Source organism: Halobacillus litoralis (assembly GCF_020524085.2).
Lineage (GTDB): Bacteria > Bacillota > Bacilli > Bacillales > Halobacillaceae > Halobacillus > Halobacillus litoralis_E.
On sequence record NZ_CP129016.1, the window covers coordinates 3,083,667 to 3,199,009 of the forward strand.

Here is a 115,343-nt window from a genome sequence, read left to right on the forward strand (position 1 = left end):
ACTTGCAGACAAATGGATTTTCATCCGGTCTGGGTTATATTCTGCTTGAAAAGGGGATTCTACACCAGAACTTCGAATCAAAGTGTTTACTTTCGATTGATCTGACTCCTGAGCAGCCCCCATCATGTCATTAGCAAAATCATGAGAATTACTGATTTTTTCTACCACTCTACTGGCATCTTCCATTAACTTTTCCATCTCGGAGGCAGACTGGACAAACATGTCCTCATTAACTTCTGGATACAAACGGCAACAGTGAGGGTAATGACGGTAAACATTCGGATATACGATAGGGACATAGCACGGAACCCACACGACATACATTCAAAAACCCCCCGGGTCCTTTAAAACATTTCCTCCCTTTTTAAACCATTATTAAATATATGTACCCCACATAATTTCAGAAGCCTCAAATCTCCCCCCCATTCTATGAAGGTGAGAAACGAACCCCTTTACCCAATTGGGTTGTCTTCCACTATCCCACTTATAAAAGCATAAAGCGCTCTGTATCAAGCTCTCAGAATCCAAATACCTAGGCATGAGAGTTCTAACCTTATAATCCTATTAAACTGAATCACTTCATATTCTAGAAGTAGTTTAAAGACACTCATATGGCCAAGGGGCGGAGGGAAACGGTGAGACTCCTATGGGACGTGTGGGACAGGTGAAACTCCACAGGACGAAGTCCGAGGAGGCTCACCGCCCGCCCCATGGAAAGCGAACGGTTTCCCGGAGCCCCTAAACACATACAAACATCTTGAAACAGATTCTTACACAATCCTGCCATTTAGCTTAATAACACAATAATGGATAGAAAATCACCTAAAAAGCGCCCAGGAATTCTGGACGCTTTTTTCTATGTGCGAGATTATTGATCATCTACATCTATGACCTTGATTGTAGAGTTGTGCTTTGGAAATACAATCGTAAGAACGCCACCTTTAAAGGAAGCACTGCTTGCTGTCTCCGCAACAGCAAAGGGAAGGGTTACCACGCGTTCTCTTTGACTTAATGAATGAGAACGGTTGTAATAATGTGCCTCTTCATTCTTTACTTCTCGTAGTTGCCGTTCATCTACGCGGATTCGAAGCTGATTCCCAGATCGATCTATGCGTACTTGCTCCCGCGACACGTTAGGAAGGTAAGCTTCGACAGTGACATCTCGATCTGTTTCGAACACTTCTACAGGGATTGTGGTCTGTTGAAAAAAGTCATGGACGTGCTTAATCGATTCGTCAAAGAACGAATCGAACGCCTTGACGATGTCACGAAAACTCTTGTCAAACAAATCCGGCAGTTGTTTATGTTTATCATCCATACCTTTGCACCTCTTTTTACATAAAGTCTGCCCTACACTTTATGCACGGAGCTGGGTTTGGTGAACATTTCATTTATGAATGAAAATCTAGACCTGAAGCCACCGGTTGGATGTACCCTTTGCGTATGACAAAATCTCCAAACCTTTCATCATCTTCCCGCTGCTTCGCATAATGAACAAGTAATGGTTTTAACTCTTCTAAGATTTCTCTTTCTCCAATATTTTCACGGTACAGTTTATTTAGTCTATCCCCTGCAAACCCGGCTCCTAAATAGAGGTTGTATTTACCAGGAGCTTTACCGATAAAACCAATTTCCGCAAGGGCTGGGCGTGAACATCCGTTCGGACAACCTGACATTCTTATAGTAATTTCTTCATTTCTCAAGCCCACTTCATCCAAGACTCCTTCTATTTGATCAATCAGTGAAGGGAGATACCTTTCCGATTCTGCCATGGCCAGCCCACAAGTAGGCATTGCTACACAGGCCATGGAATTCCTTCTTAATGCAGAATTTTGCTTTCCTTCCGATAACCCATATTCTTCTATCACGGCTTCTATTTCTGGTTTACTCTCTTCCTTTATCTTAGAAAGCGTAACATTCTGATTGGGGGTCAGCCTGAACTCCCCAAGTCCCAGTTCAGCAATTTCCCTTAATCCTTCCTTTAATAAATAGGTGTCCTCATCCTTAATGCGTCCATTTTGGATGAAAAATGTATGGTGCCAATCCCCATCCTCCCCTTTCATCCATCCATACCGATCACCATTATGAGTAAAATGATAGGGTTTCGCCTCTTCCAGCTCCCACCCTGTTCTACGGTTCAATTCCTCGCAGATCCAATCCACCCCAAGACGATCTACGGTGTATTTGAAACGAGCGTTCTTCCGATTCGAACGGTTTCCGTAATCACGTTGTATCGTCAGGATTTTTTCAGCGACATCTTTTCCTTTTTCTTTCGGACAGAAACCGATGACGCGCCCTAGTTGAGGGTATGTCGTCTCATCCCCATGGGTCATGCCCATTCCTCCACCGACAACAACATTGAAACCGATCAGCCTCCCATTTTTTTCAACGGATATGAAACCGAGATCCTGTGAGAAGACGTCCACATCATTGGAAGGGGGAACAGCGACACCGATTTTGAATTTCCGAGGCAGGTAGTGGGAGCCATAGATCGGCTCTTCTTCCTTTTGGCCATCAATCACTTTTTCTTCATCAAGCCAGATTTCATGGTACGCTCTGGTCTTAGGGAGTAAATGTTCACTTATTTGTTTCGCAAACTGATAGACTTCCGCGTGAAAAGGGGATTGATCCGGATTCACGTTTGCCATGACATTACGATTGACATCCCCACACGCAGCAATGGAATCTAACAACGCCTCATTCATTGCCTGTATGCTGTTTTTCATGTTCCACTTCAGTATTCCGTGGAGCTGGAAGGTCTGCCTTGTGGTAAGTTTCATGGTTCCATTTCCATATTCATCCGCTAACGAATCCATCGTTAACCATTGACCCGGCGTCGCTACACCCCCTGGAAGACGTACCCGGACCATGAATTGATAAGCGGGCTCTAACTTCTGCTTTCTCCGCTCATTCCTCAAATCACGATCATCCTGCATGTAACTCCCGTGGAATTTCAGTAGTTTCGTATCATCCTCGGGGATACTCGCACTGATCTGGTCTTGAAAACTATCCACGAGCGTACCTCTTAAAAGACGACTTTCTTCTTTAATCCTCTCCATGTCATCCGGTGGACCTTCTGGCCTAAAGATTTTGTTTTCAGCCACTAGCCTTCCTCTCCTTTCATTTTTCCTCTTAATAAACGTCTCTTTGGTAACGCTTCGCTTTTCTCAATTCTTTCAGATACTCCTCTGCTTCTTCGTCGCTGTATTTCCCTTCTTCTTTGACAATTTGCAAAATGGTGTTGTGGACATCTTTGGCCATATATTTTTCATCCCCACATACGTAGACATAAGCCCCGGCTGCTAACCATTGATAAAATTCTTTCCTATTCTCAAGCAAGCGGTGTTGGACGTACACTTTTTCTTTCGAATCTCTGGAGAAAGCGACATCCATTTTTGTTAAGACCCCATTTTTTAACCACTGCTGCCATTCCACTTGGTAAAGAAAATCCGTGACAAAGTGCTGCTCGCCGAAGAAAAGCCAGGACCTTCCCTGCGCCTCACTCTCTTCTCGCTCTTCAAGGAAGGCTCGATATGGCGCCACACCCGTTCCTGATCCAATCATGATGATAGGGAGAGATGGATCGTCCGGGAGCTTGAAATTGTTGTTTTTCTGAACGAAAACAGACAGGTGATCTCCCGCTTCTGTCCTTTCTGCACATTGGCCTGAACAGACTCCCGTGCGTATCCGGCCATTGGAATCGTACCTTACTGTCCCGATTGTCAGATGTACTTCATCAGGGTTTGCTTTGAAACTGCTCGCAATGGAATAAAGCCTTGCCGGAATCTTCCTCAATATACTGACAAACTCCTCAGCCCCCGCATTCCATGGTCCATAATCCCTAACAACATCCAACAGGTCTCTTCCATAGATATAAGCATTCATTTTTCCCCTGGAAGCCACCAGTTGTTTGAATTCTTCATGATCTGTGAATACTGCTATTTTTTGTAGTAAGGGTATGGTCAAAGCCGTAATCTCGTAATGAGAGGTCAGAGCTTCCCGTAAAGCACGAACTTCTCCATCTTTGTTTACAATGACAGATAAATCAGGGTCCCACTCCATTTCCTCAATCAGCTCATCTACTAGCGCTTCTTCATTGTTCGGATAAATCCCCAGGCTATCCCCCGGCTCATAATTAAGATTCGATCCCTCTAGGTCGATCTCCAAATGGCGCGTCTCTTTATTGGAGCCGCGCCCGCTGAGATTGATGTTCTCCAGCACCTCGGCTTGGAATGGATTTTTTTTAGAGTACGTCGGTCGATCTGTAACAGCAGAGATTTGTTCAACCGGTGGTGAGACATGTTCCTTCGTATCGCCTAATGTGTCAAGCACTGCATTCCACCATGCTTCAGCATTTTCTTCATAATCCAGGTCACAATCGATACGTGAATGAATCCGCTCAGCACCAAGTTCCTTCAACCGTTCATCGATTTCTTTCCCTGTCTGACAAAAGAACTCATAAGAGCTATCACCAAGAGCAAGGACAGCATACCTCACTCCATCTAACTTCTGCGCTCTTTTACTGAATAAGAAATCATAAAAAGTCAACGCATTATCCGGTGGGTCTCCATCTCCATGAGTACTTGTTAAAATCAATAAATCCTGTTCATTTTTTAAGTTTTTCGGTTTGTATTCATCCATATCCAAAACTTTGGTTTCAAAGCCTTTTGCTTTTAACCGGGCTCCATAATCTTCAGCAAGTGCCTGACAGTTCCCGGTGTGTGACCCATACAACAAAGTTACCTGCCGGGCAGCCGACTCTTTTTCTTCTCCTTGTTGACCCTGTACAGCAAGGGAAGCAGAGTTCAGGTCGGCAGCTAAATAACCGCTCAACCATATTTTCTGTCGATCATCCATCGTCAAAAGCAAACGGTTCAATTGTTCCGTTTGTTCTTGATCAAAAGGACTGTTCCTGACTTCAAGATTCAACATTGACACCTCCACCGTGATCGCTATTGGTTCAACACTTCCGATTGAAAATACTTGTCAAGCTCGACAATCATCGCACCCATTTTCGAGCGGTCAGGTTGAACGACCGAAGTGACCCCATGGTCATGCAGGGCTTGGGCGGTTACTTTCCCAACAGCTACAGCCTGGACGTGATGATTGAAAGCTTTCAAGACATGTTGAAACCTGTCTGTTTGAATAAATAAATTTTTAACCTGGGTTTTGCTTGTGAAAACCACCGCATCCAGTTGAGCGTTTGTTATATGATGTGTTAAGTCTTCCACGATCGCAGGATCAGGCGGTAGAAACTTGTAAGGGTTAGCTTTGTAAACGCTGTAACCTTTCTTCTCTAATTTACTTATCAAGTACTCTTCATCTTCATTGTAGGTTTGGAGAAAAATTGATTTTTGCTCTGTTTGATTTACGTCCGGGATCTGACTCAATAGATTTTCCATCGTTCCGTCTGCAGATAGGACATCAGGGAATAAATCATGGGCTTTTAACCAGTCTTTCGTTTTCGAGCCACGAATAGCAAGAAAGTCTTTTTCCAACTTTTGAAGAAACCTATCGTCCTCTCCGACTTTTATCGCGGCGTCCCCTAGTGTCCGAGCCCCAATTCCTGTCGTTAAGATAACCCTGTTGAACGATTGACGAATGTAGTCTCCCACATGACGGCGTGATGCTTTTTCATCCAGCAGCTGCTTCCCTTGCAGTGGAAAAACATACGGTTTCCCACCCATGTTTGTAATTAGTCTTTCAATCGCATCCGAGCGGCGGTCTGCCGCTATGCCAATCTTTTTTCCTTTTAATCCCGACAAATGATTCCTCCTCCTTTTTTATGTATTTCTCCCTTGAGGATCCACTGTTGTTCCCGTTCTAAGTAAGAGGGATCTAGCATTTTTTCCAGATACATGTCTTTTTCCGCTTTAGACATAGGAGAGGCCTTCACTATTTGCCTGCACTCGTATAAGAAATCCATATACTCCTTATAGGCAGGCGGAAACCGTTCTTCCCATTCTTCCCGCAAACGGCGGGCCAACTTAGGGCTTGCCCCTTGTGTGGTAACAGAGATGTTAAGTTTTCCCCTGGAAAATTGGGCAGGAATATGAAGGTTCCCACCATTTCCACCATCCGCCCTGTTCACAAGAGGCACATCCTCCGCAAGCTTGGTGATTCTGTCATTTGTCTCGTAGTCATTTGTCGCAATTACTATAAGAAAAGCGCCGATTACATCACCACTTTCAAAATGACGGTTCACCCATTGTATTTTGTTATTCATTATCATCCTTTTCAGACCAGTTGTGATAGCAGGACTGACAATTGTGGTCCTTGCCCCTTCACGCTGTAAAACCTCCGCCCTTTTCTCAGCTGTTTTTCCTCCTCCAATGATGATGACATCCTTTTGTTTCAAGTCCACGGAAAGCGAAATCACCTCACCCCCTCCTCCTCTTCCATCCCTTTTTTTAATGCCTGGTTGACTCGATCAACCAGGGAGTGGATCATATTCGGATGGTCATTTAAATATGAAGCGAGATAAACATGGTCTCCGTTGTCTCTAGCATCCCGCACACTTTCTTCCAAAGAGTCAAAGAGGAGGCCGGTAAACCACAAATAAGGGACGACAATCGTTTTAGAATAATTCCTTAGCGATTCTTCAAACGCCTCCGTAAATGGCGGGGAAAGAGCAGCCAGGTAGCATGTTTGGATATGTGGGATCGAACTCTTTTCTTTCAACGTGCCAGCAATGGATTCAATGGATGTTTTTGTAGCGGGATTCCTGCTCCCTCTTCCTACGAGTAATACGTTGGTTGTTTCATCGAGTTCGGCAGGAAGTTCTTTCAGACGATCTACCAGTACATCCGTGATTCGTTCCTGCACCCCAAGCGTTTGACCATAGGTGATTGATATGTCTGGATAAATTACTTTCGCCTTCTCCATTTCACTGGGAATATCCTTGAAATAATGCCCGGCACTTAAGAGCAGAACAGGGATGATGACGATCTTATCAGCCCCTTTTTCCACAAGTCGGCGGATGCCTTCCAACACATCCGGATCGGCCAACTCAAGAAAACAAATATGAAACAGTTCGCAATCAATCCTTCGCTGAACTTGGGTTAACAGGTGAATGGCTTCCTCTTTCGCTTGATTTTTCCTACTGCCATGACTGACATATAAAACGGCTTTCATGGTACCCCCACTTTCACACAATGCCTGTGGCCATGTCTTTAAGGTTTTCTTCCAGGGAAGACTCAAACCATTTCAGACGTTCTCGTAACCGGACTACATCACCTACGATGATCATCGCAGGATTCTCGATCATGCTTGATTTTTCGACGATGTCTTCGATTGTACCAGTCACTGTTTTTTGCTCTTCTGTTGTGCCCCATTGAACCAAAGCTACAGGTGTATGAAGAGGTCTTCCATATTTCAAGAGTCGTTCACATATGTGAGGCAGCTTCTTTACTCCCATATAAATGCACAAGGTATCCATACTTTTTACGACTCGCTCCCAATACGCTTCTTCATCACTGTCTTTTTTATGGACACCTGAAATGAACGCGACCGAAGAACTGTAATCCCTATGAGTCACAGGAATCCCTGCATAAGCAGGGGCTGCAATGCCTGAAGTGATTCCGGGCACGATTTCATAAGAAATGCTTCTTTTAGCGAGTGCTTCCGCTTCTTCTCCTCCACGTCCGAATACGAATGGGTCTCCCCCTTTCAAGCGGGTAACCACTTTCCCTTTTAGGGCATGTTTACACAAGAGATGATTGATTGTCGTTTGACTAAGGGCATGATGGTCCGGACGTTTGCCACAAAAAATAAGTTCCGCGCCTTCCTTCGCTTCATCCAGAAGCTCTTGATTGATCAGGCGATCATATAGAATGACGTCTGCCTTTTGTATGGCTTTCAAGCCTTTCACTGTGATAAGGTCATAATCTCCCGGCCCCGCTCCCACAATATACACGTTTGTCATCTTCCGGCCCCTTTCATTCCACCCAATTTTTATCTTGTAAGAACTTGAGTACTTGTTCTGCACAGTTTTCAGCATCATACGTTTTCGAATCGAGCAAAAGTTCCGGTTGAAGCGGTTTTTCATAAGGAGCATCAATGCCTGTAAATTCTTTGATCTCTCCATTTCTAGCTTTCTTATAGAGGCCCTTGGGATCTCGGTTTTCACACTCTTCCAAAGGACAGTCGACATAAATTTCAATAAAATCCCCAGCCGGAACAGACTCCCTTACCAGGTCACGGTCTTTTTGATAAGGAGAAATGAACGCGGTCAAAACGATGGTGCCACTATCGGCAAAGAGTTTCGCTACCTCCCCAATTCGTCTGATGTTCTCCTCCCTGTCTGCTTCTGAAAACCCGAGGTCTGAGTTCAATCCGTGTCTCACATTATCCCCATCAAGCAAATAGGTTTGGATACCTTTTTCATACAAAGCTTTATTCAAATGATTGGCAATGCTTGATTTTCCTGAACCGGAAAGGCCTGTAAACCAGAGCACTCCGCTTTGATGCCCATTTTTCCTGCGATAATCTTCGCTGCCAATGGATGCCTCATGCCAGGTAAGATTTCCACTCATTGTTTTCACCCTTTCTATTCCACTGTTTCTTTCTGCATTCCTTCGATTAATACGTCCACCACTTCAGGGCGGCTGAACGTTTTTGGCGGCTTTTCCCCTTTACGGAGCAGCTCTCTCACTTTCGTTCCAGACAAGATCATGTGATGTTGTTTGTCATGCGGGCAAGTTTTATGTGAAGCCATCGATTCGCAAGCGTTGCAATAAAAACTGTGTTCAAAGAAAAGTGGTGTGATGCCAAGTTCTTCATCTTCATAGTGGCTGAAGATTTTTTGTGCATCGTAAGTACCATAGTAATCCCCTACACCTGCGTGATCTCGGCCGACAATGAAGTGAGAGCACCCGAAATTTTTCCTGACGATTGCATGAAAGATTGCCTCCCGCGGGCCTGCATACCGCATCGCCGCGTTGAAAACAGCCAAGGTGACTCTTTCTTTCGGATAATATTGATCAAGAAGAACTTGATAGCTCTTCATCCGGACATCACTGGGAATGTCATCGCTTTTGGTCTCACCCACCAATGGATTTAAGAACAATCCATCCACCGTCTCCAGCGCAGCTTTTTGGATGTATTCGTGAGCTCTATGGACAGGGTTCCGTGTTTGGAAGCCAACAACCTTTTTCCACCCGAGTTTTTGAAAAAGCTCTCTTGTTTCTTCTGGATCCAGATAAAATGTTTTTCCATGTTCGTAAGGAGGTCTTTGAAATACCTCGATTTCTCCTGCTGCATACCAATCTGCTCGTTTGTATAATTTGTTCACCCCAGGATGCGCAGGATCTGTCGTTAAGTATACGCTTTGAGCTTCCTTTTCCTTATCCGGTTGAAACCGATCCGTTATGCTGATCGTCCCATACACAACACCGTCCTTGACCAACCGGGCTTTGTTTCCAAGCGTCCGGGCCTGTGCTTCTGTGATCGGGAGGGTAATAGGTATACTCCATGGTGTGCCATCTTTCAACCTCATTGTATCGACAACAGATTCATAGTCTTCCTTATTCAAAAATCCTTTTAAGGGACTATAAGCACCGTTCGCAATTAATCCGACATCACTTAGGGCCATCGAATCAAGCTCTATGATATCTTCCGGCAGCTCCTCCGGTCTCGTGTCCTTCCACCTGTTCACAAGCGCACCACCGTGCGGAGTTATAATTGACATAATAATTCCTCCTTTATGAATGTTCCTCTCCCAAAGAATCCGTCGTGTGTAACCCACATTCAGATTTATTGAACCCTTTCCATCTTCCCGTCCTCCCATCGTCGTCAGCAGGAGCGGTACATGGGATGCACCCCACACTCGGATAATTTTGATCGTGCAATTCATTGTAATCCAACCTATTTAGTCGGATATATTGCCATACGTCTGCCCATGACCAGTGAATCAAGGGGCATACCTTAATGGATTTGAATCTCTCATCCTTATTTACGAAATTCGTTTTCTGACGGCTGGGGGATTGTTCACGTCTCAGCCCCGACATCCATGCCGTTCTTCCTCTAAGGGCATCTTCGAGCGGTTTAATTTTACGGATGTAACAACATTGATCGGGATTCCGTTTCCAAAGGGCGGAACCGTACTGCCCGGCTTGTTCTTCCAGCGTAATTTCAGGTTTTATCATCCTTATGTTTAACTTCGGATACCTTTTTTTCACTTTTTCTATCAGTTGATAAGTTTCTTGAAAATGGAGATCTGTATCTAGAAAAACGACTTCAGCATCTGGTTTCTCCTTGGAAATCAAATCGATGAGAACGATCCCTTCTGCTCCGAAACTGCAGGCATACACAAGATCCTCATATTGAGTATAGGCCCAACGAATGACCTCCTCCGCTCCTTTCGTATCGTCGTCTTTCAGTTGATCACCTTTAAATGGATTTTCAAAAGATTGGTAGGTAACAAATGGTTGTTTCATTTCCTCCTCCTTTCTAAAAAGAAAAAATGCCTTTCTCCGTGATAAGAAGAAAGGCATTTACGAATAAACGTATACTACATTCTCCTTATCTTCTCAAGCTCTAACACTTGCTGGAATTGGCACAGTACCTGTATAGATCCGTTGCCGAGGCTTCAAAGGGCCAGTCCCTCCACCTCTCTAGATAAGAATAAGTATGAAATTTTCTGAAAAACAAGTTGATACAAATCATATGCTCCTAAACATCATATGTCAATGCCTTTTTAGGGAAATCAAAAAAATTCTGACTTTTTATACTATATGATTGACAAACAAAACCATGTTCGTTAGTTTAAGAATTATTCTTCAATTACACATACAATCCTTATGAAGAGTCGGGGGAGGAAACTGGTCTGAAGATCCCGCAGCAACCTGAAAAAGGTGCTCATTCCAGCAGCCAAAAGGCTGAAAGATAAGGTGTGGTTACTCCTCCTTCTTTCAGACGGAGGAGTATTTTTTTGATTAAAAAACCAAGTAAATACATAGGAATAATAAAATATCTTTCAAACATGGAATGATTAAAAGGAGTGGTACATTTTGCATAAATTGACGATTTTCACTTTGATTGGCTTTATAGCTCAATTAATGGATGGAGCACTTGGCATGGGGTTTGGACTCAGCTCATCAACCATCCTCTTATCGTATGGACTTGCTCCTGCTGTAGCCTCGGCTTCTATTCATATGTCGCAGATTGCCACCACGGCTGTTTCAGGATTTTCCCACTATAAGTTTGGCAATATCGACAAACGGCTTGTCATGATGATCGCCGTTCATGGAGCTATCAGTGCCTTTTTAGGAGCCGCATTTTTAAGCTATATCCCAGGGGAATTCATAAGACCGTACATATCCATATTCCTACTCACACTAGGGGTTTATATCGTAGTTCGTTTTCTATGCTTCTCGAGAAAAACTCACGTTAATGAAAAAAAGTCAGTAAACAAACGTTTCCTCTTGCCACTTGGAATAGCAGGAGGCTTTTTGGATAGTGTCGGCGGGGGAGGATGGGGACCGGTGAATACTCCCGCGCTTCTTTCTCAATCGGGAATTGCTCCTAGAAAAGTCATTGGAACAGTGGATACAAGCGAATTTCTGGTAACGATTTCAGCAACGGCTGGTTTCTTAATCTTTTTAGGGCATCATTCATTCAGCTGGCTACTCATTGCATCGTTCGTTATTGGTGGTGTTATAGCAGCACCCATTGCCGCCTGGCTTGTCAAAATCCTTCCTTCTGCTATTCTTGGAGTATTAGCTGGAGGTTTTATTATCCTTACTAATGCAAGGACTTTATTATCTTCCATCCAAGTCAGTGATTCGACATTAATGTTTGTCTACACTTTACTGATCTCCGGCTATCTCTTAATCGTCTTTGTTTCAATAAAAAATCACCTTCGAGTCAAGATGGTTCAAAAGCAAACATAAAAAAACGCAGCTCCAGGAGCTGCGTTTCAGAACGATTTATTCTATTGAGAAGATATAGGAGTATATTGGCTGTCCACCATTGTGGATTTCCACTTCCAAATCTTCGTATGTTTCTTCAATGAATGACTCAAGTTCTGCGATCTCTTTTTCGTCGGCTTCTTCACCAGTCAAGATAGTCAGAATTTCATCTTCATCTTCATCGATCATTTGGTTCAACAACGTTTTAGCCGTCGTCAAAGCATTTTTGTCTGTAGCTGAGATTTTACCATCGGCAATTCCCATGAAGTGGCCTTTGGAGATATCCAACCCATCAATTTGCGTATCTCTGACGGCATACGTAATTTGTCCTGTTTTCACTTCAGACATAAGGCTGAGCATTTCTTCTTTATTCGCATCAAGGTCTGCTTCCGGGTTGAATCCAAGAAGTGCGCTCATTCCTTGAGGAATGGTTTTCGATGGAATGACAGCAACCTCTACATCTGCTAATTCCGCCGCTTGTTCAGCAGCCATGACGATATTCTTGTTATTCGGCAAGATGATTACACGTTTCGCATGTGCTTCTTTAATCGCTTCCGAAAGATCTTGAGTACTTGGGTTCATGGTTTGACCGCCCTGAATAACAACAGTAGCTCCAAGACTCTCAAACAATTTTTTGATTCCGTCTCCCATGCTTACCGTCACGATTCCGTACTCTGCTTTTTCCTCTGATTTGGGCTTGGCTTTCTTTTTGTCACCAACGATCGACGTATGCTGCTCACGCATATTCTCGATCTTCATATTGACAAGGCTTCCGTATCTTTGCCCCAAAGTCATGGCTTCACCTGGGTATTCCACGTGTACATGGACTTTGATCAAGTCTTCATCAGAGACGACAAGCAGAGAATCTCCCAGTTCACTGAGCTCATTTCGAAAAGCTTCTTCATCATATGGATGTTCAGCAAGTTTATCTTCCTCAAATTTGACCATGAATTCTGTGCAATAGCCAAACTCTATATCTTCTGTATTCATGAAGTCCTGATTTAACTTGTGGTGCTCAGCGCTGACCATGTCATCCATCGATACTGTATCCTCAAGATCAGGAAGTTCTTCCCCTTTTAAGTTGGCGAGGAAACCTTCATAAATCGTGACAAGACCCTGGCCACCACTATCTACCACACCTACTTCTTTTAATACTGGAAGCAGTTCAGGTGTGTGCTTCAATGATTTTTTCGCTGCTTGAACGACTCCTTCAATAAATGGAATGAAGTCTTCCTCTTTATCAGCAATCTCGACAGATGCTTCAGCCGTTTCTCTTGCTACAGTAAGAATGGTTCCTTCCACAGGTTTCATGACAGCTTTATATGCTGTATTGGCACCGCCTTGAAGAGCATCTGAGAAGTCTTTGGTTGTGATGACTTCTTTGTCTTCAATCGTCTTTGAAAAACCTCGGAAAATTTGAGATAGAATAACACCTGAGTTTCCACGCGCTCCCATCAAGAGACCTTTGGATAAAGACTGGGCAACTGTTCCTACATGATTCTTGTCCACGTTCCGTACTTCTTCAGCTCCAGAAGTCATGGAAAGATTCATATTCGTCCCCGTATCTCCATCCGGTACAGGGAAAACATTCAAAGCATCGATCATTTGTGAGTTCTGCTTTAAATGATGAGCTCCTTGCAAGATCATTTCGGCAAGCGTCTTGCCGTCTAACTTTTGTAACGTCACACTTACTTCCTCCTTTGACTACAACCGCGATCTATTCAGTTGTCACACGAACTCCCTGAATGAAAATATTCACAGAATCCACGGACAATCCAACTGTTTTGTTTAGTGTGTATTTTACTTGTGATTGGACATTATTAGCGACTTCGGATATCTTCGTGCCGTAGCTCACGATAATGAACATGTCTATATGGAGGCGATCTTCATCCTGTCTGACAACGACTCCTCTGGAAAAATTCTCTTTGCGGAGCATTTCAGATAAACCGTCACGGATCTGATTTTTAGATGCCATACCGACGATGCCGTAGCACTCGACAGCGGCTCCTCCAGCAATCGTTGAAATGACTTCATTGCTAATAGTAATATGACCATATTGGTTATTTAAATCAACAGACATAATAGATCCTCCTTTATTATCCTCATCAATCCTACCCTATTATAACACAAAAATGCGAAATGAATTTCTGTTCAATAGTAAGAAAATGACCTGGATATCCCTATTATACTGTGTAACAATTCAGAAGTTCTGTCAAGAAAAAATTCTTGATATAATTCTGACTAGATTATTGCAAACACGTTTTCTATATGATAAAATTACTAAGTATCTGATGATTTATGTATGTAACAGGAGGGATTTTCATGGCACGGAGAAGTGTTCTATCTGGTAAAGGTACACGCTCAGGTAACCACCGTTCACACGCGATGAACGCTAATAAACGTAAATTCAAAGCTAATGTTCAAAAAGTTCGCATCCTTGTGGATGGCAAGCCTCAAAAAGTTTACGTAACAGCACGTGAACTTAAGTCCGGCAAAGTACAACGCGTATAATTGCTGACACCGAGCTTACGGGCTCATAAAAAAAGCACCCTTACCGGGTGCTTTTTTTATTTGTCTTAAGATAAGTAAACGGGCACTTGTCATGCTCTCCGGAGCTCAGCCCATGTGTACTCCGGAGTTCTCCATTTTGATTTGGTCCTAATCTTTTTTAAATGTACTTATGACTGCGCGCACTAAACCCCCGACGAACCGTGGGAGTTTGATGGTATAAAATTTCAAAAGAGCCCCCTCCTCCTATATGAACTAATGCGAACTCCCTTATTACCCTCAAGTAGGCAAGTCTGTACTTCTTATTACTAAGAGTATGCCTGACTCAAATGAAAAAGTACCTGTATCTTCAATCAGTCGATTCGAGATGCACAAGGTGGATCCAAATGGCAGATGAGCTTGATCCAAAGGATAATAGAATCCTTTGAGCGTAATCTTCGTCACTTCAAGCGTAACCGGTAAGAAAGAAACATACGGATAAAATTCATCCGCTTCTATCTTATGCTCACCAGCGGGGACTAATTCCACACGATTCTGCCGATCGATGATCGTACTCTTTGTCTTCTCCTTCATGAGAGGATAAAGGAGTTGCATGTTCGCCTGAGAATGATCGATTCGACCACCGGTCACTCCGAATAATAGAATATGCCCTGCCTTCAATCGGAGTGCTTCATTTATAGCTAATTCCAAGTCTGTTTCATCTTTTTCGTCTGGATAAACAAGAACTCGTTTGGATCTCTTCTTTATTTCAGCCAGAGACCGTTCAGATACGGAGTCAAAATCTCCGATGGCAATGTCGGGTTCGACTCCCTGCTCAACAAGAACTTCTGCTCCTTGATCGGCACCGATCCAAATGCATTCTTCACATGCATATTCTTTTAAATCCGGTATGTATGATTTCGGTCCACCACCGACAACAATAACTCTCTTCATATCCATAACATCCTTCCTATACCTTTCACCATAAAAAACATTCCTTCACTGTTTAGGATAAGCTCCCTATTTTTGAGGATTCAGTTTCGAGACTTTTGTTGAGTGGATGGAGGCTGCGGGGAATAGCTCGCTTGCCGCGGGAGCGCGGTGAGCCTCCTCGGACTGCGTCCTGTGGGGTCTCACCATGCACTTTTTTCCCGCAGGAGTCTCGCCATTCCCCTCCGCCCCCTTGCCATATAAGTATCTCGAAACCCCTCCCGGAATAAGTTGCTTTTAACCACATGATAATAGGAGGGGAATCAACTCCCAAGGAAACTATTCTCCATGCGGAAAGCTCGCTATAGAGAGCTTTATGCTTATAACACCAGAATAGTGAAAGTCATCCTGACGCAGTGAAGGGGTTCGTTTCTCTCCTACATCGAAAGGGGCGGTTGGGAAGCTGCGAGACTCCCGTGGGAGAAAGGAGATAGGCGAGATCCCGCAGGGCATCAGCCCGAGGAAGCTCGGCACTCCCCCCACAGGAAAGTGAGTAGCTTCCCAACCGCCCCTGCCGCTCATTCCGGGTAACGAACCCCGAGAGCATATCCAAACTGAGTCTTCCACAATCCTGCTATATACTAAAATAGGACGGTTTCTTCTATTGTAAAATGTAACTTATTTCTCTACTGGATGCCAATAAAAAAAGGGAATAAAAAAACTCAAAGGATCGGGATCCTTTGAGTTTTTCAATTTATTGTGCCGCTTGTCTAATTTCTTCAATCGCTTTTTTACGATCTTCTTGATTGAAGATGGCACTACCGGCAACGAGTACATCAGCTCCTGCAGCTGTACAAAGTTTAGCCGTTTCTGTTTTCACTCCACCATCAATCTCAATTTCGAAGGAAAGCCCTTCTTCTTCCCTCCACTGAGAGATTTGTTCAATTTTCGGTACGACCGACTGGATGAACGATTGTCCCCCGAACCCTGGGTTAACCGTCATCAATAGGACAAGGTCGACATCCTGTAGAATCGGTCGGATCGTTTCTGCTGGAGTAGCCGGGTTGATCACGACCCCAGCTTTTACCCCATGGCTCTTGATCAATTGAATGGTTCTATGGAGATGAGGACATGCTTCCTGATGAACGGTGATGATATCAGATCCCGCTTTGGCGAAAGCTTCAATGTATTGATCTGGATTCTCAATCATCAAGTGGACATCCAGAGGCAAGTCGGTTACCGGACGGATATGGTCCACAATTAATGGACCGATTGTAATGTTAGGAACGAAATGTCCATCCATGACATCCACGTGGATATAATCCGCTCCCCCTCGCTCGACATCCTGGATTTCTTCTCCAAGTTTTGAAAAATCAGAAGCTAGAATAGATGGTGCAATTTTAGTCATGATTAATACCTCGGCTTTCTGTTCTGTATTTCATTTAAAAATTGTAAGTAATGCTCATATCGCTGTTCGGAAATCTCCCCTGCCTCCACGGCTGATTTCACCGCGCACTTGGGTTCTTTATGGTGCAGACACCCACGGAATTTACAGTCGTTCTGCACTTCTACAAACTCGGGAAAACACTCCGGCAGTTGGTCAAGTTCCAATTCTCCGAACTCCAATGAACTAAAGCTAGGGGTATCCGCCACAAGGCCACCCGCAATTTCATAGAGTTCTACGTGTCGTGTCGTATGTTTCCCTCGGCCTAAACTCTCTGAGATTTCATCCGTATCAATGGAAAGTCTAGGGTCAATGGAATTAAGCAGGGACGATTTGCCGACGCCGGACTGGCCAGCAATCACCGTTGTGCGGCCAGCTAGGTGAGATTCGATTTGGTCCATAGATTCCGTATCTTCTACAGCAGATAAAATGACAGGATAGCCGATTTTTTCATACAGCATTTTGTAGCTTTCCATCACTTCCATTTGTGGGGCATCTAGTTGATCTACCTTGGAAATGACAATAAAAGGCTCAATCCTCTTTTCTTCCACAAGTACGAGGAAGCGGTCCAGTAACAAAGCATTGAAATCCGGGTGCACGGCAGAAGTGACGATTAACGCCTGATCAACATTCGATATCGGAGGCCTTACCAACTCATTCTTTCTGTTTTCAATGGATAAGATATATCCTTCTTCCTTATTTTCCGCCTTGAATTCTACGAGATCACCAACTAAAGGAGTGACTTTCTTTTTACGGAAATTCCCCCTTCCCCGACATTGGTAGACCTCTCCTTCACAAAGGACATAATAGAACCCGCTCAATGACTTAATAATTTTTCCTACTGGCATGTTTTCACCTCTTAATACGATACTTCCTCTTCTTTGAAGACTTGTCCGTCTCTCATTACTCGATAGGTTGCTGATTCACCAGGTTCAATAGTAAGAGTGATTTCGTAGGTTTTCGTCTCACTAATCGTTTCACTGATCACCGGTGTGTTCCCGTCTCGTTTTGCATCGTTCACATAAATCAATACTTCCTGACCCTCGGGTTCTGCCTGTTCTCCTTCTTGCTCCCCATCCCCTTGTCCTTCTTCCTCATTGTTCTTTGGTTCATAAGGAACTTCAATAGAAACGGTCTCATCTCTAGGAGGCTTTTGCTCAGGTCCTTTAGAAATTACTAAGTTTACGGTAGATTCTTGCTCTACCTCCGTTTCAGCAACTGGATCTTGACGAATCACATATCCTTCCCTTACCTCATCAGAATTTTGACGGGTCACTTCAACGTTTAAGTTGTTTCTATCTAAGTAATCTGTGGCAAACTTCTCATTTGCTTCCACTAAACTCGCAAGTTGCACTGTAGCAACTCCAGAACTTACACGAAAGGTAACTGTCGTCTCATCTGGAATGACACTCGTGCCAGGGCTTGGACTCACATGAGCAATAATTTCTCCTGCTGGTTGTTCCTCACTTGTCTGTTCAATTAAATCGATTCCACTGTATCCCTTACTTTCCAACTCTTCTTTTACTTGTTCGTAATCTTTGCCCGTATAATCCGGGAAATCCACCCGCTCTTTTCCGTTGCTGAGATAAACGGTAATCTCTGAACCTTCTTTGACAGTCATTCCCGCTTCAGGATCCGTTTCGATGACATCGCCTTCTTCCACTTCATCAGAAAAACGTGTTTCTCTTTTTACAACCAAGTTTAAATCACTGAGTTCACTATAAGCCGTTTCATACTCTTCGCCTGCAAGATCAGGGATTTCCACATCGGCTGGCTGAATGATTCCGGGGATCGTGAATAATGCCACTAGTCCCCCGATCAATAACAATATAATAACGGTAAGGATCCACAGCCATACTTTCCGCTTCTTCTTTTGCTTTTTATCAGCACTCGGTGTATCTGCAGGAGTTGTTTCTTTATAAGTTTTTGTCGGCGATGTCGGGGCTGTAGTGACAGGGTTATGATCACTGGTATTAATAATCGTATCTTCATTGGGAGAGTCCCCATAGGCTTCATTTGTGATGACAGGGATGGCTTTTGTTTTTTCTTCATCTCCATCATCAGGTAATGTGAACACAGGTTCATCTGCCCGATAAGGCTCGAGAGAGGTTTCAATCTCATGTTCCATTTCCAATACCGATTCATACCGGTGAAAAGGATCTTTGGCCGTCGACTTCAAGACGATATTTTCGACACTTTGAGGCAGGTCGGCATTCCACCTTTTCAAAGAAGGCGTTTCATGCTGAAGATGCTTCAAAGCAATCGAGACAGGAGATTCCCCTGAAAAAGGAAGCCTTCCCGTCAGTAATTCGAAAAAAACAATCCCCAGTGAATAGACGTCGGATTTTTTGGTCGCCATCCCTCCCCGCGCTTGTTCCGGAGATAGATAATGAACAGAACCAAGCACAGAGTTGGTCTGAGTCAACGAAGTCGCACTGAGAGCCATGGCAATTCCGAAATCCGTCACTTTCACGTGACCGTAATGATCGATGAGGATGTTCTGAGGTTTGATATCCCTATGAACGATTCCATTGTCATGCGCATGCGCAATCGCTGATGCAATCTGTTTCATAATATCCACCGCTTCAGATACATCGATCGGGCTGTGCTGTTGAATATACTGCTTTAACGTCATCCCATCTACATACTCCATCACCATAAAATAAATGTCGTCTTCTTCTCCAACATCATAAATGTTGACGATATTCGGATGAGAGAGACTCGTAGCTGATTGGGCTTCTCTATGAAAGCGGGCAATAAACTCCTCATCATTCCCGTGTTCCAGTCGCAATACTTTAATGGCGACATCCCTGTCTAGAATCGTATCGTAAGCAAGGTAGACATTCGCCATACCGCCGCCACCGATCATCTCTTGTACACGATAACGGTCATTAAGGAGACGGTTATTCAACATTATTCCGCACCTTCTTTCTCGTCGGAAGAAGGATCATGATGCACGACTGCAAGCGTAATGTTATCTTCCCCTCCACGCTCATTCGCTAGGTCGATCATCTGTTGCGTAAACGACGACCATTCCCCTTCAAATGTTTTCAATTCACTTAATTCTTCATCGCTAACCTTATTTGTTAACCCGTCTGTGCATAAAAGGAGCCGGTCATCCTCTTCGAATCCCATCGTTTTCACATCGGCTGTCAAATCAAATTCAGTCCCAAGCGCCTTTAATAATACGTTTTTTCTAGGATGATGCTCAGCCTGCTCTTCGGTAATCTGACCTGATCGCACAAGTTCGTTCACGAGGGAATGGTCCTCTGTAATCACTTTGAAGCCATAGGCATTAGCAAAATAACAACGGCTGTCTCCAATGTGCCCGATTGTTGCAAATTCTCCTGTACACAACGCAACAACGACAGTCGTTCCCATCCCTGCACATTCTTCATGTTCATTCGCATAGGTTTTAATCTCATTGTTCGCTGAAAGGACCGCTTCTTTAATCCATTTTTCTGCTTCATCAGGAGTCTCAATGAGCTTGGCTTCCTGCCATTTTTTATGTAAATGTGAAGTCGTCATCTGGCTGGCTATATCCCCAGCCTGGTGGCCGCCCATCCCGTCGGCTACGATGGCAAGAACCTGGCCTGCGTCGTTTTTGAAAACCCCGCCGGCATCCTCGTTATGAATTCTGACTTTCCCCTGATCTGTCTCGTAATAACCTATCATGGTCTCACCTGCCTCATATTTATAACTTCGATTAAACATGGGTGTTCATTCTTAGGTGGTGTCCCTCTCATTGCCTTTATGGGAAGGGATCGCAACATTTTGCTATCGCAGATCCCCCCATGGCTTTGCTTTCCATTTCTGTGGTGTCTCACTTCTTCTGTAATCGGGTCAAGAAAAATCCATCCGTATCCCATTCTTGAGGAAAAAGCTGAAGGCCTGTTTCGGAAAGACCCTGTGAACCTTTGAGAGCTTCTGGAAGCTCTTCGAAAAATTCGGGGTCTACTTCAAAGTCCGGATGCTCTTCTAAGAAGTGCTGGACGGCTTCCTCATTTTCATGCCGATCGACCGTACATGTACTATAAAGGAGCTTCCCTCCATCCTTCAAGAGTAGGGCAACTTCTCTAAACAAATCATCCTGAATTTTTCTTAGGGAAAAAATATCTTCTTCTTTTTTATGGTATTTAATGTCCGGCTTGCCACGTAATACTCCCAGGCCGGAACACGGGGCATCCAGTAAGATACGGTCAAACGTGGCTGCTGCATGTTTTTCTCTCAGTTTCCTTGAATCTGCCTGTCCTGCTGTAATCGAGGTAAGTTGAAGCTGTTCAGCCTTTTTGCTTACGAGCTTCGCCTTTTTATCGTGAAGGTCGTAAGCAACGACTTCCCCTTCATCTTCCATCTTTTCAGCGATATGCGTCGTTTTACCTCCAGGGGCACTGCAGGCATCCAGCACCGTCAATCCCTTTTCAAGATCCATCATTTCAGCTACAAGCATGGAACTCTGGTCTTGAACTGTCACATACCCTTCTTTGAAAAGAGAATGGGAGAGAATCGCTCCTTCATGTACAAGGAAGCCTTGAGGGGAGAGAGTACTCTCTTCCACTTTAAATCCATCTTCCTGCAGCTGCCTCATCGCCTCTTCACGCGAAATTCTGAGCGGCTGGACTCTCAGCGACATAGGAAGGTGTTGATTGTTCGCTTCACACATCGCTTTTGTCGTTTCAAATCCGTACTGTTCGACCCAGCGATTCACGAGCCATTGAGGATGACTGGTTTCAGTCGCCATTCGCTCCACAGGGTCTTCAATTTTATCCAGGCTCTGGACTCCTTTGCGCTGGACGTTCCGAAGCACTCCGTTCATAAATGAAGAAATCCCTTTATGTCCGCGCTTCTTGGAGATTTCCACGGCTTCATGGATGATGGCGTGATCCGGCACTCTTTCAAGAAAGATCATCTGGTATACAGACATATAAAGCAGCCAACGGACCCATGGCTTTATTTTCTTCTGCTTGGCAATATAAGGCTGGATGGAATAGTGGATCAAATCCCTGCGTTGAAGGGTTCCGTATACGATTTCAGTTAACAGTGCACCATCCTGGCGGGAAAGTTTTTGCTTAGAAATTTCCCGGTCTAATAAAACGTGACTGAATCCGCCCTGTTCTCCAATTCGGGTAAGAAGATCAAGGGCTGACTCTCTTAATGCATACTTAGTCATCCGTCTCACCCAGGCGTTCGCCGACCTGCAAGGACTGACCAGCTCCATTAATAAACGCCTGCCCGTCCATCTTTTTCTTTCCAGAAGGTTGAAGGGAAACGACTTTTACGGCTTTATTTCCGCCTGTTGTGACAAGAAAACCGTCTTCATCGATTCTTACAACTGTCCCAGGGGCTGCCTCAAAGGTATCTTCCACTTTTTCAATCCACCAGACTTTCATAGGCTTGCCGTTCCAATACGTGTAAGCGACCGGCCATGGATGAAGTCCACGTACATGATTATAAACCGTTTGTTGATCCCTGCCCCAATCGATAAGCTCCTGTTCCCTTTTAATATTGGAAGCAAAAGTTACTTTGGATTCATCCTGCTCTTCCGGCGTGATATCTCCGCTCAATAACTTCGGTAGCGTGTCCGCCAACAAGTCCGCTCCGGCAACAGAGAGTTTATCATGAAGCGTTCCTACATGATCATCGTCTTCGATCGGCACCGTCACTTTAGAAAGCATATCTCCTGCATCGAGACGTTTGAACATATACATGATGGTGACTCCTGTCTCTTTCTTTCCTTCAAGAATGCTGTAATGGATGGGTGCACCGCCTCGGAATTCAGGCAGTAAGGATGCATGGACATTAATACAGCCATGTTTCGGCTCTTTGAGTAAAGCTTCCGGTAAAATTTGTCCGAAGGCAGCGGTTACGATCAAGTCGGGATCGTAAGCAAGAACTTCTTGATATTCTTCTTTGATTTTTTCTGGTTGAAATACTGGGATCCCGTGTTTTTCCGCCGCTACTTTGACTGGAGGAGGGGTCATCGTTTTCTTTCTCCCTTTCGGTCGGTCCGGTTGTGTAATAACGAGGACAACCTCATACCCCTCTTCAATGATGCGGTCAAGGACAGGTACGGCGAAATCCGGTGTCCCCATAAATGCGATTCGTGTCATGACTTTGTTGCTCCCTTCTTGCTTACATCAGCTGATACGGTTGGAAATCCACCGTGATCTGCAAACCATTTTCTTGTTTCATTTCATCTTCGTAATAGTGCAATATCCGTTCAACGAACTTTCGCTGCTCAGGTTCCTTCTTGTATTTTATCATGCATTGATAGCGATATCTATTATTGATCCTGGTGAGCGCAGAAGGAGTAGGCCCGAGGACATAAGATTGGTCGGAAAGCTTCTGCTGCATGAACATGGTGATTTTCTGTGTCACTTCCTGCACTTTCAATTGGTTGGGGTGTGAAATTGTAAAAAGTGTCAAGAAGAAATATGGCGGATAGCGGAAAGCTTTCCTCAATTTCATTTCTTCATTGAAGAATTGTTCGTAATCATATTGGCTGGCAAGCTCAATACTGTAATGTTCCGGTGTATAGGTTTGGACGACGACTTCTCCGGGCTTCTCATGTCTGCCTGCCCTTCCGCTTACCTGGGTGAGCAATTGGAATGTTTTTTCTGATGCACGAAAATCAGGCAGGTTGAGGAGGGCATCGGCGGCAAGAACACCGACAAGGGTCACGTTTCCAAAGTCCAGACCTTTAGCGATCATCTGCGTGCCGAGTAGGATATCCGCTTGTCCTTCTCCGAACTTTTTAAGCAGCCGTTCGTGGGCTCCTTTTCTTCTCGTTGTATCAACGTCCATGCGAATCACACGAGCTTCCGGGATCAACTCCTGAAGCGCCTCTTCCACTTTTTGTGTCCCTGTACCGAAATAGCGGATGGTTTTGCTCTCACATTCCGGACACTCTGTCGGCATTGGTTCTTCATGGGAACAATAGTGGCATTTCAGGCGATTCTGCCTCTTATGATATGTGAGTGCAATGTCACAGTGCGGGCACTCACTCACGTGACCGCAGTCCCTGCACATGACGAAGGTCGAATAGCCACGTCTATTGAGAAAAAGAACGACCTGCTCCCCACGGGAAAGCCTTTCTTCGATTTTTTCTTTCAGCGCGATTGAAAACATGGAACGGTTTCCACTATGAAGTTCCTCTCTCATATCAACGAGATCCACCGCCGGCATGACCGCTTCATTCATACGCTTCTTCATCGTCAACAGCTGATAATTGCCTTTCACAGCTCTGGCATAACTTTCAAGAGCTGGTGTAGCACTGCCTAAAACGACCGGACATTGATGAGTTTTTCCCCTTTCGATGGCGACATCTCTCGCATGATAACGTGTCCGGTCTTCCTGCTTATAACTCGTTTCATGTTCTTCATCAATGATGATTAAGCCGATGTTTGTAAACGGAGCGAAGATGGCAGACCTTGCTCCGACCACGACCTGGACTTCCTTGCGCTGGATCTTCCGCCATTCATCGTATTTTTCCCCCGCAGACAAAGCACTGTGAAGGACGGCGACCTTTGAGCCGAATCTCCCTTTAAAGCGTTCAACCATTTGCGGAGTCAATGCAATTTCAGGTACAAGCATGATGGCTTCCTCGCCCTTATCAATCACTTCCTGAATGGACTGCAAATACACTTCGGTTTTTCCACTTCCGGTCACTCCATGAAGAAGAAAAACATCATGTATTTTTTCTTCGATGGTTTTAAGAATCGGCTGTATGGCTGTTTCCTGTTCTGTTGTCAAAGGGAAAGGTTCCGTTCGATCAAAGTCGCGATCACCGTAAGGATCCCTGAAAACTTCCTGCTTGAATTCACGAATCATTCCCTGTTCGATCAACGGCTTCAAAGAGGCAGGAGTTGTTGATAATAGATCCAAAAGCTTCTTCTTCTGTAAGGCTTCTGGGTATTCCAGGAAATACTCGACAATCGTGCGTTGTTTTTTAGCTTGCGGTGAAAGATCTTCCAGCTTTTCCTCAAGCTCCATTGGATTTAATTGTGGCTCCACCATCGTCATTGTTTTTTTCGTTTCCCGACTTTTCACTTCATAATGAACATCAACTTCCCCATCATTCATGTGTTTACGAAGGGTGTGGTAACCGATGCCCGATTGTTCAAACTCCTCAAAATCCACAACCGCACGCCCATCAAAAAATGCCTCAAGTTCAGAATCGAGCGGCTCTTCGGTGAGTTTCCATAACTCTTTACGATACTTGGCTTTCATGACTTGAGGGAGCATAACCTGTAGACAGGATATATAGTAGCTCAACGTATTTTTAGATAACCATTTCCCGAGTTGAAGGAGTTCTTCGGTCAACGTAGGGATAACGTCAAGTACATCCGTTATTTTTTTTACGGAGGAAAAAGAACTCGTTTCTGAAAGAGAGATGACATACCCTAAGATCTTACGTGGTCCGAATGGTACGATGACCCGTACGCCTGGTTGAACAATTCCTTTGAACTTTTCAGGTATTTCATAATCGAAGGGCCGGTTCGTATTTTGTGAGGGTACATCGACAATGACGTTAGCAATCAAAGATTTCCACTCTCCATCTCACCACTAGCCATAAGGAGAATATTCTCAGCGAGGTCCTCTTTGCTCATCAAAGGGTATGCCACTTCTTCTCCTTTTTTGGTAATGACCAGCGAGGCATTGGTATCCGTGCCAAACCCTACCCCCTCTTCAGAAACGTTATTGATGACAATAGCATCGAGGTTCTTTTTCTCCAACTTCTGTCTGCCATACTGCTCCACATCTGTCGTTTCTGCAGCAAATCCAACTAAGTACTGGTGTTCTTTTCGTTCTCCGAGTTCCATTAATATATCTTTCGTCCGTTCCATCTCGACGATATAATCCCCTGGTTTTTTCTTCATTTTTTGATCGTACGTCACTTTCGGACGGTAATCCGCTACGGCCGCCGATTTGATGACAAGGTCCTGATCAGGGTAAGCTTTCAGAACTTCCTCATGCATTTCCTGTGCGGTCGTAATTTGGATGACATTTACTCCAACTGGAGGATCGAGGGCCACTTGTCCTGAAACGAGCGTCACTTCAGCGCCAAGCTGCTTGGCTTTTTTTCGCTAATGCATATCCCATTTTGCCTGTCGATGGATTGGTGAAGAAACGCACGGGGTCGATCTGCTCGCGTGTAGGACCGGCCGTTATAAGTACTTTTTTTACCATTGAGAGGTTGCGGTCGTTGATACTCTTTCTGAAGCACACCGACAATTGTTTCCGGCTCCTCTAAACGTCCTTTTCCTACATAACCGCAGGCAAGATAACCTTCGCCAGGCTCTATAAAGCGGAAGCCCCACTCATCAAGCTGCTTCAAATTCTTCATCACAGCCGGGTGACTGTACATATGGACATTCATTGCAGGAGCAATATAAACAGGTGCCTCGGTTGCAAGTAAGGTTGTCGAGAGCATGTCATCGGCCAGACCATTCGCAAGTTTTCCAATCACATTTGCAGTCGCGGGAGCGATTAAAAAGAGGTCCGCCCAGTCAGCGACATCAATATGCTGGATTTGAGAAGAATCTTGTTCATCGAAGGTATCGGTATAAACAGGCTGTCTAGATAATGCTTGAAAAGTAGTCGGAGCGACAAATTTTTGCGCGCTGTTTGTCATGATTACTTTAACAACGGCCCCTGCTTGGACAAGTTTGCTTGTTAAAGCGGCTGCTTTATAGGCGGCGATTCCGCCTGATACTCCTAAGACGATCTTTTTTCCATTCAACATCTGAGAGACCCCTTTACTTGAAAAATGTTGTCACTAAAACACGTAGGAAAAGCCGCGCTGATTCAATTAAGAAGCGCGGCTTTTCCTACGTCGTTTCGATGTTCTTATGTGGTTTCTGTTCGTTCTTGGATTTCATCCGCTTCAATATAGTGCAATTTGCCATCGCGGATTTCTTCAAGCGCCACACCAACCTGCTGGTGGGATGTCGGATGATCGATCATCGGCGCACTTCCTTGTTTCAATTCACGCGCACGTCTTGCAGATAGCGTAACAAGCGTATATTTGGATTTGATCTGTTTCTGTAGGGAATCAATGGATGGTTCTAACATCATGATTATTCATCCTCCAATGCTTTTTTATATTGATGGGCGACACGTTCACGTTTGCAGTGTTCACTGGCAACGATTGATTTTACTTTCGTCACAGCATTGTCAATCTGATCGTTCACGACGACATAATCATACGCATCCATCATATCAATTTCTTCTTTTGCTGCCTTCAGGCGGTTTTTCACTTTGTCTTCTGTTTCCGTGCCACGATTGACAATCCTGTCTTTCAATTCTTCCAAAGAAGGTGGAATTAAAAAGACGAACACGCCTTCCGGGAAGTTTTCCCTTACTTTGAGCGCTCCCTGAACTTCAATTTCCAAAAAGACATCTTTGCCTTCGTTCAAGGTCTTCTCCACGTATTGACGGGGAGTTCCATAGTAGTTTCCCACATATTCTGCATGTTCAATCAGTTGGCCTTCACTGATTAATTTCTCAAATTCATCTCTGGATTTGAAGAAATAATCGACGCCGTCCACTTCGCCTTCCCGTGGATCACGAGTCGTCATGGATATGGAATAGCGCAAATCTGTCGATTGTTCAAATAATGCTTTACGTACCGTACCTTTCCCGACACCTGATGGGCCGGAAAGGATGAATAAAATACCTTTCTGATCAATCACTGCAAAAAGTCCTCCTAGTTTTCATCTGAGATCTCGTCGTTACTGATGACACGCTGCCCGACGGTTTCCGGCTGGACGGCTGAAAGGACGACATGATCACTATCTGTAATGATGACCGCACGCGTACGGCGGCCATATGTAGCATCTACTAATTTATTATTGTCACGGGCGACCGTGATGATACGTTTGATCGGAGCGGATTCAGGCGAAACAATAGAAATAATACGATTCGCAGATACGACGTTTCCAAAACCGATATTAATTAATTTCAAGCTCAAAGCTGACTCCTCCTTCTTCTGACCAAGCACTTTCTTGACTACCTCTATTATATGAAAAAACTAGGCATAAACACAATTGTTATTCAACATTTTGTACTTGTTCTTTCACCTTTTCAATTTCGCTTTTCAAATTCACAACCATTTCCGTCAGTTTGCCGTCATTGGATTTCGATCCGATTGTATTCACTTCCCGGTGCATTTCCTGCACAATAAAATCGAGTCTTCTTCCAACAGGCTCTTCCATGGAAAGGGTGTCCTCAAATTGGACGAAGTGGGACTGTAGTCTTGTCAACTCTTCGGTGACGTCCCCTTTTTCTGCAAGCAAAGCGACTTCATGGAGGATTTTTGTTTCATCGGGCCTGATTTGTTCTTTGGTGTATTCTTCTACGCGGGTCCGAATCCTCTCTTTATACTCTTCGATTACCATCGGCCGCCTCTCGTCCAGGCTGCTCAGCCATGATCGGACTTTAGCGATGCGTTTTTCAAGATCTTCATACAGCTCCTGACCTTCTTTCGCCCGCATCTCTACAAGCTGTCTGGCAGCGTTATCCATGGCCTCTAATAAAGCCACCTTCAACTCATCCGTATCGTTTTCCATTTCTTTTTCCGAAAAAACGTAGTCTAACTTGGATACCATATCAATAGAAATATCCCCCGTCAAATCGTGGCGGTGCTGGATATCCTTCAAATGGGTGATATATTGATTGACAATTCCCCAATTAACATCGATTTTCTTTGCCACTAATTCTTCTGCTTCAATTGTTACAAAGATATCGATGCGCCCCCTTGCTAACCGACTTTTGACGACTTGTTTCAGCCGCTCTTCCAAAAACAGCAAGGCGTGAGGCATCTTGGTTGTTATATCCAAAAATCGGTGATTCACCGATCGGATTTCTACATGAATCTTTGATTCACCGGTTTCCACCGTACTCTTTCCATACCCTGTCATACTTTTTAACAATACGATCATCACCTATATGTAAAATGAATTCAACACCTATTTTAGCAAATGAATGGTTGGTGTTGCGAATGTTTGGCTTTACGTGATGAAAAATCTTAGAATAACGAGCTTTACTCATGCTATACTTCTAACAGTAGAGAGGTGAAGACGATGTCTTTTGACGGAATTGTAACCCGGGCGATCACGAACGAATTGAATGAAACGATCCAGACCGGGCGTATTATGAAAATTTATCAGCCAACCGAAACGGAGCTCGTATTTACGATCCGTTCCAATCGAAAAAAACATACGCTATTGTTGTCCGCACACCCGAGCTATGCTCGCTTCCATTTGACGGATGATCAATATCATAACCCTAAAGAACCACCTATGCTGTGCATGCTTCTCAGGAAGCATTTGGTCGGTGGTTTTATTGAACGTATTGAACAGGTAGACATGGAAAGGATTGTAAAGTTCCATATCCGAACCCGCAACGAAGTCGGGGATGAAACAATGAAAACGCTCATTATTGAAGTGATGGGGAAACACTCCAACATCCTGCTTGTGGATGAAGAAGAAGGACATATGCTCGACAGCATCAAACATTTACCCCCTTCCCAAAACCGGCACCGAACGATTATGCCTGGACAGCCTTATAAACTCCCACCAGAACAAGGAAAAATCAACCCTGTTGACCTTGAACCAGAAGATTTCATCAGGAAATTGGACTTCAACTCAGGCAAAATGGATAAACAAATTTTGAATGTGGTGATGGGTTTTTCACCTATGGTGACGAAGGAAATAGTGCATCGCGCTGGACTCGGCGGGGCACAAGCCGTAAAAGAAGCTTACCGGGAGATTCGAGAAATTATCCTGAATCACGCGTATGAGCCACAAATCCATCGGACAGAAAAAGAGCAGTTCTATGTCATTCCATTACATGCCTTTTCAGATGGTGTGGAAAAATTCGAAAGCGTCAGTGCGATGCTGGATGATTACTATTCAGGGAAAGCAGAGCGTGACCGTGTTAAGCAACAGGCAGGCGATTTGCACCGTTTCTTGAAAAATGAACGGGATAAAAACAAACGAAAAATTAAAAAACACGAAACAACGCTGAAAAAATCGGAGTCAGCCGAAGAATACCAGAAGCTCGGCGAACTGTTGACTGCTCATATGCATATGGTCAAAACAGGAGACGAATCGGTGACGGTCGTTGACTACTACGATCCCGATCAATCAGAAATGACGATTGAACTCAATCCTAATAAAACACCGAGTGAAAATGCACAAAGCTATTTTCAAACGTACACGAAACTGAAGAAATCCAAAGAAGTCGTGCAAAAAGAAATTCAAAAAGCAGAAGATGAAATTCTTTATTTCGACCGTCTCCTTCAACAAGTAGAATCGGCTAGGGAAGAAGACATCGAAGAAATTCGAGAAGAACTGCGTGAACAAGGGTACTTAAAGAAAAAGCCGGCTGCAAAAGGGAACCGTAAGAACAAACCCCAGAAACCGAAACCGGAAAGTTTTGAGTCGACGGATGGGACCTTGATTTATGTAGGTCGAAACAACAAGCAAAACGAATATTTAACCAACCGAATGGCAAACAAAATGGATATTTGGCTACATGCTAAAGATATTCCCGGCTCCCATGTCGTCATTCGAGACGAAGATCCGAGCGAAGATACGTTGTTTGAAGCCGCCCAGCTTGCTGCGAATTTCAGTAAATCCAGCAAGTCCTCCTCCGTTCCAGTAGACTACACGCGTATCCGGCATGTGAAGAAGCCGTCAGGAGCGAAACCCGGGTTCGTCACTTATGATCAGCAACAGACATTGTTCGTGACACCTGATTCAACTTTCATTAAAAAGTTAAAGAAAAAAGACTGACATGATCCCTGTGCCTATAAATGGCACAGGGATTTTCACATACTACAGGCCCGGATAACAAATAATACAAAGGCAACTGAATACGATTAAGGAGGTTGCTGTTATGCCGAAGAATTCAAAATCGAAACGCAATCCGAAAAAGAGCAGAGATGCTGTTCAACCAGCTTCTGGAGAAGAACGTATTACGATCTCCAAAGCTGGAGAAAATCCTTACGATCGTAAAAGATAAATGCAAAGCAGCACGTGTGACATTTCACACGTGCTGCTTTTAATCTTCCATCCGTTCTACTGTATCAAGCCCCATCCTTTCTCCAACAGCAAGCAAAGCTTGATTGATTTTCCAAATATAAAACAAGTGGTGGACAATATCTCCCTGCTCTTCCTTATGTCCTGGTGCAAACCGTTCAATCATTTCCCGCTCATGTTGAAGCCTAAATAATTGCCCGCTTATGACCTCGCCAGTCAAGACTGCCATGATTGTGCGAATGTTGTGCTTGTACACCTTCTCCGTACGTTTGAGGGCCTGTGTAATTTCTTCTGAATGATGAAAATCCTTTTGATACGTAGAAGCCACTAACTGTTTCGCATAATAATTAATAGCCGTAAACGACATCAGCAGCCGGGGTATACCTGAGTATTTATTAGCTCCAGGTCTTTGCAGTGCAGGTTTTGCATCCTCTTCAAGCAGCTGAATCTTTTCATCCATTTGAAAAGCGAGATCCGCCAGCCCCTTCATGCTTTCTGAACGGCGGAACTTTCGAATGTATGACAAGATATAATCCTCTAGACTCTCTAAGTACTCCACCAGCTGCTCCTTCATTTTATCCAGCGTCCGTGTAGGAAAAATGAAGGCAGCGGCCGCTAGTGCAATACCAGCTCCAGCAATCGTGTCGACCACCCGTCCAACAAGCAATGAATAACTGATTCCGCCCAAAATGAGGTCGTACATGAAGGCGATGAGCATCGTGATAAACATACTCATAACGGTGTAGGAAACGGGAAGCATATAGAAAGCAAAAAAGATGACTGCAAAGATGAGACCGACTTCCAGTTCTGATTGTCCTGACACAGATTTTGCCAAAATGAAACCTATAATGGCCCCTGCAACCGTCCCGATCGATCTTTCCAGACCTTTCAAATAGGTGCGCCCAACGGTCGGGGTCCCCAATTGGACGATAAACGTCGTTAACAATACCCAATAGGGTTGGATAGGAGAAATCAAATGGCCGACAATCACAGCGATTGTTCCGGCAATCACCGATTGTATCGCTTTTTTTGTTGAAGGCTCCATCCCCTTCTCTTTATCTTCCTCATCTTGTACTACTTCTTCTACGAACGATTGATCACCTGGATGGTCTCCGCCACTATATCTAATGGCGAGGGCTCCTTCCGTCACATGCGTAGCAATCGCCTCGATACGCCGGAGCAGATACAGCCACCCTTCCGGCCTCGTTTCATGTTCACCAAACCTTTGGTCGATCATCTTTCTCAAAGCGATGACTACTCGTTCGGCTTCAGAAAGGTGCCTCTCTTCCTTTTCCATTTTAAGTACTTCTGCCTTTTGCAACGTCTGAATGAGTTGAAAGAGAATGGAACGGAGTTCTTCTGTCTCCAGTGCTCCACTTTCTTTCAATTTTTCCAAACTATCCGAAAGGGTCATGACAAACATAGCCGTATCGAACACATATAATCGTAATTGTTCCGTACGGACTCCCGGCCAGACTTCTCTAATATTCTGTGCATTCAAGTCCGTGGAAACATGATTGGCATAGTCTCTCAACTTTTTCACATTCTCCGTTAGTTTTTTTGAACGAATCTGATTCGTTTCAGGATCCTTAACGACATCTGCTAACAATTCAAAGGTCAGGTTCGCCTGCCTATGAAAAGATTGGAGACTACGCTTAAGCTGTTGAGCCGTATCTCTGAAAATGATGAAATTATATAAGAATGCGTAGGTGATGCCGATACAAATCGCACCGTAAAACCAAGGGAATTGTTCGGGAGGAAGTTTTAAAAAGGAAGAAAAGTAGACGGTTATAAATCCAATCATACCTAAAGAAAAATAACGACTACCGAATTTAGAAAAATAAAAGCTGCAAAAGATGATCAAGATCATGAACATGGATACGAGAACGGCACTCCAGGATAGTAAAGACCCAAGCGTCACTCCGCTGATTGCGGAAAAGGGAAGCAAAAGTGTCGTCCCCTGCTTTTCCTTTTTCGTATCATCCATCACCGCCATGATCCCCAGCAGCCCGCATACACCTGAAATGATAGCAGGAAGAAGCGGCTGTTGCCCGAGCAGGTTCAAGACCAGTAAAGTAGTGAAAACAGCCGAGATCACACTGAGCGTGGCTTTCCCTGCCTGCTGCAACCGTTTATTTCATGGATCTGAAGCCAGCATTCTCTTGAACCAATACGATTGTCTTCCTATTTCATACATAGAACAATTCCTCCTCTCTTCTGTTTTTTTATGTAGTGGATCGATCCCATTATCAAATATGTATCACTTTTTTCTATAAGTTCGCACAACCCTATTCCTTTATTCGTAAGAGTAACGACAGGATAGATAAAGATAAATTATAGAGTGCACTCCCCCATCTGTCAAAGATAAAGCAGCCTTTCTTAAGCGTTTATCCTACTATCTTTATATAATATAAACTTTTTAAGATAATGGCAGGATTGTGGAAGACTTGATTTCGAGTTGTTTTCGGGGGGACGTTGCCTTATTGGGCGTTAGGGGTGGTCAGGAAGCTACTCGCTTTCCTGCGGGGATGACGGCAAGCCTCCTCGTGCTACGCACTGCGGGGTCTCGCCAGCCAATCCATTTCCGCGGGAGTCTCGCATCTTCCCGACCACCCCATTTGATATAACGGAGAAACGCCCCCCTTTGCTCAAAGGGAATGCCTTTCCCTTTCCCGCTTTTATGAGCATAAAGCCTTCTTTAACAAGCCTTCAGAATCCAATTACACAAAGGGTAAAAGTTTAACGCCTACACTTCCATCATGCTTGAAAACTTCTTTTTCCAGTAGTGGGTTCGAGAATCTTCCATGGTAAAGGGGCGGAGGGAAACGGTGAGACTCCTATGGGACGTGTGGGACAGGTGAGACCCCGGAAGGCGTAGCCTGAGGAGGCTCACCGCCCGCCCCATGGAAAGCGAACCTTTTCCCGGAGCCCCTCGAACCACTCAATTGTCTCGAAACTGAGTCTTCAATAAACTGGAGCTTTACTTGAATAGAGTATGCATAGGCATGATGCCATTGGATTAAAAAAACCACGATTGGATCGTGGTTTTAGGTTAGGAAATATGCGAATACTGCTATTGATGCTAGGTAAGAAAAAATCGCCTGTGCCCAGTACCTTCTACTTTCACGCTTCAGCATGTAAACATTCCACAGAATGAATAAAGTGAGGGAAGCGAATAAGCTCAATAATGGTTCCAAAGACCACATGGACTCCATAAATGCGAATGCCACCCACGTATATAAATAGACAAAACAGGTCAATAAGCCGAGCGAAGCATTCATGAGTATGAAGAAAGAATGTTTATTAGATTTCATTTACATCACCAATACGTTTTGATGACTTCATCGTACTAGGAGACTGAAGAAATAGCAACTCCTCTATACGTTAAGAGTTCGTAAAAACATAAGGATCCTGTCTCCACGTCATCAACAGTTGTTCCTGCTCTTTTTCGATTTTATTTTCAGTAAGTAACTGCTGAAGAAGCTCTTCATAACTTGCCAGGGATTGATACGAATAGCTTTTACCTGCGAACGCCTCTTGAGCCGTTTGAAGGTTATAGGTGAAAATCGACAGTACTTCAACCACTTCCACCCCTTCGTTCTCGAGGGCCTCTGCAGCTTCTATTGAGGATTTTCCTGTTGATATTAAATCCTCGATGACGATCGCCTTCTGCCCTTGTTCAATGTGACCTTCAATCTGATTTCCTTTTCCGTGCTTTTTTGCTGAAGACCGGACATAAACCATAGGTAAGTTCAGAAGATCCGCCACCCAGGCCGCATGGGGTATACCTGCTGTCGCACAACCTGCGATAACATCAATGGGACCGAGAGCCTCAATTTTTTTCGCAAATGCTTCTGCAATGTTTTTTCTTACTTTAGGATAAGACATCGTTAAACGGTTATCACAATAAATCGGAGACTTTAGTCCGGATGTCCATGTGAAGAAGTGATCGGTTTCAATTTTTACCGCTCCTATGTGAAGCAGGTCATCTATGAGGGTTGATCGACTCATGTTGAAAGGCCTCCTTTATTTTTTTGTACATTTCCCCAGGGTTTTCTGCGTCTCGGATAGCTCTGCCCACAACCATTGCATCACTTCCGTTTACCCGAGCCTTCTCAGGTGTAGCCACACGTTTCTGGTCATGATGTTCACCACCAGTGAGACGGATTCATGGTGTTAAAGCGGCAAGCCCAGTATTTTTCTTTATGATTTCGGCCTCTTCTACTGAGCACACGACACCATCCACGCCACATTTCTCTGCCCGCATACCATAATGCATGACTACTTCAGCTAAAGGATGGTCGATCAGCAGCTGTTCTCTCAGCATTTGTTGGTCTGAAGAGGTAAGGACCGTGACAGCTAACAAGACGGGCACCTGACCTTGTGCTCCTTCTTCTAAGCCAATCTTAGCGGCTTTCATCATGTCTTCCCCACCTTGAGCATGGACGTTTACGACATCTACTTCCATACGTGCAAGATTTCTCATCGCACGGCGGACCGTTTCTGGAATATCATGCAGTTTCAAATCGAGAAAAATTTCGTGGCCTTTTTCCTTTAATTGATGGATGATGGCTGGGCCTTCTTTATAAAAAAGCTCCATGCCCACTTTAACCGGAATGCCCGTAAGATGGTTACGCTCCATGAAATCCAAGGCCTCGGTTCCTGTTTGGAAGTCAAGAGCGAAGTACAGGGGTTTCAACTTTTTCATGGTGGGCACCTCCAATCGCTTCCTTTACGCTTGAAAAACCGTAGCGCGCAAGAACAGCCGGCAATTCTTCAATGATCTCCTTACAGATGAACGGATTTTTGAAGTTCGCACTTCCAATCGCTACTGCACTCGCACCTGCAAGTAAGTATTCCAACACATCTTCAGCTGATTCAATCCCGCCCATGCCTATGATCGGGATGGTAACAGCTTGATAGACTTGATGGATCATCCGGATGCTGATCGGTTTGATTGCTGCTCCGGACAGACCTCCTGTTCCATTTGCAATGACAGGTTTGCGCGTCTTAGGATCAATCCTCATTCCTGTTAACGTATTGATCATTGAAAGACCTGATGCACCTGCTTCCTCTGCTGCAAGAGCCATACCGACAATGTCAGTCACGTTCGGGGAGAGTTTTACATATACAGGTATATTGCTTACTTCAACGACATCACGGGTCACTTCTTTCGCTAAGGCAGGATCGGTACCGAACTGCACCCCTCCCTCTTTGACATTTGGACAAGAAATGTTCAATTCGATGGCATCTACATGGGGGGAGATTTTTTCCGCAACCTCCACATACTCTTCTACTGTACTGCCAGCAACATTCGCAATGATCGGAAGGTGGTAATTTTTCAAAAAAGGAATTTCGTCTGTGATGATGCTCTCCACGCCAGGGTTTTGCAGTCCGATCGCATTCAGCATGCCGCTTGCGGTTTCTGCAACTCGTGGCGTGCCATTTCCAAAGCGGCGTTCTTTCGTAGCTGCTTTCATAATGACGGCTCCGAGGTTGGATAAATCATAAAATTGGGCGAATTCCTTCCCGAATGCAAAACAACCCGAAGCTGGCATGACAGGATTTTTCAAATTCAAGCCCGGCAGATTCACAGATACATTCATGATAAGACGACCTCCCCGGCCTTGAATACAGGACCATCACAACAGATGCGCTTGTATCCTTTTTCATCTTTAGATTCGACGACACAGGCAAAGCATGCTCCGATTCCACAACCCATCCGCTCTTCCATGGACAAATATCCTTCTTTGTCTGGAAGATGATCAGCCACTGCTTTCAGCATCACCGTCGGACCACAGGATAAGTAATGCTGGTAATTTTCTTTCACATGAGGGAGAGCGTCCGTCACTCGGCCGCTCCTTCCTAGTGATCCATCTTCTGTCGTCACGTGTACTTTTCCAAGGGCCCTGAATTCATCCAGTAAAAAGGCATCCTCCCTGGATCTGAAACCAAGAATACTCGTGACGGCCACACCGTTTTCTTTCAGTATCTTCGCTGCACTGTAAAGCGGTGGCACTCCGATCCCTCCACCAATAATTAAGGCGTGATCGCCATGGATTCTTGCTGTCGGAAAGCCTTGACCTCCAGGACCGAGAACATCCACACGCTCACCAATCTGAGAACGCGTTAAAGCTTTTGTCCCGTCTCCCATGATTTTATAAATGAGAGTCACTGTATCATTTTTCGAATCATAATCCGCAATGGATATCGGGCGACGCAGGTAGAAACCTTCAATTTTGACGTGGACGAATTGACCCGGATCTGCGATGTCCTGGACCAAATCCCCCTGCAGCATGAGAAGGTGCGTATCTCTCGCAACCTTTTCATGCCTAAGAATGGTCATCCTTTCATTTTTCATCCTGACACCCCTTCCATCGGTGTGATCGCACGTGCCGAGAAGGACATAGCATTGATGACCTCAACAATGGTTTTTGCCGTGTCCAGGCTTGTTAAGCAGGCGAGGCCATGTTCCACGGCTTCTCTACGGATTCTGAATCCGTCCGATCTTGCACGCATGCCCTTGTTGAGTGTATTGACCACGAATTGTACTTCTCCTTGTTGAATCAGATCAATGACGTCGCGCTGATCGGATCCTACTTTTCCTACGGCTTCGACCGGAATCTGCGCTTCTTCTATTACGGAAGCTGTACCTTCTGTAGCGAACAATCGGAAGCCCAGCTCAAAGAATGTCTTCGCAATGTCCAACATCTCTGATTTGTCTTTGTCTGCAACGGTCAGCAACACAGATCCTTGAGTCGGTATTTTCAACCCTGCTGATGTCATTCCCTTATAGAGGGCTTTTTCCAATGTTTGATCATACCCGATGACTTCACCGGTCGACTTCATCTCAGGCCCGAGCGTCGTATCGACACTTCTCAGTTTTTCAAAGGAGAACACAGGCACTTTGACGTAGACGCCATTCGGCTTGGCCGCGACTCCGGATGTGTACCCTTCATCTGCCAACGTTTTTCCTAATAGAACCTTCGTCGCAAGTCGTGCCATTGGAACACCTGTGATTTTACTTAAGAAAGGAACGGTCCGGCTTGCTCTAGGATTCACTTCAAGCACGTAGGCCGTCCCTTTGTAAACGACAAACTGAATGTTGATGAGCCCTTTCATATTCAGTTCTCTGGCAATCTTCGTTGTCGCATCGATACACTGTTGTTCGAGTTCCTTCGTAAGTCGCTGGGTCGGATAAACCGCCATGGAATCTCCTGAGTGGACCCCGGCGCGTTCAATATGCTCCATGATTCATGGAATGAAAACATCTCCACCGTCCGAGATCGCATCCACTTCAATTTCCATTCCTGTCATATACTTGTCGATCAAAATAGGGTGGTCATTGTGCGCGGCTGCATTCGTTTCCAAGTAAGAAGATAGTTCCTCATTTGAATAGACAATCGCCATCGCGCGTCCGCCTAGGACATAGGAAGGTCTGACGACAAGCGGATAGCCGATCTTATCAGCCGCAAGGAAAGCTCCCTCTGGGCTTGTGACACTTTCTCCTCCTGGTTTAGAGATGTTCAAATCGTTAAGCAGCTGTTCGAACAAATCTCTGTCTTCTGTTTTATCAATCGACTCCATTGTTGTACCTAAAATTTTGACGCCTTCTCTGGTCAATCCGTCTACGAGGTTGATGGCTGTCTGCCCACCGAACTGGACGATGACTCCTTCAGGCTGTTCGAGATCGATGACATTCATTACATCTTCCAGTGATAACGGTTCAAAATATAGCTTGTCAGAAACACTAAAGTCTGTGGAAACCGTTTCCGGGTTATTGTTCATAATAATCGCTTCATAACCCATTTCTTTTAGAGCCAGGACAGAATGGACGGTCGCATAGTCGAATTCGACCCCTTGCCCGATCCGGATCGGACCTGAACCAATGACGAGCACTTTTTTATTTTCACTCGGGATGGCTTCATTTTCATCCTCATAACTGCTGTAAAAATAAGGCGTTTCCGACTCAAACTCCCCAGCACAAGTATCGACCATTTTGTACACAGGGCGGATGCCGTGACTTCTTCTCCATTCCCTCACTTCTGTTACCTTACGTTCTGTTAACCGTGCGATTTGTTGATCAGAAAATCCTATTCTCTTCACCTTTTGTAGTAGAGAAACATCCATTTCTTCTTTTGCGACTTGCTTTTCGAGTTGGATGATCCGCTGTAGTTTATAAAGGAAGAATAAATCAATGCCACCTGTCACATCATGCAGGCTTTCAATCGAATAGCCTCTCCTTAACGCCTCTGCGATTAAAAATATCCGCTCATCATCCGCCTTTTTCAATCTTCTTGTCAGCTCTTCTTCTTTCAAATGTTCCGCATAAGAGAGGTAAAGCTCTTCTGTATCGCCTTCCAGTGAACGGATGCCTTTCAGAAGAGATTCTTCGAAGCTTCTCCCGATACTCATCACCTCACCGGTCGCTTTCATTTGAGTCCCGAGGGTACGATTCCCTTTTGCGAATTTATCGAACGGCCAGCGCGGGATTTTCGTTACGACATAATCCAGTGCTGGTTCAAAGCAGGCATAGGTTGTACCAGTGACCGGGTTCTTGATTTCGTCCAACGTCATTCCGACCGCGATTTTAGCTGCTAATTTTGCAATCGGATAGCCGGTCGCCTTTGAAGCAAGGGCAGAAGAACGACTGACGCGCGGATTTACTTCAATGATGTAATATTGGAAACTATTCGGATCAAGAGCAAGCTGCACATTACATCCGCCTTCTATCCGGAGAGCCTGGATGATTTCCAAAGACGCATTTCTAAGCATTTGATACTCCCGGTCACTGAGTGTCTGAGAAGGAGCGACAACGATGGAATCACCGGTATGAATACCGACAGGGTCAAAGTTTTCCATGTTACAAACGACGATTTTGTTGTCGGCACCATCGCGCATCACTTCATACTCCACTTCTTTGAAGCCGGCAATATTTTTTTCTATCAAACACTGGCTGACTGGAGAAGCGGCCAATCCGCTTCTAGCAATCTCTTTCAACTGAGCGGCATCGTCACACATGCCTCCACCGGCTCCGCCCATCGTGTAAGCCGGACGGACGATGACCGGAAAGCCGATCTTCTCCGCAAAATCCAGTGCTTCTTCTACTGTGCTGACAATTTCACTTTCAGGTACAGGCTGGTTCATCTCATGCATCAAGGCACGGAATTTCTCACGGTCTTCGGCTTGTTGGATAGCATCGAGCGGCGTCCCTAACAGTTCCACATCAAATTCTTCTAGAATGCCAGATTCGCTCAACTCCACTGCCATATTCAAACCCGTCTGCCCTCCAAGTGTCGGAAGAATCGCATCCGGGGTTTCTTTTCGAATGATTTTCTGCAGGAATTCAAGGGTCAGTGGTTCCATGTAGACTTGATCGGCAAAGGTATGGTCGGTCATGATCGTTGCTGGATTGGAATTGGCAAGGATGACTTCATACCCTTCTTCTTTCAAAGATTGACAGGCTTGGGTTCCGGAATAATCGAATTCAGCCGCCTGGCCGATAACAATCGGACCGGATCCGATGACGAGAATTTTAGTTAGATCTGTACGCTTAGGCATGGGGAGTCCTCCTTCGTTGTCTTCTGATGGTGATCGATCATTTTCAAGAATTCATCGAATAAGTGGGCAGTATCTTCAGGTCCTGGTGAACTCTCCGGGTGGTATTGCACAGAGAAGACCGGGTGGTTCTTGTGTTTCAATCCTTCCACGGAGTTGTCATTCAAAGAAACTTGAGAAAGGCACAGTTCTGTCTGTTCCAATGAATGAAGGTTGACGGAATAGCCATGGTTCTGTGAAGTGATATAAGTTCTTCCTGTATCCAAATCTTTCACAGGCTGGTTGATTCCTCTGTGGCCGAATTTCATTTTTGAAGTGTCTGCCCCAGAAGCAAGAGCAATCAACTGGTGCCCGAGACAGATTCCGAATATAGGTACTTGAGACATCAATTCCCTTATCGTTTGAATCGCTTCCGGAACATCTTTTGGATCTCCAGGACCGTTCGAGAGCATGACGCCATCCGGTTTTAGTCTTAGGATCTCTTCTGATGAAGTATGGTAAGGAACGACGGTCACATGACAATCGCGCTTCGTAAATTCCCGTAAAATGCCGTGTTTCATCCCATAATCAACAAGGACGATCCGCTCGCCACGTCCTGGAACGACATAAGGCTTCACAGTCGATACTTGTTTTACTTGATCATTCAATAGCGGAGTAGCTTCGAGTATGTGAAGGACTTCAGAAACCGGACGATCGGATGAAGTGATCATCGCCTTCATCGTTCCATGCTGGCGTATGATTTTCGTCAGCTTTCTTGTATCAATATCGCTGATGCCTGGTATATTTTTAGCTTTAAGAAATTCATCGATCGTTTCTTCATTACGGAAATTGGAAGGAAAATCACAGTGTTCTTTTACAATGACCCCGAACACTCCCGGATTGACGGTTTCAAAATCATCACGATTGATACCATAGTTTCCGATGAGCGGATAAGTAAATGTGATCAGCTGTCCATAGTAGGAAGGGTCAGAAATCACTTCCTGATAGCCGCTCATCCCAGTATTGAATACGACTTCACCGATTGTTTCCCGTTCACTTCCAAATCCTTCTCCTACAAATACGGTCCCATCTTCAAGCACGAGTTGTTTCATGCGTTTTCCCCTCCCATACAATTTTTCCTTCAACCATTGTTAGCTCCGGCCATCCTTTCGCCTTCCAGCCATGGAACGGCGTGTTCTTCCCTTTAGAGGCAAAACGGTGACGGTCAATCATCCGCTCGCGGCTTACGTCCACAATCGTTACATCCGCTGGCGCTCCTTTTTCTAATGTTCCATAAGGGATTCCGAAGGTCTCTGCCGGCTTCCTCGTCAGCCACTCAATGAGACGCTCCAACGGAATTCCATGCTTTTCTAAAAAGTGAGTGAACAAGAGCGGAAAGGCGGTTTCCAATCCTGTAATTCCAAACGGCGAGTACAGAAAACCTTGTTTTTTATCTTCCTCCGTGTGTGGAGCATGATCGGTCGCAATAAAATCGATAATCCCATCCATCAACCCTTCGACGAGCGCTTTCTGATCTTCTTTGGAACGAAGCGGAGGGTTCATTTTGAAAAAGGCATCGTCTTCAGGAATGTCTGTTTCGTTAAGAATCAAGTGGTGCGGCGTCACTTCCGCTGTGACGTGAATTCCGGCCTTCTTCGCATCCCGAATGACCCTCACCGATTCCTTTGTTGATACGTGACAGACGTGATAATGGCATCCGGTCGCTTCGGAGAGCAGGATGTCTCTTGCGATTTGCACGGATTCAGCAATATTCGCTATACCAGGGAGGCCGAGCCTCTCGCTTACCTCACCATCGTGAGCGACACCTTTGTACACGAGTGAATTATCTTCGCAGTGAGCAACAATGGCTTTGTTCAGTCGACTCGCTTCCTTCATCGCTTCGTACATCATGCCTGCGGTCTGTACACCGACTCCATCATCGGTAAAGGCGAAGGCACCCATTTTTGAGAGCGTTGGCATGTCAACAAGCTCTCTTCCAAGTTGGCGAGTCGTTATGGAAGCATAAGGCAGCACTCGAACGGATGCATCCCGCTTGATCTTCTCCATTAAATTTTCCATGTTTTCTTCGGAATCAGGAACAGGCTTTGTGTTCGGCATGGCACACACAGTTGTGAATCCTCCACGTGCCGCAGCTGCTGTCCCTGTATGGATCGTTTCTTTTTGTTCGTCTCCAGGTTCACGCAAATGGATATGGACATCGACCAACCCCGGCAGAACAAGGCCTTCTTTTGCATCAATGACCTCATCCGCTTCTCCGACAGCCGGAGCTATTTCAACAATTCTACCGTCCTCGATGAGAATTTCGCATGAATCAAAGCGATGATCCGTAAACACCTGACCGTTGATGATTTTCTTTTTCATTTAAAGCTCCCCTTTCATGAGTGCGTGGATGATGGCCATCCGCATCGTCACTCCATTCGTCATTTGCCTGAAAATCTTTGATTTTTCACATTCCACAAGCCTCTCATCGATTTCCACCCCGCGATTGACCGGAGCTGGATGAAGGATGATGCTTTGGTTCATCATCCTTGCCTCCCTTTCGACGGTCAGGCCATATTCTTCTAGATAACTCCCTGTTCCACCTTGGTTTGTATGCCGCTCATGTTGAATCCGAAGCAGCATCAGGACATCACACGTTTCCACGGCTTCATCCATCGAGATGTATTTCTGTGTCAAGCTAGGATCCTGCCACTCGGGTTTACTGACAAAAGATACATGGGCCCCGAGCTGCCTCAGCGCGTAGGCATTCGATCTCGCCACACGACTGTGTTTCAAATCTCCCGCAATGCATACATGCAATCCTCTGAAACTATGAAAATGTTCATGGATCGTGTACAAGTCCAGGAGTGATTGTGTCGGGTGCTCCCCACAGCCGTCCCCGGCATTGATCAGGGGCATATCCAATCTTTCGGTACATGCCGCAAGCCCACCGACTTCGGATTGCCGGACGACAGCTAAATCCACGCCGATTGACTCTAATGTCTTTAAGGTGTCGTACAAGCTTTCCCCTTTCGTTAAGCTGGAATCCACTCCATCCAACTCAACGACATCAAAACCCAACTTCCTTTCGGCTATGTGAAAGCTCGTCTTTGTACGTGTGCTCGGTTCTAAAAATAGATTGGCAGCAAAATGTCCAGAATAAGAGGGAAGGTTTGTTGGATCTTCCAATTGATCTGCTAAATAAAGAAGATGATAGATCTGTTCATTGCTCAGCTGTTTCATGGAAAGTAAATTCCTCTTGGATCGAATAGCAGTCATGTACATCTCTCCGTTCCTTTAAGTAATGTAACGGGGACTAAGGAGAAAAAAAGCACCCCCAGGTGTCTGGGGGTGCTGGACTCGTCGCATGACAAACGAGCCCATCCCTAGTACACCTTTTCGAGCCTCTCGGGACTCAATTAAAACGTGAAGCTAGTGTTGGTTTATGCTACATAATCTTTGTTGTCTTTTTGTTCGATTTCAGGCGCTTCAAACATTTGTCCATTTCCGTGTCCTTTTTCTTTACCAGGAAGGATCAAGTTAAGGCCGACACCGATGATAGCTGCAAGCGCCATCCCTGCGATTTGGACTTCCTCCGTCACTTGGACGAAAGCACCGCCTACGCCGATGACGAGGATGACAGAGGCGATGATCAAGTTTCTCTTTTCACCAAAGTCTATCTGATTATCAATCAGCATCCGCAGGCCGCTGGAGGCGATGATTCCGAAGAGCAGGATGGATACCCCACCCATGACGGCTGTCGGAATGGAACTGATGACCGCGGTTACCATGCCGATAAAACCGAAGACGATGGCGATCACAGCCGCTCCTCCGATAACGAACACACTATAAACTCGTGTAATCGCAAGCACTCCGATATTTTCTCCATAGGTGGTGTTCGGAGGCCCACCTAGACAGGAGGCTATGAATGTGGCAACTCCGTCTCCAAGAATGGATTTATCCAATCCTGGGTTTTTCAAAAAGTTTTTTCCTACGACTTTCGATAAGACCATCTGATCGCCTGTATGTTCCGTGATGGTGACAAGCGCAAAGGGAACCATCAGAAAGGCTATTTCCCAGCTGATCACTTCCAGCGGTGAAAAGTCGATGAATGGGACAACGAAATCAGGAGCCTGGAAGAGAGCTGCTATAGCGCCCGTAAACGAGCCGGCTGTTGTAATGGCCGTCCATTCTTCCTGGATGCCACTCGTATCTACGATTCCCCTGGGTCATAGCGAATGCATACCCGCCGACAATTCCGAAGAGGATCGGCAGCAGGGAAAAGAATCCTTTAAAATAGATCGATGCAATAATCGTTATAGCCAGAGTGACAAGAGCGACCATGAAGTGCGTTCCACTGTAGATGTTTTCTTCCTGTCCAGGCAAGTACATGGCCATCTCCACAGCCGTTGATGCCAACCCGAGCCCTATGACTATGATGACCGGGCCGACCACAATCGGAGGAAGCAGGTTCATGAGCCACTTCGTTCCGAAAATGGAGATTAAAAGTGCAACCAATCCGTAGACGAGGCCGGCAAGAAAACTTCCGACCATCGCCCCTGCAACCCCACTCGATTTGGAAACTTCTATAATCGGAGCAATGAAAGCAAAACTTGAGCCGAGATAGGCCGGCACCTTCCCTCTTGTAATGAGCAGGTAAGCAAGTGTTCCGAATCCGCTTGAGACAAGCGCGACCGATGGTGATAAACCGGTCAAAAAAGGAACGAGAATCGTTGCGCCGAACATCGCGAACAAATGCTGGAGGCTTAGAACAAGCCATTTATTGAGTGCTGGGACTTCATTAACGTCGAGTGCTGCTTTATGTTGTTTCATATTGATTTCCTCCTTGGTGTCTCCTCTTCTGTGAGAGGTAGTAAGTGGCTTTGAGCCCTCGAGATTTCCCCATAAAAAAACCTCTTTGCGCTTAAAAAGCACGCAAAGAGGTAGACGTGTAGAGATACACGTATCCTTACGAACCTTTTAAGCCTCACGGGACTTCCTTTAAAGGTTACTCTTCATTCATTTTTCATAAATTTTCACTTCGTCTGCTTCATCCGTTTCAGATAAAGTGACGGTAATGATTTCTTCATGGGAAGTCGGAACATTTTTCCCGACATAATCCGCTCTGATCGGCAGTTCCCGGTGTCCCCGGTCTACTAAGACTGCCAGCTGGATTTCTTTCGGTCGCCCATGGTCGATTAGTGCATCCATTGCGGCACGCACCGTCCGGCCTGTATAAAGAACATCGTCGACGAGGATGACTTTCTTGCCATCGATATCCGCCGTAATATTCGTTTCTTTCAATTGAGGTTCCGCTCCATTTTCCTTAGGAGTCAAATCGTCGCGGTAAAGCGTGATATCAAGCTCTCCATCCGGAAGGTCTGCACCTTCAATCTCCTGTATTTTTTCTTTGAGACGTTGAGCGATTGGCACGCCACGGGTTTTAATTCCTACTAGGACGAGATCCTCAATCCCTTTATTTTTTTCTATAATTTCATGCGAGATCCGGGTCAATGCCCGACGGATCGCTGCATCATCGAGTACTGTCGCTTTTGCATTCATGATTGAGTCCTCCTTGATTCCATGGATTCAGTGACGAAAAAACCCCTTTTCCGCATAATGGCAGAAAAGGGGTTTTCGATACACGTATCCTGTGTATAACCGTCACCTTTTCAGCCTCACGGGACTGTCTTTAAAGGTCTTTATATTCTATATGGAAGTATGACACTCCCTGCATACATTGTCAAGAAGTTTTTAAACCTCTCTCGTTTCCAAGTACTTCAACGTCTCTTTAAAGTCCGCTGGAGGTTCGACCTCAAACGTTTTCCATTCGCCTGTTCGCGGATGCTCAAAGCCAAGCGATTTGGCATGGAGAGCCTGCCCATCAAGGTCTAAAGTTTTACGAGGGCCGTATTTAGGATCACCCGCTAGTGGATGATCGATATAGCGCATATGCACACGGATCTGGTGCGTACGTCCTGTTTCCAATTTACATTCGACAAGGGTGAAATCAGTGAAATGACGCAGCACGCGGAAATGGGTGACAGCATCACGTCCGCCATCGACCACAGCCATCCTTTGACGATCTTTAGGATCCCTTCCAATCGGTGCATCAATGGTTCCATATTCATGATGAATTTCCCCATGGACAATCGCTTCATATTTACGTTCCACCGTCTTCTTCGACAGTTGCTCAGCGAGGGATTGATGGGCAAGATCATTCTTAGCTACCATCAATAGACCACTCGTGTCTTTATCAATCCGATGGACGATTCCCGGACGCTCTACCCCGTTGATTCCAGACAAATCTTTCACATGGAATAAAAGAGCATTTACGAGTGTTCCGGAATAGTGGCCTGCTGCCGGGTGGATCACCATACCTGATGGTTTATTGACGACAATCACATCTTCATCTTCATACACGATCTCGATCGGAATGTCCTCAGGGAGGATATCCATCGGCTCAGGTTCAGGAATATGCCATGTGATACTCTCCCCCTCCTGCACCTTATAATTACTCTTTACCGCTTTCCCATCTACGAATACAATGCCATCTTTGAGCCATCCTTGAATTTGGGATCTGGATGCTTCTTCGATAACCTCTGTTAATAATTTATCAATCCGCTTGGACTGATCGTTTTCTGTAACCTTATAGTGTTCACTCAAGATTTCAAACTTCCTTTCTTTCTGCGCTCATCCAAGAATGTGGCTATCATGACGAAAATCACTCCAACGACAAGTGCAGAGTCCGCTACATTGAAAATAGGAAAGTCATAAGTGAAAATGTACGTGTTGGCGAAATCAACGACTTCCTTACGAAATACACGGTCGATGAAATTCCCAATCGCCCCTGCGAGTATGAAAGCAAGCGCTACACCTACAAAACGACTTTCTTTTCCATATTGATGTAAATAATAAATGACAAAACCAATCACGACCACCGTTATAATATAAAAGAACCACATCTGCCCTTGTAGGATTCCCCAGGCAGCTCCTTGATTCCGGTGAGAGGTCAAGTAGAAAAAGTTTTCGATGATTGTTATGCTTTCTCCAATATTCATTTTTGTGACCACAAGCCACTTTGTCCACTGATCAAGGATGATGAGACCAATGGCGATGATATAATACAAAATCATAAGCGTCCTCCATGAATCTTAGTCCTAGCCTATTGTACCACAAAACTCCATCTGCAAAGAACAACTTCTCACTTCCACATAAGCTCCCGATTGTGGAAGAAGGGATGGCAGAGAAAAGGTGCCGTTCTTGTGGGAACGGCACCTTGGTTAGTATGAAAGGATAATGTCCGTATGTACGGGATGGTACTTAAGGCTGGGAGCTGTATTCCTCTTCCATTTTACGCTCCACTTCTTTCTCATCATCAAGTTCTGTATCAAATAAATGATCCCAGTCATCGTTATCAATCATATCGATTTGAGCTTCTACCAACATACGCAGTCTTGTTTTGAAAACTTTCGCCTGCTTTTTCATATCTTCTACTTCGATATTAATACGGCGTGATTTTTCAAGTGCTTCATTGATAATACGATCGGCATTTTTTTCTGCCTCTTTGACAATTAATTTCGATTCTTTGTTTGCACTGTTCTTTACGTCTTCTGCGGTTTCTTGAGCGACGAGAATTGATTTATTGAGCGTCGTCTCGATATCGTTAAAGTGACCTAGACGTTCGTTCAATTGACTTACTTCCCGTTCCAGCTCTTTTTTCTGTCGTATAACGATTTCATAATCTTTGATGACTTGATCGAGAAATTCGTTGACTTCATCTTCATCATATCCTCTAAAACCGCGAGTGAATTCTTTGTTATGAATATCCAGTGGTGTTAATGGCACACCATCCACCTCCCAAAACATCGATCTAATTTATAAATTCGACAGGAACCTACGTTATCCTTCTTTGCTGCTACATTAATTTAATTTTGATGTCATCACTTTATATTTTTCTTTTTTCGTTTCACCCAGCACTTCATCGAGTTGGCTTCTCCCTTTTCCACGTAAAGAAATAAGATCGCCTTCTTCTAATGAAAATGAAGTGTCTTCTACGGTACGGAAATTGACCTTCACCTGTCCCGCCTCAATGAACATGGATGCTTTATTGCGGGACATCCCGTAAATTTCCTTGACCATAACATCCAGGCGTAAAGATGAAACCGTCGTTTGTTTCGTCGACCATGTTTCATTGCTCTCTATCCGCGTAGATAAAGGTTTTTCTTCAAATTGCACGTTGGAGCGCTTAATACCGGTTAAGTTCATTTTAATGTAGTCACTAATTTCAGAGGCTGTTGTCATTTGAATGATGCCATCCTGTACAACGAGATCTCCCATCTTCTCTCTGCGAATTCCCAACGACATAAAAGCCCCTAGAACATCGCGATGCTCAAGCGCAACAAATTTTTGAGGGTAGGAAGCCTCTAATAACGTCAACTGAAAGTCTTCTTTTTCAATAATCTCGTAATCAGGAGCGATGATCGCACGTTTTCGTTCACTAGTCTCTGCTCCCCCTTCTAATCCGTAAATAAGATCCGGATCATTACCCATGATCGCCTTCATGATCATTTGTTCCCTCGGGTCGAGGAAATCTGTCAGCTTCCGCTGATATTTAAGAGCCACATCTTCACGAAAAGATAAGACTTGATCGATGAATGGCTTTTCTTCTTTTCGAAAGTGTTGATAGATATCCACCTAAAAAACCTCCATAACTACCAAAAGGAACAGATGTGAGCACATCATGATGTGCTCTCTGATCTGTTCCTCGACTTATAATCCCATAATGATGTAATATAGTTCGCCTAAACCTGCTCGAGCAAAGTTCAGGACGAGAATAGCAACAATTGGTGAAATATCAATCATACCTAGTGGAGGAATGATTTTACGGAAAGGCTCCAAGAAAGGCTCAGCCAACCGGGAAAGGACTTCACCGAAACTAGATTCACGCGCCCCAGTAAACCAGGACATCAAAATGTAGATAATGAGAATCCAACTGTAAATTTGTAGTGCAGTCATTAAAATCTGAAACAAAAACGCCATGTCTTACCACCTTCTGTTTATATCATCTTCATCTTGCGCAATCATTTCTGAAATAGATCCTGAAATTTCAACATTATCAGGAGTACAAAGAAATGTTTGTGTTCCGAGCTTTTGAATATCTCCACCTATAGCATATACTGTTCCGCTTAAAAAATCTACAATTCGTTTTGCCTGATGATGATCGACACGTTGTAAATTGATTACAACAGCACGGCGGTTAACCAGCTGATCGGCAATGTCCTGAGCTTCGTTGTAACTGCTCGGCTCACTCAATACCATTTTTGATGAGGATTTAGCACTTTTCAAACTGACCACATTGCCCTGCTCCTGTTTCTTCGTGGCTCGTTGATGCTGGGCAGGCTCTTCTTCGTAATCATCTTCCACTTCTTCCTCAATGTACTCGTATTCATCATCCAACGTGAAAAACGAACGAAATTTATTTTTCATGCTCATTTTCATCACCTCTGATTTTATTTATTCACCGACTAGACTGGAGCCAAGGCGGATATGTGTCGCTCCTTCTTCAATCGCCAGTGCAAAGTCGTTGCTCATTCCCATGGATAAATATTCACAAGGGGCATGACGATAACCTTTGTTCCTGATGCGATCTCTTAGAGCTCTCAATTGACGGAATACACCACGCAATTTCTCTTCGTCATCAGTATGTGGGGCCATCGTCATCAGACCGACGACTTTAACATTTTCGTAATGACTTAACACTTCTATAAAAGATTCAACTTCTGAAGCATCCAACCCGTGTTTGGATTCCTCTTCACTAATGTTAACCTGAATAAAACATGGAACCGGACAACCAGCCCTTTTGTTTATCTCTTTAGCAAGGGACTTCCGGTCAAGAGAATGGATCATGGAGACTTGTCCGATTACATCCTTCACTTTTCGCGATTGCAGGGTCCCGATAAAATGCCAGGTCGCCTGATCACCGATTTCCTCATACTTTTCCAGAAGGCCTTCTTTCCTGTTTTCACCAAGATGTTTGATCCCTGCCTCCAGGGCTTCTTGTGCCCGATCAGTAGTGACGTATTTGGTAACCGCTATAAGGGTGATTTCATTTTTAGAACGTCCACTATTTTTACATGCTTGTTCAATTTGTTGATCAATTTTTGCTAAGTTATCTACAACCGACATGTTAGAACTCCTTCCCGCTCATCAAGTCCGAAGCGTGATATACCCAAGCATACGCCCCGTACTTCCCTGATCGCGCCGGTGGGAATAAAACGTTTTTTCTTCCTCGTATGTACAAAAGTCAGTCATTTGAATATTGTTTTTCCCTAAGCCTTCTTCTATCATCATTCTACGGTGAAGAATTTTCAGGTCTAATTGATATTTCCCTCTTCCTTTACTTATCACACATTCTTTTTTGTAGCTTTCAGGAATGAAACTGATGACATGGTCATCGACTTCATAGTGTTTCTTGCCAATGGATGGTCCGATGACGACTTGGATGTTTTCAAGCTTACATCTTTGGTCTTGAAGTGCGCGGAGCATCTCTCCTGCCATCCCGTTTACTGTTCCCTTCCATCCAGCATGAGCAATTCCTACCCAACCTGATTCAGAATCAGCAAAGTATAACGGCACGCAATCTGCAAAAAAAGCGCCAAGGACAAGGTTTTTCTCATTGGTAATCAATCCATCCACCTTCGAGACGGCGGTTTGCAAGGAAGTCGCACCAGCTCCAGCATTTCCTTTGTCTACAGCAGCGACCTCGGTACCATGAACTTGCTCACCGATTACCCATCTGGAAAGCGGGATGCCGATCTCCTCGGCAAGCGCGCGTCTATTCTTCAACACATTTTCTTTTTTATCGGATACATGGAGCCCCATGTTCAGCGAATCGAAAGGGGCTTCACTATGTCCGCCCTGACGTGTTGTCAATCCTGCAGTCACATTCTGGTGGGAATGAAAACAAGTCATCTGTCTAATGGAATGCGATTGGAAAGGTTCCATTTGAACACCACCTCAATTTCACTCCATTTTAACACATTTTTCATCCAATTTCTTCTCTTATTCGTCTGATTCTGTCTTTTGTACCGTAGAAATGCTTTTGTAGCCATTCTTTTTCACTAAAATGACATCAGCCCCAATATTCACAATTTGGTCCCACGGAATCGTCATTTCTTCTTCCTTCCCGAAAAGTCCCATCGCTTTCCCTTTCAAAGTAAGGACGAGCCCCTTAAGCCGCCCCCTCTGTGTATCTATATCAAGATCGCTTATATACCCCAGACGTTCCCCTGTTTCCATCGCAATGACATCTTTCATTTGCAGTTCCGTGATTTTCATTTCTCCTCACTCTCCTTATTCCCACTATATGCATAGAATCAACAAATTAGAAAACAGAGAAAACGATTCCACCCATTTACTCAAAACCTTAATAAAGTATATGGCAGGATTGTTGAAGACTCAGTTTCGAGATGTTCTTGGGGGTCGTTGCCTGGGTTGAGCGTCAGGGGTGGTTGGGAAGCCACTCGCTTTCCTGTGGGGAGTGGCAAGCTTCCTCGGGCGTTTTGCCGCACTAAGGGATCTCGCCTATCTCCTTTCTCCCACGGGAGTATCGCAGCTTCCCAACCACCCCATTCTATGAAGGTGAGAAACGAACCCCATTATTGTGTGAGGATGCCTTCCACGACCCTGTTGTTATAAGAATAAACGCTATTTAACAAGCTTTTCGCATGCAGAATTGCGACTTTAGGAATTCTTTCCCTCCAATTACCATGTGTATAAAAAGCAGTTTATTCCCAATGTGGTTTCGAGATACTTATATAGCGAAGGGGCGGAGGGTAATGGCGAGACTCCTGCGGGAAAAAAGTGCATGGTGAGACCCCACAGGACGCAGTCCGAGGAGGCTCACCGCGCTCCCGCGGAAAGCGAGCTATTCCCCGCAGCCCCATCTACTCAACAAAAGTCTCGAAACTGAGTCTTCCAGAATAGGGAGCGTTTGTTGAAGAAAAGGGAGTTCGGGCATTAAAAAAAGCTTCTGCGTGGGCAGAAGCTTAAGGGTTCATTGGAACATGGATGAATTCATTTCTTTGATCGCCGCTTTTTCTAAACGCGACACTTGAGCTTGCGAGATGCCGATTTCTTCAGCGACTTCCATTTGCGTTTTTCCTTGGAAGAAGCGCTTCGTCAAAATCATTTTCTCTCGATCGTTCAGTTTCTTCATTCCTTCTCTCAGCGATAGTTCATCGAGCCAAACCGAGTCTTTTTCCCGATCATCTTTCAACTGATCAACAACGAAAATCGGATCACCGCCGTCATTGTAGATCGGTTCAAAAAGAGATACGGGATCCTGGATGGCATCCATCGCAAAGACTACATCTTCGTGCGGGACTCCCATGCGTTCAGCAATTTCATGAGGAGCCGGATCTTTACTTGTCTCACTGATCATCTTCTCACGCATTTGCAATGCTTTATATGCCGTGTCGCGCAAGGATCTGGAAACACGAATCGGGTTGTTGTCTCTTAAGTACCTGCGAATTTCACCAATGATCATGGGTACAGCGTAAGTAGAAAATTTAACATTGTGACTTAAATCAAAATTATCAATGGATTTCATGAGACCAATGCATCCAACCTGGAACAAATCGTCTCCATACTCTCCGCGATTGTTAAAACGCTGAATAACGGATAAGACGAGGCGGAGGTTGCCATTCACCAGCTGCTCTCTTGCCTCCAGCTCTCCACTTTGTAAGCGTTCAAACAGGTCTCTCATTTCTGCATTTTTCAGTACCGGAAGTTTTGATGTATCTACGCCGCATATCTCTACTTTATGTCGTGTCAATGTAAGACCCTCCCAGGAAGCTGTAATCAGTTCTCAGTATCTCCCTGGGTGGGAAAATTATGCATCAAAGGGTGGTCGGCTGTTAGACCATTTTATCGAATTCGCGTTGCAGCCGGCGGATGATTTTCTTTTCAAGCCTTGATATATATGACTGTGAGATGCCCATCATGTCTGCCACATCTTTTTGTGTTTTTTCTTTTTTCCCAATTAATCCAAAACGAAGTTCCATGATTTGTTTTTCACGATCATTTAATTGTTCAAGCGCCGATTTGAGTAATTTTTTATCGATTTTCTTTTCGATGCCCTTCGTAATTAAATCTTCGTCTGTTCCTAAAATATCAGATAATAAAAGTTCATTTCCGTCCCAGTCCACGTTCAATGGCTCATCAAAGGATACTTCTGTTTTCAACTTATTGCTTTTTCTAAGGTGCATGAGTATTTCATTTTCTATGCAGCGAGAAGCGTATGTCGCAAGTTTGATTTTCTTTTCAGGATCAAACGTGTTCACAGCCTTGATTAGTCCAATCGTCCCAATACTAATTAAATCTTCTATGTTCAACCCCGTGTTTTCAAACTTCCTGGCGATATAAACGACAAGTCTTAAATTCCGCTCAATGAGCATCGCGCGTGCCGCCTTATCCCCTTTAGGAAGAAGTTCAAGCAATTCTCTCTCTTCTTCTCTGGATAATGGTGGTGGCAGGGCTTCACTTCCACCAATGTAATAAATCTCATCTTGTTTAATTCCAAGCTTCATAAGTAAGCGATAATACCAGAGCCGCGCTTTAAAGAACCATTTGAACATGGAATCCCCCTCCTGAAATCACGCTGATTTACCTTTAACCATCAAGTGCGGATGTATGAGCATTTGATAAAGTCGGTCATGTGTCAAATCCTGTTGCTGCACCCCTAATAGGGGAGCTTTCATTTCCAAATTCCCTGACTCTGTTTTGACCGTGATTTTATCCACCACTAACGTCACGAGTAACTTTCCTGCAACCCCTGCCGCCTGATAAGGAACAAGCCGTACTGAGGACTGAATCTCATCCGGTAAGTCCGCTAAAGCGGTTACGACATGATCCACTTCAAGTTGCTGGACCTGTTCCTTTGATAAAAATTGTTCCCATAAAAAAGAATCGGCGAGAAAAACCATTTTCCGACTGACCGGATCCACGAGCTGGTTTCCGCTATCTACTAAACCTTTGCAATGGGCGGCCCTTCCATTCCACTCTACTGTCACATCATAAATATCCTCAAGCTTCATCTTATGGACGCTGACTTGATTCAATCGCCATTTTGTAAAAACAAAGGAACATGGAAAACCAATGATTACAAACAACCAACTGACCGGGTCTCCATAACCACCACTGAATGTTACGATTGATCCCCCTTGTAAGCTGATCTCTGTCGCAAGAAAATAATGAACCCCCATCATGCTTCCACCGATGGCGAAGGTAATAAAATAAAAACTGATCCACTGGACAAAAAATGCTCGGAGAGAGGTGTAGGAAAAGGCCACCCAGATGATGAAAAACGAAAAAAAGATTTTCCCGAAACTTCCTACAAGCCAGGAATCCGGCATATAAATGGTAATCGGGACGATCGTAGAGGCGACAAACGCCCCAGCGGCCATTCTTATTTTCGATGATTTCGCTCTCGTAATCCCCTGCGTAAGCGATAAGATCATGCCATCCATCAAAAGGTTAAGCAACCAGACAGCATCAAGATAAATGATCCTCTCTCCCCCCTTCTCTTTATCTGCTGTACTGAAAAGTATAAGCCCGTCCGGTTAAAAAGTCTGTCACAATCTGAACCACACGCTAGCAAGTTTTGTAGAAGGATGGAAAGATCCCTTTATTCCACAAACGCTCCCTTTTCTTGAAGACTCAGTTTCGAGATGACCGGGGTTCGTTGCCTAGGTTGAGCGTCAGGGGTGGTTGGGAAGCTACTCGCTTTCCTGTGGGGGAGTGGCGAGCTTCCTCGGGCTAAAGCCCTGCGGGATCTCGCCTATCTCCTTTCTCCCACGGGAGTCTCGCAGCTTCCCAACCACCCATTCGATGTATGTAAGAAACGAACCCCATTTCTCGATTGAGGCGTAAAACGCTCTGTATCAAGCTTTCAGGATTTTAATACCTGAGCATAGGAGCTTTATCCTTGTACTCCCACCAAACTAAATAGCAGATTATTAGGGAAGTGGTTTCGAGACACTGATATAGAAAAGGGGCGGAGGGGAATGGCGAGACTCCTGCGGGAAAAAAGTGCATGGTGAGACCCCACAGGACGCAGTCCGAGGAGGCTCACCGCGCTCCCGCGGAAAGCGAGCTATTCCCCGCAGCCCCATCCACTCAACAAAAGTCTCGAAATCTTCTACCACAAACCTGCCATTATGTTTAATAAGTGGTTGATGGTGAAAGGAAAAAAAACCCGCCACACAGGAATGTGTGACGGGTTTTGAGTTGATATTTTATCGGCGACGATTGCGGTTACGCAGGAACGTCGGGATATCAAGCGTGTCTTCTTCTTGATTCGGTTTGTTCTGTGGTTGTGGCGGAGCTTGACGACGAGGAGGTTGCTCTTCCCGTACGTTACGCTCTGGCTGTTGTTGTTCTACTTGCTTTTGCTGGTTCACAGGGTTAACAGTTGGACGCTTTTTCTGCTGACCTTGGGCAATTTGCGCTTCATCGAAACCTGTTGCAATAACAGTAACAACGATTTCATCTTTCAGGTTTTCGTTGATCACAGAACCGAAGATGACGTTTACTTCCTGATCTGCTGCAGAGGTTACGATATCCGCTGCTTCCTGAACTTCATAAAGGCTCAAGTTGGCACCACCGCTGATGTTCATCAGGACGCCGTGTGCACCGTCAATGGAAGTTTCGAGTAATGGAGAGGAGATCGCCTTTTTGGCTGCTTCAGCTGCTCGATTTTCTCCTGTCGCAATACCGATTCCCATAAGGGCGGATCCTTTGTCGACCATGATTGTTTTCACGTCGGCAAAGTCTACGTTGATCAATCCTGGTACCGCAATCAAATCGGAGATACCTTGTACACCTTGACGAAGGACGTTATCCGCTTCACGGAACGCTTCAAGCATTGGCGTATTCTTATCTACGATTTCAAGCAAACGGTCGTTCGGGATGACAATCAGTGTATCAACCGCGCCTTTAAGACTTTCTGTACCTCCGCTCGCTTGTGTGGAACGCTTACGTCCTTCAAACGTGAATGGACGAGTGACAACCCCGACTGTAAGGGCGCCTAGTTCTTTGGCAACTTGGGCAATGACAGGAGCGGCACCTGTACCTGTTCCGCCTCCCATTCCTGCAGTTACGAAGACCATGTCTGCACCTTGAAGGGCTTCTTCGATTTGTTCTTTACTTTCTTCCGCAGCTTTACGACCGACTTCCGGATTCGCACCTGCACCAAGTCCGCGAGTCAATTTTCCACCAATTTGCATTTTAACTTCTGCTTTTGAAAGATTAAGCGCTTGTGCATCCGTATTGACGGCGATGAATTCGACGCCTTGGACACCGTGCTCAATCATACGGTTAACGGCGTTACTACCGCCGCCACCTACTCCGATTACTTTAATCGTTGCTAGTTGGTCCATGCTTGTATCAAAATCTAACATCTTACGTTCCTCCTAATACACGAGATTACAAGATTTATTGGTTCGTCCGTCCCTTGACCGACTCAAACTTGTTCATTAATCAAAGAAATACTTCAAGAGATTACTGAAGCCTGATTCTTTTTTCTTCTCTGGTTTCTCTGTTTCTTCTTTCGGCTGTTGCTTTGTCGCACGTTTTTGCTTTTTAGGTTGGGGTTTTTCTTGAAATTCTTCAGTTACAGATGGAAAGATCTCTTTGCCTTGTATTTTCGCATTACGATAGGCGAATTGCAAGATTCCTACCCCACTCGTAAACTGCGGCTCTCTTACTCCGATGTAATCCGGAATCGCGAGTCTTACGTTTGCGTGGAAAACATCCTGCGCTAACTCAAGAACACCAGGCATGTTCATCGTACCACCGGTCAGTACAAAGCCTCCCGGAAGTTCGCGTACACCCATGCGCTGGATCTCCTGGGCAGCAAAGACAAAAATTTCTTCTAGTCTAGCTTCAATCATATCAGAGATTTGCAATTGATTGAATGCCTGTTGACGATTACTTCCAATAATCGTGACAGAAAAATTTTCCTCTTCATTCGCATCATCAAAAAATGCATGACCGTGTTCCATCTTAACCTGCTCGGCTTCTTCTGTAGAAGTCCTCAAGCCGATCGATAAATCTTTGGTTAAATTGTCTCCACCAAAAGGAATCATGCTCGTTCCTTTTAAATGTCCTTCCTCAAATACCGAGATTGTCGTAGATCCACCTCCGACATCGATAAGTGCTACGCCCAGATTCGTTTCATCACCGGATAACGAGACAGTTCCAGAAGCTAGCGGCTGCAAACAAACATCCAATACTTCTAAACCTGCTCGTTCTACACATTTCAATGTATTATGTAAAACGGTTTTGGCACAGGTAATAATCATACCTTCCATCTCAAGACGTACTCCGATCATTCCACGTGGGTCTGTGATTTCATCCTGACCATCTACGATGAACTGACGAGGAATTACATCAATAATTTCTCTTTCCGGCGGTACAGAAACCACCTGAGCAGCATCGATTACTCGTGTAATGTCTTCGTTTCCAATTTCTCTACTCTCGCTGGAAACGGCAACAACACCATGGCATGGCTGCAATTGAATGTGATTGCCATTCACACCGACAACGACCCGGTCGATTTTCATATCCACCATGCGCTCGGCTTGTTCAACCGCTGAACGGATCGAATGGACCGTTTGATCGATATCTACAATCGCACCTTTTTTCATACCGTTCGATTTAGCTGTCCCTACCCCAATAATATTGAGGTTATCATTCATAATTTCTCCTATGATCACTTTGATTCGACTTGTGCCTATATCTAAACTTACTAAAATTTCATTTTGATTCACCAGTGACGCACCTCCTGTAGCAAGCCATATAAGTAGTTCAAAGCATATCGAATTCACGCTTAAAATACAATCTTTGAAATACAAACGTAAATGAATTGATATATTCCATGGGGTATCTCCTTGGAATATGAGAGAAAAAACTCGCTCCTATGTTGTTTTCCACAGTGTTTCGTGAATTTCCTCTTAAATACGTTTATTTTTTTCTGAATTTCGTTAGCAATTTCTGGTCGATGACGATTCTTCTGACGATAGCAAGGTTTCTGAACAACCGGACACCGAAAGCAAAGACAGCTGCAAGATAGAGATCCACGCCTAATTGAACGCCGAGGAAGGCAAGTAATGCAGCAAGTGTGATGTTGAAAAAGAAACCGGTCAGAAAGACGGTGTCATCGAACGTTTTTTCTAATTGTGCCCTGATTCCGCCAAGAAGTGTGTCGAAAGCGGCCAGCACAGCAATGGATAAATAATCGGAATAGGCATCCGGGATACGGATATCCGTCAAGATACCAAGGGTCACACCGATGATCAGAAATAAAAGGGGTAACCACAAATTAACCACCAGCTTCTTCTAAAATTTCTAAATGGAGAGGGTCATCGTACTTTGGAAGCACCAATTGTTCTTTTACTTCAAAAACAATTTCCATATTGTCGATGTTGAAAATATCTTGAGTGGGACTTGCTTTCATGTGATCCTGCATTTTTTCTGGATCTTCAGCCAGCACCTTTATAGTCAACGGGAGTGAACCGATCGGCCGATTGTTCACATAGGTTGATCCATTTACATCCCTAACTGGGGAAAGGTTGGTCAACCGTTCATTCCCTATGCTGATATCCTCTGCTCCGTAAGTGTTCAGTTCATTTAAGAGACGACTGAGAAGATGAGGGGATATACCTGGATATTCCTGCCCGGCATCACTTTCATCAAAAATAGGACGGATCGTAAGTTCCACTCCTGCCCCCTCTTTTTTCTGAAGGCCAATCTTTTTCTCTAAGGCCCCAATGGACCCTTTTAATGTCTCCACCTGTTCGCGTGACGATTGCTTCTCATAATTTCCAATGGTCTGATCGGCCACGGCAATTTTCTCTAAGAGGTCCTGTTGGTGTTCCTGCTGGGTTTTCAAATCTTCCCGCACTTCCCAAACATCTCTTGTATCTCTCAACTCTGTTTCATGGGATGTGGTCTGAAACTGAACAGCCACCATAAATCCAATCAAAAGAAATACGGTAGATAGCAGCCACTGTGTTCTTCGCTTCATGTTGATCACCCTTCAGCCGATAGCCTTGCCTTCATTTCCAATTGATTTTCCTTTGATATTTGCACCTCAACATTTTCGTTGAGAAGCTGATCGACAACACCTCTGGTCAGGTTAAGGCTAGAATAGAGAACCTCCGGGTCCCCGATCGCAGAAATGACGAATGGAGCCGGGTGTTGAACGCCGTCTACAGTAATGACTGGCCCTGTACATGCAATATAACTATCTCTCATGAACCTTTGTCCATTAATGGCTATGGCTTTTGCTCCAGAACTGAGAAGTTCATTGATCACACTGTGGATATGACTTTCGTGGACGATATACTGATTCACTTGGTCTTCATCCGGTATATATTCCGCATCGCTCAGAACGACTTCTACCCCTTGTCCCTCAACCGGAACTTCACCATTCAGCATCTGAAGCTTCTTTTTACGTTCGACGAAGTCGGCAATCACCTGTTCACGATCGGCCATCTCATTCTCAAAGTTTTGAATTGTACTCCGCTTCTCTTTTAACTCTTCACGCAGCTGCTTGTTCCTTTTTTCCATGTCCAGCAGCTGTTGTTGATAAAAGTATTCTTTTTCCCATTGCGAATCGTTCAGTTGTACCATTTGTGGTGAACTCTTTGTCAATTGATAGCTGTAGCTGATCAGAAAACCGGAGATGAGCAGGACCAGAGATAAAATAATTGGTTTCCCTTTACGCCTCTTCATCCGTGTTCTCCTCTTCTTCATCCGCTTCTGGCTCACCTTGCGACTCTTCTTCCTCCGATTCAGGATATTCTTCGAAGTAGGCCCCTACATCGATATGTATGATCCCTTCAGCTCCTTCATCAAGCTGGGCAACGATGGAAGGATAAGCCGGCATTTTTTCGGCAAAACTGCGGATCGAGGCCTGCACCTGATACCCATCATTCATATAAAGAAGGATTTGATATGGATTCCCGTCACGAGGGTCCCAATGGATTTCAGAAATGAGACTGCTTACACTTGAAGGCAGATCTTTCAACTCTTGAGAGATTTCCTTCAGATACGTTTCCTTATTGAACCCGACAAGGATTGGAGCATCTCCTCCCGGAAGTGCCGTTTGTCCATCCAAGCGAGATCCATTTTCCAGTATGGCATGAAAAGCACCATCCTGTTTGACGTAACCGATTCTCTCCGCTTCCTTCACTTCAATCTGAACATTGTTCGGGAAGGAACGATCGATGGAAGCAAAGGTGATTTCTTGATGCGACTCAATCTGCTGTTTCATCTCTTCTTCATCGACTCTCCAATAATTCGTGGATGTTGTGACTCCGGCAAGCTCGATGATTTCTTCCTCAGATACGTGGTACTCACCTTCCACAACTATATGACGAACATTACTGAGTGGCGACTGTAGATAGATGACCGTCGCAATCAGCAAAAATAGAATAGTCAAATACAGAATCAAACGACGATTGGCTTTTTTTCGCCTCGTCTGTTTCAATTTTGGTATGCGATCTTCTATGGAAACCACTTTTCTCTCTTCCATAACGGGCATTTCTCCTTATTGCTAGACACCCTTTACGCTGTTTGTCCTAGCTGTTTGAAAGAATGATGTTCCTCTAAAAGATGCCGAGCTTACTCTACATCTATACGTTTCCCATTATATCACAAAAACAGAGTGAAATATTGATAGAGTTTTACTAGTTTCCTATCAATTTTATTACAGGAAAACCCGCATTTCGATAGGGGTCAAGTGATTTCGCTAAAATGGTTTACCCATTCTTCACCGCAGTTAAACTTCTAATCAGGAATTCTTCTATATTTCCACCTGTCCCTTTTGTGAAAAGACTCAATTCCGAGGTTTTTTGCACAAGATCGGATCCGCCCTAGTTCACATTAAAAGGAGCTTCGGAATGGAGAGTTCGATGATCCTGACAAGGTTTAAGAAAGTATATTAGGATAAATCAGCAAAATAAAAAGGCCATGGACTCCATGGCCTTTTTATTTTGTTGAGAACCGGCTGACGCTGAGAAGTAACCCCAGGGATGCAAGAGTCAGGGTTAAAGACGAGCCTCCATAGCTGATAAGAGGAAGCGTAATTCCTGTGACAGGTATGAGGCCTGTGACCACACTAATATTGATCATGACCTGAATGCTGATCATTCCGACGATGCCAAGAGCAAGCAATGAGCCGAAAAGGTCCGGGGCAAGGAGACTTGCTCGGATCCCTCTCCATAAAAGAATAAAGAAAAGACCAAGGACGAGTAATCCGCCAAGGAATCCAAGTTCTTCAGCAAGTACTGCAAAAATGAAATCCGTCTGAGGTTCGGGCAGGTAGAAAAACTTTTGCATACTGTTGCCTAAACCTAATCCCATTAAGCCACCAGGTCCGATCGCATATAAAGACTGGATGATCTGGAACCCCGCTCCTAAAGGGTCTTCCCATGGATGGAGGAATGCAGTGATTCTTTTTATACGATAAGGAGCAGAAGCGATCAATCCAACCATACCCGCTGCTCCTGCGCCGGCGATCCACATGAAATGACTGATCCGTGCCCCTGCTGTAAACAACATGACAAGGCATGTCCCTACCATAACGACACCTGTCCCTAAGTCAGGCTGAAGCATGATGAGTGCGAACGGGAACAAAATTAATGCTAGAGCTGGCAGGAACCCCTGCTGGAAAGAGTTCATGAATTTTTGGCGCTCCGATAAAAAGCGTGCAAGAAATAGGATCAAACCGAGTTTCATAAATTCTGATGGCTGGATGCTGAACATTCCCACTCCGATCCAGCTACGTGCCCCTCCACGGACCATACCTACTCCCGGAATGAGAACGAGCACAAGGAATACCAGGCAAATGATCATTATCATCTTTGAATGACCATGCCATACATAGTATGGGATTCTTGATAACACCACCATGGCAATCAGACCAGCGGCAGCAAATAGAATCTGACGTTTGGCGTAAAACCAAGGATCATCAAACTTATATTCGGACCAGATGCTCGATGAACTGTAAACCATCACGACCCCGATGATCAAAATTCCGAGTATGGCGGCAACCAACCATAAATCCGGCTTTTTTTTCTTCCATAGAAAAAGCCCTACCTCCCATCTAAGTGGAAAACAGGGCTTTAGCTTGTCGCACAAAGCCCTTATTAGAGCTTATGCACAGCTTGGATAAACATGTTGCCTCTTTCTTCAAAAGTACGATACTGATCCCAGCTCGCACAAGCAGGTGAGAGCAGAATAACGTCCTCTTCTTCTGAGTATTGGTATGCCTGATCGACGGCTTCCTGCATCGTTTCTACTTTGGTTACTTCCTCGATTCCAGCTTCAAGAGCCGTTTCACGTAATTGATCAGCGGTTTCTCCAAAAACAACCATGGCTTTGACACCTTTCATATGTGGGATCAGAGTTTCAAAACTCGTCCCCCGATCCAGACCACCCGCGAGCAGGATGACCGGATTCTCGAATGATTTCAACGCATAAGAGGTCGCTAATATATTCGTCGCCTTAGAGTCATTGTAAAATAAACGGCCGTTTGTTTTCGTGACGAATTGCAGGCGGTGTTCTACTCCGGCAAATGTTTTCAAGACCTCGACAATCGCCTCGTTGCGTATTCCATTCACTTTAACCGCTGCAACGGCAGCCAGGATATTCTGAAGATTTTGTTCTCCCACTAATACAATGTCCTGTTTTTTCATGATCGGTTCGTTTTCAAAGTAAATAAACGTATCATCAGCCCAGGCGCCTTCGCCTTCCTTCTTGATTGAAAAAGGGACCAGCTTCGCTTTGACATCAGGTAAAAATCGGGCGATGCTCTCATCATCCGCATTGTAGACCAGTGTGTCTTCCGCCGTTTGGTTGGCCGTTATTTTCGCCTTCGCCTGATGATAATTTTCTAAGGTATGGTGATAATCCAGGTGTGCTTCATAGAGGTTGAGCCACACCGCAATCTCAGGGTGGAACTTTTCTGTTCCAAGCAATTGGAAGGATGAAAGTTCGGTCACCATCGTTTCATTTGTATCCGTACTTCTTGCCACCTCACAAGAGACATGACCGATATTCCCTGCAAGCGAAACCTTTTGTTGATCCGCCTGAATCATTTCATGGATCAACGTCGTCGTTGTGGTCTTGCCGTTGGAGCCTGTAACGGCTACTAGTGGGCCCTCATGGAGAAAGCTCGCTAATTCCACTTCGGTAACGACTGGAATATTCCGTTTCTCAGCTTCTGCAATGACTGGGTTCTCATAAGGAATGCCTGGGTTTTTGACGAGGTAATCCACATCATCCAATACGGATAACGGGTGTCCTCCCGTGATGACCTCTGCCCCTTTTTCTATCAGTTTACGCACCCCTGGGTCAGCCTGATCCGCTTTTAGATCATTAACTCGAACTTGGATGCCGCTGTCCAGGAACAATTCAGCAGCTGCTGTACCACTTTTCGCAAGCCCTAATACGAGAACTTGTCTGTATGGAAAGTTTTTTAATGTCTTCATCCGAACATCACCTCAATATAAATGCCGATCACTGCAAAGACAAGTCCAACGGCCCAGAACGTCGTCACGACACGCCATTCGGACCAGCCCTTCAATTCATAATGGTGATGAAGCGGACTCATCTTGAAGACACGTTTTCCTGTCGTCTTAAAAGAGATGACCTGAATGATGACAGACAGGGTTTCAAGGACGAACACACCGCCGATAATGACAAGAATAAGTTCAAGCTTCGTCAGGATGGCAATGATGGCAATCGCTCCACCTAAAGCAAGCGATCCTGTATCTCCCATGAAGACTTTAGCCGGATGAGCATTGAAGACAAGGAAACCAAGCAAGGCTCCGACAATAGCTAGAGAGAAAATGGTAATTTCTACATTCATCTGGCCTGTCCACGCTAAAATAGCGAATGCACCGAATGCGATAGCAGCAGTACCCGCGAGCAGACCATCAAGCCCATCCGTCAGGTTCACAGCATTGGATGCACCGACGAGCATAAACAGAATCAACAGAGCATAACCCCAGCCAAGGTCTACTTCAAAGTTTGTGCCAGGAATACTGATATAGGTCGGGAAATCCGAATTTCTAAGAATAAAATAAACGACGAGCGCAATGACGATCTGCCCGAGCATTTTTTGCTTTGACGTGAGGCCCAAATTCCTTTTCATTGCCACTTTAATATAATCATCCAGGAACCCGAGCAGCCCATACCCGACTAATACAAATAATACGAGGAACATTTGTGTGTTCCCAGTGTCCGGGGTGAACCAAAAGGATGCAAGGATGGTGGTGATGACCACCGCTACAATGATCATCACCCCACCCATTGTCGGGGTTCCCGATTTTTTCTGATGGGATTCAGGTCCCTCATCCCTAATTGCCTGACCGAACTTCAACCTTCTCAAAAAAGGGATGATCATCGGCGAGATCACAACAGTGATTGCGAATGAAATAGCCATAGTGATTAGTAGTATGTATTCGTTCATGTTTAGTTCTCCTCCTTTTCCATCATCATCGCCTATCGATCAATCCACGAGATTTTCAAGTAATTCTTCTAGTTTCATTCCTCTGGAAGCTTTGATGAGTACGACGGTGTCCGCTGTTAATCCTTGACGGACGTGATGACTTAACGTTTGTTTGTCTGTAAAGTGATGCGTTTCAATGGACGGATATTGATTCTGTACGGCATCCGTGATGGCCTTGGAATCTTGACCGATCGTATAAACCGCTTGAATCTTCTCATCAATGGCAGCGGCTACACTCTTGTGAAGCGATTCTGATTGTTCTCCTAACTCGAACATATCACCTAATATTAACACTTTCCTGCTTTTAGATGTCAATTGACTGACAACTTCAATGATTGCTTTCATTGAAGTCGGGGAAGCATTGTAGGCATCATTAATGATCAAGGAACCCTTTTGGCCCTCATGTTTTTCAAAACGCATGCCAGACATTTGCAGCTGCTGGAACCCTTGCTGGATCTCTTGTGAAGATAAACCTAAGCGTTCGGCAAGAGCAATGACGTATGTAGCATTTTTCACATTGTGTTTCCCGGCCATAGGCAATTCAAAAGACTGCCCACCGACTCTAAACGTACTGCTCTCATCTGTCAATTGAAGAATCTCAGCTTGATAGTCAAGGGTGTTACCAAAGCCACAAGTAACCGTCCAGTTTTTAGACTTTTGTTCTTGCAATAATGGCTCATCTCCATCAAGAATTAAGGCCCCTTCTTTAGAAAGACCTTCTGTGATCTCAAGCTTCGCCCCTGCGATTCCTTCTCTGGAACCGAGATTCTCGATATGGGACTCTCCAATGTTGGTTATGATGGCATAGTTTGGTTCAGCAAGCCTTGATAAAACGGAAATTTCCCCCGCACGATCCATTCCCATTTCCAGAACAACTGCTTCTGTTTCTGGATCCATGGCAAGGACAGTGAGAGGGAGGCCGATATGATTATTAAAATTACCAGCGGTCTTATGTGTTTTATATTTGATTTGCAGGACGGATGCTGCCAGATCTTTGGTTGTCGTTTTTCCATTTGAGCCGGTGACTCCGACGACAACTGGATCTACTTTTTTCAAGTAATAGGACGCCAATTGCTGAAGAGCCTTTGTTGTGTCTTCCACAAAAAAGACAGGGAAGTCCGTAGGTGTCAGCTTCGGCAAAGGCTGATCTTCCTGCCATAGCGTTGCGACCGCTCCCTGTTTAATCGCATCTCCAAGAAAATTGTGCGCATCGAAATTCTCACCCACGATCGGGACGAACAAGCTTTGCTTGGCTATTTTTCGACTGTCAGTCATCACAGACCTGAGGTGGATCTGATCCGATGCGGCTCCTTGTTTTTTCGGAAAAAGTTTTGTAAGTTCATTGACTTCTAAATTCATGATGGATGCTCCTTCATCTCTCTTAATATCGTACGGGCCACCTCACAATCATCAAAATGATGGCGGATGCCTTTGATTTCCTGATACGTTTCATGGCCTTTTCCTGCAATCAGAACAATATCTCCTGTTTTTGCATGATGTAGTGCGTATTTAATGGCCTCTTTTCGATCCTCAATCTGTTTATAACGCCCTTTTACATGGGCGGTCATATCTCTGAAAATCTGTTTAGGGTCCTCTGTACGCGGGTTATCATTGGTAAATATGATCCGGTCTGCATAATCGACGCTTACCTTCGCCATCTCAGGACGTTTGCTGCGATCACGGTCCCCTCCGCATCCGACGACAACCGTGATGGTCCCTTTGCATAGATCCCGGAGCGTTTGCAAAACGTTCTTCAAGGAATCTGGAGTATGGGCATAGTCCACGACAACACCGAAGCCCTGCCCTTCTCTTACAGGTTCGAATCTCCCTTTTACACCTTTAGTCTGTTGAAAGGATCGCTGAATCGTCTCTAGAGGCACGCCTGATAGGATAGCGGCACTCGCTGCAGCCAGCATATTATAAATACTGAACAGCCCCATCAATGGACTCTTTATGAAAACCGAACCGATGGGAGTGGTCATAATAAAGGCGGTACCCGTTTCGGTCATCGTGTATTCCTCTGCTTTTACATCTGCCTGTTCAAAAATGCCATAAGTCAGCAATCCTTGAGAAGTAGAGCGGATGAATTTCTTCGCCTGAGGGGAGTCATTATTGATGACCGCGAATTTCTCACGTTCCTTATTATACCCATTCCCTAATTGCGCGAACAATAGGGACTTTGCACGAAGATAATCATCAAAATTTTCATGATAATCCAGATGATCCTGGGTTAAATTTGTAAACACGGCAATATCAAAATCACAGCCATACACCCTGCCTTGATCGAGGGCATGGGAAGATACCTCCATAATCGCATGGTCGACGCCCGCCGCATGCATCTTATGAAAATAGCGCTGCAAGGTAAGAGCGTCCGGTGTCGTGTTTTTCACCGGGAACGTCTCCCCCGCTATATTCACCTGAATTGTTCCGATGATTCCGGTCTTCTTTTTATGCTGTTGGAAGATTTCCTCCAGTAAATAGGTTATGGTCGTTTTGCCATTCGTTCCGGTCACTCCGATAACGTGGAGAGACTCTGAAGGGCACCCATAAAGAGCAGCAGCTCCCATAGCAATTGCTCTTGAAGTATCATTCACAAGGACGACAGGAACAGAGACAGCCACCTCTTCTTCAGCAATGACAGCCACTGCCCCTCTTTCCACTGCGCCCTTCGCAAACCGGTGCCCATCGACATCCACGCCGCGCAGGCAGACAAATACATCGCCAGGCTCCGTCGTCCTGGAATCCATGGAGAGCCCTTTAATGTGGAGATCTGTCACAGATTTCGTCACTTTATAAAAAGGAATATATCGCAAGAGTTTCTTCATTTTCATATGTGTCACCCTTACCTGCTCACAAGTTTTATTATACCAAACATGGGTTTAATTCCCTAGATACACACGAATGGTCGAACCACTTGGCACTTTGACACCGGCTTCAGGCGCCTGTGTAATCACTTTAGATCCAGTTCCACTGACTTCCACTTCCAAATTCAAGAGCATTTGATTTAACTCTTTTTTCTCCATCCCTGTCACATCCGGAATTTCTACTAACGGTTCATCCGGCCAGGAATATTCTTTTTCCAACCCATCTTTCCTAGGTTCCACTCCTAAGGCGCGTAAACTGTCGCCCATGATATTCCCGACAATCGGGGCAGCGACGACGCCACCGAACTGAACGGTATTTTTCGGGTTATCGATGGCAAGATATACGACTAGTTCAGGATCATCGGCTGGAGCAAATCCGATGAAGGATACGATGTGGTTATTTTCCATGTATCTGCCGTCTGGACCGACTTTTTGAGCGGTACCGGTCTTCCCACCGACACGATACCCTTCCACATATGCCCCTCTTCCTGTTCCTTTTGCTACAACACTTTCAAGAGCACGTCGTATTTCTGCCGATGTTTCTTCAGAGATGATTCTCTCTTTCAACTTCGGTTCATTTTTTTCTAACGTTTCACCAGTGGTTGGATCGAGCCACGCTTCCTGAATATAAGGCTCGTAATAATACCCCCCATTCACTGCTGCTGCGACAGCCATGACCTGCTGGATTGGTGTGACGGATACCCCTTGTCCGAAGGCTGTCGTCGCCTGCTCTACAGGACCGACGTTTTCCGGTTTAAACAGGATTCCTTTTCCCTCTCCTTCAAGGTCGATACCAGTCTTCTCACCGAAGCCGAACCGATCGATATATTCAAAAAGCTTCTCTGTACCAAGGCGCTGACCGAGGGTGACAAACCCAGGGTTACAGGAGTTTTGTACAACTTCCAGAAAGGTCTGATCCCCGTGCCCGCCACGCTTCCAACAACGAAGAGTCGCTCCGTCTACTTTAATCGACCCCGAGTCGTGGAAGTGTTCGTCATCAAGGTCGACAAGATCCTCTTCCAGAGCTGCAGCAAGGGTGATAATTTTAAAAGTGGAACCAGGCTCGTACGTACTCCACACAGGTAAATTCCGGTTATAGACTTCCGGTTTCACTTCTTGATAATTAGCCGGGTCAAAGTTAGGACGAGTAGCCATTCCCACAACTTTCCCTGTATCTGGATCGACGGCTAGCGCGACCGCTCCATCAGGGTTGTATTTGGCCTGTGCGATATCAAGCTCGCGTTCTATGATGGACTGGACTTTGTAGTCGATCGTCAATTGCAGGTCTTTTCCATCGACGGGAGGTTTATAGATATCCGCCATGTCAGGCATACGTTTCCCTTTGGCATCTGAGAAAAAGGATAACGCTCCTTTCTCCCCCTTCAATTCCTCGTCATAATACGCTTCTAGACCGAGCAATCCTTGATTATCAATACCACTGAAGCCAAGCACATGGGATAGGAAAGATCCGTGAGGGTAATATCTCTCTGAATCCTCCGCAATGTACACGCCTGGCATCTGTAAAGACTGAATCGCTTCTGCCTGTTCCTCACTGATCTTACGCCCTTCTGGATGAATTCTTTCAATAGAAGTCACTTTCGTCACGTGAGAATAGGCTTTTTCTACACTCATGTCCAAAATCTGTGCAAGGTTTTGAGCTGTCTTATCCGCATCCTTCACTTGTCTCGGGACGACCATGACAGTCGGTGCAGATTGGTTTCCGACGAGCACTTCGCCATTAGTATCGAGAATCTTCCCGCGTTCAGGTTCGAATGTAATATCCCTGCTCCAAGATTCCTCCGCTTTGGAAATTAGGAAGTCACTTAGAAAAAACTGGACATACCCGAGCCTCCCTGCGATGACAAAAAAAATAACCATTCCAACAAGAAAGACAGCGACTAATCGTTTCTTTACGACCACTTGTGATACTCGTCTCATCTTAATAACTCCTTTTTGAAGTCAGTAGAGTCAGCTTGTATCACTATATGCAATCTAGAAACGATTAGAACACTGCCCGGAATGGTGTCACTCCTCTCTTGGAGGAGCTAATTCTACGACTAAATAGCCGCCTTCTTTTATGCTGGATCCTTCAGGGATGCTTTGCTTTTGTACAAAGCCGTTCCCCATCGTCTCGATATTCAGGTTGAAATGTTTCACAAGTCTATGCACATCTCGAGCTGAATAACCGGTCAAGTCAGGCATGGTCGGTTTGTCCGTAATGACCATGACCCTTTGATTCTCTACAACTTTTGAGTCTGGCTGTGGAAGAACAGCTGTCACCTCGCCACCGTTACCAATGACTTCTACACTCGTGAACGTTTGTTTCAGCTCCTCTTTTGCCGTAGACGTACCTTTTCCTATTACATCCGGAATGGTCAACGGTGAAATCGATTCATCCAATTCCTTATCCGGTTGAATATCCATGTAATGAAGACTGTTTTCAAGTACGGTCCTGGTAATGTAAGAAACAGGTTCAGAACCTAACTCCGTAACTTCCAGGTCCGGCTGCTGAACAGCGACATACATGAGAAGTTCAGGATCCTCCTTGGGAGCCATCCCCATGAAGGAGAAGATGTAGTTATTACGCCCCGTCAAATAACGCCCGTTCTCAATCATCTGAGCGGTACCTGTCTTGCCTGCGAGCGTGTAATCATCCAATTTGAACGATTGTGCGGTTCCTTGTTCAGACGTAACAACTGTACCCATAAGGTCACGCACTTGTTTGGCTGTGCTTTCAGAAATTGGCTGTCCAATTTCTTCGGATTTGTTTTCCTTCAATACTTCTCCTGTTTCACTCGAGGTGATTTTAGACAGCATATAAGGGCGCATCATCTTGCCATCGTTGGCGACGGATGTTGCTGCCGTCATCAATTGGATAGCTGTAAATGTGGAACCTTGTCCAAAAGAAGTCGTCGCCTGTTCAGACGGCTTATTAAAAACAAAGCGGCCATTTTTCTCATTCGGAAGATCGATCCCTGTCTTCTCATCAAAATGAAAATCGGTCAAATATTTTCGTAGTTTCGTAGGTCCTAGAACCTCAAGAGCTATTTTTGATGAGGCCACATTTGAGGAGCGTTGAAAGCCTTCGTCATAAGAAATAGGCCCCCAGCCTTCGCCATTATTATGGTCCCCTATCGTATGACCTGGTACTTTGTATGTGCCTGATTTGAACATATCGCTTCCTTTATACACACCTTCTTCGATCGCAGCTGCCCACGTGAAAATTTTCATCGTGGAACCAGGCTCGAACGTGTAGGAGACAATGTCGTTGTACCAATTATCAACGTCCCCGATATTGTTCGGGTTATAACTCGGACGGTTACTCATCGCTAAAATCTCACCGGTATCCGGATCCATGACCGCTGCCATAATCTTTTCAGGACTATACTGTTCATCCACCTGTGATAGAGCATCTTCCAAGAACGTTTGAATCTTCTGGTCTATTGTCAAATGGACATCGTTCCCGTTTTCGGGTTCTGTCATCACTTCGTTCGGATCTAACAGTTTCGTTCCGTACTTGTCCCGTTCATAACTGATCTTCCCCTTTTCTTCCTGCAGATGTTCTTCCATCTGCTTCTCAATCCCTGTCACGCCGTTGATGTTTCCATCCTGGCTGCGGGCGAAGCCAATGACATGGGAAGCAAATTTCCCATTAGGGTAATACCGTTTCGACTCTTGTTTGAAGGCAATGCCATTCAACTCAAGCTCTTCAATTTCATCTCTCGTCTCTTGGGAGATAGAACGTCCACTGGAACCGAATTCGACTTGGAAACGTTCATTTTCCTGACCTTCCTCGATCGTTTTTCTAATTTCACTTGCTTCCATATCCAGGAGTGGAGCCAGTTTATCTGCTGTCTCACTTGCATCCGTAACGTGTCTCGGTGGATCGAGGTTAACGGAATACTCCGGGTCTACGATGGCATAAATTCTATAAGTAGGCCGATCATAGGCAAGCACCATGCCATTTTTATCATAGATTTTCCCTCTGTCTGCATCGATTTCATAAGAGCTTGTCCGGATGTCTTCCGCCCATTTTTGCAAATCGACACCTTCCACTGTCTCTGCTGTCTCAATATAAATGAAACGCCCCGCAATGATGAAAAATACAATCGCAAAGGCGACCATCAAAAATGCGGAGCTTTTATTATTGTTGCTTTTTTTTCATTAGGAAATCACCAGCCGTTACTCGTTATTGATTTTACCGGCTTGCTTCACTTGTGCATTTTGGATATTCAACCCATTTTCTTTAGCAATGCTCAAAATCCGATCCGGGTTACTGAGTTCTTTCACCTGATAAGCAAGGTTTTCGTTGAGAGACGCCTGTTGTTGGATCTCTTGTTCAAGCCCGCGGATATCACGGTTGATCGTATCTGTTTGAGCAGATGTCTGCACTAAAAACACCGACGCTGCAAGCACTGCAGTCGTGGCAAACGAATAGAGGAACTTCTCCCCTGTACTAATCCATTTCTTCTTTTTATGTACCTTTACTTTCGCCTGTTTTTGTCTTTCAGGCTGCTGTAAAGGCTGCTGTTTTCTAATCTGTTCAGCACTCATGTCTGTTTCCACCCTTCATTAAATTCGAATTCCTTATTCCAAGGTTTGACTTTCTCGACAATCCTCAGTTTCGCAGAACGTGAACGACGATTCTCCTCAAGTTCTGACTCATCGGCTACAATAGGCTTTCGGCTGACCATTTGAAAAGGTGGCTGTTTATCTTCAGGGATCATTGGGATGTTTTTCGGCAAAGGAGGGTTTGTACTCCATTTCTTGAACGCCTGCTTGCATAAACGATCCTCTAAAGAGTGGAAAGTGATGACGGCAATCCGTCCACCGACCCCAACGACTCTTGCTGCCTGATGAAGGCTGTCCTGAAAAGCTCCAAGCTCATCATTGACTGCAATACGGATGGCCTGAAAAACCCTTTTGCCAGGGTGTCCGCCTTTTCTTCTGGCAGGTGCAGGAATCCCTTCCTTGATGAGTTCCACCAATTCTCCTGTCGTTTCAATCGTTTTCTCTTTTCTTGCTGCTTCAATCTTTCTTGCAATTTGTTTCGAAAATTTCTCTTCTCCGTATTTGAAGAAGATTCGGACAAGGTCCTCGTAGGGCCACTCATTGACAACTTCTTTCGCACTAAGTTCTGCTTCCTGGTTCATCCGCATATCGAGCGGAGCATCCTGATGGTAGCTGAATCCTCGCTCTTCTACATCCAATTGGGGACTGGAAACGCCAAGGTCGTAAATAATACCATCGACTTCCGTTACCTCAAGTTCTGCTAATTTCTCTTCCAATTGACGGAAGTTGGCATGGACGAAAGTAACACGGTCCTGATAATCTTCCAGGCGGTCCTTTGCAGCTTTCAAGGCAACCTCATCCTGATCGAAAGATATCAATCGGCCATTCCCCTTTAAGGCTTTGGCAATCGCTTCGGAGTGCCCTCCGCCTCCTAAGGTGCAGTCGACATAAATGCCTTCTGGGTCCAAATCTAAATGTTGTATGGTTTCACTTTTTAATACACTGTAATGTTCAAACATGGTTTCACTCGTTTCTATCGATCAGATATCAAAATCCAACATATTTTCTGCGATCTCTGAGAAGGAATCTTCAGATGCCTCGAAGTAACTTTCCCATTCATCATGACTCCAAAACTCTATCCTATTGGATACGCCGATGACGACACATTCTTTTTCCAGTGATGCATATTTCCTAAGAGGTTGTGGAATGTTGATTCTTCCTTGCTTGTCTACTTCACATTCAACAGCACCAGAAAAGAAAAAGCGGGTGAAAGCGCGGGCATCTTTTTTTGTTAAGGGGAGTTTTTTCAGCTTCTCTTCAAGCAGCTTCCACTCGTTCATAGGATAAGCAAACAGACACTGATCTAAACCTCGGGTGAGAACAAAGCTGTCACCAAGGTCCGGGCGGAATTTCGAGGGTACGATGATCCGTCCTTTTGTATCAATGTTGTGTTGAAATTCACCCATGAACATAGAGTTCCCCCACCTTCTAATTTCACCTTACCACATCGCCCCACTTTTCTCCACTTACTTTTTTATCATTCTATTCCCATGAAAAAAATCCTGCCCGTAAAGGCAAGATTTTAAAGGGTTTGATCATATTTTTTCGTGGTGGGGGATGGTGGAGGACCTTCCCTACAAATATACGACATAATGATCGTTTCTAAAGCTCAAATGGTGTCTGTTCATCTGCTGAAACACCGTCGTTCCGTACTGATTCACCCATGGGACGATGCTCCACATCCTCTCCTGCAGTCCCCCACCAGGATGAAGTGTCCATTCCATATTTTCAAACTGATCCATTTCATGTTGATGACGGGATTCCATCGAATGGTTGATCCGCTTCTCTAGAAAATCGATGTTTTCCAAAATATACTCCAAATTCTTTTCCGCCAGCTGACCGAGGTCTGCACCGAGTGTCGCAGATTTTTCGCGAAGTGGAGCATGGACGGCGTTTATTTCTTTCTTCACCTGCTCAGTTAGATGATGTATCTGAGGGGTGCTTTGGGAAGCGATCCAATTCATCTTCTTTTCTCTCACTCCAGAGCGGATCGCTTCATCCGCTGGGATATGAAAATTTTTTAACTGCTGCCCTGTCTTCCTGTCAATCATCGTAAAGGATAGACGCGGAAGAACAGGCGGCATACACAACTCCGCTGCTTCAAAAGCTGGTTTTAAAACAGACCAGTAATTGATTTCTCCCGGACCTCCGATAAAGGCGAGGACTGGGAAAAGGGCCTCCTGCATCAACGGTCTTGTTACTACGTTATTGCTGAGAAGCTCCGGTGTTTCTGCTGCGATCTTCAACAGTTCTGCTTCAGTCAGGACGACTTCATTGTTCTTCCCTCGGAAATTCCCTTCTTCATCGCGTACAAGGAGAACCCTCTCTCCTTCGAAACTATAGAACAAGTGGGCGTCATCCAGCTCGCTGTCAAGGATGGTCTCATACCCTTCCTGACGGTTTTTCTGCAAGACCGCGTACACACCACTGGCCATTTCTCTATTTTTTTCAATCATCGTACTGAAGTAAGGCGTTTCAAGACGGCGCACTTCCGGGTCATGAGCATCCATTAACACGAGGCCTTCCTCAGGGAAAAGATGATAAACCACTTTGGCAAAAAAGTCACTGTAACTGTCTGATTCTTTTAATAACCTTTCCATTTCTTTATAAAAGTCCTGCGTATGCTCTGTTTCCTTCACCATTCCGAAAACGTCCTTCAGCCAGGAAGAAGCTTTTTGTTGATCGATGGTGATTTCAGAAACGGAAGCTTTTGTCTCAGGGGTATGATCGATGGTCATCTTTTCCATACCGCTTCCCTGCTTCATCATGATATGGTGAATCTCATCAAAATCGTGATCTTCCCCAGCAATCCAAAAAAACAGGAATGACCGGTTTTCCAAGATCGCGTTCCTTTTCTTTTGTCAGCTGCAGAACGGATATGATTTTATGGACAGAATAGAGCGGACCCGTGAGCAGGCCGGCTTGCTGGCCAGCGATGACGACCACACTCTCTTCATCTTTCAGCTTTTCAATATTGTTAAGGGTTTCCTCAGGAGCTTCCCACCGTCGATTCATTCGATTCAGCACTTCAGAAAGCTCAGCCCTTTGATACGTTTGATTCCTTATTTCAGATAACCGACGCTCCCAAGTAGATTCTTCAAACGGGTGGTGGTTAAACCGATCAGCTATATTTTCATAATTGTTTTTATAGTCACGAAACAACGTTTGTTTCGGTTCAAGTTCAATCGGTTCGATGCGCATCTCTATACGACTCCTTTATCGGCAATAATTACATGATTAATTATGTATCCTATTGTATTGTACAAAAAACCACCACAGACTTCACATTATCTGTTTGAAACCTCTAAATTCCATATAAGCTCCCAATTGTGGAAGACTCAGTTTCGAGATAACCGGGGTTCGTTTACCATATTGGGTGTCAGGGGTGGTTGGGAAGCTACTCGCTTTCCTGTGGGGGAGTCTCGCAGCTTCCCAACCACCCTATTCGATGTATGTGAGAAACGAACCCATTTACCAAGTTGGGTTGTCTTCCGCTATCCCAATTGTTAAAAGTATATAACGCTCTGAATCAAGCTTGCAGGATTCTAATACCTGAGCATCGGAGTTTTATCCTTATGCTCCCATCAAACTAATAGCTAATTTTTTAGGAAGTGGTTTCGAGACACTGATATAGAAAAGGGGCGGAGGGGAATGGTGAGACTCCTGCGGGAAAAAGTGCAGGGTGAGAACCCACAGGACGCAGTCCGAGGAGGCTCAAAAGAATAGTGGAAGTTCGATTAAGTTCGGCACGTCCTGTGCCAACACCGAACGACCCCACCTCGTGTGGGGCCCCGCGGAAAGCGAGCTATTCTCCGCAGCCCCATCCACTCAACAAAAGTCTCGAAATCAAGTCTTCCACAATCCTGCCATATTCTTTAATAACTAATAAGGAAAACTAACATGTGAAGAAGTCTTTAACATGTATAAGCACAGCCTTTTTGATTTGGGCTGTGCTTATCATTAGCTTTAATTATTTTATGTCGGACTGAAGAATTCATGTAAAAGCTTTGTTCAGACACTAACTGAAAAAGACTCTTGTTACGAGTCCAAACGTACTCAACCCCATGTAAAAAAGAATAAACAAAAGGAAACTTACGCGCCAGAACCCTTTGAGTGCGCGGAAGAGGCGGACTTCTTCGTTTATTTTGTATTGTGCTACCATCGACATACCTAAGAGGATCAAAAGGAAGATAATGATGAACGGTAGAAAGCTGCGGTCAAACAAGACGATAAGGAGAACATGAACCGACATAATAAAGATAGGCGCGGTATAGTTCGCTGTACGGTGCAAGGCTTTTAACTTATGCTTGCTCCATTTTCTGGCACATAGGTAGAAAACCACCAGTAAAGGAATAGGCAGGGTAAGCAGAAACGCAATCGTATAGACGATCAGATCACTCATCTTTTTCGAATCCCCCTTTCATATTCGAGTGCATGAATGGCATGCACGACGAAGTGATGGTAAGGAAGTGGGTATTTCCCATGATCGAGGATGTAGCCACTGATGCTGTCCACTTCTGTCAGCCTGTTCTCCGTGATGTCCTTCAACATCGAGGAATGATTTTCTCCTGTTGTTTCGGCGATTCTTTTCACCCGCTCCCATTCTTCAAGAAAGGAAAGGCCTAGAACGGAGCAAGCTTCTTTGCACAACATGCGGGCCAGTTCATTTATGGATGGATTCGTGAGGATGGAACGATTTGGTTGAGAGAAAAGTGCAGTAAGAGGATTAATCACCGTATTTATGATTAATTTGCTCTTTAACATAGGCTCATATTGTTCTTTATAAACGACCGGAAAGTTTGCTGTATGTAATTCTTTTGCCAGGGATCTGCCATGATTGGGCTCCATTCTTCTATAAACGGCTATTTGAATATTTCCTATCCCTCTATGATCGACTTCGTTTGAACTTTTAGCTAATGCGCCGTGTTCGATGACACCGACAGCGCTTTTCAAACCAGTTTGTGATAGTTTCTCCAAATGCCCCATCCCGTTTTGAAGGAATAAATAGGGGGCGTCACTAGGAAGGTCTTGTTTTAAAAAGTCATCCATCGCATGTTGTTTGATGGTAACCACCCATAAGTCGTAACCTTCTCTCATTTGTGTAACGAGATGCGCATAAACTGGCACAGGTTTTGTGAACTGCTCGCATATTATGCCTTCCTCCGCAAGGGTTTTTCTTTGTTCTTCCTTTTTAACAAACATATGCACTTCGTGCTGTTCACCTAAATAGGCCCCTGCCAATAATCCTATGGAACCAGCACCTATGATACCGATTTTCATGATTCTCTCCTCATTTCGTACTAATCTGCTTCACTATTGTAGCAGATTCCTAAACGATATTGCAGTCGATTCTTGTCCAATGTATTATTATTCATTTCATTCTGAAAATTTTTATATTATAATATGGATATAGACAGATATTTGAAAGGGGATTCTTTCATGATGACGAAAACAAGAGTTCAACCTTTATTGGTCAACTATAAGACACTTGAGGAGTTTAAGCGGTTCAAAGAATATGGGAACTAGGAACTTGCGATGCTCGAGGACTTAGAAAGCAATATTGTGGAAAACGATAGTGAGTCGCCATTTTACGGAGTGTATTATGGAAGCGCTTTAGTTGCCCGCATGAGTTTATATCGAGTGAAAGCGAAGTATGATCATTATTTCACCCCTTCCCAGGACTACCTGGAACTGTGGAAGCTTGAGGTTCTTCCAGATTACCGCGGGCTCGGATATGGACAAGCACTCGTAGAATTCGCAAAAAGCTTTGATCTGCCAATTAAAACGAATCCTAGAATCAATTCTCATGGATTTTGGGAGAAGATGGGTTTTCAGAAAGCTAATTATGATGTAGAACGTGACCTCGGAGAGAATCCATTGATCTGGATGCCTTCAGGCGTGGAAGAAAGAGATGTAAACGCATAGAACATGAATGAGGCCGCTACACAGTGTTGTAGGGGCCTTTGTTTATGATGGTAAATAATATGAATGGCAGGTGATGATCCTTCAAACACCACTCTCACTTTTTCTTTTTTCTCTTACCCAATGCACAAGTTTATCCATTTCATTCCACGCAGCTTCCCACTGTTTCAATTCTTCTCTAAGCTTCTCATTATCTTCGTTGAGTTTTTTTAGCTGGGTTTCTAAATTCTCTTTCCCATAATCTTCAAACTGCTTGGATCTCATTTCTTTCAGAAACGAGATAGCCGCGTCCAAAGACATGGGTGCATTGTCAGAAGACTTAGAGGATGAATAAATCGTCCGTGTGGCTTTACGGCTGTTTTTCGCCTCCTGGATCTCTTTCTGATATTCTTTCCTTACAGTCGCATTCCATCTGAATCCACAGGCAGCCGGCGTCCTGTGCAATTGTTCAGCCACTTCATGGAAGGCTTCCAGCTGCGTCTTCCCTTCACGAATGTGCTTTAAGACCGTCGTTGCCAATAACAGGTCTTCCTCGTCCTTCAAGGCATCTTGTCTTGGGGCATCCATAGCATCCCTCCTCTATCGTTTGCTTATAGTTATGCAGGAGGAATGATTGATAGAATCGCATTTCTCATCTTTTTCTCTTAGCTTCAAAGTTTCGAACCGCTTCTTTATGCTCATCCGACTCCCATAAAAGGGAGCATTGTCTGACCTCACGCCCCATACGTTCAGAGAGTGTTTGGAAATCCATGTGATCCAAAAACTGCTGCTTAAAAATTTTCATTTGCTCAGTTGTTTTAGTAAGAAACGATGAGAAAATTTCTTCACTCCAGTTTACCGTAATCATCTTATGTAACCAACCAATTCGATAGACTTGCTCTGCTGTGTACATGTCAGCATCCATTAACCAATGAGCAGCTATGTCACTGTTTACCCGCTGATATAGGAGTGTGCCTCCTCCCCACCCAGGGATAATGCCTAAATTAGCTTGGACGAAACCAAAAGAAGCGTCCTCTATTCCATATCTAAAATCGCAGGCCGTTGCAATTTCACATCCGCCTCCCCTTGCTTGTCCGTTTAATACGGCAATCGTAGGGACAGGAAACGTAGCCAATTCATACAGGACTTCTTTCATCGGATGCAACGTCGCGTAAGCTTGTTCAGCATTCATATCTCCATGAAGTTCACGCAAGTCTCCCCCTGCACAAAAAGCGCGGTCACCAGCACCCGTGACGACAAGGAACTTCAGGTTTTCCTTCTTCAACTCTATAATCGCTTGATAAAATTCTTTCGTCATTTGTTTCGATATGGCATTCATCTTTTCCGGTCGGTTCAATGTTAAAACCGCATACCCCTCTTTTTTCTCTACTAAAATTAGTTGTGACACTACTTCCACCCCTTCCTATACTAATGTACCAGAAATTTATAGAATTTGTTCAACTATATGGCAGGTTTCTTGAAGACTCAGTTTCGAGATGTTTCCGGGGTTCGGTGCTATGTTGGGCGTCAGGGGTGGTCGGGAAGCTACTCGCTTTCCTGCGGGGATGACGGCAAGCCTCCTCGTGCTTCGCACTGTGGGGTCTTGCCAGTCCATCCATTCCCGCGGGAGTCTCGCAGCTTCCCAACCACCCCTTTCGATGTAAGTGAGAAACGAACCCCTGCACCAAGTTGAAAGGTCTCCCACTATCCTGGTGTGATTAGTATAAAGCGCTCTATCACAAGCTTACAGTATGCTGGATAGCGTCCTTAGAAGTCCATTCCGTTCGAATGACAACGTGCAAAAGCAGCTTATTCCAGAAGTGGTTTCGAGATACTTATATGGCGAAGGGCGGAGGGGAATGGGGAGACTCCTGCGGGAAAAAAAGTGCATGGTGAGACCCCACAGGACGAAGTCCGAGGAGGCTCACCGCGCTCCCGCGGAAAGCGAGCTATTCCCCGCAGCCCCATCTACTCAACAAAAGTCTCGAAACTGAGTCTTCAAGTATAGGGAGCTTTAGTGGAAGAGTTTGCGGACATAAAAAAAGACCTGACGGATGTCAGGCCTTTCTTTGATGAACTTAGTCGTTCACCACTTGTTTTCCATTATATTGTCCACAAGATTTGCAAACATGGTGTGGTTTTGAGTACTCTCCACAGTTATCACACTGAACCATTCCTGGTGCGTGAAGTTTTTTGTGAGTACGACGTTGGTTTTTGACTTTCTTAGACGTTTTACGCTTAGGTACTGCCATGTTGTACACCTCCTTTAAGGGATTTCTGAGAACCATAACATATTGTTTTACTCGTTCTCTTCTTCATTTAATAATGATTGCAGTTTAGCCATTCGAGGATCCACTTTCTTTTCCTCTGGTTCCTCTGTAACCACCTGCCAGCCTTTCCCTTCCTGGGGGGCTGCTTCATGAGCCTCATCATCATTGGAAAAAACGCGAGTCGGAATCTCCAACTGTACATTTTCCTTGATATAAGGCGTTAAGTCAAGCACTTCTCCATTCACGGAATGAACTTCAGAGTCATCTTCTTCTGTATGGTAAGGTGACAGATTAAATGCCTCCAGAGCATCAATGTGAAATGGATAAGTCACATCAACTAACGTTCGGGCACAAGGCAACACCATTTCTCCATCAATCGAAAAAGTTACCGTTATATCGTTTCCTCGAGTCATTGCTTGACCTTTGACATGAACAGGGGAAATCCTGCGAATGTCATTGTTCAGTTGTGCTAATTCGCGAATATCTACGTCATCCTCAAAGTAGAACGGCTCATCACCTGTCTGCTTGAGTTTTTGTAGAGGAAATTTCATAGTTATCACCTCATGGCAACAAGAGTTATTGTAAAAGGATTTCGCTGATTTGTCAATATTTTTTCTTTACAGCATATCCTTATTCTCGTGCGGTTTTAGTAAGATTCTCATATTTCACGGTCAGGAATGCGAAATTTCCATAGTATCATGATAAAATAAACCAAACACTTGTTCAATAGTAAAGAATCAGATGGGAGGATCTTTTGTGAAATCCTGTGGAGTAGTTGTTGAATATAATCCTTTTCATAATGGACATCTTTATCATTTGGAAGAATCGAAAAAACATGCAAACGCTGATTGCATGATCGCTATCATGAGCGGTAACTTTTTACAACGTGGAGAGCCTGCCATTATTGATAAATGGTTTCGCACAAAAGCCGCCCTTCACGGTGGTGCCGACCTTGTGCTTGAGCTCCCGTTTCTGTATGCGGTCCAACACAGCGATTATTTCAGTAAAGGCGCCATTCAGACGCTTGCGGAAATCGGGGTCGATAGTATTTGTTTCGGCAGTGAGAACGGCAAAATCGCTGCATTCACAGAGGCGTTTGAACATATGAACAAACACCAGGAAGAGTATGATGTGACCGTGAGAAGATATCTGAATGAAGGATATGCCTATCCAGAGGCTTCCCGCCTTGGATATGAATCCATAGCTTTCCCCTCAGGTTCCATCGATCTTACTCAACCGAATAACATCCTTGGTTACAGTTACGTGAAACAACTTCTTACTTATGCTCCTGATATCGAACCACTTACCGTCTTACGGAAAAATAATCACTACCATGATCAAGAGATCCATGGAAAGATTGCAAGTGCTACAAGTATTCGAAAAGAGTTGTTTGAAGAAGGTGTGATGACAGAAAAGGCTGGACAATCTCTTCCCCCTTCGACGATAGAGGTTTTACATCAGTACAAAAACAGCCATGGCCTCTGGCACGATTGGGAAGCTTATTTTCACCTGCTTCAATACAAGATCATGACGATGGAGGAAAGTACCCTCCGCTGTTTCCATGGGGTCGACGAAGGGTTGGAATATCGTTTAAAAAGGACAATTAAAGAAGCTACAACGTTCCATCAGTTTATTTCATCCTTAAAGACGAAGAGGTACACGTGGACAAGACTTCAGCGAACCCTTGCACATATCCTTGTTGGAACGGACAAGCAGGAGGCGCGCGTTCTTTTAAGAGAAACACCACCTCCTTACGCAAGGATCCTGGGCATGTCGGAAACCGGGAAAAAATATTTACGGACCATAAAAAAAGAAGCCTCTATCCCGCTTATCACTCAACCTCAGCAGTTGGATCATGAACTGCTAACTTTGGAAGCTAGAGCCGCTGCTGCTTATTATAGTGTCTTAACTCCTGAGCGTAGAGTGGATCAACTGAAACGAGAATACGGACCACCTGTGATCCATTCTTAACCGGGATAGCCTACATCTCCCCTGGGAGTGCTCATGATGCGGTTGCCCGGGAGCCTGTAACGAATTAAAGTTCACCGTATAGAATTTATTCAATGATAAAAACAGCCGCTCCTCCTTCGGAACGGCTGTTTTCTTAAGCTTCCTGTTTCGGTTCTAGGTCTTGCAGGTAATCTAGTGCATCTTGGAACGTATCCACAGGAACGACTTTCATATCGGTATCGATTTTATCCGCCGTTTCTTTAGCGACTTGATAGTTGGACCCTTCTCTTCCTTCTTCATTCGGAGCAAAGAAAATTTCGGCACCATGATCGGAAGCGGCTACCACTTTCTTATCAATGCCTCCGATTCTGCCTACCTGTCCTTCATAATTGATTTCTCCAGTACCTGCAATTTCATATCCTTTAGTGATATCCGGTTCTGTCAATTGATCGTAAATTTCCAGTGAAAACATCAACCCGGCACTCGGTCCTCCGATTTCACCACTTTTGACATTCACTTTCGGATTTACATCCACCGTTCGGTCGGTCACAAGGGAAATGCCGACACCGACTTTGTCAGGGTTATCTGGGAAAGGAGCAAGTTCAAGTTCCCGTTCGATTGTTTCCTCATCTCTCACAATGGTGAGCATCACAGAATCCCCTTCGCCCTTGTTGCTCACATAGTCAATCAAGTCGCTCGTCTCTTGAATGTCCTGTCCATCGACCTTCACAATCTGATCGCCCGTCTCTAGAATTTCTTCCGCCGGCATGCCTTCGATTACGTTCATGACATAAACGCCTTCGTAGTTGATGTCAATCTCTTTGCCAGCTGCTTGATAGGCGACGACTTTGGAGGCTTCTTGAGATGATTCCATCATTTGTAATTGGGCATGGAAGTACTCTTCCTCCGACACCCCTTCTGGACGGATGTCTTCTAACGGATAGATTTGATGGAATGGACGTACCTGGGCAAGGACCCATTGGATGGGTGTCGCCTGTCCACCACGTACGGTTACAAGGTGCATGTCCCCTTCACTTTCGAAACCACCTTCGACTTCGACTATGTCATTCAGCGCATCCGCTGTTCCCGGCTTATAAATATAATAAGGGAGGCGGAAAGCCCCCAGAAATGCCACGATAAGTACGGTTATTATTCCGGTGATAATCAGTCTACGGTTTGTTTTCATTCGTTACTTGACTCCTTCCACGCAGCGAGCTTCTTTTTTATTTCTTCGATGACTTCTTCCGCTGCTTTCTCCCCCGCCTCTACAATTTCCTGGATCTTCGTAAAAGCCCGGGAGCTGAACTTCGATACATCCGGCTTGATCATCACATCTGCATCAGAGGAGACACCAATCGCTGTGACTAATTCATCCTGCATAATATCGATGCTCTGTGTGATGACATCATAGATGGAATTAATGTTTGGGTCGGAATCAAAATGGGCACAATCCACAGCAATAATGAATGCGGCCCCCATATCTTTCACCACTGATACAGGTACACGGTCAATGACCCCTCCGTCAATATATAGACGATCTTCAATCTTTTCTGGAACGAAGATCCCGGGAATCGCAATGCTTGCCCTGACCGCTTCACTTGCAGGACCTGTCGTAAAGATTTTTTTCTCTCCGGCATAAAGATCCGTTGCGACAATGGACATCGGCGTTTGAAAATCCTCGATGTTCTTTCCGAACGTGAAAAGCCGGATGTATTCTTTGATTCTTTTCCCTTGCACGAATCCCATTTTCGGAACGGTGAAATCCAAATAATACTTCCGTTTAAACGTAAAGGCGAGTTTATACATATCTTCGATTCTTTGTCCGGCAGCAAAAAAAGAGCCGACGAGCGCCCCCATGCTGCTTCCTGCAATGAAATCAACGGGAATATCATGTTCACGAAGGACCTTCAGAACACCCAAGTGTGCAAAACCACGTGCCCCTCCAGAACCTAAAGCCAATCCGATCTTTGGTCTCGCCACTCGTCATTCCTCCTTCATCCATGTGGTTTATTTTATGGAATAAACCATTCCCTTATGAGCGTACACATGGAATATAGACAACCTGTGAGCACGCGTCGAAATCTATACCCATTCTACTATTCCTATGATGAGAAGTACAGAAAACAGCCATGTCTAAGGAGGCGTTCTCGATTTCCAAATTGAAAACCTTCGCATTGACGCTGCTCGCTTCGGCGCTTGCGGTTTCCTTGATTTTATATCCACGGGATGCCCTGTCCGCTAGTCTCAGGGGCCTTGATCTTTGGTGGGAAATCGTCTTCCCTTCCCTTTTACCATTTTTTATTACGGCAGAATTTTTAATCGGCTTCGGTGTTGTCCACGGGCTCGGCGCCCTTAGTGAACGGTTCATGAGACCATTGTTCAATGTCCCTGGTTGTGGCGGGTTCGTTTGGGTGATGGGGATGGCAAGCGGATATCCATCCGGAGCGAAATGGACAGCCGATCTGCGTAAGAAAGGACAAGTAACCCGTGCAGAAGCTGAGAGACTTGTCGCCTTCACCAACGCATCCAGTCCCCTTTTCATTTTCGGGGCGATCGCTGTAGGCTTTTTCCACGATGCAAGTCTTGGAATTCTCATTGCCATAGCCCATTACGGCGGGAATTTCCTAGTGGGCATTGGTATGCGCTTTTATAAGAGGAAGGATCAGGAACGAAGCATGGACCGCGTTTCTGCTTCATGGAAGGATGCTTTCGGTAAAATGCACCAATCCAGGCTCGAGGATGGCCGGACGCTGGGGAAATTGATGGGTGATGCGGTAACACGATCAGTGGACACGCTTCTTATGGTCGGGGGTTTCATTATGCTTTTCTCCGTTCTCACAGAATTGTTGAAGCAAACGGGAGCCATTCATATTTTTTCGCATTTGCTTTTTTATACTGGACTGCCGGAAACCTTTCATGTTCCCTTTACTGCAGGTATGTTGGAACTTACGACCGGCATCGGTGCGATTACAGAAACGCATGAACCTTTGCTCGCTCAGCTTTTGATCGTAAGCTTCATTCTCGGTTTTCACGGGTTTTCGATTCAAGCGCAAATCGCAAGCATCCTCGCCGAAACGGATATTGGATTCAAACCGTATGCACTTGCAAGAATCGCTCATGGATTTATTGCCGCAGGCCTGATTTATGTGTTGTATTTCATTTACCGTCCTTTTCAACAACAAAGCATGCCGATCTGGAACCCGAACGAAAACTTCACAACCCCCATTCTTGAATTTTTCAATCATTATGGACCTCCGATCACATTGCTCATGATTATGCTCATGATCGGGGTGAAATGGAACAGTGAGCGGAAAACAAAAAAACGATCCCTACGCACATAGTCCGTAGAGATCGTTTTTGTTATCGTTTTTAAAATTTTTCTGAAAGAGCTTTTTCTACAGGCGGAGGAACAAGGTCACTGATGTTCGCTCGATATTTGGCCACCTCTTTAACGATGCTGGAACTCAAGAAAGAATATTGATTGTTTGTCATCACGAAAAACGTTTCAATGTCTTCATTCAATTTCCGGTTCATGGAAGTGATCTGCATTTCATATTCGAAGTCACTCACGGCTCTCAAACCTCGAATGATAGCATGCGCCCCTTTTTCCTCGGCATAATCCATCAAAAGGCCACTGCAGGCGTCTACGGAAACATTGCCGATATCTTTCGTTACTTCTTCCAGCAATTCCTTGCGTTCGTTCACATCAAACAGAGGAGATTTACTCTGATTGTTGAAAACAGCCACAATGACGTGATCAAAGACTTTCGCCCCTCTTCGGATAATATCCAAATGTCCATATGTAACGGGATCGAAACTTCCCGGGCAAATCGCAATACGTGTCATACCCTTCTCTCCTTACTCAAAAATCGATACACCAATATTACTCCCGTAATGATCGGTTTTCATACGTTTCAGACGCCCCACTTCTTCAGGTATTTCTTCTGAAGCATCGTGTTCACAAACGATAGTCGCATTTTCTGCAATCAGATCAAATTCTAAAAGCGCTTCCATTAGGTCCTGATAAGAAAACTTCTTATAGGGTGGATCCAGGAAAATATAATCGAACGTCAGTCCCCGTTTTCCAGCCGCCTTGATTGCGCGCATGGCATCGGTTTTAAAAACTTCTGTACGCTCATTGATGTCGAGCGTTTTTATATTTTCATAAATGGTTTGGATCGCTTTTTGCTGTTGATCCACGAACACACAAGAATTCACACCACGGCTCAAAGCTTCAATACCGAGACCACCGCTCCCAGCGAATAGATCCAAAGCTTTACCGCCCTCAAAGAAGGGTCCAATTCCATGAAAGACCGCTTCCTTCACCTTATCTGTCGTCGGTCTGGTTTTATGTGTAGGGACAGATTTCAACGGACGTCCCTTAAATTCACCAGCAATCACTCGCATCCTGTACACCTCACTTGTCAGCATTCCCCATAATCCTACCACAAAATAGACGTCGCAGGGAAGTATAGGGTGCGTGTCAGGCCTTCCTCTCGGAACCGGATTGTCTAAAGCGGAAGTGCCCTGCAAGTCTGAAACATCATAAATCTTGCACATTTTTTTAAAACCAGTGAATAATCAGGTTCAGCAACGTACATACTAGCACTTGAAGCGGATGATACTGCTTCTGAAAACGGAGAAGGCTTACATCCCCATAAGCTCTTCCTCCGGTTTCTCCTCTCCCTTTACTTTTTTGTTTCATCTCTGATGAATCAGAAAAGCAGGGTCGCCCGTGATGGGCGACCCTATTTTTTTGCCATTATTTCGCATTGGTCGTAGGGGTTGTATCAAACAACTCCTGAAAATCCTGCCACTTTATATACGGAGAATCTTCTACCATGATCAATAACTCCTCCCCCATACCGAAATTTTCTTTATTGACGATAAACGTCGGCTGATCGACATAAAAGCGATACTCATTTCCGATAACCTCTAAACGATAGACCGCCCTTTTCTCGATTTCCGTAAGTTCATAATCCAGTGCACGGCTGATATCGACTAATGAAACATAAGGAGCTCCATGGTAATGAACAAAATGATCTGTGACAAGCTGCTCATTATAAAAAACACGTTTGTCTTCAACAAAGTAGAGGTTATCTTTTGTAGGAGCGACAAAGTCTTGAAAATAGGAGGTTTCTGCTCCGTAAACGGTGGACAATGCTTCATCAAGGAATAGTCCTAAATCCTCTACGTTTTCAGCTTCCAGCAGACGTTTCTTCCACAACATAAGCTCTTCATTTGATAGCGAGGCTGCTATTTCCCTTGCCATCGTTGTTTTCTTTTCTGTAAAAACATCTATGAGGGTCTTCAACTCCCAAGGTTTTTTCTCTCTAGTGACGTTTCTCAAATGTGCCACTACATATTCCGCCTGCATCCTCTTTACATTTCTTCCTTCCACCTTCATAAGGTTGTCCAATACTTTAGTATCGGACTGATCAAGCTGAATCAAAATAGGACCTGTGGACTCTAGGAAGGTTTGTAACTCCTGTTTGACTTCAGCCGAAAGCTCTTTTCCTGCTTCATATGTAACTATACTATTTCCTCTATTCCATAAGGAGGCTTCTCCTTTTCTTGTAAGAGGCAGCGATTCATCCATGGAAGTAAACTTATAATAACGCAGGTTCTCCAATGGGATATCACTTTTTTTAGCTGAAGGAACAAGCCATGGGTCTTTCGTCTCGTCCAAATCCTGTATGGTCAATGAAAATGGGGGCTGCATCACACGATCCTCTTTTTTCAATACAAGCATCCAATCATGGACCACCTCATTCTCAGGCATTGGCATTGTATAATCTACAAGAACTTCTCCTTCCTTTTCTAAAATCATATTAGGGTTTGCTTGATTGGTTATGCGACATGGCGACTCTTTTTGCGAACACCCGATTACTGCTGCTTTTTCCGGCATCTCAAGCGTGTAGATTCCTGGTTTTAAATGTTCATATGTATACGTGAACTGCAGCTTGTTCTCACTGACAGTCATGGAAACGTCCAGATTTAAATAATGGCTGACCTCTTCACTATCCGCTTCTGCTTGGTCCCACTGATAAAGAAGCATGAGGGTGGACACACTGAGAAGTAAAGTGAGCGGAATCCATAAGACCTTCATCCTGCTCCCCTCCTTTTCCAATTTACATGCACAAAGTTTCGTGCTACCTTTAATTTGATTGTTTAATAGACTGCTCTGTTACATCTCAATGTTTATTGAAGATAAGCTCCCGATTGTAGAAGACTCAGTTTCGAGATGTTTCCGGGGTTGGTTTGCCATAATGAGACTCAGGGGTGGCTGGGAAACTACTCGCTTTCCTGTGGGGGAGCGCCGAGCTTCCTCGGACTGAGTCCTGCGGGATCTCGCCTATCTCCTTCTCCCACGGGAGTCTCGCAGCTTCCCAACCACCCCATCTCTTGTAAGGGGAAACGAACCCCTGTACCGAAAAGGAGAGGCTCCCGTTCTTCCCTCCTAAGCAGGCATAAAGCGCTCTGTATCAAGCATCTATGTTCTAAATGCCCACTGGGGATAGTTAATATAATCCACTTCCCACAATCATATAAACTGATTTTTCCAGTAGTGGTTTCGAGAATCTTACTTGGGAAAGGGGCGGAGGGGAATGGGGAGACTCCTGCGGGAAAAGAGTGCTTGGTGAGACCCCGCAAAGCGTCAGCCTGAGGAGGCTCAAAAGAATATAGGAAGTTCGATTAAGTTCGGCACGTCCTGTGCCAACATCGAACGACCCCACTTCCTGTGGGGCCCCGCGGAAAGCGAGCTATTCGCCGCAGCCCCCCATCCACTCAATAAAAGCCTCGAAACTGAGTCTTACACAATCCTGCCATATACTTTATTTACAAATAATCAATGAGTATCAGAGCTGATAAGAAAGGATGTACATATCTATGATACAAAAATTCATCGAACTTGGCGAAGGGTATGCGGATGTTTATGAACTGATCGATCTCGGCACGCGGATGCCTGAACGCATCCAGCATGCCATCGCTTTTTACAGTGAAAAAAACGGCGTGCCCGTCGCTTCCTTATCTTTAGTGATGAAGCCTGCGCATAACGATAAATTCCAGCCCATCTATATTTGCAGGGAAGGCGTCCCCAACCCGCATGAAAAGCCGAACCAACGCTTTGATATGTATAAAGAAATGGTTGAACAGGCAGGAAAAGAAATCGCCGAATTCACCATCAAACCTTCCAACCTTTTTCCTGAAACCGAGCTTTTTTACCAGCATCTAATTGGGATTCTTCGTATGAATAAATTCATTGCCCCATTAAGCTGAAGCCTCACAATCATGGACTTCACAGCATCAAAAAAGCGTCCGCTTAAGAAGCGGACGCTTTTTTTTCAGATGCCCATCTTATAATCATACTGTTTGGCTTTGTCAGGCTTCGCCCCTTCATATTCTGTGCGAACCTCCGGTTTATAAGAGGGCACGACACGGGAAACGAATGGTAAGCGTTCGAGTTTTTCCATTTTATACTCGACATCTTCCTGATTCACATACAATAAGGCATACTTCATTTTCTTAGAGGCGTGGATCAAATGACCATGTTTCTTGATCTGCCTGATGTTTTTCATATGTTGAAAATATACGATTAGTCCTTGTCGTTTAGTTCGGATCATTGTTTGACTCTACTCCCCATCGAACATAATAGATTAACGTCAGTTTACCAAATATCCCCGCTTACGGCAATGAGGAGGTTGATGTTCATGCTCACAGACCATGAACGAGCATCCCTAGTTTTTGAAGAGCTTTTACAGAAGTCGGAAAAAATCAATACGGTGATTTTAAAAAAGGTCGCTGGAATTCCTTTCGTCTATTTGCAACCGGGAGAAGGTACAACAAAAAAAGATGTGGAAGAAACGTTAAAGTGGTGTGCCTCGAAGGCGATGAAAGGAAAACGCCTGACTCTTGCGATGAGCTATGTACGCAAGAATCAGGCGCTCTATGTTTATCGTGTCCGCTTTTTAGTTCCCCAGCGTAAAATGTTCTGCTGTGGGAACTTATGCGACGATTGTATTCGTTTCACTGAACCTTAAGAAGCACAACCACAGCTGCCGCCGCTTCCGCAACCGCCACTGCAACCTGAGTCCGTAAGTGCCATGCCATTTTTGGGCACTTTGATTTGCTCGCTTACACTGAAGGCTACACTTTCGCTGATTTCATCCAACAGCTTTTGGATATTGCGTTCAGCTTTTTTGAAATGGGCTACCGTCTCATGCATATCCATCTCTCTTTTTACGGAGCGGACTTTTTTCATGATGGTATTATAGTCAGGGTGATAACGGCCGAAACGTTGCACGTCCTCATAGTGTTCTTTCATATCCGCAAAGTCTTTAATGAGTCTTTGCGCCTCTTTATCGTTTTCAAGAGCATTCTTTGCCTCTTGGTACTCTTGCATGGTGTCTGAATGCATGACCATCTGGCCGATCGACTCAGAACGATCTAGCAGATCGACAATTTCCATTGTAGCTAGCATAGTACATGTCCACCTCCACTTTCTATCTTATCAAATAGGAAAGCAGATGGAAATGAAAGATCTTTTCCACCTGCCCTGTTTTTTAGTAATAAGGGTATTCCATTTCCTTCTGGTTCTTTCCTGATTCTTTCTTGACATTAGTGATCAGCTGTTGAAATTGACCTATTGCTCCGTTCAGTTCATCGATTTGCCTTGAAACCTCTTCCCAATTGATTTCTTCCATCAGTCCACCCAGCTGCTTGATCCAGTCCATCTTTGCTGTAGCACTTTCCTTTTTTTCAGATGGAAGAGAATCCCAAAAAGGGTCTTCTTCGCCGAGGATCATATATTTCTCGTAATAACTTTGAATCAATTTATGATTTTTCCTCAACTGCCCCTTCACTTTTGGGTGTTTGTTGACAAAGGCTTTGAACTGCTGGACGCTCGGGTGCAATTCATTTGTACTCATACCTTTTACACCTCACTGTAAGAACTACAGTATAGCCTATGCAAAAAAGAAACGGGCGTTCATGGGACAGTCAGGAAATTCTGTGTATAGTATCGCTGATGAACGCCGACGCCAAGGTGAGTATAAAGAGGATCAAGCAGAGCTTTCCTGTGTCCTGGACTGTTCAGCCAACCATGAACCGCTGCGGTAGCATCCACATATTGAGAAGCAATATTTTCACCAGCTCGCACATAGGGAATTTCACCCAGACGCTCTTTCAAACCTTCTCCATTCTGCGAATAGTGAGAGAAATAATTATTCTGATTCATATCCCGACTATGTGCGTAAGCAACGAAAGAGGCTTCTTCATGTGCCAAAAGGAGACCGGCTTCATGGAGAGCACGGACACCGTTGGTAATGGATAGGATTTGTGCTTCCATTCCATCTTCAATTCTTTCCCATGCTTTCTTGTCCAAAACCTCTTGAAGAGGAAGGGTACCTCGATAGATCACTTTGTAGGGTTGGTGTTTGAGAAGAACATCATTTCTCAACATCCGTATGGCAAAGATTTCATTGGTTACGTTGTCAAAGTATAACTGCGCTGTCCATCGTTCTCCTAAGGAGATCACAGGCCGTTCAGCGATATCCTTTTCTGTCAGCTTCAAGGTGTACGCTCCTTCACTATCCAGACGATAGGATGATTCAAAAGGATAAGACTCTGCGACCTCTTCGTAAGAATCTTGCACACGAACAGGCCCAGATTCTTTTTTAAAAAGAACCCCTGTCACCACTTCTCTGTCCTGAATACCAAACTGCATCTCAATCTCCTCTTCAGATCCATAAACCCACCAGTCATATCCATATTCACTAGGATCTTTCCTCAGCGGTTCCCCTATCTCCTCCAATAAAGCGTCAGAGGATAACCCGCGAAAAGAGAAAAAATCCGCTTCATTCTGGGCCTGGGGCTGACCAACAGTTTCTATGGTAGGTTCTGAAAACTCCTGGACCACCTGTTCTTCTAAAGGAGAGTTAAATAGGAAGTACAATCCAACAAAAATAAAAGTAACCAAACATAAGATCACGGATTTTTTTATCATATCGGACCCCTCATCAAAGACTATTTTATTTTATGTATAAGCGGATCAGGTGGAGGCTATGATTAGAAAGAGATGATTGCTCTCTTTCATAAAGTGAAAAGAGCCTACTCCATTAGAAGTAGGCCCTTATAATCAGTGAAGCTCAGGACGCTCGGAAATATCATGCAACGCAACACCTGCTGCATGGTCGGACATTTCTTCTGTCGATAAGTCACCAAGAGAAAGGATGCCGGAAAGTTTCCCGTTTTCCACAACAGGCAGACGGCGCACCTGGTGCTCAGCCATGATTCTGCTCGCCTCTTCTAGTGAACAATCGGGTGTACAGCTGTACATACGATCACTCATCACTTGTTGAATCGGTGTAGAATCAGGTTTTTTCGCTGCATACCCACGAATGACTAGGTCACGGTCTGTCACCATACCCATGAGGTTGCCTTGATCGTCACAAACAGGAATAGCGCCGACATTCTTTTCTTTCATCATAGAAGCTGCGTCACTCAACTGGTCATTCGTATGACAGATGGAGACATCGCTTGTCATGATATCTTTTACACTTTTCATGAAAGATCCTCCTCATTAATCATGATCAATGTTTATTGTCCCCGTTTTACCGAATTTATTACATGCATCCGGTTTCCTTTTATAGTATAATGAGAACGTAATCACAGATATTAAACGTATGGCAGGACGTTTGTCATGCCAAAATTGCAAGCATTACCTTTTCATACTAAAATGAGGTAAGATACATAACAATTGCGAGGTGGAACAAATGAAATTAGAAGGTACTGGGATTGAAGGTCTCGTCGTTGACTACAAGCCATTGACAGAAATCATGGAAAGAAATGGGTTCATCCTTGGAGGATCCTGGGATTATGAGCGTGTCACATACGATTATAAAATTCCCGCTCCAGAAAAAAACATTACCTATTATATCCGCATCCAGGGGATTTGCCCTTGAAGGGGATGTAGATAAAGGCGATGCTGTTGTGCGTTTAATGAAACCGCTTCTAGGCCGCCACTATTACCCACACGGCATAGAATATGGTCACCAGGAAGGGTTTACAGACAGCATCATCTCTAAAGCGAAATCATTGGTTTCCAAAGTGAGTGAACCTGCGAAAAAATACCACAGCCAAGTGCCGGAACATGTCGTCTTGGACAAGTTGAAAAAATGGGCGGAAGAGAATGAAAATGAGGAAGTTCTTAAGAAAGTCGAAGAACTATCCACGGATTCTGATCGCCGTATATAATCATTCATCCAAATCTTCCGGATGAACAACAGTCGCACATCATTGTATGGTGAGCGACTTTTTTAAAAGGAAGCAAAGAGTGAACTCATGATTGGTTTATGGGGGAAAGGAGACTCATACATAAATTGTTCCGATATCTATCAAAAAAACAGTGGATTTTAATCTTAATATCCGCTCTACTCATCATTGCAGGGTATTTCATTTTACCTGTCTCTATTCCATTGATACTCGCTTTCGTTACGGCACTATTCTTAAATCCGGCGGTAAGGTTCACCCAGTTTAAGTTCCGTATCAACCGGAAAATGTCCGTGACGATCGTTTTCTTACTGTTCCTTATCTTTCTAGGTCTCTTGGGAACATTCGCTGTGACCCGTGCCGTCACCCAAATTGTACAACTGGCGGACAACGCCCCGCAGTACATCAATCAAATCAATAATGTGCTGCTGGATTGGGAAGATCACATGGCCAGTTTTTCACAATCGATGCCGAAAGAATTCGTAGATAAAGTGACAGCAGAAATGATGAATGCCATCGACCGGACGACGACAGCTATTTCTGAAAAGCTTCAACTTTCCAATATAGCCGCTGCTGCTGCAAAAATACCTGAGCTGCTTGTCAGTTTTCTCGTTTATTTGATCGCCTTGTTCTTGTTCATGCTTGAACTTCCGCGACTGAGGGATAAAATGCACGACCAGTTCACAGAAGCGACGTCAGAAAAAGTGAAATTCATGAATGCACGTCTCTCTTATGTCGTGTTCGGATTTTTAAAAGCACAGTTTCTTGTCAGTATTATCATTTTTGTCGTGTCATTAATCGGCTTATTATGGATTGCCCCAGATGTCGCTTTAATTATGTCACTGATTATTTGGGCCATCGATTTCGTCCCGATTATCGGTTCTATCGTCATCCTTGGGCCATGGTCTGTCTATATGCTTATTGTCGGGGATATTGCGATTGGGACAAAGCTTGGTTTGCTGGCGATCGTCCTGCTTGCCATCCGAAGGACCGTCGAACCGAAAGTGATGGGACGTCACATTGGTTTATCACCGCTTGCTACGTTGATCGCTATGTATTTAGGTTTACAACTGATCGGACTCCTCGGGTTCATCCTCGGACCACTCGTTGTCATAGCTTTCAACTCTGCTAAAGAAGCGGGCATCATTCGTTGGAACTACAAATTATAAGGAAGAAAAAAAGCCTGAAGCGACGCTTCAGGCTTTTAAATTTCTTTATTCATCGTATTTTCTTTTTGCTGGATTTTTTTCTCTTTCTTAAAAACGAGGATATCCATACTTCTTCCTGTATGGTTGAATCCGTTATTAATCAGCACTTTTTGAGAAGGAATATTGTCTTTATCACACTGTGCTTCAATCCCATCTACCTCTGGATGCTCAAAAGCCCATTCACAGAGCGTTTGAACGGCTTCCGAAGCATAACCGTAATTCCTTTCTGAAGCGACAACATGATAACCGATCTCGACATTACCCTCACTGTCTGGCTTGCCTTTGAATCCGATATCCCCAATGACATGCTCACCGGCCGAATCAATCATGACCCATGGGCCAAATCCTAATTCATCCGAATCATTCTCTAAGCGTTCCGCATACATGGGCATAAGTGCTTTTAAACCGTCATGTGGCCAGTTTTTATTCCATGGTAATTGAAACTTATAATAAAAAGCGAGTGAATTTTTCATCAGTGTCTGTGCAAGGTCTAAGGTAATCGGGAATAGCTGTAATCTCTCTGTCTTCAATTCCATAGTGGGTCATCCCTTTCCTGTTTTTATGTATATGGAAATTTATGCATCCATACACTCATTCCCTTTACCAACCCAAGATAAACCAAAAACAACGAATCGCTGATCAACGATTCGTTGTTTTTCTTTAAGTTCCTAATATTGCTTTAATCATACTTGTCGTCGTACCACCATCATAGATGATGTATAACAGCATATAAACGGCGACACCCGTAACAGCTGTGAAAAACCAGATGATACTTGTCACCGGACCGATTTTACGATGCTTTTTAATTTTGCGCTTGAAAGCGAAAGTCAAAGTCACTATTCCGAATACGGCTCCGACCGTCGCCAGGAAGATATGAAAAATCAAGAAGATCGTATAAAAGATTTTCACATCATCCGGTCCACCAAAGCTTGTGTTCCCAACAAAAATTGTCCGGCTTAAATAAATAATAAAAAAAGTCAGAGCACTGATGGCAGCTGCGATCATCACTTTACGATGCGAGCTTCTCTTATTTTTTACAATCAGTACCCAACCGATAGCGACGAGTACAGCGCTTAATACAATGAAAAATGTACTCAGTGTCGGCAATAACGGCATACTTCCACCTCTTCCCCTCTAGCAAATCTCTAAGATTCTGTCTGTACTTGACTTGGCAGTGGATCAATCGTATCTCTTTCCCTGTTGAACCAACTAAAGAATATATAAGCGATGATCGCACCGAAGATCACTTCCTGTGCAATCTTCATGATAATACCGCCTAATTGCTGATCTTCAATCAAAGGCATCGGAGTAAAATAATTCGGTCCATTCAAATTCGATGCTAGGCCATTCAAGACATCCGCTGGTACACATAAACTCATCGCCTGCATCCATGCTCCAGCTTCTGAGTATGTTTCATAAAGCGGTGCTCCAGCAAAAATGATCAAACCACACGCCGGAGTAATCAGCACACCATTGGCGAAAATAAAACCGATTTTTAAGATGGGGCTTAACCTGTCCAAATGCTCCAATGGAGGAAAGACAGAAACCCACATACAAAAAGCGATAAACAATATGATTGTTGTAATCACTGTGTGTGCCAGGTCACTTGATTTTGCGTAATCAAAAATGACAGGCATGTGGTACAAGGAAAATAGTCCATTGAAAAGCAGCAAGGAAATCAATGGTCGTGTAAGTAGATCTAGCACATTCTTTATTCCTTTGGCTGCAAAAACTTTCTCCCATATCCATAAAGGGAGCCCCTTGATGACCAGGATCGGAAACAGTAAAAAGTAAATTGCCATTTGCGTCATGTGAGCTGTGAACATGATGTGCCCAAGCAAGTCTACAGGAGATCCTTTGACGATGTATAAAAGCACCATCCCGCTATAAAACATGAATTGCTGAAAAGCACTCGGACGGTCCATTCCCTTCTTGCGTCCAGGTCCTGTTATGTAGAAATATAAGGCCGATAATAACAGAACGAATACGAAATAATACGGGCTCCATAAGGCGCGGAAGCCAAAAATTTGAAGTTCTAACCACATTGGTGTCTCACCCCAGATTGTTTTACTTGTACTTCTCCATTTTACCTAATTATCGCCGAAAAAACGAGCGGACATAAGGAATTCTTCCATTGTTCATAATTTAGTCATATATCTTACGGAGAACAAAGGCGCAGGCACCCTTGGAGCTCCGACACGCTTAAGCAAAACGTCCTGCGGAGGGTGTTCTTTCCTTCCGTAGGGTGGGTTGATTATGTCACGAGTGGCTGGTCGCTTGCGCCGTGGAAGATTAGGGATGTGTTATCCACAGAGCCCCAATTTTATAGTTTCCTAAGTAAAAATAAAGAAAAAAGACCGGAGCACCGGTCTTTTTTTCTTTGTCTCGTATTCACTTACCACCAGATAATAGATGTGAACGTGATGATGGTCAAAGCAGCAACAGCCACGCCGCCATACATCATGACAGCAACCATATTATGACCTTTATTCTTCATGTGCATGAAGTAATAAAGTTGAAAGGCTACCTGAACGACAGCAAGGATAATCAATGTCGGAATGATGAAGTAGGAATTCACTTCAAAAATAACCATTCCAAAAGCAATCAACGTGAACAGAATCATCAACCCGAAGGTAAGGACCTGCTGTTTCATTTCTTCACGATGCTGCTTTTTCTCATATTCCTGGTGATGAATGGGTTTGGAATGTGTTTGATCTGCCATGGATTAACCCACCTTTCCCATAAGATACACTACTGTAAAGATGAATACCCATACAACGTCAATGAAGTGCCAATAAAGGCTTGCAATATAAAACTTCGGCGCGTTATAAAGGTTCAATCCACGCTTCTGGTTACGGATCATGAGCGTCACAATCCAGCAGAGTCCAAAGAGAACGTGTCCTCCGTGGAAACCGACAAGCGTGTAGAAAGCTGATCCAAATGCAGAGGAACGGAACGTGAATCCATATTCATGGATGTAATGATAAAATTCGTAAAGTTCCATGCCAAGGAATCCGAGTCCTAAAACTACAGTGATTCCCAACCACATTTGCATTTTCCGGAAGTCCTGATTCTTCATATGGTACATCGCATAAACACTGGTTAACGAGCTTGTCAAAAGAAGCATCGTCATGATGAACACGAGCTCTAAACCAAATAGATGCTCAGGCGTATTCTCCCCTTGCGTTGAACCATTCAAAGCAAGGTACGTACCGAATAGGCTTGCGAACAATACGGTTTCTCCACCGAGGAAAAACCAGAAGCCAACGAATTTATTTTTTCCTTCAAGGGTGGCTTTTTCAGGATCGTGCGGCATACGTTTTGGATTGAGTACATCTTCAGAACTCATGATTTGCCAACCCCCCTTCTTAATATCTTCTTCCAGTTCTTCTTTATGAATATGGTGACCCAGGTCGTCTTTAACAGATCTTGTTAACATGGACCCGAGTAGAATTCCCATACCTACGAACACAGCGATCAACCACATTGGATCATCGGTTTGGTAAATAAATCCGAAACCGGCGATAAATAATCCAAAGGACATCATAAATGGCAGAATAGATGCATTCGGCATATGAATGTCACCGAGCGGCTCTGCAGGTGTCATGCCTTCTTTCCCATCCATTTTCTCTACCCATAGTGGATCAAGTCCACGTACGAGTGGTGTCTGTACGAAGTTGTAGTGTGGCGGTGGAGATGGAATGGACCACTCAAGGGTACGACCGTGTTCCCAAGGATCTGCATCCGCTTTCTTCTCTTTTACTGCTGTATACACAATGTTAATTAGGAAAATAATCGTACCGATCGCCATTAAGAAAGCACCGATTGTACTGATCAAGTTTCCTGTAGCAAGCCCCTGTCCTTCAAGGAAGACCCAGTAACGACGCGGCATTCCCATAAGACCGAGGAAGTGCTGGATAAAGAAAGTCAAGTGGAAACCGATAAAGAATGGCCAGAATGCCAGTTTACCGAGTTTCTCATTCAAAACTTTACCGAACATCTTCGGCCACCAGTAGTGTAGAGAAGCGAAGAGTCCAAAGGCTACCCCACCGACGATAACGTAGTGGAAGTGTCCGACAACAAAATACGTATCGTGATACTGGAAGTCAGCAGCTGCAACCGCCAGCATAACCCCTGTCATTCCACCAATTGTAAAAGATGGAATAAATGCGATCGACCACAGCATTGCGGAAGTCATACGAATTTGTCCGCCCCACATCGTAAATAACCAGTTGAAGATCTTAATTCCTGTAGGTACGGCAATCGCCATTGTCGCAACAGCGAAAATGGAGTTTGCAATCGGCCCCATACCAACCGTGAACATGTGGTGGGCCCATACCATGAATCCTAAGAAACCGATCAATACGGTTGCAAATACCATTGCGGAATAACCGAAGAGACGTTTCTTAGAGAATGTTGGAAAGATATCACTGAAAGCTCCGAACAACGGAAGAATCAATATGTACACTTCCGGGTGACCGAAGATCCAGAATAAGTGCTCCCAGATGATGGCATTACCACCAAGACCGACATCAAAGAATGCAGATCCGAACATACGGTCGAACATCATAAGAAATAGTCCTACTGTCAAAGCTGGGAAAGCGAAAAGAATCAACGTACTTGTGACGAACACAGACCATGTGAACAATGGCATACGCATATACGTCATCCCCGGCGCTCTCATGTTTACTATGGTTACAAGGAAGTTAATTCCACCAATTAACGTTCCGGCACCGGATATTTGCAAACCCATGACATAATAGTCTACCCCATGGCCGGGTGATGTCGTTGACAACGGTGCATAGTTCGTCCAACCCGCATCTGGAGCACCACCTGTGAACCAGGATACGTTCAGCATAAGTCCTCCAAACAAGAACAACCAGAAACCCAGGGAGTTCAAGAATGGAAAGGCAACGTCCCTTGCCCCGATCTGTAAGGGGACAACGGCGTTCATTAAAGCAAAGATGAGCGGCATGGCCGCTAAGAAAATCATCGTTGTTCCGTGCATGGTGATCATTTCATTATAAAGTCCAGCAGAGATGAAATCATTGTCTGGTTTCATCAACTGGATACGAATTATCATGGCTTCGAGCCCACCGATTAGGAAAAACAGCCCACCAGAGACCAAATAAAGATGCGCAATCTTCTTGTGGTCTACTGTTGTCAGGTAATCCCAAATCACAGCGCCGAGCCCACGTTTTTGTGCTACTGCAGTACTCACGCTTTAACCTCCCTTTTCAACCTCTTTCTCATAAATCCTTACTCTTCAACTCTTTGCATCTCAAGATCGTTTCCTACATCTGAGTGATCCAACTCTAGAAGGTAATCAGCAATTTTCGCTGCATCTTCTTCAGAAACCAGCTCTGCAGGCATTTGGTTCCCCGGCTTGATTTCATCCGGATGGACAATCCAATCCACAAGATTCTCTTTCGATGGCTGCAGGATTCCTGCAATTTTCTCGCGGTTCGCTAAGTTGCCTAAGTTCGGTCCTACACCAGCTGACGCGCCACCAATAGCGTGACAACTCATGCAGTTGTCGTTGAACAACTTTTGACCTTCCTGAGCGGTTGTAGTTTCAGGCGTTGCTTCAGGATCAATGTTCTGCATGTCTTCTACCCATTGATCGAACTCGTCAGGGCTGACAGCGATTACTTTGAAGTACATCAGGGAGTGGGAAGGTCCGCAAAGTTCAGCACAAAAGCCTTCGTAAATCCCTTCTTCATAAGCTTCTAAGTACATAGTGTTCATGTTCTCACCAGGGATGGTATCCATCTTACCCGCGATTGCCGGTACCCAGAAGGAGTGGATCACGTCACTGGCTTTCATGTTTAAGTATACCCTTTCATTTGTAGGGATGTAGATTTCTTGACTTGTAGAGATCTCTTGATCTGCATAGTCAAACTGCCACCAATATTGGTTACCTGTGACATCGACCGTTAAAACGCCTTCATCTCCTTGCGTCGATTGATCGGCGAGGTCGAAAGTCGCCTGCACAGTAGGGATTGCCAGCACAAGTAGCAAAATAATCGGAATGACTGTCCAAATCACTTCCAAAGCCTTATTCCCTTCTGTTTGTTTCGGAACGATGTGTTCCTGCCCTTTCTTCTCACGATAACGGAGAAGAACGAAAGCATAAATGGCCATAACGATCACGAAAACGAAAATCATTATCGCAATACTGATCAACATAAGATCAAATAATAATTCCGAGCTATATCCTTTTGGTTTCAGTGCACTGATGTTTTCAATACCACATCCGGTAAGGAGCATGGTTAGCGCACCAAATAAGAATAATGAACGGAATTTTCCCATCCAACCTCTCATGCGTCATACCTCTCTTTCTCTTGTAATGCATTTTTTTATTTAGAAACTGACCTCCTTGTTTTAGGAGGTCAGTTCTTTAAAATGGGAATGGCAATGTGACGATGACCATCATAAAGAACATGATCGTCAGATAGTTCAAAGAAAAAATGAACATCCATGTCGCCCACTTGTAGTCATCTTTCATGAAAAAGCCTGCAATCCCTAAAGCCAACCAGCCGATAGAGAGTACATAAGCCGTGATTAGAAAGACTGTTCCAAGAGAAGCCAAATAAATCGGTAATGGGAGCAAACAAGCAACATATACGACAATTTGACGTTTTGTCATATCGAAGCCGTGAACAACAGGCAGCATCGGAATTCCAGCTGCTTGATATTCATCCTTTTTCTTCATGGCTAGTGCCAGGAAGTGAGGAGTTTGCCAAATGAACATAATGAGAAACAGAATTAAAGCTTCTAGTTGCAAACCTGGATCAACAGCAGCCCACCCGATTAATGGTGGAACAGCTCCTGAGAAGCTTCCTACCACTGTATTAATCGTGTACTTTCTCTTTGTCCACATCGTGTATAGGACGACGTAGACGAACCAACCAAATGCGCCCCACAAGGCCGCTTGCCATGTTGTGAGGAGCAATGTGACAAATCCGAGAATGGATACGCTGATCCCCAATGTTTTTATAAATGATAAAGACATCGTTCCTGTTACAGTCGGACGATTGTTTGTCCGTGACATGATCGGGTCAATGTCTCTGTCATACCAATTGTTAAGAATACAACCGCCGGCGATTACGAAAGCGGTTCCGAGCATTGTCAGCAGGAAAGTGACCCACTGATCAAAAAATAATGTACCAGTATAATGGAGAGCTAGCCAAAATCCTGCAAATGTAGTAATCAAATTAGAGTTAATGATACCGACTTTGATCAAGCTCTTTATATCAGCTAACAAAGAATGGTCATTGGTTTTTGTTTGGATCATTTCTGTAGAAGCAGATTCGACTGTTCTTGGATTGTCCATCGTATTATCTTCCTCCTTCTACCACCTTCATATCAAGAATCATGTGTTTCATAATTCATGAACGGATTCTAATGAAGGCTATTTCCATTCTTGCCTCATAAAGGATGACAAGAAACATCAAAATAATTGTATCATGTAATTGTAGTTGTATCTATTTAAACTCAACAATTTTATTTATTTGTGACAACTTTGTGAAACGCCAATCACTCTTAGTATCTACCATTCTCAACGATTTTAACGATACTGGTTGGATTCCCTCAGAAAAAGGGACAGCGTTCACTTAAAACACACCCTTTATTTCTAGCAAACCCTGTCACACATTGCAAGTTTTTTCAAGACTTTAGTGATTTTAAAGAGGTAAAATGGTATGATATCCTCCGTGTTCTTTTGACAGGAATGGAGGTGGCTTCATGCCATGCGTTTATTAAAGTGGTTATCGGTTTTTGCCACATTAGGGATGCTTCTCGTTTTATTAGGTGGAGCACTCGTCACAAAAACAGACTCAGGGATGGGGTGCGGAAACAGTTGGCCGTTATGTCACGGCGAATGGATCCCATCAGAAATTGATATCGCCTTAATCATTGAATTAAGTCACCGGCTTGTTTCTGGAGGTGTAGGTTTACTAGTGCTTGGCCTTTCCGTGTTTGCTTGGGTGAAAGTTGGTCATATACGAGAGGTTAAGTTCCTTTCCTTTCTTGCCTTCTTTTTCTTGCTCGCTCAAGGTTTGATTGGGGCCGCTGCCGTAAAATGGGGACAATCCGACTTCGTACTGGCGCTTCACTTTGGAATTTCCCTTGTATCCTTTGCAGCAGTCCTTCTACTGATGCTTATTATATTTGAGATCGACCGGAAATTTGATGCACATTCACTACTCATTCGTAAACCATTCAGGCTTCATATTTATGCTTTAACTACATACACATTAATCGTTGTATATACAGGCGCACTTGTCCGTCATACCTACTCATCAATGGCTTGTTTGGACTGGCCGCTTTGCACAAATGCATCCCCTTTAGACTTTTCATCGTATGGCTCAGCTCAATGGATTCAAATGGGACACCGTGCTGCTGCAGCCGGGGTTTTAATATGGACGGGGTATCTCATGATGAAAGCTTTGAAAGCTTACAAGAGCAGTCCAATCATGAGAAAAGGCTGGATCCTTGCAGCAAGTCTTATGGCCACTCAAGTTCTCGTAGGTGCTTTCGTTATAATGACCTATGTGCATTTGGGTCTTGCCCTCCTGCATGCGTTGATTATTTCGCTATATGTTGGTCTCCTATCATACTTCCTATTACTTTCTTCAAGAAGCGCTAAATATGAACGTTCGGTGAAATAAACCAAACTAAAATCTCAGAGCCCATGCCTCTGAGATTTTTTTATATAAGCTCCCAATAGTGGAAGACTCAGTTTCTAGATGTTTGTTGAGTGGATGGGGCTGCGGTCACTTGCCGAAAGAGATTCTCGAAACTACTTTCCAGTTAAAAGAGCTTTTATGACTAAGAATCCTATATCGATGCAGATTAAGCTTGAATTCACAACACAACCAGGCAGTAATTATAAGAGGGATTTCGAAAACCTCACTTGGTAAAGGGGCGGAAGGAAAAGGTGAGACTCCTGTGGGAAGTGCGTGGTAGATGAGACCCCGCAGAGCGTTAGCTCGAGGAGGCTCATCACTCGCCCACGGAAAGCGAACTTTTTCCTGGAGCCCCTTTCTTCCAACAAAAGCCTCGAAATCGAGTCTTCAACAATCCTGCCATATTGTTTAACAAATCAAAAAAAGAGAGGAAGGCTCCCATGAGCTTCCTCTCTTTTTAAGTTATTCAAATTCGATCAGTAAATCGCCGACGTGGATGGCTTCGTTGTTTTCTACATAAATATCCTTGATCACACCATCGAAAGGAGCTTGGACGGTCGTCTCCATTTTCATGGCTTCTGTAATCATCAGGTGATCGCCTTTTTTCACATCCTCACCTTTATTAGACAACACTTTAATAACCGTTCCCGGCATAGTTGCTCCGATGTGTTTACTGTTCGCTTTGTCCGCTTTCGGACGCTGCTGAACAGCCGCTTTCACGTTTTCATCCTTCACTACGACTTCACGAGGCTGCCCATTTAACTCGAAGTAGACAGTACGGGTCCCATCGATCTGCGGCTCACCAACGGAGACAAGCTTCACGATCAACGTTTTCCCTTGTTCGATATCCACTTCAATTTCTTCGCCAAGCCTCATTCCGTATAAGAATGTTGGAGTGTCGAGAACAGACATATCGCCAAACTGCTCCCTGAACTTATGATGATCCATAAACACTTTTGGATAAAGAGCGTAGCTGATCATATCAAAACTAGTTACTTGGCGGTCAAGGGAATGAAACAGTGTTTCCTTCAAGTTGTTGAAGTCTACCGGCTCCAAAAGCTCCCCTGGTCTCACCTTAATCGACTCGCGGCCTTTCAATATAATCCGTTGTAGTTCCGCCGGAAAGCCTCCGTATGGTTGTCCGAGATACCCTTGGAAGAATTCCACGACGCTGTCAGGGAAATCAAGAGAATCCCCTTTTTCATAAATATCGTCTTCATTCAGCTCATTCTGGACCATGTACAGCGCCATATCCCCAACAATCTTGGAAGACGGAGTTACTTTGACGATATCGCCGAACATATCATTCACCCGGCGGTACATGGACTTGACTTCATCCCATCTGTGACCTAAACCGACCGCTTTTGCTTGTTGCTGCAGGTTGCTATATTGTCCTCCAGGCATTTCGTGTTCATACACTTCCGTATGCGGGGCCATCATTCCGCTTTCGAAATCCTGATAGTACTTTCTAGTATCTTCCCAATAGTGCCCGAGTTCTTCGTAAGCAGAGATGTCCAAATTCGGCTTGCGTTCACTACCTTCAAGGGCATAATAAAGGCTGTTTGCGCTTGGTTGAGAGGTCAATCCTGCCATTGAACCCGTAGCAACATCGACGACATCAACACCTGCTTCTATTGCTTTGGAATATGTGAACAAACCATTTCCACTTGTATCATGTGTATGAAGGTGGATCGGTATGTCGACGGTTTCCTTCAATGAGCTAATCAGCTGATAAGCTGCTTCTGGTTTAAGAAGTCCTGCCATATCTTTAATACCAAGGATATGTGCTCCTGCTTCCTGAAGTTCAAGAGCAAGTTTTTTATAGTAAGCGAGATCATACTTCGGTCGACTGCTATCAAGGATGTCCCCTGTATAACACATAGCGGCTTCAGCTACTTTCCCACTCTCCCGCACAGAATGGATAGCAAGCTTCATACCTTCCACCCAGTTTAAACTGTCAAAAATCCGGAAGACATCAATGCCTGCGGTTGCACTTTTTTCTACAAATTCACGAATGAGATTATCGGGGTAGTTTTTGTACCCGACTGCATTAGAAGCTCTTAAAAGCATTTGGAAGAGCACATTCGGTGCTTTCGCTCTCAACTTCAACAGGCGTTCCCATGGGTCTTCATTTAGGAAACGATAAGAAACATCGAATGTCGCTCCACCCCACATTTCCAATGAAAACAGGTCAGGCAAAAGTCGGGCGGTCGGTTCTGCTATATTTTCTAAATCCTTTGTTCTTACACGGGTAGCCAGTAACGACTGGTGAGCATCCCGGAAGGTCGTATCTGTGAGCAGCACTTCATTCCTCTCTTTCAACCATGAAGCGAGACCCTCAGGACCTCTTTCATTTAGAATTTGTTTCGTTCCATCTGGAATCGGTTCCGAATGCTTAATGATTGGAATTCTTGGCTTCGAATAGTTCGGTTTCTTTCGATTGCCGTATCCTTCGAAGCCATTGACGGTACGATCAGCAATATACGCCAACATCTTCGTCCCGCGGTCTTTTCGTTTTGGAAAAACAAAGAGCTCTGGAGAACGATCAATGAACGTTGTATCATACTCTCCGGATAAGAACTGTTTATGCTGTACCACATTCTCTAAAAAAGGAATGTTTGTTTTGATTCCGCGGATACGGAATTCTTTCAAATTCCTGACCATCTTATGAGCGGCTTGATCAAAACTTAGGGCCCATGTAGAGAGTTTAACAAGTAAAGAATCATAGTATGGAGAGATGACCGCACCCTGGAATCCATTCCCGGCGTCAAGCCTTACCCCGAAACCACCACCAGATCGATAGGCCATGATTTTTCCTGTATCAGGCATGAAATTGTTCAGAGGATCCTCCGTCGTCACTCGAGATTGAATGGCATAGCCGTGGGTGACAATGTCTTCTTGTTTCGGAATGGCAATCCGGTCGTTATGTAATCCATACCCTTCCGCAACGAGAATTTGTGTCTGTACAATATCAACGCCGGTAATCATCTCTGTAATCGTATGTTCCACCTGTACACGAGGGTTCACTTCTATAAAATAAAATTCATCCCCGGTCACTAAGAATTCTACCGTTCCTGCATTGATATACTTCACGTTATCCATGAGTTTTACAGCTGCATCACAAATGGCCTCTCTCACTTCATCTTTCAAACTGACACTCGGAGCGATCTCCACAACCTTTTGGTGCCTACGCTGTACCGAGCAGTCCCTTTCATACAAATGAACAATGTTTCCGTCCCGATCCCCGATGATTTGAACTTCGATGTGCTTCGGTTGTTCAATCAGCTTTTCGACATAAACTTCATCACTACCAAAAGCTGCCCGCGCTTCCGACCGGGCGCGGTCGTAAGATTCTTCTAGGGTGGTAGCGCTTCTGACTACACGCATACCTCTACCACCGCCGCCCATCGCTGCTTTAATCATCAATGGATAGCCATGATTTTCACCAAATTCGCGTATCTCTTCCAGTCCACTCACAGGACCATCACTTCCCGGTATGACAGGAATCTCTGCTTGTACTGCTTGATCTCGTGCCTTAACTTTATCTCCAAACATATTCAAATGTTCACTGGTCGGCCCGATAAAAGTAAGCCCTTCTTCTTCACACCTTCTCGCGAACTCAATGTTTTCAGATAAAAATCCATATCCAGGGTGGATGGCATCAACCCCCACACTCTTAGCAATTTCAATGATTCCTTCAATATCCAAATACGCATCGATCGGTTTTTTCCCTTCACCAACTAAGTATGCCTCATCAGCCTTATAACGGTGGTAGGACCCCGTATCTTCTTGAGAATAAATGGCGACGGTACGAATATTTAATTCTGTACACGCTCGAAAGACCCGAATAGCAATCTCGCCACGGTTAGCGACTAATACTTTATTGATTTTCTTTGTATTTGTCATGATTCCACTCCCTGATTATCTATGTTTTAGGAATTTGTCCGTTCTGTACATAGTTTTCTACTAGAGGTCCGAAAATTCCTTTAAATCTGACAATTTTAGTTGTAAAAATCATAAACAAACAAATATACATACACCCTGTGTATGTATAAAAGTGAAAACAAAAAAACCCAAATCACAACAAACCGTCGCAATTTGAGTTCTTATCTTATGACTTTTGTGCAGCCTCATGCAGCACATTCAACTGTTTTTCAAGGTTATCCAAAAGTGCTTTTCCTTCTTCGTCGCTGATTAAATTCAAGCGAACCGCAAAATGAATTTCGCGGGATAATCCAAACATTTGTGTATCTAAAACTTCCTCGTAGAGCGGACACTGAGGCATCGTCAAGTTGTCCATCTGTACTTTTATTAACCTTAATATTTTATCAGCGTCAGCTTTTAGAAGGGCATAGGCTTTTTCACGATGATCCACAGCCACATCAGACAACATCAAAATCCCCTCCAATGTACAAGTCTTTCTTCTTTTTATCTTATCGTTTAACACAATAAATTGCAAGATAGGAATGAACAATTAGAAGATTGACAAATCGTAACGATTGGACAGAATTTCTAACAGCTTCAAACCGACAACACTATTCCCCTTTTCATCAAGGCTAGGCCCATAAACTGCGATCCCCCCAAATTCGTTCAACGAAGCAAGAACGGAACCCGACACTCCACTTTTTGCTGGTATACCAACCTTGATGGCAAAAGACCCTGAAGCATCATACATGCCGCACGTGACCATAAATGTTTTACAGATTCTTGCAAGATGCTTCGGTATGATCCTGCGCCCCGAGTGGATGTCCTTTCCACCATTCGCAAGCAGCGCACCAATCCGCGCCAGTTGACAAACATTCACTTCAATCGCACATTGTTTTGTATAGGCATCAAGAGTCTCCTCTACACTACCGGTGACAATCTGATGCTGTTTCATGTAAAAAAGCAGGGACCGGTTCAAAAATGCGGATTCAAACTCCGATGTGGCCACTTCTTCGTTGTACCCGATGGAATGATCATCGGTCAAGTCATGAATAAAGCTCAACAACCGCCCGACTTTCTCATCTGGCGTATCTCCGTGGATCATATTTGTCACCGCAAGCGCTCCAGCGTTGATCATCGGATTGAGCGGTTTGGATGGTATTTGTTCTAAACGGTAAATCGAATGAAAAGGATCCCCCGTTGGTTCCATACCTACACGGTCGAACACATAACTTTCCCCATTATCCATAAGAGCAAGAGCGAGTGAGATGACTTTCGAAATACTTTGAAGTGTAAACCTCACTTCTGTTTCTCCGGCCTCCACTGTATTCCCATCTAAGTAGTGGATGGCAACAGCGAGATCTTCTGGATTGCTGCGAGATAGCGCAGGGATATAATTGGCCACCTGGCCATCGTATGCATAAGGTCGTACATTATCTAACCAATCTTCCAGTACACTTTCTGTAATACCTTTAATCAATGGATCATGCCTCCTTTAATGAAATCGAATTCATTTTTTGCTATGATTTTGGATGGATGACTTTTTATTAATCGAAAGGTGGCCACAGCCATGATTGTTCAAATAGCAGGAAATGTTAAATTCCCAATTACTCTCGATCCGACTGTCTGGATCTTTGACGATCGAAAACAGACGTTCTCAGAAGTATTTGAAGGCGAAGAAAATCCAACAGAATCAACGCAAGAAGACGAGTTAAAGCGCCAGTCTACTCGTTTTGACAGAGAAGTCTATCAACAAAAAATCAACCCGCCAGTCAACAAGAGCATCAATCGTTATGAAAAACAAAGGATTTTAAAAGGCACATTTCTCATGCCGTTGAAGCCTTTTCTACATACCAGCGAACCAGCAGCTGATGTACAAAAAGCGGCTCTGATCACGGATGAAGGCGAAGAAGTGATCGATGCCGATGTTTTATCCGAATCGCTTCTACTTTTCGCTGAAAATGGGAAGCCTTTGCAAGAGCATGGCCCCGTTCACCTTTATTTCAAAGACGGATCCAATCGTTCTGAGCCAATCAAAGGAATTAAAAAAATCGTATTGCAGTAAGGATATGGGCAGCTTTTTAAGCTGTCCTTTTTGTATATTATCTGCAAGCTGACACAGGCTATAAATAAAAAAAGTGGTGATTCCCTTGAAAAAATTTATTTTGTTAGCAGCCCTTTTGGCCTTAGTTGCGTGTCAGCAAAACGGCGGTGAAGAGTCACTGCTTCAAGAGCGACAAAGTGACCCTGAGTTGAAGTATGTCACGGATTCAGATCCGGTGGAAAAGAAAAACATGACGAGCCAGCAGGCAGCCAGGCACCTCGCTAAGCTTGCCGTCCAAGTTCCGGATGTCCATGATGCTACCGCCCTTGTCCTAGGCAACTATGTAGTTGTAGGAATTGATGTGGACAAAGATTTGGATCGCTCCCGCGTCGGTGTCATCAAATATTCAGTAGCTGAAGCTTTAAAGCATGACCCTTACGGAAAACAGGCGGCTGTTATTGCAGACGCAGACGGTGTGGAACGAATCCGGGGGCTTGGCCAAAAAATGTCTGAAGGCCACCCTGTGGAAGCGGTCACCGATGAACTGAGTCAAATTGTCGGTCGTTATATGCCAAGTGGTTCAGTTGATGAAAAACCACAGTCCAATTCCAATCAAGAATCAGTCCCGCAGAAAGAACAAGAACAGCTCGAGCAAATTGAAAAAGAACAATCAAAGCAAAACTAAACGAACAGAAAAACAGCTAAATCCTCGCGGGGATTTAGCTGTTGCTTTTCTCAAGGATTTCTCTTTCTTTTTCTGTCAATTCATTATAGTATTGGACACCGAATTGAGATCCTTCTGCAACCATGTCTGAATTATCCAGCGATGCTGTTTCAGGTTTGCCAGCTTCTTCAACCGGAAGATCCTCTGATTTTCCTAAGTTGCTTTGAATGGATTTTGCTTTGTCTTTAACTTGTTGACGGTTGTCCTCATCTTTCAAGAAATAAGCAAGCGTTCCTCCGAGAGTTGCACCAATTGCTGTAAAAATCCAACGTTTTCTCAAACAAATCATCCTTTCCTCTACTTCTGTAATTACATTTCCCATTCATAATTGAAGTCAAACGTGGAAATCTCATCTATTTATAAAAAAGTTATTATGTTAAACTATATGTAATCGAATGGAAAATAGAGGTGAAAAAGATGCGTGTACAATGCGTCATTTGTGATGAAATTGAAAAAATTGACAGCTACTGTTTACAAGCAAAACGCCTTCGGAATCGCCGGATTCACACGTACATGTGTCAATCCTGCCACGATCGTATAGAAGACAACACCAAAAGACGTTTAGCAACCGGGAATTTCCGGTTCAACAGAGAGCGTAAAAAAGAGAAGCATTTAAGTTAGTTACCGAAAGAGAGAGGTTCTTCCTCTCTCTTTTTTTTATCCTCAAATGAAACATAAGCTCCTATTTCTGAATGCTCAGTTTCAATACTTTTGTTGAGTGGATTGGAGGCTGCGAGACTCCCGTGGGAGAAAGGAGATCGGCGACAGCTGGAGGAAGCTCGCCACTCCCCCACAGGAAAGCGAGTGGCTTCCCCCACACCACTGACTCTCAGCACATCAAACGAACTACGGAACATTTCGAAACAAAGTCTTCAAGAATCCTGTCATATTCTTTAATAACAAAAATTAGAAAACACTCTTGGTTAAAGGAAAATATGTAAGCAAAAAGCCCCTTTCCTTAGTAAGGAAAGGGGCTTTTAAATTAGGATGATTCGTTTTGTTGACGGGCTCCGCGTTCTCTATGAAGCCGGATCCGGTAAATTCCAAGAATTAAAGCCGCAACCACTAAACTTTCTGGAAGCGGTAAATTCAATCCAAGGATCAAGGTTAATACGAATGTACCTATGATAAGAACGGAATAAACAACAATCGTCTTCATCAAAGGTAATTTTCTGGCGAATCCCAGTTTGAATGTAATGATAGCAAGAGCAACAGTCGTTAAGTATAAAAGCATGAAAGAACGAAAGAGCATGGTCACTTCGCTTTCATCGTTTAAATTCACTTCACTCCCGAATCCGCGGAAAAAGAAATCCGCCACAGGCCATAGATCCGTCGGCACAGGTAGTGTGGACATATCGTTCATGGTGTTCCTCCTCATGGATACCCTATTCTGTTATCTATCATACTAGAAAGCCTCTCTTGATGCTACCCGTGAAACCATTTTCATTATATAGACAAATCCTATATAATAGACCTGAATAGAGGTGAGCCTTTTGAAAAACTTTCATATGAACACAGCACTATTAGCCAGTCTAGTTATTTTATCGTTTATATCCGTTGGATTTGCTATCGGCCAAGAAATCTTCTGGCTTGCAGCCGTCCTTTTCTTTTCCGGATTCGCTCTAATGAGTGTAGGGTTGAGAAGAAAAAGAAAACATCAGCAAACATCCTGAATCATGCAGAAAGCGACCTCGATCGAGGTCGCTTTCTTTTATTTCTTTAATCGGACATAATCATTCGAAATTTCTTCATGAATGTTGGAACGGCTCGCGAGTACAGTCGTCTTGTTCAACAAGTCCAATTCTTCACGATCCGCACGGGTAACGATTCCACCCACTTCACGGACGATGATACTGCCAGCTGCGTAATCCCATGGCATCAACGTCATCGTCAAGTACCCATCAAGCAGCCCTTCTGCAACAAAAGCAAATTCCAAAGCGGCCGATCCATAAGATCTGGTGCTACGTAATTTTTTCACTAGATCTTCCATGCCTTTATGATCTACGTGTGGATTTTCGGGAATTAACCAAGAAGTATTGAGCGCGAGGATCGATTGATTCAACGGACGCTCATCATTAAGCTGTGGCAACTTTTTTTCGTTCTTAAAAGCGCCTTCCCCTCGTTTAGCCGTGTACAAAGTACCGTCCATAACGTTGTAAATCAATCCGATTTCACCGACACCATCATAATACACCCCAACAGAAATGGCGAAATTCCTTTTTTGATGAACAAAGTTCATTGTTCCGTCAATGGGATCTACAATCCAGACCGTACCTCCGAGGTCTTCTATTTCATCACCGAACCCCTCTTCTCCTAACAAGTAATGGTCAGGATACGTATCATTGATTTTATTTGCGAAAAATTGTTCTGTTGCCTGATCCATTTCTGTGACCAAGTCGTTCGGGTTGGATTTCGTTTCAATGGATCGAGGCGAATCAATGTTGGTTTTGATCCGTTCACCAGCTTCCAAGACCCAAGCTTTTGCATTTTCAAAAATCTCGTTCTTTTTCTGTTGATCCATAACATCGTACCCCTTTTATAAGTATCAATCTTTATCGTACCAAATCCAACCAAACATTGCATCAAATCCGCCCCCCCTTGTCCAACCATAGCTCCTTTTACTTGAAGACTCAGTTTCGAGATGTTTGTTAGAGTTTAGGGGCTCCGGGAAAAGGTTCGCTTTCCATGGGGCGGGCGGTGAGCCTCCTCAGGCTACGCCTTCCGGGGTCTCACCTGTCCCACTCGTCCCATAGGAGTCTCACCGTTTCCCTCCACCCCTTTACCATGTAAGTGTCTCGAAACCACTTCCGGATAAAGATGCTTTTACGCACTAGGAAAGTCGAGGAGTATCAGCTTCCGTGGCCGCTATTCTGAATGCAAAAGCTTAATATAGAGGGCTTTATTCTTATAACACCAGGCTAGTGGAAGACACCCTTACACGGTAAAGGGGTTCGTTTCTTACCTACATCGAGAGGGGTAGTTGGGAAGCTGCGAGACTCCCGCGGAAATGGATTGGCTGGCGAGACCCCGCAGTGCGAAGCACGAGGAGGCTTGCCGTCATCCCCGCAGGAAAGCGAGCTGCTTCCCAGCCCCCCCTAATACTCAACATGGCGAAAGACCCCCTAAACATCTCGATACTGAGTCTTTCACAAACCTGCCGCATACTTGAATAAGCCGTTTAAATTTCGAAGGCAATAAAAAAGACGAGCAACTTTAGTGTTGCTCGCTCTTATAAGGACCATTCAATCAATTGCTTACGAAGTTCAGAGAGTCTTCTCTTTGTCTTTTTCATTTGTTCGACATCTCCGGCGATCATGGCATCGTGCAAGGTCACCAATTCGTAATCAATCTCCATACGGATTACCGGGAGCTTCTCTTCAGCTTCTCTTTTACGCAATGCTTCCATGACATGTTTCACTGCTAATCCCTCCCTCTCAAATCCTTACTATATATATATGTGACTTTTACGGAAGAAGTTTCAATTAGATTACTTATATGTAACCCATTTTTACATCATTCAAACCACCCGAACACATCACTTAGTAAGCTTGGTTACTTGTGGTAGAATAAGGGCGAGAAATGAAGGAGTTGATCGAATGACGACATTTAGTGGATTTACACAAGAGGACTTTGACGTTTTTTCCATTCCCGGATTAGTAAATAGAATGGAAGCTTTAAGAGATCGTATTTCCCCAAAGCTTGAAGCTGTAGCGACAGAACTTGCGGCAGATGTCACTGGGATGACTGGTGACGAAATGTTTGTACATGTAGCGAAACATGCGCGACGTAAAACAAACCCTCCGAATGATACTTGGGCAGCTCTGGCTTCAAATAAACGCGGCTACAAGAAGCTCCCCCACTTCCAAATCGGTCTGTGGGAGACTCATGTTTTCATTTGGTTTGCTGTGATCTACGAAAGTCCCATTAAACAGGACTTTGCTTATAAATTGGAGCAGAACAAGGATGAAGTTCTTAGTCATATTCCGGAGGACTTTGTGTGGTCCATCGATCACACGAAGCCTGACCGCATTCCTCAGTCTAATGTTGATAAGGACAAGTTTTTGAGTATGACAGAGCGTCTGAAGACTGTGAAAAAAGCAGAGATCTTGTGTGGCAGAAACATTGAACGTGGAGATGCACGTCTGAAAGATCCGGATGCTTTCATAGAGCTTTGTAAAGAGACATTCCAAACCCTTGAACCTTTATACCGCTACACAAAACAACTGGATCAGTAAAAAAAGGCGCCCCTAAGGGAGCGCCTTTTTTCGTCTACATTTTAACTTTATCGCCTTTGCTCAAACCTTTTGCCTGTTTGACAGCTCTGTAGCAAGAATAGCCGGATTCTTTTTCAAATTGTCCGCACAGCGTTTTTTCTTCACTTTTAGATGGGACGATCTGTTTGAACCGAGTATAAGCAAGCATCAGCTCATCACGGTCGATTCCTTTTTCATAGGCTTGTTCAACCATACTGTAAAAATTGACGACATCGATAATTTCTTCTTTTGACCAATGCATTTCATCGATTGGATACGTATAACTCACTCATCTTCCTCCTTACTTGCTCCACCGGGTGCGGATCTCTTCCGCTTCCGTGACGATGCGTTTGAACAATTCATCCACTGATGGAACGTCATGGATCCTTGAAGCCACCTGACCAGCCCAGCCGAACCCGTAAGCTTGTTTTCCATCATAAATAAACTTTTTATTCGCTTCGCCGTTGATGTATGTTTTCAAGTCTTCATAACCGGCTTGTTTGTCTTCCAATTCTAAAATACGTGCTGTCCAATCATTTTTCAAGGCTCGAGCCGGTGCCTTCAAACTCCTTTTGATGACGGTGGTGGATGTTTCATCCGCCTGAATCAAAGCTTCTAAATAAGCGGGATGGGCGTGAACACACTCTTTGGTTGCGATAAACCGTGTCCCCATTTCCACTCCTTCCGCTCCTAAAGCAAGTGCTGCCATCAAGCCTCTTCCATCTCCTACTCCTCCT

The 115,343-nt window shown here is 44.4% G+C and carries 115 protein-coding genes, 5 pseudogenes and 2 riboswitches (2 of these 122 cut by a window edge); of the genes and pseudogenes, 18 read left to right on the plus strand and 102 right to left on the minus strand.

The features are described 5' to 3' along the window. The 11 genes from LC065_RS15775 to LC065_RS15825 all read right to left on the minus strand — a co-directional run. Positions 1-324: the 5' portion of a YuzC family spore coat inner layer protein gene (locus tag LC065_RS15775; RefSeq protein ID WP_226589299.1), read on the minus strand. Its footprint begins 57 nt before the window's first position; only the first 324 of its 381 coding nucleotides appear in the window; its start codon is at positions 322-324; the stop codon falls past the left edge of the window. Positions 325-868: 544 nt separating this feature from the next. Further along, positions 869-1,318 carry an Hsp20/alpha crystallin family protein gene (locus LC065_RS15780; RefSeq protein WP_226589297.1) on the minus strand — a complete coding sequence of 150 codons (450 nt, stop codon included), beginning with the start codon at positions 1,316-1,318 and terminating at the stop codon, positions 869-871. A 73-nt stretch (positions 1,319-1,391) separates the two neighbouring features. Next, positions 1,392-3,104 carry an assimilatory sulfite reductase (NADPH) hemoprotein subunit gene (cysI, locus tag LC065_RS15785; protein ID WP_226589294.1) on the minus strand — a complete coding sequence of 571 codons (1,713 nt, stop codon included), beginning with the start codon at positions 3,102-3,104 and terminating at the stop codon, positions 1,392-1,394. A 28-nt stretch (positions 3,105-3,132) separates the two neighbouring features. Continuing rightward, the gene (locus LC065_RS15790) at positions 3,133-4,929 is read right to left on the minus strand and encodes an assimilatory sulfite reductase (NADPH) flavoprotein subunit (protein ID WP_226591631.1); all 1,797 of its coding nucleotides are present in this window, start codon (positions 4,927-4,929) and stop codon (positions 3,133-3,135) included. Between the two features lie 23 nt (positions 4,930-4,952). After that, positions 4,953-5,765, minus strand: coding sequence for a uroporphyrinogen-III synthase (locus tag LC065_RS15795; protein ID WP_226589291.1), 813 nt, complete (start codon positions 5,763-5,765; stop codon positions 4,953-4,955). Beyond that, on the minus strand, positions 5,753-6,379 hold the full coding sequence (locus tag LC065_RS15800) for an NAD(P)-binding protein (RefSeq protein WP_226589288.1): 627 nt from the start codon (positions 6,377-6,379) through the stop codon (positions 5,753-5,755). Before LC065_RS15800 ends, LC065_RS15795 begins: the two co-directional genes overlap by 13 nt. Continuing rightward, positions 6,376-7,134, minus strand: a complete 759-nt coding sequence (locus tag LC065_RS15805; protein ID WP_226589285.1) for a sirohydrochlorin chelatase — start codon at positions 7,132-7,134, stop codon at positions 6,376-6,378. The genes LC065_RS15800 and LC065_RS15805 overlap by 4 nt, the downstream gene beginning before the upstream one ends. A 13-nt stretch (positions 7,135-7,147) precedes the next feature. Beyond that, positions 7,148-7,924 (minus strand): uroporphyrinogen-III C-methyltransferase, encoded by a 777-nt coding sequence (cobA, locus tag LC065_RS15810; protein WP_226589283.1) that lies wholly within the window; start codon positions 7,922-7,924, stop codon positions 7,148-7,150. Positions 7,925-7,937: 13 nt separating this feature from the next. After that, positions 7,938-8,534: an adenylyl-sulfate kinase gene (cysC, locus tag LC065_RS15815; RefSeq protein WP_226589280.1), complete on the minus strand. Its 597-nt coding sequence runs from the start codon at positions 8,532-8,534 to the stop codon at positions 7,938-7,940. A gap of 14 nt (positions 8,535-8,548) precedes the next feature. Beyond that, complete coding sequence (gene sat, locus LC065_RS15820) at positions 8,549-9,688, minus strand: sulfate adenylyltransferase (RefSeq protein WP_226589277.1); 1,140 nt, start codon at positions 9,686-9,688, stop codon at positions 8,549-8,551. 13 nt (positions 9,689-9,701) lie between these two features. After that, entirely contained in the window at positions 9,702-10,436 is a 735-nt protein-coding gene (locus LC065_RS15825; protein WP_226589276.1) for a phosphoadenylyl-sulfate reductase, read from the minus strand. An 82-nt stretch (positions 10,437-10,518) separates the two neighbouring features. Beyond that, positions 10,519-10,624, minus strand: a riboswitch (SAM riboswitch). A gap of 170 nt (positions 10,625-10,794) precedes the next feature. After that, positions 10,795-10,891, plus strand: a riboswitch (SAM riboswitch). Between the two features lie 118 nt (positions 10,892-11,009). Here LC065_RS15825 and LC065_RS15830 point away from each other — a divergent pair. Continuing rightward, complete coding sequence (locus LC065_RS15830) at positions 11,010-11,891, plus strand: sulfite exporter TauE/SafE family protein (protein ID WP_306163548.1); 882 nt, start codon at positions 11,010-11,012, stop codon at positions 11,889-11,891. Between the two features lie 36 nt (positions 11,892-11,927). On the opposite strand, the gene LC065_RS15835 is transcribed toward LC065_RS15830, so the two are convergent. Together LC065_RS15835 and LC065_RS15840 are read right to left on the minus strand one after the other, a co-directional pair. Next, positions 11,928-13,595, minus strand: coding sequence for a DAK2 domain-containing protein (locus tag LC065_RS15835; RefSeq protein WP_226589272.1), 1,668 nt, complete (start codon positions 13,593-13,595; stop codon positions 11,928-11,930). Positions 13,596-13,626: 31 nt separating this feature from the next. After that, on the minus strand, positions 13,627-13,989 hold the full coding sequence (locus LC065_RS15840) for an Asp23/Gls24 family envelope stress response protein (protein WP_226589270.1): 363 nt from the start codon (positions 13,987-13,989) through the stop codon (positions 13,627-13,629). 242 nt (positions 13,990-14,231) lie between these two features. Between LC065_RS15840 and rpmB the strand changes: the two genes are divergently transcribed. Next, a complete protein-coding gene (rpmB, locus tag LC065_RS15845; RefSeq protein ID WP_035505437.1) occupies positions 14,232-14,420 on the plus strand; it encodes a 50S ribosomal protein L28 in 189 nt (62 codons plus the stop codon). Positions 14,421-14,567: 147 nt separating this feature from the next. Here rpmB and spoVM read toward each other — a convergent pair whose 3' ends face one another. The 15 genes from spoVM to LC065_RS15925 all read right to left on the minus strand — a co-directional run bounded on the left by spoVM (position 14,568) and on the right by LC065_RS15925 (position 28,703). Further along, a complete protein-coding gene (gene spoVM / locus LC065_RS15850) occupies positions 14,568-14,648 on the minus strand; it encodes a stage V sporulation protein SpoVM (RefSeq protein ID WP_035505439.1) in 81 nt (26 codons plus the stop codon). Positions 14,649-14,696: 48 nt separating this feature from the next. Next, positions 14,697-15,350, minus strand: coding sequence for a thiamine diphosphokinase (locus tag LC065_RS15855; protein WP_226589268.1), 654 nt, complete (start codon positions 15,348-15,350; stop codon positions 14,697-14,699). Positions 15,351-16,080: 730 nt separating this feature from the next. Further along, entirely contained in the window at positions 16,081-16,734 is a 654-nt protein-coding gene (gene rpe / locus LC065_RS15860; RefSeq protein ID WP_226589266.1) for a ribulose-phosphate 3-epimerase, read from the minus strand. A gap of 2 nt (positions 16,735-16,736) precedes the next feature. Beyond that, entirely contained in the window at positions 16,737-17,618 is an 882-nt protein-coding gene (gene rsgA / locus LC065_RS15865) for a ribosome small subunit-dependent GTPase A (RefSeq protein WP_306163549.1), read from the minus strand. A gap of 11 nt (positions 17,619-17,629) precedes the next feature. Continuing rightward, complete coding sequence (gene pknB / locus LC065_RS15870) at positions 17,630-19,684, minus strand: Stk1 family PASTA domain-containing Ser/Thr kinase (protein WP_226589263.1); 2,055 nt, start codon at positions 19,682-19,684, stop codon at positions 17,630-17,632. After that, positions 19,684-20,445 carry a Stp1/IreP family PP2C-type Ser/Thr phosphatase gene (locus tag LC065_RS15875; protein ID WP_226589260.1) on the minus strand — a complete coding sequence of 254 codons (762 nt, stop codon included), beginning with the start codon at positions 20,443-20,445 and terminating at the stop codon, positions 19,684-19,686. The genes pknB and LC065_RS15875 overlap by 1 nt, the downstream gene beginning before the upstream one ends. A 148-nt stretch (positions 20,446-20,593) precedes the next feature. After that, the gene (gene rsmB / locus LC065_RS15880) at positions 20,594-21,940 is read right to left on the minus strand and encodes a 16S rRNA (cytosine(967)-C(5))-methyltransferase RsmB (RefSeq protein WP_226589257.1); all 1,347 of its coding nucleotides are present in this window, start codon (positions 21,938-21,940) and stop codon (positions 20,594-20,596) included. After that, on the minus strand, positions 21,933-22,880 hold the full coding sequence (fmt, locus tag LC065_RS15885) for a methionyl-tRNA formyltransferase (protein ID WP_226589254.1): 948 nt from the start codon (positions 22,878-22,880) through the stop codon (positions 21,933-21,935). Before fmt ends, rsmB begins: the two co-directional genes overlap by 8 nt. 22 nt (positions 22,881-22,902) lie before the next feature. Next, positions 22,903-25,311 (minus strand): primosomal protein N', encoded by a 2,409-nt coding sequence (priA, locus tag LC065_RS15890; RefSeq protein ID WP_226589250.1) that lies wholly within the window; start codon positions 25,309-25,311, stop codon positions 22,903-22,905. Continuing rightward, a complete protein-coding gene (locus LC065_RS15895; RefSeq protein WP_306163550.1) occupies positions 25,308-25,826 on the minus strand; it encodes a phosphopantothenoylcysteine decarboxylase domain-containing protein in 519 nt (172 codons plus the stop codon). Before LC065_RS15895 ends, priA begins: the two co-directional genes overlap by 4 nt. Beyond that, positions 25,823-26,515, minus strand: coding sequence for a bifunctional phosphopantothenoylcysteine decarboxylase/phosphopantothenate--cysteine ligase CoaBC (gene coaBC / locus LC065_RS15905; protein ID WP_443135248.1), 693 nt, complete (start codon positions 26,513-26,515; stop codon positions 25,823-25,825). The genes LC065_RS15895 and coaBC overlap by 4 nt, the downstream gene beginning before the upstream one ends. 104 nt (positions 26,516-26,619) lie before the next feature. Next, a complete protein-coding gene (gene rpoZ, locus LC065_RS15910; RefSeq protein ID WP_226589244.1) occupies positions 26,620-26,847 on the minus strand; it encodes a DNA-directed RNA polymerase subunit omega in 228 nt (75 codons plus the stop codon). 2 nt (positions 26,848-26,849) lie between these two features. Then, a complete protein-coding gene (gmk, locus tag LC065_RS15915) occupies positions 26,850-27,464 on the minus strand; it encodes a guanylate kinase (protein WP_226589241.1) in 615 nt (204 codons plus the stop codon). Positions 27,465-27,478: 14 nt separating this feature from the next. Beyond that, positions 27,479-27,742: an extracellular matrix/biofilm regulator RemA gene (gene remA, locus LC065_RS15920; protein WP_027954142.1), complete on the minus strand. Its 264-nt coding sequence runs from the start codon at positions 27,740-27,742 to the stop codon at positions 27,479-27,481. Between the two features lie 79 nt (positions 27,743-27,821). Next, the gene (locus LC065_RS15925; protein ID WP_306163551.1) at positions 27,822-28,703 is read right to left on the minus strand and encodes a YicC/YloC family endoribonuclease; all 882 of its coding nucleotides are present in this window, start codon (positions 28,701-28,703) and stop codon (positions 27,822-27,824) included. A 150-nt stretch (positions 28,704-28,853) separates the two neighbouring features. On the opposite strand from LC065_RS15925, the gene LC065_RS15930 reads away from it, so the two are divergent. Both LC065_RS15930 and LC065_RS15935 read left to right on the plus strand, forming a co-directional pair. Then, positions 28,854-30,569, plus strand: coding sequence for an Rqc2 family fibronectin-binding protein (locus LC065_RS15930; RefSeq protein ID WP_226589237.1), 1,716 nt, complete (start codon positions 28,854-28,856; stop codon positions 30,567-30,569). Positions 30,570-30,672: 103 nt separating this feature from the next. Next, positions 30,673-30,798, plus strand: a complete 126-nt coding sequence (locus LC065_RS15935) for a hypothetical protein (RefSeq protein WP_264187688.1) — start codon at positions 30,673-30,675, stop codon at positions 30,796-30,798. A gap of 39 nt (positions 30,799-30,837) precedes the next feature. On the opposite strand, the gene LC065_RS15940 is transcribed toward LC065_RS15935, so the two are convergent. From LC065_RS15940 to LC065_RS16150, 43 genes and pseudogenes are all read right to left on the minus strand, one after another. Then, entirely contained in the window at positions 30,838-32,943 is a 2,106-nt protein-coding gene (locus tag LC065_RS15940; protein ID WP_306163552.1) for an FUSC family protein, read from the minus strand. 1,256 nt (positions 32,944-34,199) lie between these two features. Then, entirely contained in the window at positions 34,200-34,826 is a 627-nt protein-coding gene (pyrE, locus tag LC065_RS15945; RefSeq protein WP_226589233.1) for an orotate phosphoribosyltransferase, read from the minus strand. Beyond that, a pseudogene (gene pyrF / locus LC065_RS15950) lies at positions 34,801-35,523 on the minus strand (orotidine-5'-phosphate decarboxylase). The gene pyrE and the pseudogene pyrF overlap by 26 nt, the downstream one beginning before the upstream one ends. Beyond that, positions 35,489-36,421, minus strand: coding sequence for a dihydroorotate dehydrogenase (locus LC065_RS15955; protein WP_226589227.1), 933 nt, complete (start codon positions 36,419-36,421; stop codon positions 35,489-35,491). The pseudogene pyrF and the gene LC065_RS15955 overlap by 35 nt, the downstream one beginning before the upstream one ends. After that, on the minus strand, positions 36,418-37,176 hold the full coding sequence (locus LC065_RS15960; RefSeq protein WP_226589224.1) for a dihydroorotate dehydrogenase electron transfer subunit: 759 nt from the start codon (positions 37,174-37,176) through the stop codon (positions 36,418-36,420). The genes LC065_RS15955 and LC065_RS15960 overlap by 4 nt, the downstream gene beginning before the upstream one ends. Next, positions 37,173-40,376, minus strand: a pseudogene (gene carB / locus LC065_RS15965) (carbamoyl-phosphate synthase large subunit). Before carB ends, LC065_RS15960 begins: the two are co-directional and overlap by 4 nt. Continuing rightward, positions 40,355-41,464 (minus strand): carbamoyl phosphate synthase small subunit, encoded by a 1,110-nt coding sequence (locus LC065_RS15970; RefSeq protein ID WP_226589220.1) that lies wholly within the window; start codon positions 41,462-41,464, stop codon positions 40,355-40,357. Before LC065_RS15970 ends, carB begins: the two are co-directional and overlap by 22 nt. After that, entirely contained in the window at positions 41,445-42,734 is a 1,290-nt protein-coding gene (locus LC065_RS15975; protein ID WP_226589218.1) for a dihydroorotase, read from the minus strand. The genes LC065_RS15970 and LC065_RS15975 overlap by 20 nt, the downstream gene beginning before the upstream one ends. Then, positions 42,735-43,631: an aspartate carbamoyltransferase catalytic subunit gene (locus tag LC065_RS15980; RefSeq protein WP_226589217.1), complete on the minus strand. Its 897-nt coding sequence runs from the start codon at positions 43,629-43,631 to the stop codon at positions 42,735-42,737. Between the two features lie 164 nt (positions 43,632-43,795). Beyond that, positions 43,796-45,185, minus strand: a pseudogene (locus tag LC065_RS15985) (solute carrier family 23 protein). 186 nt (positions 45,186-45,371) lie between these two features. Continuing rightward, complete coding sequence (gene pyrR / locus LC065_RS15990; protein WP_306163553.1) at positions 45,372-45,914, minus strand: bifunctional pyr operon transcriptional regulator/uracil phosphoribosyltransferase PyrR; 543 nt, start codon at positions 45,912-45,914, stop codon at positions 45,372-45,374. 192 nt (positions 45,915-46,106) lie between these two features. Further along, complete coding sequence (locus LC065_RS15995; RefSeq protein WP_226589213.1) at positions 46,107-47,018, minus strand: RluA family pseudouridine synthase; 912 nt, start codon at positions 47,016-47,018, stop codon at positions 46,107-46,109. After that, the gene (gene lspA / locus LC065_RS16000; RefSeq protein WP_226589212.1) at positions 47,015-47,488 is read right to left on the minus strand and encodes a signal peptidase II; all 474 of its coding nucleotides are present in this window, start codon (positions 47,486-47,488) and stop codon (positions 47,015-47,017) included. Before lspA ends, LC065_RS15995 begins: the two co-directional genes overlap by 4 nt. Before the next feature lie 187 nt (positions 47,489-47,675). Beyond that, positions 47,676-48,200: a DivIVA domain-containing protein gene (locus LC065_RS16005; RefSeq protein ID WP_089652830.1), complete on the minus strand. Its 525-nt coding sequence runs from the start codon at positions 48,198-48,200 to the stop codon at positions 47,676-47,678. Between the two features lie 75 nt (positions 48,201-48,275). Continuing rightward, a complete protein-coding gene (locus LC065_RS16010; RefSeq protein ID WP_226589210.1) occupies positions 48,276-49,049 on the minus strand; it encodes a YlmH family RNA-binding protein in 774 nt (257 codons plus the stop codon). A 75-nt stretch (positions 49,050-49,124) separates the two neighbouring features. Further along, a complete protein-coding gene (locus LC065_RS16015; RefSeq protein WP_306163554.1) occupies positions 49,125-49,394 on the minus strand; it encodes a YggT family protein in 270 nt (89 codons plus the stop codon). Between the two features lie 3 nt (positions 49,395-49,397). Beyond that, positions 49,398-49,847, minus strand: a complete 450-nt coding sequence (locus LC065_RS16020) for a cell division protein SepF (protein WP_226589208.1) — start codon at positions 49,845-49,847, stop codon at positions 49,398-49,400. A gap of 21 nt (positions 49,848-49,868) precedes the next feature. Next, positions 49,869-50,540: a YggS family pyridoxal phosphate-dependent enzyme gene (locus LC065_RS16025; RefSeq protein ID WP_226589205.1), complete on the minus strand. Its 672-nt coding sequence runs from the start codon at positions 50,538-50,540 to the stop codon at positions 49,869-49,871. Positions 50,541-50,561: 21 nt separating this feature from the next. Beyond that, positions 50,562-51,359, minus strand: a complete 798-nt coding sequence (pgeF, locus tag LC065_RS16030; protein ID WP_226589203.1) for a peptidoglycan editing factor PgeF — start codon at positions 51,357-51,359, stop codon at positions 50,562-50,564. A gap of 57 nt (positions 51,360-51,416) precedes the next feature. Next, positions 51,417-51,692, minus strand: coding sequence for a YlmC/YmxH family sporulation protein (locus LC065_RS16035; protein ID WP_226589200.1), 276 nt, complete (start codon positions 51,690-51,692; stop codon positions 51,417-51,419). 718 nt (positions 51,693-52,410) lie between these two features. Continuing rightward, entirely contained in the window at positions 52,411-53,190 is a 780-nt protein-coding gene (sigG, locus tag LC065_RS16040; RefSeq protein WP_226589198.1) for an RNA polymerase sporulation sigma factor SigG, read from the minus strand. Positions 53,191-53,272: 82 nt separating this feature from the next. After that, positions 53,273-53,992 carry an RNA polymerase sporulation sigma factor SigE gene (sigE, locus tag LC065_RS16045; protein ID WP_089652821.1) on the minus strand — a complete coding sequence of 240 codons (720 nt, stop codon included), beginning with the start codon at positions 53,990-53,992 and terminating at the stop codon, positions 53,273-53,275. Between the two features lie 18 nt (positions 53,993-54,010). After that, positions 54,011-54,964, minus strand: coding sequence for a sigma-E processing peptidase SpoIIGA (gene spoIIGA, locus LC065_RS16050; protein WP_371933458.1), 954 nt, complete (start codon positions 54,962-54,964; stop codon positions 54,011-54,013). Positions 54,965-55,651: 687 nt separating this feature from the next. After that, entirely contained in the window at positions 55,652-56,815 is a 1,164-nt protein-coding gene (ftsZ, locus tag LC065_RS16055; protein WP_089652820.1) for a cell division protein FtsZ, read from the minus strand. A gap of 75 nt (positions 56,816-56,890) precedes the next feature. Beyond that, positions 56,891-58,186, minus strand: a complete 1,296-nt coding sequence (gene ftsA, locus LC065_RS16060; RefSeq protein ID WP_089652819.1) for a cell division protein FtsA — start codon at positions 58,184-58,186, stop codon at positions 56,891-56,893. Between the two features lie 193 nt (positions 58,187-58,379). Beyond that, on the minus strand, positions 58,380-58,736 hold the full coding sequence (locus LC065_RS16065) for a small basic family protein (RefSeq protein WP_089652818.1): 357 nt from the start codon (positions 58,734-58,736) through the stop codon (positions 58,380-58,382). Between the two features lies 1 nt (position 58,737). Next, positions 58,738-59,442: a DUF881 domain-containing protein gene (locus tag LC065_RS16070; RefSeq protein ID WP_226589195.1), complete on the minus strand. Its 705-nt coding sequence runs from the start codon at positions 59,440-59,442 to the stop codon at positions 58,738-58,740. Positions 59,443-59,447: 5 nt separating this feature from the next. Beyond that, complete coding sequence (locus tag LC065_RS16075; protein ID WP_226589194.1) at positions 59,448-60,152, minus strand: DUF881 domain-containing protein; 705 nt, start codon at positions 60,150-60,152, stop codon at positions 59,448-59,450. Next, a complete protein-coding gene (locus LC065_RS16080) occupies positions 60,139-60,954 on the minus strand; it encodes a cell division protein FtsQ/DivIB (protein ID WP_226589192.1) in 816 nt (271 codons plus the stop codon). Before LC065_RS16080 ends, LC065_RS16075 begins: the two co-directional genes overlap by 14 nt. A 455-nt stretch (positions 60,955-61,409) precedes the next feature. Further along, a complete protein-coding gene (gene spoVE, locus LC065_RS16085; protein ID WP_306163555.1) occupies positions 61,410-62,477 on the minus strand; it encodes a stage V sporulation protein E in 1,068 nt (355 codons plus the stop codon). Positions 62,478-62,569: 92 nt separating this feature from the next. Further along, on the minus strand, positions 62,570-63,913 hold the full coding sequence (murD, locus tag LC065_RS16090; RefSeq protein ID WP_226589190.1) for a UDP-N-acetylmuramoyl-L-alanine--D-glutamate ligase: 1,344 nt from the start codon (positions 63,911-63,913) through the stop codon (positions 62,570-62,572). Further along, entirely contained in the window at positions 63,910-64,896 is a 987-nt protein-coding gene (mraY, locus tag LC065_RS16095; protein WP_226589186.1) for a phospho-N-acetylmuramoyl-pentapeptide-transferase, read from the minus strand. Before mraY ends, murD begins: the two co-directional genes overlap by 4 nt. 39 nt (positions 64,897-64,935) lie before the next feature. Continuing rightward, on the minus strand, positions 64,936-66,294 hold the full coding sequence (locus LC065_RS16100; protein ID WP_226589183.1) for a UDP-N-acetylmuramoyl-tripeptide--D-alanyl-D-alanine ligase: 1,359 nt from the start codon (positions 66,292-66,294) through the stop codon (positions 64,936-64,938). After that, positions 66,291-67,766, minus strand: coding sequence for a UDP-N-acetylmuramoyl-L-alanyl-D-glutamate--2,6-diaminopimelate ligase (locus LC065_RS16105; protein WP_226589180.1), 1,476 nt, complete (start codon positions 67,764-67,766; stop codon positions 66,291-66,293). The genes LC065_RS16100 and LC065_RS16105 overlap by 4 nt, the downstream gene beginning before the upstream one ends. 48 nt (positions 67,767-67,814) lie before the next feature. Continuing rightward, positions 67,815-69,737, minus strand: a complete 1,923-nt coding sequence (locus tag LC065_RS16110; RefSeq protein ID WP_226589177.1) for a stage V sporulation protein D — start codon at positions 69,735-69,737, stop codon at positions 67,815-67,817. Positions 69,738-69,824: 87 nt separating this feature from the next. Beyond that, positions 69,825-71,924, minus strand: a complete 2,100-nt coding sequence (locus tag LC065_RS16115; RefSeq protein WP_306163954.1) for a penicillin-binding protein — start codon at positions 71,922-71,924, stop codon at positions 69,825-69,827. Between the two features lie 57 nt (positions 71,925-71,981). Further along, entirely contained in the window at positions 71,982-72,353 is a 372-nt protein-coding gene (gene ftsL / locus LC065_RS16120; protein WP_226589172.1) for a cell division protein FtsL, read from the minus strand. Further along, positions 72,350-73,330 (minus strand): 16S rRNA (cytosine(1402)-N(4))-methyltransferase RsmH, encoded by a 981-nt coding sequence (gene rsmH, locus LC065_RS16125; RefSeq protein ID WP_226589169.1) that lies wholly within the window; start codon positions 73,328-73,330, stop codon positions 72,350-72,352. Before rsmH ends, ftsL begins: the two co-directional genes overlap by 4 nt. Before the next feature lie 21 nt (positions 73,331-73,351). After that, on the minus strand, positions 73,352-73,783 hold the full coding sequence (mraZ, locus tag LC065_RS16130; protein ID WP_160912596.1) for a division/cell wall cluster transcriptional repressor MraZ: 432 nt from the start codon (positions 73,781-73,783) through the stop codon (positions 73,352-73,354). Positions 73,784-73,945: 162 nt separating this feature from the next. Continuing rightward, on the minus strand, positions 73,946-75,139 hold the full coding sequence (gene bshC / locus LC065_RS16135; protein ID WP_371933459.1) for a bacillithiol biosynthesis cysteine-adding enzyme BshC: 1,194 nt from the start codon (positions 75,137-75,139) through the stop codon (positions 73,946-73,948). A gap of 16 nt (positions 75,140-75,155) precedes the next feature. After that, on the minus strand, positions 75,156-75,572 hold the full coding sequence (gene bshC / locus LC065_RS16140) for a bacillithiol biosynthesis protein BshC (RefSeq protein WP_306163556.1): 417 nt from the start codon (positions 75,570-75,572) through the stop codon (positions 75,156-75,158). Positions 75,573-76,389: 817 nt separating this feature from the next. Further along, on the minus strand, positions 76,390-76,773 hold the full coding sequence (locus LC065_RS16145) for a DUF3397 domain-containing protein (RefSeq protein ID WP_306163557.1): 384 nt from the start codon (positions 76,771-76,773) through the stop codon (positions 76,390-76,392). After that, the gene (locus tag LC065_RS16150; protein ID WP_226589160.1) at positions 76,770-77,651 is read right to left on the minus strand and encodes a ketopantoate reductase family protein; all 882 of its coding nucleotides are present in this window, start codon (positions 77,649-77,651) and stop codon (positions 76,770-76,772) included. The genes LC065_RS16145 and LC065_RS16150 overlap by 4 nt, the downstream gene beginning before the upstream one ends. A gap of 159 nt (positions 77,652-77,810) precedes the next feature. Here LC065_RS16150 and LC065_RS16155 point away from each other — a divergent pair. Next, a pseudogene (locus tag LC065_RS16155) lies at positions 77,811-78,296 on the plus strand (N-acetyltransferase). Between the two features lie 81 nt (positions 78,297-78,377). On the opposite strand, the gene LC065_RS16160 reads toward LC065_RS16155, so the two are convergent. The 4 genes from LC065_RS16160 to LC065_RS16175 form a co-directional block, all read right to left on the minus strand. Then, positions 78,378-78,860: an RsfA family transcriptional regulator gene (locus tag LC065_RS16160; RefSeq protein ID WP_306163558.1), complete on the minus strand. Its 483-nt coding sequence runs from the start codon at positions 78,858-78,860 to the stop codon at positions 78,378-78,380. 64 nt (positions 78,861-78,924) lie between these two features. After that, complete coding sequence (locus LC065_RS16165) at positions 78,925-79,680, minus strand: enoyl-CoA hydratase/isomerase family protein (RefSeq protein WP_226589155.1); 756 nt, start codon at positions 79,678-79,680, stop codon at positions 78,925-78,927. Positions 79,681-80,350: 670 nt separating this feature from the next. Beyond that, the gene (gene rpmF, locus LC065_RS16170; protein WP_035505553.1) at positions 80,351-80,524 is read right to left on the minus strand and encodes a 50S ribosomal protein L32; all 174 of its coding nucleotides are present in this window, start codon (positions 80,522-80,524) and stop codon (positions 80,351-80,353) included. A gap of 47 nt (positions 80,525-80,571) precedes the next feature. Then, positions 80,572-81,093 carry a YceD family protein gene (locus LC065_RS16175; protein ID WP_160913018.1) on the minus strand — a complete coding sequence of 174 codons (522 nt, stop codon included), beginning with the start codon at positions 81,091-81,093 and terminating at the stop codon, positions 80,572-80,574. A gap of 205 nt (positions 81,094-81,298) precedes the next feature. On the opposite strand from LC065_RS16175, the gene LC065_RS16180 reads away from it, so the two are divergent. Next, a complete protein-coding gene (locus LC065_RS16180) occupies positions 81,299-82,513 on the plus strand; it encodes a nucleotidyltransferase (RefSeq protein WP_226589152.1) in 1,215 nt (404 codons plus the stop codon). 133 nt (positions 82,514-82,646) lie between these two features. On the opposite strand, the gene LC065_RS16185 is transcribed toward LC065_RS16180, so the two are convergent. Together LC065_RS16185 and LC065_RS16190 are read right to left on the minus strand one after the other, a co-directional pair. After that, on the minus strand, positions 82,647-83,678 hold the full coding sequence (locus LC065_RS16185) for a SepM family pheromone-processing serine protease (protein ID WP_226589149.1): 1,032 nt from the start codon (positions 83,676-83,678) through the stop codon (positions 82,647-82,649). Next, positions 83,675-84,472, minus strand: coding sequence for a patatin-like phospholipase family protein (locus tag LC065_RS16190; protein WP_226589147.1), 798 nt, complete (start codon positions 84,470-84,472; stop codon positions 83,675-83,677). The genes LC065_RS16185 and LC065_RS16190 overlap by 4 nt, the downstream gene beginning before the upstream one ends. A 149-nt stretch (positions 84,473-84,621) precedes the next feature. Here LC065_RS16190 and ylbJ point away from each other — a divergent pair, with 149 nt between their 5' ends. Further along, positions 84,622-85,833 carry a sporulation integral membrane protein YlbJ gene (ylbJ, locus tag LC065_RS16195; RefSeq protein ID WP_226589144.1) on the plus strand — a complete coding sequence of 404 codons (1,212 nt, stop codon included), beginning with the start codon at positions 84,622-84,624 and terminating at the stop codon, positions 85,831-85,833. Between the two features lie 28 nt (positions 85,834-85,861). Here ylbJ and coaD read toward each other — a convergent pair whose 3' ends face one another. The 3 genes from coaD to LC065_RS16210 all read right to left on the minus strand — a co-directional run bounded on the left by coaD (position 85,862) and on the right by LC065_RS16210 (position 88,601). Beyond that, positions 85,862-86,338 carry a pantetheine-phosphate adenylyltransferase gene (gene coaD, locus LC065_RS16200; protein WP_226589140.1) on the minus strand — a complete coding sequence of 159 codons (477 nt, stop codon included), beginning with the start codon at positions 86,336-86,338 and terminating at the stop codon, positions 85,862-85,864. 12 nt (positions 86,339-86,350) lie between these two features. Continuing rightward, positions 86,351-86,923, minus strand: a complete 573-nt coding sequence (rsmD, locus tag LC065_RS16205) for a 16S rRNA (guanine(966)-N(2))-methyltransferase RsmD (protein ID WP_226589137.1) — start codon at positions 86,921-86,923, stop codon at positions 86,351-86,353. A 331-nt stretch (positions 86,924-87,254) separates the two neighbouring features. After that, positions 87,255-88,601 carry a hypothetical protein gene (locus LC065_RS16210; RefSeq protein ID WP_226589134.1) on the minus strand — a complete coding sequence of 449 codons (1,347 nt, stop codon included), beginning with the start codon at positions 88,599-88,601 and terminating at the stop codon, positions 87,255-87,257. A 782-nt stretch (positions 88,602-89,383) separates the two neighbouring features. On the opposite strand from LC065_RS16210, the gene LC065_RS16215 reads away from it, so the two are divergent. After that, positions 89,384-89,773: a DUF7147 family protein gene (locus LC065_RS16215; protein ID WP_226589132.1), complete on the plus strand. Its 390-nt coding sequence runs from the start codon at positions 89,384-89,386 to the stop codon at positions 89,771-89,773. 65 nt (positions 89,774-89,838) lie between these two features. Here the strand turns inward: LC065_RS16215 and LC065_RS16220 are convergent, their stop codons facing one another. Beyond that, on the minus strand, positions 89,839-90,117 hold the full coding sequence (locus LC065_RS16220; protein WP_226589130.1) for a YlbG family protein: 279 nt from the start codon (positions 90,115-90,117) through the stop codon (positions 89,839-89,841). Positions 90,118-90,204: 87 nt separating this feature from the next. On the opposite strand from LC065_RS16220, the gene LC065_RS16225 reads away from it, so the two are divergent. After that, on the plus strand, positions 90,205-90,534 hold the full coding sequence (locus LC065_RS16225) for a hypothetical protein (protein ID WP_226589128.1): 330 nt from the start codon (positions 90,205-90,207) through the stop codon (positions 90,532-90,534). Here LC065_RS16225 and LC065_RS16230 read toward each other — a convergent pair. The 4 genes from LC065_RS16230 to LC065_RS16245 all read right to left on the minus strand — a co-directional run bounded on the left by LC065_RS16230 (position 90,531) and on the right by LC065_RS16245 (position 93,059). Beyond that, the gene (locus LC065_RS16230) at positions 90,531-90,974 is read right to left on the minus strand and encodes a YlbF/YmcA family competence regulator (protein WP_226589126.1); all 444 of its coding nucleotides are present in this window, start codon (positions 90,972-90,974) and stop codon (positions 90,531-90,533) included. The genes LC065_RS16225 and LC065_RS16230 overlap by 4 nt on opposite strands. Before the next feature lie 82 nt (positions 90,975-91,056). Continuing rightward, positions 91,057-91,422 carry a YlbD family protein gene (gene ylbD / locus LC065_RS16235; RefSeq protein ID WP_226589124.1) on the minus strand — a complete coding sequence of 122 codons (366 nt, stop codon included), beginning with the start codon at positions 91,420-91,422 and terminating at the stop codon, positions 91,057-91,059. Positions 91,423-91,481: 59 nt separating this feature from the next. After that, a complete protein-coding gene (locus tag LC065_RS16240; protein ID WP_226589122.1) occupies positions 91,482-92,498 on the minus strand; it encodes a CAP domain-containing protein in 1,017 nt (338 codons plus the stop codon). Positions 92,499-92,630: 132 nt separating this feature from the next. Continuing rightward, a complete protein-coding gene (locus LC065_RS16245; RefSeq protein WP_226589119.1) occupies positions 92,631-93,059 on the minus strand; it encodes a CBS domain-containing protein in 429 nt (142 codons plus the stop codon). A 208-nt stretch (positions 93,060-93,267) separates the two neighbouring features. Here LC065_RS16245 and LC065_RS20555 point away from each other — a divergent pair, with 208 nt between their 5' ends. The 3 genes from LC065_RS20555 to ytvI all read left to right on the plus strand — a co-directional run bounded on the left by LC065_RS20555 (position 93,268) and on the right by ytvI (position 94,932). Beyond that, on the plus strand, positions 93,268-93,456 hold the full coding sequence (locus LC065_RS20555) for a YugN family protein (RefSeq protein ID WP_371933350.1): 189 nt from the start codon (positions 93,268-93,270) through the stop codon (positions 93,454-93,456). 28 nt (positions 93,457-93,484) lie between these two features. Beyond that, the gene (locus LC065_RS20560; RefSeq protein ID WP_371933351.1) at positions 93,485-93,748 is read left to right on the plus strand and encodes a hypothetical protein; all 264 of its coding nucleotides are present in this window, start codon (positions 93,485-93,487) and stop codon (positions 93,746-93,748) included. Positions 93,749-93,873: 125 nt separating this feature from the next. Beyond that, the gene (gene ytvI, locus LC065_RS16255) at positions 93,874-94,932 is read left to right on the plus strand and encodes a sporulation integral membrane protein YtvI (RefSeq protein ID WP_226589116.1); all 1,059 of its coding nucleotides are present in this window, start codon (positions 93,874-93,876) and stop codon (positions 94,930-94,932) included. A gap of 35 nt (positions 94,933-94,967) precedes the next feature. Here the strand turns inward: ytvI and LC065_RS16260 are convergent, their stop codons facing one another. From LC065_RS16260 to cyoE, 8 genes and pseudogenes are all read right to left on the minus strand, one after another. Continuing rightward, positions 94,968-95,507: a GNAT family N-acetyltransferase gene (locus tag LC065_RS16260; RefSeq protein ID WP_226589114.1), complete on the minus strand. Its 540-nt coding sequence runs from the start codon at positions 95,505-95,507 to the stop codon at positions 94,968-94,970. A 124-nt stretch (positions 95,508-95,631) separates the two neighbouring features. Next, positions 95,632-96,087 (minus strand): DUF420 domain-containing protein, encoded by a 456-nt coding sequence (locus LC065_RS16265; protein ID WP_226589112.1) that lies wholly within the window; start codon positions 96,085-96,087, stop codon positions 95,632-95,634. Between the two features lie 29 nt (positions 96,088-96,116). Next, the gene (gene ctaG, locus LC065_RS16270; protein WP_226589109.1) at positions 96,117-97,016 is read right to left on the minus strand and encodes a cytochrome c oxidase assembly factor CtaG; all 900 of its coding nucleotides are present in this window, start codon (positions 97,014-97,016) and stop codon (positions 96,117-96,119) included. A gap of 350 nt (positions 97,017-97,366) precedes the next feature. After that, positions 97,367-97,693: a cytochrome c oxidase subunit IVB gene (gene ctaF / locus LC065_RS16275; RefSeq protein ID WP_226589106.1), complete on the minus strand. Its 327-nt coding sequence runs from the start codon at positions 97,691-97,693 to the stop codon at positions 97,367-97,369. 3 nt (positions 97,694-97,696) lie between these two features. Further along, entirely contained in the window at positions 97,697-98,320 is a 624-nt protein-coding gene (locus tag LC065_RS16280; RefSeq protein ID WP_226589103.1) for a cytochrome (ubi)quinol oxidase subunit III, read from the minus strand. A 24-nt stretch (positions 98,321-98,344) separates the two neighbouring features. Next, positions 98,345-100,192, minus strand: a pseudogene (ctaD, locus tag LC065_RS16285) (cytochrome c oxidase subunit I); the annotation flags it as partial. 38 nt (positions 100,193-100,230) lie between these two features. Beyond that, on the minus strand, positions 100,231-101,295 hold the full coding sequence (gene coxB, locus LC065_RS16290) for a cytochrome c oxidase subunit II (protein ID WP_226589097.1): 1,065 nt from the start codon (positions 101,293-101,295) through the stop codon (positions 100,231-100,233). A 76-nt stretch (positions 101,296-101,371) separates the two neighbouring features. Continuing rightward, positions 101,372-102,307, minus strand: coding sequence for a heme o synthase (gene cyoE, locus LC065_RS16295; protein ID WP_226589095.1), 936 nt, complete (start codon positions 102,305-102,307; stop codon positions 101,372-101,374). Between the two features lie 415 nt (positions 102,308-102,722). On the opposite strand from cyoE, the gene LC065_RS16300 reads away from it, so the two are divergent. Further along, positions 102,723-103,643, plus strand: coding sequence for a COX15/CtaA family protein (locus tag LC065_RS16300; protein ID WP_226589093.1), 921 nt, complete (start codon positions 102,723-102,725; stop codon positions 103,641-103,643). A gap of 480 nt (positions 103,644-104,123) precedes the next feature. On the opposite strand, the gene pyc is transcribed toward LC065_RS16300, so the two are convergent. From pyc to glsA, 3 genes are all read right to left on the minus strand, one after another. Beyond that, entirely contained in the window at positions 104,124-107,567 is a 3,444-nt protein-coding gene (gene pyc, locus LC065_RS16305) for a pyruvate carboxylase (RefSeq protein WP_226589091.1), read from the minus strand. 205 nt (positions 107,568-107,772) lie between these two features. Beyond that, positions 107,773-108,054 (minus strand): Fpa/YlaN family protein, encoded by a 282-nt coding sequence (locus LC065_RS16310; protein WP_075036512.1) that lies wholly within the window; start codon positions 108,052-108,054, stop codon positions 107,773-107,775. 81 nt (positions 108,055-108,135) lie between these two features. Continuing rightward, the gene (gene glsA, locus LC065_RS16315) at positions 108,136-109,065 is read right to left on the minus strand and encodes a glutaminase A (RefSeq protein ID WP_226589089.1); all 930 of its coding nucleotides are present in this window, start codon (positions 109,063-109,065) and stop codon (positions 108,136-108,138) included. A 90-nt stretch (positions 109,066-109,155) separates the two neighbouring features. On the opposite strand from glsA, the gene LC065_RS16320 reads away from it, so the two are divergent. Then, on the plus strand, positions 109,156-109,650 hold the full coding sequence (locus LC065_RS16320) for a hypothetical protein (protein WP_226589087.1): 495 nt from the start codon (positions 109,156-109,158) through the stop codon (positions 109,648-109,650). 76 nt (positions 109,651-109,726) lie between these two features. Continuing rightward, the gene (locus LC065_RS16325) at positions 109,727-110,314 is read left to right on the plus strand and encodes a YhcN/YlaJ family sporulation lipoprotein (protein WP_306163559.1); all 588 of its coding nucleotides are present in this window, start codon (positions 109,727-109,729) and stop codon (positions 110,312-110,314) included. A gap of 34 nt (positions 110,315-110,348) precedes the next feature. Here LC065_RS16325 and LC065_RS16330 read toward each other — a convergent pair whose 3' ends face one another. Then, the gene (locus LC065_RS16330; protein ID WP_226589084.1) at positions 110,349-110,633 is read right to left on the minus strand and encodes a hypothetical protein; all 285 of its coding nucleotides are present in this window, start codon (positions 110,631-110,633) and stop codon (positions 110,349-110,351) included. A 137-nt stretch (positions 110,634-110,770) separates the two neighbouring features. On the opposite strand from LC065_RS16330, the gene LC065_RS16335 reads away from it, so the two are divergent. After that, positions 110,771-110,974, plus strand: coding sequence for a YlaI family protein (locus LC065_RS16335; RefSeq protein ID WP_226589082.1), 204 nt, complete (start codon positions 110,771-110,773; stop codon positions 110,972-110,974). Between the two features lie 361 nt (positions 110,975-111,335). On the opposite strand, the gene LC065_RS16340 is transcribed toward LC065_RS16335, so the two are convergent. Beyond that, entirely contained in the window at positions 111,336-111,716 is a 381-nt protein-coding gene (locus tag LC065_RS16340; RefSeq protein WP_226589080.1) for a YlaH-like family protein, read from the minus strand. Positions 111,717-111,837: 121 nt separating this feature from the next. Here LC065_RS16340 and LC065_RS16345 point away from each other — a divergent pair, with 121 nt between their 5' ends. Then, positions 111,838-112,026, plus strand: coding sequence for a hypothetical protein (locus tag LC065_RS16345; protein ID WP_226589079.1), 189 nt, complete (start codon positions 111,838-111,840; stop codon positions 112,024-112,026). A 38-nt stretch (positions 112,027-112,064) separates the two neighbouring features. Here LC065_RS16345 and LC065_RS16350 read toward each other — a convergent pair whose 3' ends face one another. Both LC065_RS16350 and LC065_RS16355 read right to left on the minus strand, forming a co-directional pair. Beyond that, the gene (locus tag LC065_RS16350) at positions 112,065-112,874 is read right to left on the minus strand and encodes an inositol monophosphatase family protein (protein ID WP_226589077.1); all 810 of its coding nucleotides are present in this window, start codon (positions 112,872-112,874) and stop codon (positions 112,065-112,067) included. Positions 112,875-113,582: 708 nt separating this feature from the next. Next, positions 113,583-113,771, minus strand: a complete 189-nt coding sequence (locus LC065_RS16355; RefSeq protein WP_035505618.1) for a hypothetical protein — start codon at positions 113,769-113,771, stop codon at positions 113,583-113,585. A gap of 178 nt (positions 113,772-113,949) precedes the next feature. On the opposite strand from LC065_RS16355, the gene LC065_RS16360 reads away from it, so the two are divergent. After that, a complete protein-coding gene (locus LC065_RS16360; protein ID WP_226589076.1) occupies positions 113,950-114,588 on the plus strand; it encodes a YktB family protein in 639 nt (212 codons plus the stop codon). A gap of 34 nt (positions 114,589-114,622) precedes the next feature. On the opposite strand, the gene LC065_RS16365 is transcribed toward LC065_RS16360, so the two are convergent. Together LC065_RS16365 and LC065_RS16370 are read right to left on the minus strand one after the other, a co-directional pair. Beyond that, on the minus strand, positions 114,623-114,895 hold the full coding sequence (locus LC065_RS16365; RefSeq protein WP_226589074.1) for a UPF0223 family protein: 273 nt from the start codon (positions 114,893-114,895) through the stop codon (positions 114,623-114,625). Positions 114,896-114,907: 12 nt separating this feature from the next. Continuing rightward, a protein-coding gene (locus tag LC065_RS16370) for an NAD(P)H-dependent flavin oxidoreductase (protein ID WP_226589072.1) crosses the window boundary here: on the minus strand, positions 114,908-115,343 show its final stretch. 524 nt of this gene lie beyond the right edge of the window; the window shows 436 of its 960 coding nt (coding positions 525-960); its start codon lies beyond the right edge, outside the window — the gene reads right to left on this strand; the stop codon is at positions 114,908-114,910.

Bases quoted from the DNA above. Each gene is read 5' to 3' on its own strand.
- LC065_RS16100 (WP_226589183.1), bottom strand. From the start codon at position 66,294: ATGAATTTAGAAGTCAATGAACTTACAAAACTTTTTCCGAAAAAACAA.
- LC065_RS15780 (WP_226589297.1), bottom strand. From the start codon at position 1,318: ATGGATGATAAACATAAACAACTGCCGGATTTGTTTGACAAGAGTTTT.
- LC065_RS16300 (WP_226589093.1), top strand. From the start codon at position 102,723: ATGCGTTTATTAAAGTGGTTATCGGTTTTTGCCACATTAGGGATGCTT.
- coaBC (WP_443135248.1), bottom strand. From the start codon at position 26,515: ATGTTGAATGGAAAAAAGATCGTCTTAGGAGTATCAGGCGGAATCGCC.
- LC065_RS16080 (WP_226589192.1), bottom strand. From the start codon at position 60,954: ATGGAAGAGAGAAAAGTGGTTTCCATAGAAGATCGCATACCAAAATTG.
- LC065_RS16020 (WP_226589208.1), bottom strand. From the start codon at position 49,847: ATGAGCATGAAAAATAAATTTCGTTCGTTTTTCACGTTGGATGATGAA.
- ftsL (WP_226589172.1), bottom strand. From the start codon at position 72,353: ATGAGTGCTGAACAGATTAGAAAACAGCAGCCTTTACAGCAGCCTGAA.
- LC065_RS16340 (WP_226589080.1), bottom strand. From the start codon at position 111,716: ATGAACGATATGTCCACACTACCTGTGCCGACGGATCTATGGCCTGTG.
- LC065_RS16230 (WP_226589126.1), bottom strand. From the start codon at position 90,974: ATGCTAGCTACAATGGAAATTGTCGATCTGCTAGATCGTTCTGAGTCG.
- LC065_RS15975 (WP_226589218.1), bottom strand. From the start codon at position 42,734: ATGAAAAAGAAAATCATCAACGGTCAGGTGTTTACGGATCATCGCTTT.
- LC065_RS15955 (WP_226589227.1), bottom strand. From the start codon at position 36,421: ATGAATGTATCTGTGAATCTGCCGGGCTTGAATTTGAAAAATCCTGTC.
- LC065_RS16150 (WP_226589160.1), bottom strand. From the start codon at position 77,651: ATGAAAATCGGTATCATAGGTGCTGGTTCCATAGGATTATTGGCAGGG.
- pyrE (WP_226589233.1), bottom strand. From the start codon at position 34,826: ATGAGTCGATCAACCCTCATAGATGACCTGCTTCACATAGGAGCGGTA.
- ctaG (WP_226589109.1), bottom strand. From the start codon at position 97,016: ATGTGGTTAGAACTTCAAATTTTTGGCTTCCGCGCCTTATGGAGCCCG.
- rpoZ (WP_226589244.1), bottom strand. From the start codon at position 26,847: ATGATGTTAGAACCATCCATTGATTCCCTACAGAAACAGATCAAATCC.
- ftsZ (WP_089652820.1), bottom strand. From the start codon at position 56,815: ATGTTAGATTTTGATACAAGCATGGACCAACTAGCAACGATTAAAGTA.
- LC065_RS16265 (WP_226589112.1), bottom strand. From the start codon at position 96,087: ATGCCGTTATTGCCGACACTGAGTACATTTTTCATTGTATTAAGCGCT.
- coaD (WP_226589140.1), bottom strand. From the start codon at position 86,338: ATGACACGTATTGCGATTTGCCCGGGAAGTTTCGATCCCGTTACATAT.
- mraZ (WP_160912596.1), bottom strand. From the start codon at position 73,783: ATGTTCATGGGTGAATTTCAACACAACATTGATACAAAAGGACGGATC.
- LC065_RS16220 (WP_226589130.1), bottom strand. From the start codon at position 90,117: ATGATCCGAACTAAACGACAAGGACTAATCGTATATTTTCAACATATG.
- pgeF (WP_226589203.1), bottom strand. From the start codon at position 51,359: ATGGAACCTTTCCAATCGCATTCCATTAGACAGATGACTTGTTTTCAT.
- lspA (WP_226589212.1), bottom strand. From the start codon at position 47,488: ATGATTTTGTATTATATCATCGCCATTGGTCTCATCATCCTTGATCAG.
- LC065_RS16110 (WP_226589177.1), bottom strand. From the start codon at position 69,737: ATGAGACGAGTATCACAAGTGGTCGTAAAGAAACGATTAGTCGCTGTC.
- LC065_RS16360 (WP_226589076.1), top strand. From the start codon at position 113,950: ATGACGACATTTAGTGGATTTACACAAGAGGACTTTGACGTTTTTTCC.
- sat (WP_226589277.1), bottom strand. From the start codon at position 9,688: ATGTCAATTATAACTCCGCACGGTGGTGCGCTTGTGAACAGGTGGAAG.
- LC065_RS15960 (WP_226589224.1), bottom strand. From the start codon at position 37,176: ATGAAAAATGAAAGGATGACCATTCTTAGGCATGAAAAGGTTGCGAGA.
- LC065_RS15840 (WP_226589270.1), bottom strand. From the start codon at position 13,989: ATGTCTGTTGATTTAAATAACCAATATGGTCATATTACTATTAGCAAT.
- LC065_RS16075 (WP_226589194.1), bottom strand. From the start codon at position 60,152: ATGAAGAGGCGTAAAGGGAAACCAATTATTTTATCTCTGGTCCTGCTC.
- LC065_RS16225 (WP_226589128.1), top strand. From the start codon at position 90,205: ATGCTCACAGACCATGAACGAGCATCCCTAGTTTTTGAAGAGCTTTTA.
- LC065_RS16245 (WP_226589119.1), bottom strand. From the start codon at position 93,059: ATGAAAAGTGTAAAAGATATCATGACAAGCGATGTCTCCATCTGTCAT.
- LC065_RS16015 (WP_306163554.1), bottom strand. From the start codon at position 49,394: ATGGCGTTTTTGTTTCAGATTTTAATGACTGCACTACAAATTTACAGT.
- rsmD (WP_226589137.1), bottom strand. From the start codon at position 86,923: ATGCTGACAAGTGAGGTGTACAGGATGCGAGTGATTGCTGGTGAATTT.
- LC065_RS16240 (WP_226589122.1), bottom strand. From the start codon at position 92,498: ATGATAAAAAAATCCGTGATCTTATGTTTGGTTACTTTTATTTTTGTT.
- rpmF (WP_035505553.1), bottom strand. From the start codon at position 80,524: ATGGCAGTACCTAAGCGTAAAACGTCTAAGAAAGTCAAAAACCAACGT.
- bshC (WP_371933459.1), bottom strand. From the start codon at position 75,139: ATGATGAAGCAGGGAAGCGGTATGGAAAAGATGACCATCGATCATACC.
- LC065_RS16280 (WP_226589103.1), bottom strand. From the start codon at position 98,320: ATGAGTTCTGAAGATGTACTCAATCCAAAACGTATGCCGCACGATCCT.
- pyc (WP_226589091.1), bottom strand. From the start codon at position 107,567: ATGACAAATACAAAGAAAATCAATAAAGTATTAGTCGCTAACCGTGGC.
- rpe (WP_226589266.1), bottom strand. From the start codon at position 16,734: ATGACTAAAATTGCACCATCTATTCTAGCTTCTGATTTTTCAAAACTT.
- rsgA (WP_306163549.1), bottom strand. From the start codon at position 17,618: ATGCCAGTAGGAAAAATTATTAAGTCATTGAGCGGGTTCTATTATGTC.
- sigE (WP_089652821.1), bottom strand. From the start codon at position 53,992: ATGTTCAAATGGTTCTTTAAAGCGCGGCTCTGGTATTATCGCTTACTT.
- LC065_RS16310 (WP_075036512.1), bottom strand. From the start codon at position 108,054: ATGTTGTCTGATGTGGCTGTGGATCATCGTGAAAAAGCCTATGCCCTT.
- coxB (WP_226589097.1), bottom strand. From the start codon at position 101,295: ATGAGAGGTTGGATGGGAAAATTCCGTTCATTATTCTTATTTGGTGCG.
- LC065_RS16335 (WP_226589082.1), top strand. From the start codon at position 110,771: ATGCGTGTACAATGCGTCATTTGTGATGAAATTGAAAAAATTGACAGC.
- LC065_RS16070 (WP_226589195.1), bottom strand. From the start codon at position 59,442: ATGAAGCGAAGAACACAGTGGCTGCTATCTACCGTATTTCTTTTGATT.
- murD (WP_226589190.1), bottom strand. From the start codon at position 63,913: ATGAAGACATTAAAAAACTTTCCATACAGACAAGTTCTCGTATTAGGG.
- ylbJ (WP_226589144.1), top strand. From the start codon at position 84,622: ATGTCTAAGGAGGCGTTCTCGATTTCCAAATTGAAAACCTTCGCATTG.
- ctaF (WP_226589106.1), bottom strand. From the start codon at position 97,693: ATGGCAGATCAAACACATTCCAAACCCATTCATCACCAGGAATATGAG.
- cyoE (WP_226589095.1), bottom strand. From the start codon at position 102,307: ATGGACAATCCAAGAACAGTCGAATCTGCTTCTACAGAAATGATCCAA.
- mraY (WP_226589186.1), bottom strand. From the start codon at position 64,896: ATGAACGAATACATACTACTAATCACTATGGCTATTTCATTCGCAATC.
- LC065_RS16215 (WP_226589132.1), top strand. From the start codon at position 89,384: ATGATACAAAAATTCATCGAACTTGGCGAAGGGTATGCGGATGTTTAT.
- LC065_RS15825 (WP_226589276.1), bottom strand. From the start codon at position 10,436: ATGAAACAACCATTTGTTACCTACCAATCTTTTGAAAATCCATTTAAA.
- LC065_RS16145 (WP_306163557.1), bottom strand. From the start codon at position 76,773: ATGAGTGATCTGATCGTCTATACGATTGCGTTTCTGCTTACCCTGCCT.
- LC065_RS15805 (WP_226589285.1), bottom strand. From the start codon at position 7,134: ATGAAAGCCGTTTTATATGTCAGTCATGGCAGTAGGAAAAATCAAGCG.
- LC065_RS16175 (WP_160913018.1), bottom strand. From the start codon at position 81,093: ATGAAATTTCCTCTACAAAAACTCAAGCAGACAGGTGATGAGCCGTTC.
- LC065_RS16105 (WP_226589180.1), bottom strand. From the start codon at position 67,766: ATGAAAATGAAGAAACTCTTGCGATATATTCCTTTTTATAAAGTGACG.
- LC065_RS15970 (WP_226589220.1), bottom strand. From the start codon at position 41,464: ATGAAACAACTCGTGCTTGAAGATGGGACCGTATTTGTAGGAGAAGGA.
- LC065_RS15930 (WP_226589237.1), top strand. From the start codon at position 28,854: ATGTCTTTTGACGGAATTGTAACCCGGGCGATCACGAACGAATTGAAT.
- LC065_RS16035 (WP_226589200.1), bottom strand. From the start codon at position 51,692: ATGAAAATCACGGAACTGCAAATGAAAGATGTCATTGCGATGGAAACA.
- LC065_RS16025 (WP_226589205.1), bottom strand. From the start codon at position 50,540: ATGTCGGTTGTAGATAACTTAGCAAAAATTGATCAACAAATTGAACAA.
- cysC (WP_226589280.1), bottom strand. From the start codon at position 8,534: ATGAGTGGAAATCTTACCTGGCATGAGGCATCCATTGGCAGCGAAGAT.
- pyrR (WP_306163553.1), bottom strand. From the start codon at position 45,914: ATGAATGCAAAAGCGACAGTACTCGATGATGCAGCGATCCGTCGGGCA.
- pknB (WP_226589263.1), bottom strand. From the start codon at position 19,684: ATGTTGAATAACCGTCTCCTTAATGACCGTTATCGTGTACAAGAGATG.
- LC065_RS16210 (WP_226589134.1), bottom strand. From the start codon at position 88,601: ATGAAGGTCTTATGGATTCCGCTCACTTTACTTCTCAGTGTGTCCACC.
- LC065_RS15980 (WP_226589217.1), bottom strand. From the start codon at position 43,631: ATGACTGCTATTCGATCCAAGAGGAATTTACTTTCCATGAAACAGCTG.
- LC065_RS16260 (WP_226589114.1), bottom strand. From the start codon at position 95,507: ATGGAATTGAAGACAGAGAGATTACAGCTATTCCCGATTACCTTAGAC.
- rpmB (WP_035505437.1), top strand. From the start codon at position 14,232: ATGGCACGGAGAAGTGTTCTATCTGGTAAAGGTACACGCTCAGGTAAC.
- LC065_RS16160 (WP_306163558.1), bottom strand. From the start codon at position 78,860: ATGGATGCCCCAAGACAAGATGCCTTGAAGGACGAGGAAGACCTGTTA.
- LC065_RS15935 (WP_264187688.1), top strand. From the start codon at position 30,673: ATGCCGAAGAATTCAAAATCGAAACGCAATCCGAAAAAGAGCAGAGAT.
- LC065_RS20555 (WP_371933350.1), top strand. From the start codon at position 93,268: ATGAAATTAGAAGGTACTGGGATTGAAGGTCTCGTCGTTGACTACAAG.
- rsmH (WP_226589169.1), bottom strand. From the start codon at position 73,330: ATGTTTGAACATTACAGTGTATTAAAAAGTGAAACCATACAACATTTA.
- LC065_RS16320 (WP_226589087.1), top strand. From the start codon at position 109,156: ATGATTGTTCAAATAGCAGGAAATGTTAAATTCCCAATTACTCTCGAT.
- LC065_RS15855 (WP_226589268.1), bottom strand. From the start codon at position 15,350: ATGAAGAGAGTTATTGTTGTCGGTGGTGGACCGAAATCATACATACCG.
- bshC (WP_306163556.1), bottom strand. From the start codon at position 75,572: ATGCGCATCGAACCGATTGAACTTGAACCGAAACAAACGTTGTTTCGT.
- LC065_RS16350 (WP_226589077.1), bottom strand. From the start codon at position 112,874: ATGGATCAACAGAAAAAGAACGAGATTTTTGAAAATGCAAAAGCTTGG.
- LC065_RS16185 (WP_226589149.1), bottom strand. From the start codon at position 83,678: ATGAAAACAAACCGTAGACTGATTATCACCGGAATAATAACCGTACTT.
- LC065_RS15875 (WP_226589260.1), bottom strand. From the start codon at position 20,445: ATGATAGGTTATTACGAGACAGATCAGGGGAAAGTCAGAATTCATAAC.
- fmt (WP_226589254.1), bottom strand. From the start codon at position 22,880: ATGACACGAATCGCATTTATGGGGACACCGGATTTCGCCGTACCTGTC.
- cobA (WP_226589283.1), bottom strand. From the start codon at position 7,924: ATGACAAACGTGTATATTGTGGGAGCGGGGCCGGGAGATTATGACCTT.
- ylbD (WP_226589124.1), bottom strand. From the start codon at position 91,422: ATGAGTACAAATGAATTGCACCCGAGCGTCCAGCAGTTCAAAGCCTTT.
- rsmB (WP_226589257.1), bottom strand. From the start codon at position 21,940: ATGACTAAGTATGCATTAAGAGAGTCAGCCCTTGATCTTCTTACCCGA.
- LC065_RS16115 (WP_306163954.1), bottom strand. From the start codon at position 71,924: ATGGTCGCCTTTGCGATTGTATTTTTCATCATTGCGGGGCGTTTCATT.